Here is a 114,008-nt window from a genome sequence, read left to right as displayed (position 1 = left end):
CGGCGCTGTTCTGGCCAACGGGCAGCATCTCGTTGTTGCTGCGACTGGTTGGCCTGTTGCTTATCTTTGACGGCGGCCTGACCCTGCTGGGTTTCGGGCGGCGTGGACTGATCGGAGGTGTCGGCATCGGTGCCCTGCTGATCGGACTGGTGTTGCTGATCTGGCCCGAGGGCGTGGCGCGGCTGACCTTTTTCCTGCTGGGCGCATGGGCGCTGATCGTCGGGATTGGATCGCTGATGGCGTGGCGCCAGATGCCGGATCAAAACCCTAACGCCGCCACCGTGCGCAATTCGGGTTTCTTGGCATTGGTGATCGGTCTGGTGCTGTTGTTCTGGCCGGGCAGTGGAATGGTAGCTTTGGGTTGGGCAATTGCATTCGGTGCGCTGGCCTTTGCTGTTGTGATGTTCTGGCTGGCTGCACGATTTAAGCGCGCCCATGACCGCGTAGCGATGCGGGTGGTCAACCGCTGATCCGTCCCGCGCAATGACAACAGGCCAGGCGAAGCCCGGCCTGACGCATGGATGACGGCCGCAAAGCGGCCCGAAGACAGGTGTTGCCTCAGTTCGAATGCGATCCGTGACCACCGGCGTCCTGACGCTCAAGATCAACCGGAATCTCGATCTCGACTTCACCCGCCTTCTCGAAAATCAAAGTAACGGGAACCTTCGAACCCTGCTCGAAAGGCGCTGTCAGGCCCATGAACATGACGTGGTCGCCACCACGCTTCAGCATGTGGGTCTCACCGGCGGGAATGACAAAACCTTCCTCGACATGAGTCATTTTGGCAACGCCGTTTTCATCGATCAGATGGGTGTGCAGTTCGACGCGCGCAGCGACATCAGATTCCACGCCGACCAACCGGTCATCGGCCTCGCCGGTGTTTTGGATCATCATAAAGGCCGCGCCAGCCTTGGCTGAATTGCCTGCGGACCGTGCATAGGCATCGTCAACGGTGATCGGGTCTTGCGCGAAAGCAGAAGTGGCAAGGGTTGCTGCTGCTAATGTCACAAGCAGTTTGGTTTTGAGGAACATAACGCCTCTCCGTATTTAGGTGTCTGATAAAATTGCAAAAAGATTTCAGACCGAAACCGGCGGCGCGCGTGCCGGCCTGCTTGGGACCGGCAGAGCAATCAGGTTGTCCGCTTTACGCATGGGGGACGGCAGGTCGATTTTTGGTGCGAGGGGCACCACGGGCGCCACCACAGAAACAGCCCCCAACAAACTCAATGCATAATCAGGACAGAAATGTGGGGCCTGAGCCGGTTGGCCCTCAGAATCCATATAGACAACCACCGGCCCGGTACCGGTGCACAGCACCATCTGACCCACAACGCTGTCCACGCCGCGAGACGCCGCTACTCCCTGCCCTGTCAGGATAACAAGCAGTGAAAGCGCTAATGGCAGAATTCTGTTCAGAAAGGGCTTCATTCCGCCCCCGATATAGGCCGGGGACAAAGCGGGCTTCAAGCGCAATCGGATACGCTTGAAACCCCGGGTCAGGATTTTAGTGTCAGCGGTCCAGTTCCGGACGTTTAACAGACCCCTTGGTCAGGCTCGTATGCAGCCGGTTCACCTGACGTTGCATCCGAACGCATGCCCCAAGGGTTTTGCCGAAAAAGGCAGTCAACAAGGAGAAAAAATCGTAGGACTTAAAAGACATGAGAGCTAACTCCGCCAGATGAATATGCTTGAACATAAAACGAGGCGCGCGCAGTGTATGTGAACAATGTCACCCAGTGTACAAATTTAATTCCATTTTGGGGACAACCAGCTTGCTGGCCAAAGAAAAGGCCCTGCACCATGGGGTACAGGGCCAAATTCATTGCAAGGAATTAGGCTTAGGCCGAGGCTTGGGCCTTGGCGATTTCCTTTTTCACTTTCAGTGCGTTGGCGGACAGCTCTTCATCCTTGGCTTTAGCCAGGAACGCGTCCAGACCACCGCGGTGGTCAACCGAACGCAGCGCAGCAGCCGAGATACGTAGCTTGACGCCACGACCCAGGGTTTCCGACTGCAGGGTGACGTCGTTCAGGTTCGGCAGAAAACGACGACGTGTTCTGTTTTTGGCGTGGCTGACATTGTTGCCAGTCATCGGGCCTTTTCCGGTCAGTTCGCAACGGCGCGACATGGTTTCTTCCTTTGTTTCTGGAGGCCGGGCATACCGCCTGCGGCCAAATCACAAGGGGCGCAACCCGAAGTCGCGCCCGAAAACTGGTTGGATGCGTGTAGTGGGAATCGCTGGAAGGGTCAAGACACGTGGCGCGAAATCTTTGTGCGTGCCTCGAATTCCATAATTGAACCTATCACCTTGCTTTGCAGCAGGGGTTTGTTGTTTTTCAGATGCCGGGTCACCAGACGGGCCTGTTGCGGCCCACGCGGAATGAACCGGACGGGATCGGCTACATGCTGTGCGTCCGCCATTTCCGGGAAGATTTCAAATATCTCACGCCGGGCCGCGGCGCCGAGCGTCTTCAGCGCCTCGGGTCCCGTGAACAGGCTTTCGGTCGGTGCGTGTTCGGCAAAAATCACCTGGTGTCGGTCGAACAGCAGGTGAAAGTACTCGATCTCGGGCACAGTCTCGTCGACGAAAATCCCGGGGAGCGCAGTCAGCTTGATCGCTGGGATCAGCACCTCGGACGCGCCGAACATGCGCTCGGCGATTCTGGATTGCACCAGCATCCGGTGTTGGCGGGAAACCAACAGGTCGCGACGAGGCAACCCTTCACCCAGTGCACCGGAAAGGATTCGCACTGGCCACAGACGGTGGTTGGCCCGCAGCGCAGCCACTTCAAAGAGGCGGCGACCAATCCAGCGGATCGGTTGAAGTCCGTGACCCAGCGTGTGGATCAAATCGCCGGTACGCAAGTTCTGGATCGGAACCAGCCCATTTTCTGCCCGGATTCGCGTATCGCGGGTGAAACAAGGCACGCCAGAGCCGTTTTCAAAGCCCCGATACGTAACCGTTGTCCCGGATGGCAGTGTGAAAGTGCCATTGGACAGGGTATAGCTGACACCGTCCTGGACCGTGATTGTTCCAAAGCTGCTGTCATTGATTACCGTGCCCACCGGCAGGTTCAGTGTATCTGTTCCACTGCCACCGCGTAAATCACCTGAGACAGTGGTGCTGCTGAAATTGAGTACATCGTCGGCGTTGCCCAGCCGAATTGTATTGACGGACGACCCGCTGACGTTGACCGTGTCCTCACCGGACCCGCCACCCACACGACCACCAACTGTGCTGTTGGTGATGGTGATCGTATCGCTGCCGCCATTACCAAGCACGACACCGGAAACCGTGCTGTTGGTGATGTCAATCGTATCATCGCCGCCCTGCCCCCGGACGTTATCGATCGGTGTCCCCTGCGGTGTCCCGTTCAGGGTCCCGTTGTTATTGGTGACATCAATATCGTCGTCACCGTTGGTGCCGTTTATGTTGGGCATTTCAGACGGTTCCCGAGCATCCTGCCAACTGCCAGACACCCGATCGTAACATCATTTTGCCTGCGGGTCAGCCCCTGGCACAACCTAAGAGTGAACCGCGACTCATAGCGGGTGCCAATCAATCATTCGACAACCAAAGATGCCAACATATGTTCTGCTGCTGCGGACGGGCTGAGCTGACCGGTGCTGACCTGTGCGCCCAGTTGCTCCATATCGGCGCGGGCTTGCGGAGTGGACAGTCGCGCCAACAGGGCCGAACGGACTTCCTGCTCGAACCAAAACTGTGCCTGCGCGGCTCGGTTGCCGTCCCAGAAACCGTTGTCGCGGCGCCACTGGGTCAGGGCCTGCATCTCGTCCCACGCCAGTTCCAGACCGTGTTCTTCGACCGCCGAGACCGTCATCGCCTTAGGAAACGCCTCGGGGTCTTGCGGGCGTTTGCGTAGCAGGCGCAAGGCACCCGCGTAATCGGCGCAGGTGCGGGTGGCGGTCGTCTTCAGATCACCGTCGGCCTTGTTCACCAGAATCATGTCCGCCATTTCCATGATTCCGCGTTTGACGCCTTGCAATTCATCGCCGCCAGCAGGGGCCAGCAACAGTAGGAAGAGATCGGACATCTCGGAAACCACAGTTTCGGACTGGCCAACACCCACGGTTTCGATGAGAACCACGTCGAACCCGGCCGCTTCGCACAGCGCGATGGCCTCGCGGGTGCGGCGGGCGACTCCGCCCAGATGGCTTTGACTGGGCGAGGGGCGGATAAAAGCGTTCCGCTCGCGGCTCAGGCGCTCCATCCGGGTTTTGTCGCCCAGAATTGACCCGCCTGATCGGGTCGAACTGGGGTCGACAGCCAGAACCGCAACACGCAGCCCCTGCCCGGTCAGCATCATACCAAAGCTCTCGATGAAGGTGGATTTACCCACGCCCGGCGTACCCGACAGACCAATGCGCAGGGACTGCCGCCCTGATTTCGCCAGATGCGCCAGCAATTCGGTCGCCTGCGCCCGGTGATCGGCACGGCCGCTTTCGACTAGAGTAATAGCACGGGCCAGCGCGCGCCGGTCCCCGTTCAATATCTTGTCACTTAGGTTGCCTACGTCCATTTTGACCCCGATCTTTTGCGGCAAGTCTAATTGCCGCCCCAGAGGGGGGTTTGTCCAGCCCGGACCGCCGGGGATTTTAACCTGACGCCTCTCATTCGCGCCCATGTGTTGCTGCCAGTCCCCTGTATCCTGACTGCCGTGAGTACGGCGGCGCGGTGATCCCGGTGACGCTAGATCGCGAGTGGCGGAACTGGACCTCTGCCAGCACTTGGCGGATAAAGCACAAATGACGACACGCCTACCCATCGACGACGTAATTCCCGAACTGCTGGAGGTACTGACGGCCTCGGGGCGGGCCGTTTTGCAGGCGCCGCCCGGCGCAGGGAAAACGACGCGGGTGCCTCTGGCGATGCTCGAGGCAGGGTTGTGCGACGGCAAAATCGTAATGCTGGAGCCGCGCAGACTGGCCGCACGGGCGGCTGCCGAGAGGATGGCCGAGACACTTGGGCAGCGCGCGGGCGAAACGGTTGGCTATCGGATGCGCGGTGAGACGAAAGTATCGAAAGCCACCCGCATCGAGGTGGTAACAGAGGGCATCCTGACTCGAATGTTGCAATCCGAGCCCGACCTTCCCGGCGTTGGCGCGGTGATTTTCGATGAATTCCACGAACGTTCTCTGAACGCCGATCTTGGGCTGGCGCTATGTCTGGAGGTGACCGGTGCCCTGCGGGATGATCTGATCCTGCTGGCAATGTCCGCGACGCTGGACGCCGAGCCGGTGGGCCGATTGATGGGCGCACCGCTGGTCACGTCTGAGGGCCGCAGCTACCCGGTTGAGACCGTCTGGCTGGACCGCCCATTGGGACCGCAGGCATGGCGCCTCGATGCGTTGACCGATCTTGTTGTCAAAGCCGAGCGCGAGACCCGCGCGACTGGTGGCGGAATACTGGTATTCCTGCCCGGCGAAGGGGAAATCCGACGAGCCGAAGGTGCGTTGGTCGGGCAATTGTCCAGCGATTGCGTAGTGCGGCCTCTGTTCGGAGCAATGCCCTTCACCGCCCAGCGCGCGGCGATTGCTCCGGTAAAGACCGGGCGCAAGGTCGTGCTGGCGACATCGATTGCCGAAACCTCACTGACCATCCCTGATATCCGCGTGGTGGTCGATATGGGGCAAGCACGCCGGGCGCGGTTTGATCCGGGTTCGGGAATGTCACGGCTGGTAACGGAACGGGTGACGCGGGCCGAAGCCACCCAGCGCGCGGGACGTGCTGGTCGTGTGGCCGAGGGTGTGTGTTACCGGCTGTGGTCGAAGGGTGAAGAGGGTGCGTTAGCCGCCTACCCCCCTGCCGAGATCGAAGCCGTCGACCTGACCGGGTTGGCGCTGGAACTGGCCTTGTGGGGCGCAGAACCGGATGATCTGGCCTTTCTGACCCCTCCGCCCGAGGGTGCAATGGCCGAGGCACGGGCCTTGCTGGCAATGCTGGGTGCGCTGGATGCCAAGGGAAGGATTACCGATCACGGGCGTGCTCTGGCGGCCCTGCCCTTGCATCCCCGTCTCGGGCATATGCTGGTGCGCGCAGGCGGCAAAGCCGCGCCGCTGGCGGCTTTGATGGCCGAACGTGACCCGCTGAAAGGTGCTCCAACGGACCTGCTGCTGCGTCTGGAAGCCTTGCGGGATGTCCGCGCCTTTCAGCGCAACCGGGTTTGGCAGGTGAATGCGGGTGCGGTGGACAGGATCAAAGCCGAGGCCAAGCGATTGCGGTCGAAAAATGGGGCTGGCGACCTGAGCCCTGCCGCAATGGCTGCGCTTGCCTATCCTGATCGGATCGGAAAGCGCCGCAAGGGCAACGTGCCGCGTTATGTACTGTCTGGCGGCAAGGGCGTAGCGCTTGACAGCGACGACACGCTGGCTGCAGCGCCTTATCTGGTGGTTACGGATACGGACGGAAACCCGCGTGAGGCGCGGGTGCGTATGGCGGTACAGATCACGGAGCGGGAAATCCGCGATCTGTTCTCGGACCAGATTGAATGGGCCGAGACTTGCGAATGGTCAAAACGCGACCGGCGGGTCGAGGCCCGGCGGCAGGAACGGTTCGGGTCGATCACTCTGGATAACCGTATCTGGAAGGACGTGCCCGATGACGCAGTCGCGCGGGCTATGCTGGACGGGGTGCGCGATCTGGGCCTGCGCCTGGATGGAGCCGCTGCACGGCTGGCAGCACGGGTTGAACTGGTGCGGGCCGAAGGGGTGGACCTGCCGGATTTCTCGAAAGACGGGCTGACGGAAACACTGGAGGATTGGCTGCTGCCCATGCTCTCAGGCGTTCGCAATGCCGATGATTGGAAGCGGTTCGATCTGTTGCCTGCATTGCGGGCAAGGCTGGACTGGGCCCAAACTCAGGAACTGAACCGTCGCGCACCGGGGGCGTTTGAAACTCCGCTGGGCCGCAAGGTGCCGATCGACTATGGTGGCGCAGTTCCCGAGATTTCGGTTCGCTTGCAAGAGTTGTTCGGCGTCACCCAACACCCAGTGGTGGGGGGCGAAGCGCTGAAAATCACCCTGCTTTCCCCCGCACAACGCCCGATCCAGATCACGCGAGACCTGCCGGGGTTCTGGGCTGGATCTTATGCTGACGTACGCAAGGACATGCGAGCGCAATACCCAAAGCATCCCTGGCCGGAAGACCCGACTCAGGCCGATCCGACATTGCGAGCTAAACGACGCAGTTAATGCTCCGCTTAACAGGTGTTTGGATGTTGACAAATATCTGAACCGCCACAGGGGGATGGATGGTGCGCGATGTTCCAACGCAGAAGCACATTGAAGTAGTCGCATTTCATTGTTATGTCACAACCTCTTGGAATACACGCGCGCAAGTGAACGATATATGATGAAATGGATGCGAAATATCTGGGAAGAGGTCGCACGACCGCTTTTCCTGCGCCCTCGCCGGGTGCAGTTTGCAGCTCTGTGCGTACGTGACACCGTCAACGGCAAAGAGGTTCTGTTGATCACCAGCCGCGATACCGGGCGCTGGGTCATCCCTAAAGGCTGGCCGATGGACGGCAAGGACGGCCCTGAAACTGCATTGGAAGAAGCCTGGGAAGAGGCCGGCGTGCAGGCAGAGCATCTGAAGCGAACGTCCATAGGCAATTTCACCTATGACAAAATACTGGATGACGGGTCGGCCCAGCAGGTTCGTACCAGCGTCTACCGCGTAAATGTAAAAGAATTGGCCGATCAATACCCCGAGGCCGATCAGCGCAAGCGGCAATGGTTCTCGCCCCAAGAGGCTGCTGATCGGGTGCAGGAACCCGAGTTGAGCGCCTTGTTGCGGCGTATCTGACAAATTTACCAAGTTTTGATGGCTGTCAGGTTGCTTTATGCTGCGGAAGCCGATAGGTGCGCCTGTCAAACAAAACAGCCTCACTGAACACCCTATGTCGGACACGAACGTAAAATCCCGCTGGCAAGCCCTGGACAGCGACCTGCACCGTATTTCGCGTGTTGAGAACGCGAATGCCCATGTAGCGCGCCCTTTGCTGGCTCCCGGAATTGCGCTGGCGTTTATTGCCCTGGCCGGACTGTCCGCAGCAGTGTTTTTCGGGCAGGCGGACGGTGGATTGATCATTGTCGCCGCTGCGGCCTTTGGGGCCTATATGGCGATCAATATTGGAGCCAACGACGTGGCCAACAACATGGGCCCGGCCGTTGGTGCCAATGCCCTGACCATGGGCGGTGCCATCGTAATTGCAGCCATTGCGGAAAGCGCGGGTGCGCTGCTTGCTGGTGGCGATGTGGTCTCGACCATCTCCAAGGGGATTATCGATCCGGCTTCGGTGCAGAACAGCAATGTGTTTATCTGGGCGATGATGGCGGCCCTGATTTCTTCGGCGATGTGGGTCAACCTTGCGACATGGGTTGGCGCGCCGGTGTCAACGACACACTCGGTTGTGGGTGGCGTGATGGGCGCGGGTATCGCTGCCGCAGGTCTGAGCGCCGTAAGCTGGGGCACGATGAGCGCGATTGCGGCCAGCTGGGTGATCTCACCGGTTCTGGGTGGAGTGATCGCAGCCGGGTTTCTGGCGCTGATCAAGACGAAAATCCAGTATCAGGACGATAAGATTGCAGCCGCGCGGCGGTGGGTTCCAATTCTTGTGGCAATGATGGCCGGGGCATTTGCCACCTACCTGGCGGTCAAAGGACTAAAGCGGATCGTGAAAATCGAGCTTGAAATGGCTCTTCTGATCGGCCTCGCCTCGGGTCTGCTTGTCTGGTCCGTGACCGTGCCATGGGTGCGGCGCAAGTCCGAAGGGCTGGAAAATCGAACGAAATCGCTGAAAACGCTGTTCGGGCTGCCTCTGGTCGTATCAGCTGCCTTTCTTAGCTTCGCCCATGGTGCCAACGACGTAGCCAACGCGGTTGGGCCGCTGGCGGCAATCGTACATGCGGCGGAGTTTGGCGATTTCGCCTCAAAAGTGTCAATTCCAACCTGGGTTATGGTTATTGGAGCCTTCGGGATTTCCTTTGGTCTGTTCCTGTTCGGCCCCAAACTGATCCGGATGGTGGGTAGCCAGATCACCAAGCTGAACCCGATGCGCGCCTTCTGCGTCGCGCTGTCTGCGGCGATTACAGTAATCGTTGCCAGTTGGCTGGGCCTGCCGGTCAGTTCGACCCATATTGCAGTGGGCGCGGTTTTCGGCGTTGGGTTCTACCGCGAATGGCACTCGGATCGCCGCTGGAAACAGTCGAACCAACGGCGCCCGGCTGAACAGCGGCTGGCCCGCGAAGAGCATCAGCGTCGTAAACTGGTGCGCCGGTCGCATTTCATGACCATTGTGGCGGCCTGGGTTATTACCGTACCGGCAGCCGCAGTTATGTCGGGGGCGATTTTCTGGGTGCTGACCGCCTTTAACTAAGCCCCGGTCACTGGGCGACCCGATCTGGTGGTAGCGGTGGTTTTGCCCCCTGTTCGATCAGAGCGTGGACCCGCGCGCAGAGAGGGGTTGGTACGCCTGACTGTGCGCCCAGGCGAATGATCTCTCCTTGCAGTCTGTCGATCTCGGTCGGACGATCCGCCATCAGGTCATAGGCCATGGACGTGCGCGCACTGGCATCAATGGTCAGCATGCGCGCTGCGATGCGGGTAAAGATCGGCGTCGGCAGGCGCAGAATATGCGGTGTCATCCACGCCGGTAGTGGTGTGGTCGAGGCAACCGGATGACCTGCCGCCTTGAGAACGGCCAGAGCTTCGGCCATTTGGTCCGCCATCAGGCGACGCCAGTTACGATCGAGCAGTTGTTCTTTCAGTGTCAGACCGGACAACGCGTTCAGAGCGTTGTTGAGGTTGATCACCAGCTTGCCCCATTGGACCGCCTCTATGTCATCGCTTTCAACGACGGGCATATCAGGACTGCTGAGTGCCTGACCCAGTCCGCCGGGACCGCTTTGGATGACGATTTCTCCGGACGTGGCCCGGTGAAAACTGGCCGTTTGAGAGGGCACAACGTTGAAGGGAACCATCCCGGCGCGCACATCGTTGTTCGGCAGGGCCACGCGCAGGGTACGGGCATTATCCATGCCATTTTGCCACGACAGGACGGGCACGGAAGCTGGCGTGTACTGTGCTATCTGAGAGGCCAAACTTTCGGTTGCTCTGGCCTTAACGGTCACAATAACCGCGTCAGCCTCGGCCAGGCCAATTGCGTCTTCGGTCAAAGTGAGATCAGCAGCCGCAACATGGCGACGAAGGCCCGAGAAATCCGTGACCGTCAGCCCCTTTTCTCGGATCGGGTCCAAAATGCGCGAGCGACCCAGCAGGGTAACCTCATGCCCGGCATCGGCCAGCAAAGCCCCGCAATAACACCCGATACTGCCTGCACCAGCGATCACGATCTTCATTGCGGCCCTCCTTCGATTGAAGGATTGCCGGGATCGGGGATGCGGACAAGACCCTCTTACGTTTAGTCAGCGCGCAAGTCTGGGACGCGTGCGTTCCAACTCTGCCGAGATCGGAATGAACTCCTGATCATCGCCCGGCGGCAGGTGGAATGCACCATTGGTCCAGTCAGCGGTTTTCCATTCGCGTGTCGCGGCTTCGATCTTTTCCTTCGAGGACGACACAAAGTTCCACCAAATATAGCGATCCCCGTTCAGCGTCGCTCCGCCCAAAAGCATCAGGCGCGCACCTGATAGACCGGCCTTGACCGAAAGATGGTCACCGGGGCGGAACACCATCATGCGCCCCTCCTCGAACGTGTCACCGGCAATCTCAACCGTACCTTGCGTGACATAGACACCTCGGTCCTCATGGTCATCAGGCAGCGGGAAGGACGCACCGGGGTTGAGTTGCACGTCGAGATAGAAAGTTTCTGACAACATGGTCACCGGACTGGATTCGCCATATGCCGATCCAAGGATCAGCCGTGCGCTGACGCCAATGTCTTCGATATGTGGCAGTGCGCCCTGTTTGTGGTGTTCGAAATCGGGGGCCATATCCTCATGCGATTCGGGCAGCGCAATCCAGGTCTGGATGCCGAAAAGGCTGTGTTTCTTGTCGCGGGTCTCATCACTGGTGCGCTCGGAGTGGGTCACGCCACGACCTGCGACCATCCAGTTGACCTCGCCGGGATAAATCATCTGATGAGTGCCGAGGCTATCGCGATGTTCAAACTCACCCTGATAGAGATACGTCACTGTGCCGAGGCCGATATGGGGGTGCGGTCGGACGTCGATACCGCCGTCTGTAATGAATTCGGCAGGACCCATCTGGTCGAAGAATATGAACGGCCCAACCAACTGACGTTTGACCGAGGGCAGCGCGCGGCGTACTTCGAAACCGCCCAAATCGCGGGCACGGGGGATGATCAGCGTCTCAAGCGCCGCCTCTTCGGAAACACATTCGGGGCTGTGGGTGGGATTCCAGCTCATACCTATTCTCCGCTCTTCAGGGCCTTCGGTTCACTGATGCAGGATATAGGGCAATTTTCTCCTATTAAACTTGCAACAACGCACATAAAACGTGCGGGTTGAGGGTCTTTTACCCTAAGAGTTTTCACGCGGCCAAAGCTGCGGGAAAAACGCCCCGTCAATGCGGTCGCCTTCGCGATAACCCGCTGCCTCGAACTGAGCGCGCTCGTTTATGGCCCAATCACCGCGGTACCGGATGATCCCATCCGGCGCGGTCATCCTGAGGGTAAAGCGGCGCACGGTTTCGGACGGTGTGACCGACGAAAGCCCTCCGTGCAGCGTGCGCATATCGAAAAAGATGCAGTCGCCAAGGTCCATATCCCATTGCAGCAGTTCATAGGCATCTGGATCTGCATTGATATCGGGCGGCGGATGATAGGTAAGACCCGCAACCTTGGTCGGTTCGTAGCTGGGATGCCCGTCAGCAAATCGTACCCGCATGAACAACTTGTCCCAAAGGTGAGAGCCTTTCACGAATGCAATGCCATTTTCCTTGCTGACCGGCTCCAGCGGCAGCCAGAGCACACACATTGTACCTTCGAAGTCGAAGTAAGAGAGATCCTGATGGAAAGGCGGGCGAGACATCGATCCGGCCTCGCGCAGGAACCAGTTGTCCATGACAAGGTTGATCAAAGGCGCGTCAAGAAGTTGGGCTGCAAGCGGCGCGCAGGGCGAATTATGAACAAAATCCGAGAATTGCGGAATTTTACTCCAGGCCCAGTAATCTTCGAAATAGGCCGGAGCGTGTGGATCTTTGGTGTGGCGTGTAAAATTCCCGGTCGGATTATCCAGATCCGCGTCAATGCCATCCCGCAACAGCGACAGCCACTCGGCAGAGAACTTGGAACGTAGAACAACGGCTCCGTCACGCCGGAAGGCATGAATTTCGTCAGAGGAGACAGGGCTTTCGGAGATCATCATTCAGGCTTTCCCGGCTCGAGTACACGAGTTTCAGGATTGCAGCCGATATACACGGCGTCAAAAGAATTCAAAATTTACCCGGATCACCCGCATGTAATCTCGGAAATTGAGCCAATCGTGCTATCATTGAAAAAGCAATGCTTCCGCCCTTGGGCAGGGAGTTGGTTTTGCGCTATTTCGGGGAGGTATTCATGGCTGATGCATCTCTCTCTCGTCGCTCATTGATTGTCACTGGCGGCGCGGCCCTTGCTACAGGGGCAACCGGACTACTGGTGCCTGCGCGCGCTAATAGCCTTGCGCCCACGCCTTCAATGCGAGGCGGGTCTAACAATTATCGGCCCGGCGCACCGATCGTGGACCGTATCGGTGGCGGAGGGTTCTGGATGACCGGCACTGTTCGGCGTGCGGGTGACGGCGCCCCCCTGCCCGGTCAGCGCATCCAGATCTGGGCACATACGACCGAAGGGCACGAGCGTGACCCGCAAAGCCACGGGGCCACTTTAACCGATGCCAATGGAAAATTCCGGCTGGAAATGCCGCAGATCGTGCCTGCCTTCGGTCAGCCACACGGGCATCTGGCCTATGACAGCGGCGAGTTCGAGACGGTGTTCCTGCGGCCGATTATGTCGAGTTCAAAAGACAAAACCCTGGCCGCGCATTTTGTGCTGCAGCCCGCGTGACCATCTGTGAGGCGAACTGTACTTGTCTGGATAGCCCTGATCACCGCCATCACAGTACCGTTGGTCGCGTCGGCGGCAAGCCCTTTGCTGGCATGGCGCCAACCGGTTTACATCCTCGCTGGGTTTGCGGGGAATCTGGGAATGGGCCTTCTGTTGATGCAGCCTCTGTTGGCCGCAAAGGACTTGCCAGGACTATCGCCGATGACCAGCCGGAGATTGCATCGCTGGGTCGGCCTGTCGCTGGTGACGGCCATTCTGATCCATGTTGGCGGATTGTGGATTACCAGCCCACCTGACGTTATTGACGCCCTGCTGTTCGTGTCCCCAACGCCGTTTTCTGCATGGGGTGTCACCGCCATGTGGGCGGCGTTTGCAGCGGTCTTACTGGGCCTGTTTCGGCAACGCCTGAATGTGCGATTTCGGATCTGGCGATTGGGTCATACGGGACTGGCCGCTGTGACCATTCTCGGCAGTGTCGTGCACGCCATGCTGATTGAGGGCACAATGGAAATCATGACCAAGACCGCTCTGTGTGCACTGGTCTTATTGGCGAGCGCCCGGACGCTCGCCAAGATGCGTGTATGGGAAGTTCGGCGTCGTGCTTAGACGCCCAGACACCAGCGCATCACGGCCTTTTGCGCGTGCAGGCGGTTCTCGGCCTCATCGAAGATGACCGAGTTGGGCCCGTCCATGACCTCGGATGTCGCCTCTTCCTCGCGGTGCGCGGGCAGGCAGTGCATGAACAGCGCGTCGGATTTGGCGTGGGACATCAACTCGGTATTGACCTGATAGGGGCGCAGCAGGTTGTGGCGGCGTTCCTTGGCCGACTGGGAATCGTGCATCGAAACCCAGGTGTCGGCGACCACCAGATCCGCGCCTTCGACGGCTTTGAAGGGATCACGCTCGACCACGATTTTCGAACCCTTCTGCCGGGCGAAGCCCATGAACTCTTCCTCGGGGTCGAATTGGGCCGGGCCGGTGAAAGTCAGGTCGAACCCGAACTGGCCCGCCGCGTGCAGGAATGAGGCGCAAACGTTGTTGCCGTCACCAGTCCAGACCACCTTTTTGCCCGCGATGGGGCCGCGATGTTCTTCAAAGGTCAACACGTCCGCCATGATCTGACAGGGATGGGTGCGGTCGGTCAGGCCGTTGATGACGGGTACGTCGGAGTATTCCGACATCTCGGTCAGGATGGTCTCGTCAAAGGTCCGGATCATGATCATGTCGACGTAGCGCGACAAGACACGAGCGGTGTCGGCGATGGTTTCGCCGTGGCCCAGCTGCATGTCCTTTCCTGACAGCACCATGGTCTGCCCGCCCATCTGGCGCACGCCCACATCAAAGGACACGCGCGTGCGGGTCGAGGGCTTTTCGAAGATCAGCGCCACCATGCGGTCTTTAAGCGGCTGCTCGTCGTCGAGGGCAGCTTTGGGACGACCAAGGCGTGCTTGTTTCATTGCGTTGGCCTGGTCGATCATGGACCGCAGCTCGGCGGCATCGGTTTTGTGGATATCGAGGAAGTGGTTCATATCGTTTCGCTTTTGGCTATCGACGGCCGGGGGCGCTGCCCCCGGACCCCCGGAGTATTTGGGAAAAGATGAAGGTCAGGCTGAGGTCAGCGAAGCCTCAATCTGTGTGGCGGCTTTGTCGAGGCGGATCATGGCTTGTGCGATGTCATCCTCGGTCAGGTTCAGGGGCGGCAGCAGGCGGATCACGTTTTCAGCGGCGGGGACGGTGATGACCTCATTGTCATAACCTGCATTCACCACGTCGGCATTCAACGGTTTGCATTTAAGCCCCAACATTAATCCGGCACCGCGCACTTCTTCGAACACGTCGGGATGATCGGCCACCAGCCCTTCGAGTTTCTGGCGCAGCAAGCCCGCCTTGCGATTGACGCCTTCGAGGAAAGCGGGCGTAGCGACCTGATCAAGCACCGCGCAACCCACCGCGCAACCCAGCGGGTTGCCGCCATAGGTCGAGCCATGGGTGCCTGCGGTCATGCCGCTTGCAGCATCTTCCGTGGCCAGAACCGCGCCCAGCGGGAACCCGCCGCCGATACCTTTGGCAACCATCATGACATCGGGGGTGATGCCTGCCCATTCATGCGCAAACAGCTTGCCGGTGCGGCCGACGCCACATTGCACCTCGTCAAGGATCAGCAGCAACCCGTTGTCATCGCTGATCTGGCGCAAGGCTTTGAGTTCCGCGTCCGGGACGGGGCGAATGCCGCCCTCGCCCTGGATCGGTTCGATCAGGATGGCGGCTGTCTTGTCGGAAATGGCGTTGGTGACGCCGTCGAGATCGCCGAATGTGACATGCACGAATCCGGGCAACAGCGGGCCAAACCCTTTGGTCATCTTCTCGGATCCGGCTGCGGCAATGCCCGCCGAGGACCGACCATGGAACGAGCCATCAAAGGTGATGATCTCAACCCGCTCAGGCTGGCCCTTATCATAGAAATGCTTGCGGGCCATTTTCACGGCCAGCTCGCAGGATTCCGTCCCCGAGTTGGTGAAGAACACTGTATCGGCAAATGTAAGTTCCACCAGTTTGTCGGCCAGCGCCTGTTGCTGTGGAATGTTGTAAAGGTTCGAGACGTGCCACAGTGCATGGGCCTGCTCGGTCAGGGCCGCCACCAGCGCCGGATGCGCGTGGCCCAGCGCGTTCACCGCGATGCCTGCTCCGAGGTCCAGAAAACGTCGGCCATCCGCCTCGGTCAGCCAGGCGCCTTCACCCTTCACAAACGTCAGGGGCGCGCGGTTATAGGTCGGCAGAACGGACGGGATCATCGGATCATCCTTTTCAGATATGTTAGGCCCCGTGAGTGATACACCAGGACCATGTTCGTCAACAGATTTGGTAGGGTTGCGCTTATTTGAACAGCACAAATGGATCAAACGGGCCGATTACGCGGCAATGCGTCGGCGTCGGAGGCGCAGGATATGTGCGGGTTTGATCATGCGGGGCCGTATAGCGGGGAAAGACAGATCTGAAAACCCTGAAATTTGCGGCCAAGGGGAATTTCGCTCTGAGACCCAATATTTGCCGCTTGCCATTTGAGCTGCGCTGGCGCACCGAGTGGACCATGACGCCCGTTCGCCAGAACCCTGCCCTCGCAGCCTTGCTGATAGTTGTGGCCAGCGCCTTCATCGCCGGCACAACACTGCTGGCCAAGGCACTGGGGACCGATGCGCTGGGGCCTGAGCTTCATCCGATGCAGATCAGCCATGGGCGGTTTCTGTTTGCGTTTGTGGTCATTGTCAGCGCGGCTGGCGTGTTGCGCCCGCGGCTGCGGCGCCCGCATTGGGGGCTGCATATCGGGCGCACCAGCTTTGGATGGTTGGGAATCACACTGATGTTCGCCTCGGTTGCGTTCATCCCGATTGCGGATGCCACGGCGATATCTTTCCTGAACCCGGTTTTTGCCATGGTGCTGGCAATTCCGCTGCTGAAGGAAGGCGTCGGCCCCTGGCGCTGGCTGGCCGCAGCCGTGGCCCTGACCGGCGCGCTGATCCTGTTGCGCCCAACGCCCGAGAGCTTTCAGCCCGCGGCGTTGCTGGCGCTGACAGCGGCGGTCGTGATCGGGATGGAGCTGATTTTCATCAAAAAGCTCTCGGGTCGCGAAATCCCGATCCAAATTCTCTTGATCAACAACGCGATGGGGCTGACGATTGCCTCAGTTGCGGTCAGCTTCGTGTTTCAGATGCCTACGCCCGCACAGTGGGCGGCACTGGCCGGGATCGGCATCTTGATGGCTTGCGCACAGGCCTGTTTCGTCAATGGCATGGCACGGGCGGATGCGTCCTTCGTTGCACCGATCAGCTATGCAACACTGATTTTTGCGGCCTTCTACGATTTCGCTGTGTTCGGTGTGATACCGGATGCGATCAGCCAGATCGGCTCGACCATCATCCTGACCGGTGGGCTCATCCTCGTCTGGCGTGAGGCGCGGGCGCGCGCTGCCTGAACAAATTTCCGGCACTTGGCTCGGGGGCGACCTCAATGTCGCAAACCCTCATGAAGCCACTCTTGCAGGGCGTATCCTGATCGGCAGTTGATTTGAGAGATTGCCCATGCATGAACGTCGCATTCCCGAATGGGTTCGCCATGCCCCTGCCCCTTCTGTCCGTGACTTCGGCATTCTTGCCGGGTTCGAAGCCATTGTCCGCGGCATTCTGATTTCCGTCTTCCCCCTGGTGATGTATCGCGCGCTGGGGGACGCGTCTTCGGTGTCTTTTCTTTACTTTCTGGTTGGAGTCATCTCGCTGATCGCAGGCTTGATGGTGCCCTTCATCATCCGGTTTGTTCCCCGCAGATGGGCTTATACCGCAGGCTGCATCATGTTTGTCGGAGGCGCTTTGCTGGCGATCGAAGGCAGCCCCGCTGCGGTCGTCGGAGCACTGGCGCTGAACACGGTGGCGACGGTTGTGACATTTGTGTGCTTCAACGCCTATGTGCTGGACTACATCAGCAAGATCGAACTTGGCCAGTGCGAAACCAGCCGCATGTTCTACAGCGCCCTTGGCTGGACAGCCGGTCCGATGGCCGGGGTATTGTTGCTGGAGCTTTGGGCTCCGGCACCCTTTGTCATAAGCGCGGTTGCTGCCGTGGCAATGCTGGCCCAATTCTGGCGGATGCGCCTGGGCAACGGCAAACTGATTACCAAGGCGCGTGGTACAGCCAGGAATCCGCTGGCCTTCTTACCCAGATTCTTCGCTCAACCAAGACTGGTGGCCGGGTACATGTTTGCGATGATCCGGTCCTGTGGCTGGTGGATCTACGTGGTTTACCTGCCCATTTTCGCCATCGAAAACGGGCTGGGCGAGCAGTTGGGAGGCGTCCTTCTGTCCGCTACCAATGCGATGCTGTTTGGCGCCCCGCTGATCCTGCGTTGGGTTCAGGGGCGGTCGCTGCGGACAGCGGTACGCATCGGCTTTGCGGCCTGCGGAGCCTGCTTTTTCACGGCAGGATTGATTGCCGGATGGCCGGTTGCCTCGGTGGCCGCGCTGGTTCTGGGGTCAGTCTGGCTGATCGTTCTGGATATCTGCGCCGGCCTGCCGTTCCTAATGGCAGTGAAACCGTCTGAGCGCACCGAGATGTCGGCAATCTATTCCAGCTATCGCGACGTATCAGGCATCCTGACACCGGGCATTGCGTCGCTGATTCTGGTGGTGACGCCTGTGGCCGGGGTCTTTGCCGCCGGGGGCCTTGCTCTTTTCGGAGCGTGGGCCGTTGCCGCACGTCTTCACCCACGCCTAGGCAGGCCCCGGATCGCATTTCAGCCCGGGATACTGACCGAGACGCCCTAGGCCTTCAGCCGATACCCCGTCCGCAACATCTGCCAAGTGGCTGCACCCACCAGTAATGTGGCGCCTGCACACATCGCCATCCCAAGCCAGGGCGAGCTGTCCGAAACCCCAATCATGCCATAGCGCAACCCGTCAATCAGATAGAAGACCGGGTTCACATGGCTGAGCCGGTTCAGGAAAGGCGGCAAAGCCTCGACCGAGTAGAACGTACCCGAAAGGAAAGCCAGCGGCGTGACGATAAAGTTCGTGATCGCCGCCATCTGGTCAAACTTGTTGGCGAAAATCCCGGCAAGCAGTCCCAAAGCCCCCATGAAGGCACCTCCGAGGATCACAAAGATCAGCGCGATCAGCGGATTCTGCGGCACGAGACCCAGCACCAACGCCAGAGCTAAGGCAACCACGCAGGCAATCATGATCCCGCGCGTGATTCCTCCGGCCAGATACCCCAGTAGAATCTCCAGCGGCGACAACGGCGGCATCAGCGTGTCGACGATATTGCCCTGAACCTTGGCGATCACCATCGAGGATGAGGTATTGGCAAACGCGTTCTGGATCACGGTCATCATCATGATACCGGGCGCCAGAAAAGTCAGAAAGGGCACACCCATTACATCCGGGCGACCCGGGCCAATGGCGATGTTGAAGATCAGAAGGAACAGCCCGGCGGTGACAAGCGGGGCCAGCAGGGTTTGAGTCCAGACTGCCAGAAAGCGCAGGGTTTCGCGCTGTGCCAGAGTGTAAAGGCCCATCCAGTTGACCGTGCCAAACCGGCGCGCGTTCTGTTCTGCGGGAATCTGCATCATCTGCCCTCAACCTGATTCGAAGATAGCTTGTAACTCGGGCCGCAGTGATTAGAATAGGGGGCTGAGACGAATTCCCAAGGCGGCCCGAATCCGGGGCCGCTTTCCGCTTTTGAAAGGCAAATGATGTCCTGGACTGACGAGCGCGTAGAACTGCTGAAGAAAATGTGGGGCGAGGGCCAGTCGGCCAGCCAGATCGCCAAAGAACTGGGCGGCGTGACCCGCAACGCCGTAATTGGCAAGGTGCACCGTCTGGGCCTGTCGAACCGCGCTACCGGCGCGACTCCGGCCAAAACCGAACCCAAGGAAAAACCGGCACCTGCACCCAAGGCCGAAGCCAAGCCAAAGCCTGCGCCAAAGACCGAACCGGCACGCCCGGCCCCTGCCCCGGCCACCGAGGCGAAACCTGCCGTTCCGGCCCGCCGCCAGATCATTCCGGCAGGCCAGCCGCTGCCGCCGCAGCCTTCGGCAAATGAGATCAGTCCCGAGGCGCTGGCCAAGGTCAACGAGATCGAGAAAAAGGCCAAGAAGCTGTCTCTGATGGAACTCACCGAGAAGACCTGCAAGTGGCCCGTGGGCGACCCCGCGACCGAGGATTTCTGGTTCTGCGGCCTGCCCGTTGAGGCGGGCAAACCCTATTGCGAGGCGCATGTTGGCGTGGCCTTCCAGCCCATGAGTTCGCGCCGCGACCGGCGGCGGTGAGTTGGTACCAGAAACCTGCAATAGATAAAAAACGTGACAAGGGTGCAGGCGTTTCGCTGCACCCTTTTGTGTTTTTGACGACGGGCAAATAACTAGGAAAAGTGATTTTCTGCGTAACTTCGGGCAGGAGTATTACTGCGATCTATCCACGTCAGAGCCCACCTCTCCGAAGGTTGCCTTGCGGATCAACAGCTCGAAGTGGTCCAGTTGATGTTGTTTTTGGCAACTGGATCGACCGATTCCCAACAGTGTGAATACAGTCGCTACCAACCTACCTTCGAATTCCAGAAGGATGTTCCCGACGCATCCTTTGCCGCGTTTCGCTGCCTGGCCGGAGAGCAATTGGCTTGAGGTTAGTGTTGATCAAGATAAGCCATTCGCATTGAATACGGCACGGCTGCAATGGCTATTCAGGTTGGATCGCAGATATCTGCTACTGCGCCGGATGCGAAGGCAAATCCGGCATCGGAACCCACCCCGGCAGATCATCAGGTGACACCGAGACGTGCAGCCGCTCAGACTGGTCGCTCCCGACCTTTCGATGCTTGCGCAGCAGGAAAATTTTGCCCCATCCACGCCATGTGCCGACCGACGGGGCGGTCGTCGATGTGGGGAACCGATCACGCCAGCCATCGGGCAGAGACAAGCCATGAAGCTCGGCCTTATCCAGCATCCAGACTAAAGAAATATTGCTCAATGGTCGTGCCTCTTCGAACCCGTTCAGTTGGCCGCCGACGTCTCCGTGCGTTCCACGGAACCAGACTTGTTCGACATGGCCTTTGAAGTCAGAGGTACATTTCCACAGGACCGGATCGAACACCTCGCGTGTCTCGTCCAGCGCCATCGCGTGATATCCGTGGCGGGTGGCCGGGCCAAGCTGGTGGTTATGGAAAGCGTGGCGTTCCTCGGCCCAGCGCCACAGCAACGGCAGGCGCAGTCCCAGCGCTTTGACCGTATCCCAGACGCCAACCATCTCGATCGCCACATCTTCGTGACAAAACTGCTTACGAAATGCGGCTGCGGCCGTGCCATTGGCGTTGCATTCATAGTGCCGGTAGGCCTGCTTGATGTTGCGCACAGTCGCGTGCTCGGCTTTCAGCAGGCCGATCATGTCGATCACGCCTGCAAGGCTGCGCACACCGTAAGCGCCGCGCGAATAGCCGATGAAGAAGATGCGGTCTCCGGGTTTGTACCGCGACGCCAGATACCCATAGGCGCGGCGAATTTGCCGGTTGATGCCCCGCCCCATCATTACGTCCAGCGAGGTTTTCCAACTGTCCCACTGCACGCCGGATTCGTAGAAGACCGAAACACTGCTCCCCATCTCCTTGCACAGGCGAAATGTTTGCCCCGCATGGGTTTCCCGGCCCGGTTCCAGCGTTGACATGGTGCCATCGAGAATAATGACATGGCTGATGGGATCGCGGTGGAGCGCCTCGGCCGAGTGTTCGGACCGCAGCGGCCGTCCAAGCCATCCCAGTACCTTTTTACTCAGCCGCGACAGAAACATGCGTCAGCAATTCCCAAACTCTGTGGGGTGTGAAAGGCATATCCGCCTGCCGCACCCCGTGATCCCAAAGCGCATCCTGAACCGCGTTTGCCACAGCGGCCAGCGCGCCCACGGTGCCGGCCTCACCACATCCTTTCATCCCCATCGGGTTGGAGGTTGAAGGTACCGACGCCGAGGTAAACTTAATCATGGGTATCTCAGCCGCACGGGGCAAGGCGTAATCCATCAACGAAGCCGTGAGCAGTTGCCCTTGCGCATCATGTACAACGTGTTCACTCAGCGCCTGGCCGATGCCCTGCACTACCCCTCCATGCACCTGCCCTTCAGCAAGCATCGGGTTGATAAGATTGCCGAAATCGTCAACGACGGTATAACGGTCAACCCGGGTTTCTCCGGTGCAAGGGTCGATCACGACTTCGGCAACATGCGCACCGTTGGGATAGCTGCGAGCGTCCAGATTGGCACGGGATTCATGCAGCAACAGGTCTGTACGGCCGTCTGCGCGCGCCATATCCGCAGCCTCGGTCAGCGTTGGCGTCAGGTTCGATCCCGGCGCTCGGAAGGTTTCGTGGTCAAAGGTCACATCTGCTTCCTCCACCCCCATCTTATCGGCCAGATAAGGCGTGAATGCGGCGATCATGACGTCGATTGTGGCCAGCGTTGCCGTGCTCTGCACCGTGACCGACCGAGATCCACCAGTCCCGCCGCCATGCGCCAGCCGGTCGCTGTCACCCTGTACAATACTGATCCGATCTACCGGGACTCCCGTCTGATCCGACAGGAACTGAGCATAGGCCGTCTCGTGCCCTTGCCCGTTTGATTGGGTGCCCACGCAAAGGGCCACCGTACCATCCTCAGAGAATTCGATTTTCGCGTTCTCGGAAGGGGCACCCAAAATACTTTCAATATAGTAACAAAGGCCCTGCCCTCGGATCAGGCCGCGTTCCGCATCAGCGGCTTTGCGGGCGGCAAAGCCCTGCGTCTGCTCGTCTGCGCGAGTCAGGACCATATCGAAATCACCTACGTCATAGATCTCGCCTGTAGAGGTTTTGTAGGGAAAACTCTCGGGCCGAATGAAGTTCTTGCGCCGCAGTTCCCACGGATCGACACCCAACTCGCGTGCTGCGCGATCGATGGCACGTTCCAGCACATAAATCGCCTCTGGTCGGCCCGCGCCGCGATAAGCGTCAACCTGAGTGGTGGTGGTGTAGAAACCTTCGGCCCGCAAATAGGTGGTCTGCACGTCGTAGACACCCATCAGGACCTTGCTGAACAGGTCCGTTTGGATCGCCTGCCCAAAATGGCTGTTATAGGCGCCCAGATTAACCTTACTGTGCACCCGGTAGGCGGTGATCTTGTGATTTTCGTCAAAGGCCAGTTCGGCCAGGGATGTCAGGTCGCGGGCGTGGTGATCGGACAGCATCGCCTCTGACCGGTCGGACATCCAATGGACGGGTTGGCTCAGCTTCATCGCAGCGACAGCGACACAGAAATACTCGGGATACGGCATCACCTTCATACCGAACCCACCGCCCACATCCGGAGTGGTGACGCGGATCAACTCGGGCTCCAGCCTCAGCTTCTGCGCCAGTTGGGCCCGCATCGCCCAGACGCCCTGCCCGCCATAGGCAAAATGCAGCCGCCCGTCCGACCAAATGGCCTGGCAACCGCGCGGCTCGATCGAGGCGATGATAATCCGATTGTCCTGCACATTAAGCGATACGGTATGTGCGGCGACCTGAAAGGCGGCCTCGGTCGCGGTCTCATCACCCAGCTCCCAGTCAAAGGCGCGGTTGTCCGGAGCCTCCGGGTGCAAAACCTCGCCGCCCGTATCTACATCCAGCTTGGCGGGCAGGTCATCGGTCTCCATCCAGATCAGTTCGACCGCGTCGCGCGCTTGCGTCAGGGTATCGGCGATCACTACGGCGACCGGTTCCCCAACAAAACGCACCCGGTCCTTCGCTAGTATGTGCCGATCGGGCGCAGCAGCGTGAGAACCATCCCGATTGCGTACTGTTGTGGCGTTCAAGACCGTATCGATCCCCGCGTCGGCCAGATCGTCCAAGGTCATAACCAGCCGCACGCCGTCCGCCTCTCGTGCGGCATCCAGATTCAGCGCGGCGATCTGCGCATGCGCAACCGGGCTACGGAAAAAGGCCGCGAACAGGGTTTTTTCGGGTATGACGTCGTCAATATATTGCCCCTGCCCGATCAGAAAGCGCTGATCCTCGATCCGTCTGACCGGCTGGCTCTTGCCGAACTTTTCCATGGGAAGCTCCTGTCACTGCCTCAGGCGACACTAGCCCTGGACCCCGTGAAGTCCAGCGCCCTACACATATGCGTTCGGCGACACCGATGTCGTAAACGGCATTGCGAAGGCCGAAATAGGATTCGTAGGCTATCAGCATAGTTCTGCCTGCCGGAGGTCACACATGCCCGAACCAATCACACTGACGCAAGGACGCTTGGACGCCCAAACTGTCGAGACCTACTGGCAGGATGGGTTCGCTTTTCCCATAACTGTCTTTTCGCCCACTGAGACCGCACAGTTTCGCGCGGAACTGGAGCAGATCGAAGAAAACTGGCGCCAAGCTGATCTGCCCCTGCCTCTGAACATGTACAAGCGTGTGAATGCCCATGTGGTCATGCCACTTGTTACCCGCATCGCGCTGGACCCACGGGTTCTGGATGTAGTTGAAGGTGTTCTGGGACCGGACCTGCTGTTGTGGTCGGCGGAACTGTTTATCAAGGAGCCGCACACGACTCAGGTGGTCGGTATGCATCAGGACCTGACCTATTGGGGTATGGGCGAGACGCCGGATCAGGTGACGACATGGGTTGCCCTGTCGCCTGCAACCGTCGAAAGCGGTTGCATGGACTTCGTGAAGGGCAGTCACAAGAACCCGATCCTGCCGCATAACGATACTTTTTCGGACAACAACCTGCTGTCGCGTGGGCAAGAGGTTGCTGTTGAGGTGGCAGACAAGGACAAAACCCATATCGAACTGCAACCGGGCCAGATGTCGCTGCATCATGGTCTGACGATCCATGGGTCCGGGCCGAACGTTTCGGACGACCGGCGCATCGGGTTGGCGATCCGGTATCTGAACCCAAACGCGCAACAAAAGGTGGCGGATCGTGATTACGCGGTACTGGCGCGCGGCAAGGACCGGGTTGGAAATTTCATTCATATCCCAACGCCGACCGGGTTGTTTACGGCCGAGGCATTGGATTTGTACACCCGTATCCGGGCAGATCAGGCCAAAGCCCTGGCGCAAGGGGCGACCGAAGGCCTGCACCTCTATGGGACAACCGCATCAAATGTCCCCAAAACAAGCCGGATGTAGCCGCGCAAACCCTTCCCCTTCCCGCACGCATTCGCTATTGCAGGCGCTGACCCGAGATTGATGACGCAGGACGCACCCGATGGCGATGGAAAAGACATTTAACGCGGCCGAGGCCGAGGCCCGCATCTACAAGGCCTGGGAAGAGGCCGGAGCCTTCAAGGCAGGCGCGAACAAATCGCGCGACGAGAGCTTTACCATCATGATCCCGCCGCCCAACGTGACAGGCGCGCTGCATGTGGGCCATGCGTTCAACAATACCCTGCAGGATATCCTGATCCGCTGGCACCGTATGCGCGGCTTTGACACCCTGTGGCAACCCGGTCAGGACCATGCGGGCATCGCCACGCAGATGCAGGTGGAAAAGATGCTGGCCGCCACCCAACAACCCGGACGCCGGGAACTGGGGCGTGAGAAATTCCTTGAGAAGGTCTGGGAATGGAAAGGCGAATACGGCGGCACGATTATTGAGCAACTCAAGCGTCTGGGTTCCTCCTGCGACTGGTCGCGCAATGCGTTTACCATGGCCGGTGCGGTGGGTGATCCGCGCACGGGCCATGAGAACTCGGCCAATTTCCATGACGCAGTGATCAAGGTTTTCGTCGATATGTACGAAAAAGGCCTGATCTATCGCGGAAAGCGTCTGGTCAACTGGGACCCGCAGTTCGAGACTGCAATCTCGGACCTTGAGGTCGAAAACCTGGAAGTCGCCGGGCATATGTGGCACTTTAAGTACCCCTTGGCGGGCGGTGAGACATATGAGTATTTGGAAAAAGATGAAGAAGGGAACGTAATCTTCCGCGAAGAGCGGGATTATATCTCGATCGCCACCACACGCCCCGAGACCATGCTGGGCGATGGCGCGGTTGCGGTTCATCCGTCGGATGAACGTTACGCGCCAATCGTTGGGAAACTCTGCGAAATCCCGGTTGGTCCGAAAGAGCACCGCCGCCAGATCCCGATCATCACCGATGAATACCCCGATCCTGATTTCGGCTCGGGCGCAGTAAAGATCACCGGAGCCCATGACTTCAACGACTATGGTGTCGCCAAGCGCGGAAACATTCCCTGCTATCGCCTGATGGACACACGCGGCCACATGCGGGCCGATGGTGCGCCCTATTCAAACGAGTCCTACAAGGCAGGGCAATACGCACGCGGTCAATCCTTTACCGAAGGTGAAATCGATGCGATCAACCTGGTGCCCGATCATCTGCGCGGGCTGGACCGGTTCGAAGCGCGCACGAAAGTGGTCGAAGAAATCACAAGTGAAGGCCTGGCCGTCATGACCCGCGCTGATGATGCGCGTCTGGGCGCGACTGCGCTGAAGCCCGATCACGAGGGCGCAGACAAACTGGTGCCGCTGGTCGAATCCAAACCGATCATGCAGCCGTTTGGCGACCGATCGAAGGTTGTGATCGAGCCGATGCTGACCGATCAGTGGTTCGTCGACGCGGAAAAGGTCGTCGGTTCGGCGCTGGATGCGGTCAAGGATGGCACCGTCAAGATCATCCCGGAGTCGGGCGAGAAGACCTATTACCACTGGCTGGAAAACATCGAACCCTGGTGCATATCGCGCCAGCTGTGGTGGGGGCATCAGATACCGGTTTGGTATGGCCTCGATCTGTCAGCAGAAGATTTCAGGGACGGCGAAAACGACGGCAACCTCGATCTTGTTGCGCTCGGCCGTTTGCTGAACGATGGCGGGATGTTGCATCGCGGCCACGTACTGCATGCGGCGCCTGATTTCGACGAGGTCGTCGAGAAATTCCTGGACGACAACGCAAACATCCCCAGCCCGCTCAGCCATTCCACCGTGGTCGAGGTGGCTGACAAGCACGAAGCAATTCACCAGCTTGCAGAAAGCCTCGCGCAATTTGCCTTTGATCAGGACCCGACCAAGCTCATCTATCCGGTCTGGCGCGACCCTGACGTCCTTGATACCTGGTTCTCCTCCGGCCTCTGGCCCATCGGCACGCTGGGCTGGCCCGAGCAGACCGAGGAGCTGGAGCGCTATTTCCCGACCGATGTGCTGATCACCGGCTTCGACATCCTGTTCTTCTGGGTCGCCCGAATGATGATGATGCAGCTGGCCGTGGTGGATCAGATCCCGTTCCACACCGTCTATCTGCACCAGCTCGTCCGCGACGAGAAGGGCAAGAAGATGTCCAAAACCACCGGCAACGTCATCGACCCGCTGGAAATCGTGGATGAATTCGGCGCAGATGCGCTGCGCTTTACCAACGCCTCGATGGCGGCGATTGGCGGCGTGCTGAAACTGTCCCGCGAACGCATCACTGGCTACCGCAATTTCGGCACCAAACTGTGGAACGCCGTCCGCTTTGCCGAGATGAACGAGGTCTTCACCGACGCCGTGCCGCAACTGGACATTGCCGAACTGAATCCCAAAGCGGCCGTTAACCGCTGGATCATCGGCGAAACCGCACGCGTGCGGGAAGAAGTCGATGCGGCGCTGGAAAGCTATCGATTCAACGATGCGGCCAACGGGCTTTACGCCTTTGTCTGGGGCAAAGTCTGCGACTGGTACGTGGAACTGTCCAAGCCGCTGCTGCAAGGCGATGACGCCGAGGCTCAGGCCGAGACTCGCGCGACCATGCGCTGGGTTCTGGATCAGTGCATGGTCCTGTTACACCCGATCATGCCCTTCATCACCGAAGAGCTATGGGGCCTGACCGGCAGCCGTGCGAAATTGGTCGTCCATGCCGACTGGCCGACTTATGACGCCTCCAACCTGATCGACGCCGACGCGGATCGTGAGATGAACTGGGTGATCTCGGTAATCGAAAACACCCGTTCGGCCCGCGCGCAGATGCGGGTTCCGGCTGGCCTTTACGTGCCAATGCTGGTCACTGAAATCGACGCGAACGGGCAGGCGGCATGGGACCGCAACGAGACGCTGATCAAACGTCTGGCGCGGATTGAAAGCCTAACTAAAGCCGACGAACTACCCAAAGGCACCATCTCAATCGCCGCCCCCGGTGCGTCCTTCGGACTGCCGCTGGCGGACATCATCGACATCGGCGCGGAAAAGGAACGGTTGGAGAAAGCCAAGGGCAAACTGGCCAAGGAACTCGGCGGCTTGCGCGGTCGCCTGAACAACCCGAAATTCGTGGCTTCGGCCCCGGAAGAGGTTGTCGCGGAAGCCAAAGCCAATCTAGCCGCCCGCGAAGAGGAAGAGGCAAAACTGAACGAGGCGCTCGCGCGTCTGGCTGAAATCGCCTGATCTTCATCTTTTCCCAAATACTTAAATTCCGAACCCCGCCGCCCTGTAGCAGCGGGGTTTTCTTTTGTGTTCAAAGAGGTTGCCCCTAACGACCGACCCTTGTTAGCAATTGCAGATGACAACCCCCGAGGACCCGATGGCACGTGCATTCCCCCCGATCCAAACCGTTTCAACCGGGCTGGTGGTCGCCATGGTCGGGTTCTTCAGCTCATTCCCCATCGTGCTTCAGGGACTTGCGGCCATGGGGGCCACTGCGCAGGAATCGGCATCGGGTTTGATGGTGGCAGCCGTCACCATGGGGCTGACGGCCATCGGGCTGAGCCTGTGGTATCGGCAACCAATCAGCGTCGCGTGGTCGACACCGGGCGTGGCGCTGCTAGCAGTTTCCGCCATGCCAGCGACCGGGTTCCCCGAGGCGGTTGGCGCATTCCTGTGTGCCGGTGCTTTGACGGTGCTGGCGGGTCTCTGGCGACCGTTGGGACGACTGGCAGCTGCGATCCCCACGACAATTGCGCAGGCGATGCTGGGTGGGGTATTGCTACCACTATGTATCGTACCCTTTAAAGCCGCCGTTGCATTGCCCTGGCAGGCGTTACCAGTGATCCTGACCTGGTTCATCGCGGGGCGGATCAACCGCCTGTTCGCGGTCCCGGCGGCCGTCGTCGCGGCAGCGATTGTCGTTGTTCTGAACGCAGGCGATACCTCGGTTACACCTGCCCATCTGATGGCTGCGCCGGTTTGGATGGTGCCAACATTTTCAGCCGCATCGGTCATCGGCATTGGCATCCCTCTGTTCATCGTAACCATGGCCACTCAGAACATCCCTGGCATCGCCGTAATGCGCAGTTTTGGGTACTCGCCCGCTTCTGGCAGGCTGTTTTCATCGGTCGGCGCGGCCAGCATTCTGTCGGCCCCTTTCGGAGCCCCGGCCACCTGCCTTGCCGCTATCACGGCTGCCATGTGTTCGAATGAGGACAGTCATCGCGACCCTGATCAGCGTTATTGGTCGGCTGTAATGGGCGGCGTATTCTACTGCCTTTTCGGTGTGTTTGCAGTGGCCATCACCGGATTCGCGGTACATGCCGATCCCATGCTGATGGGCACTGTTACAGGGATTGCACTGATCGGGGTGCTGGCAAATGCCACACATGCAGCGCTTGAAGTGCCTGCCGAACGAGAGGCCGCGATTCTGACCTTTGCCATCACTGCGTCGGGCATTTCAGTTCTTGGTCTTGGCGCCGCGGTCTGGGGGCTGTTGGCGGGAGGCGTGGCCTATCTTGTGACGAACCGATTTCGCTAGCAGCTTGTAGCTCGGTCGGGATATACTCTGACCATGCTTGGATCGCTTGGAAAAATCATTGAACGCCAGATCAAAAAAGCACAGGCCGAGGGCCAGTTGCAGGGTCTGGAGGGGGAAGGCAAACCCCTACCCGATCGGTCTTCGGAAGCGCAAAGTGACCCTGCCCTTGCTGCCGGGCACCGGATCATGGCGCAAGCGGGGGTGCTGCCTGAAGAGTTCGAGATCAGGAAAAAGCTCGACGCCGCCCGAAAGGACTATGCGCTGCTGACCGATCCGGATGCGCGCAAAGCGGCTATGGCCCGCATCGCCGATCTGGAGATGCGGTATAACATGGCCCGCGACGCACGGCGCGCTTTCATGCGCTAGTCACTTGAACTCTGGCTTGCGCCCCTGCATCTGCGCGGTGACAACCTCCATCTGGTCCGGCTTGCCGATAAGTTCGACCTGCTCGGCGGATTCCTCCATCAGCACTTCGGCGCGGGGCTTGGTTTCGGCCACCTCGATCAGACGTTTCGCGGCGCGGATGGCCGAGGGGCTTTTGCCAGCGATATCTTCCGCCAGAGCCAGCGCTTCGGTCAGCGGATCGTCGGACAGTTTGGTGACGAGACCCCAGTCGGCGGCCTGTTGTGCGCCGATGGGACGCGCGGTGTAGGTCAGCAGGCGCAGTACGTCAGAGCGCACCAGATCAGGCAGCAGCACCATACCGCCCATGTCAGGGATTATACCCCATTTCATCTCCATCACGGACAACTTGGCCTCGGGGTGCGCGATACGGATATCAGCACCCAGCGCAATTTGCAGCCCGCCCCCATAGGCCACGCCCTGAATGGCGCAGATTACCGGCACCGGCACACGGCGCCAGATCAGCGCGACCTCCTGCATTTCATTGGCATCGTCGTGGCTGCGGCCCATCAGCCATTCTTTCGGGTCAATATGCGCCATCCCGGCAAAACTGGCCATGTCGAGACCGGCGCAAAAGCTCTTGCCCTCGCCCGACAACACCACGGCACGGACATCCGAGGCGGCGACCTCTTGTCCTGCAGAAAGCAGCGCCTTGAACATCGCATCGTCCAGCGCATTCATCTTGTCACCACGGGTCAGCGTGACATGGGCGATGTGATCTTTGTATTCGACGGATACGCGTGACATGCGGACCTCCCAATTCCTGTTGTGCCAACCATGCCCCGAATGGCGGGGAAAGTTCCACTGCGACGTCAGGGCAAATACATTGTTGGCAACCAACTGAGCACGTTTCTCATCGGCGCTTCACAAGGTTGCCAGACAAGTGATCATGCGTTTATCTGCCGGCATGGCTGAACCACGTTACACCCCGCTTGCCTTGTCTCTGCCCGCCACCGTGCCCTTTGTCGGCCCCGAAACTCAGGAGCGCCAGCGCGGCGCACCGTTTACGGCAAGGCTGGGCGCGAATGAGAGTGTGTTCGGGCCCTCGCCCCGTGCGATCGAGGCGATGGCGGCGTCAGATATCTGGATGTATGGCGATCCCGAGAACCATGACCTGCGCGAAGCTCTGGCAGATCATCACGGGGTCAAAGCCGAGAATATTGTTGTGGGTGAAGGAATTGACGGTCTGTTGGGGTATCTCGTCCGGCTGCTTGTCGGCACCGGCGACTCTGTTGTGACCTCGGACGGAGCTTATCCGACGTTCAACTACCATGTGGCAGGGTTTGGCGGCGAGCTGCACAAAGTACCCTATCGCGACGATCACGAAGACCCGGCCGCGCTGATCGCCAAAGCATCCGAGGTTGACGCCAAGCTGGTCTATCTTGCCAATCCGGACAATCCCATGGGTAGCTGGCACTCGGGTTCGGATATCTTGACAGCGATGGAGGCGCTGCCCGACGGCTGCCTGCTGGTCCTGGACGAGGCCTATGTGGAATGCGCGCCGGAAGGCACGGCAGCACTCATTGACGCTGAAGATCCACGGGTAATCCGTTTGCGCACGTTTTCAAAGGTTTACGGCATGGCGGGCGCACGGGTTGGCTATGCGATTGCTGCGCCGGGTTTGATTGCCGCCTTCAACAAAGTTCGCAATCATTTCGGGATGAACCGGGCCGCGCAGGCTGGGGCGCTGGCAGCTTTGCGGGATTCCGATTGGCTGAAACGGGTTCAGGCGCGGATCGTGGAGGCGCGGAATCGGATCGGGCAGATTGCGCGCGAGAATGGATTGGAGCCTTTGCCCTCGGCCACCAATTTCGTGGCCATCGACTGCGGGCGGGATGGACAGTTTGCCAAGGCCGTTCTGGACTCGCTGGTCGCGCAGGGGATCTTTGTACGCATGCCCATTTCCGCCCCGCAGAACCGCTGTATCCGCGTTAGCTGTGGCGAGACGGCCGATATGGATGCCTTTGCCACCGCCCTGCCCAAGGCGCTGGCGGCGGCACGGGGCTGACTTATCCAGCAGAGGCCAAAGCAGACGCCGCAGCCTCAAGAGCGCCCTTGCCGCGCGGGATGTCCAGCGCAGCCAGGGCTGTTTCCACCCCGCCCAGCATGGCCATAACCATCTGGCCGTTCACATGGCCCATGTGACCAAGGCGGAAGCACCCGTCCCAATCCTCCATCCCCAGGCCAATTCCCAGCGTCAAACCCAGCTGGCTCTCGGTAAACACACGCAGCGGAGTACCGAGCCCGTCCGTCAGGCGCAGGGCGGTTACAGCGTGGCTGCGATGTGTACGGTCGGCAACGTTCAGTTGCAGCGCACCACCCTGAGCCCAAATCTCACAGGCGGCCCAGATCGCCGCGGCGAGGCGTTCATGGCGCGTCCAGACGCTTTCGAGTCCCTCGGCGTGAATCATGTCCAGCGCTGCACGCAGGCCGTAAAGGTGATGAGTCGGCGCCGTGCCGTTAAAATACTGGTAGAAAACTTCGGGATTCACACGCCGTTGCCAATCCCAGTATTGCGAAACGCGCGGCATGGCAGCGCGTTTGGCCTGAGCTTTGTCGTTGAAGAAAACAAAGCCGACACCCGCCGGTGTCATCAAACCTTTCTGACATGCAGTGACCGTGACATCGACGCCCCATTCATCCATCTCGTACCGATCGCACCCCACCGAGGCGATGCAATCCGCCATCAGCAGCGCCGGGTGATCCAGTTCGTTCAGCAGCGCCCGCAGCGTCGGAATGTCGTTTCGGATCGAACTGGACGTGTCCACGTGCACGGCCAGAACCGCCTTGATCTGATGCGCCGTATCGGCGCGTAAGGCGCCGGCGATACGGTCGAAATCCCACGCAGAAGACGTACCGAAATCGATCAACTGGACTTTGGCCCCGATACCCTCGGCCATTTCGGCCCAGCCATGGGTGAAGAGACCCGAGGCGGGGGCGAGCACGACCTCGCCCGGCGCGATCACATTGGACAGCGCAGCCTCCCACGTGCCGTGACCGTTGGCAATGTAAATCGCCACGTTGTGTTTAGTCCGGGCCACGCGGCGCAGGTCGCGGGTCAGGCCGGGCATCATATCGATCAGTTCGCCGTCATAAATGTTGGGTGACGGGCGGTGCATTGCCTGCAGAACCGCGTCGGGTATGACCGAAGGACCGGGAATGGCCAGATACTCGCGCCCTTGCGCAAGGGAGATTTGGTTTGTCATGGGGTCAACCTGTCTGAATTGACGCCTACCCTAGCGAGAGGGCGCGGCGCGTCAATCCATCAGCTTTGACGCCTCGCGCGCAAGTGTTTCGATCTCGGCCCAGTCGCCGCTTACCACCATCTGTTTCGGCGCAACCCAGCTGCCACCAGCGCAAACGACATTGGACAGCGACAGGTAGTCCTGCGCATTCGAGGGCGTGACCCCGCCGGTCGGGCAGAAACTGATTTGCGGCAGAGGTGCGCCGATGGCTTTCAGGGCCGGGGCTCCACCCGACGCCTCTGCCGGGAAGAATTTCAGCATGTCATAGCCCCGCGCCAGCAGGCGCATCGCCTCGCTCGCAGTGGCCGCGCCGGGCAGCAGGGGCAAACCCTCGGCCTCGCACGCGGCGATCAGAGCATCGGTGGCACCGGGTGAAACGCCGAATTGCGCCCCTGCCTCTTTGGCTGCGCGGACATCATCGGGGGTGACAAGCGTACCTGCACCGACAACCCCTCCGGGAACCTCGGCCATGGCGCGGATGGCATCCAGGGCCGCCGGAGTGCGCAGGGTGACTTCCAACGCTGGCAGCCCCCCGGCAACCAGCGCCTCGGCCAAGGGACGCGCCTGTGCTGCGTCGTCGACCACCAGAACCGGCACGATGGGCGCAAGCGCACAGATTTCGCGGGTGCGTTGGGTTTTTGCAGACATGTCTTACGCTCCGAAAATACTGGCACCGGCATCCGCCGAGCCGACAGCGTTGCGGAAGGCGCTGAACAGATCGCGCCCGCTACCGAACTGGTTGGCCGAAAGATCGGCGACGGCTGGGGTGCGGTCCAACACGCCCTTTGTCTGGATCTCCAACTCACCATTAGAGGCATCGACCCTCAGAACATCACCATCTTGCAGGTAAGCAATGGGACCACCATCCAACGCCTCGGGGCAGACATGGATCGCGGCAGGGACCTTACCTGACGCACCAGACATGCGGCCATCGGTGACCAGCGCTACTTTTTGCCCCCTGCCCTGCAGGATTGACAGGATCGGGGTCAGCGAGTGCAACTCGGGCATCCCGTTGGCTTTGGGTCCTTGGAACCGAACGACGACGATGACGTCATCAGTGAACTCTCCGGCCTTGAAGGCGGCTTTGACTTCATCCTGATCGTGGAAGACACGGACCGGTGCCTCGACCACCTGATGTTCAGGCGCCACAGCTGAAACCTTCATGACGGCGGTGCCCAGATTTCCGGTCAGGCGCGACAGACCGCCAGTGGGTTGGAACGGGTCCTTGGCCGAGCGCACAATCTTATCGTTCAGGCTGTGGCCAGCGCCCTCTTCCCAGATCAGATCATCGTCTTTCAGCTTGGGTTCCTTGGTGTAGTTGTGCAGGCCTTGCCCCGCGACGGTCAGAGTGTCCGGGTGTAACAGACCGTCTTCCAACAGAGTGCCAATGCAATAACCCAGACCACCTGCGGCGTGGAAATGGTTCACGTCTGCCAGGCCATTGGGGTAGACCCGCGCGACCAGCGGCACAACAGCAGAGATGTCGGAAAAATCCTGCCAGTCCAGCACGATACCGCCCGCCCGCGCCATGGCGATCAGGTGAATCAAAAGGTTGGTCGAGCCGCCCGTTGCCATCAGGCCAACGATGCCGTTCACAAAGGCACGTTCATCAAGAACCTGATAGACCGGCGTGTAACTGTTGCCCAAGGCGCTGAGCGACAAGGCACGCCGCGCGCCTTCCTCGGTCAGCGCGTCCCGCAACGGGGTGTTCGGGTTGACAAAGCTGGATCCCGGAAGGTGCAGACCCATGAATTCCATCAACATCTGGTTGGTGTTGGCAGTGCCGTAAAAGGTGCAGGTGCCGGGACCATGATAGGCGGCCATTTCGGCGGCCATCAGTTCTTCGCGGCCGACCTCTCCGGCGGCGAATTTCTGGCGGACTTTGGCCTTTTCGTCGTTCGGCAAGCCGCTGGTCATCGGACCGGCGGGCAGGAACACGGCTGGCAGGTGGCCAAATGCCTGCGCCCCGATCACAAGTCCCGGCACAATCTTATCGCAGACACCAAGAAATACAGCCGCGTCATAGGTATTGTGGCTCAGCGCCACGCCCGTCGCCAAGGCGATCACGTCGCGGGAAAACAGGGACAGCTCCATCCCCGCCTCGCCCTGTGTGACACCATCGCACATCGCAGGAACGCCGCCAGCAATCTGTGCCGTGCCGCCCGCCGCGCGGATGGTCTGACGGATCAGTTCGGGGTAACGCTCGAACGGCTGGTGCGCGGAGAGCATGTCGTTATAGGCCGTGACGATACCGAGATTACCGGCGGTTCCGGTGGCCATCGACTGCTGATCCGCACCCGCGCCGGCATAGGCATGAGCCTGACCGCTGCAGGACAGATGCGCACGGGCGGGGCCTTTCGACCGGGCATGCTCCATCCGCTCCACATGGGGGCCGCGCAGATCGGCGCTGCGGTCGATGATCCGTTGGGTGACATCGGTAATAACTGAATGAACCATCGTTAACCTCCGATCTGACGCCAGCGGCGCCCATCACGATGCATCAGCATCAATGCTTCTTCGGGGCCTGAACTACCCTGATCATAGCGTGAGGGACGGTCTCCACGGTCTTCCCATCCCTGAATGATGGGATCAACCCAGGCCCAGGCTGCCTCGGCTTCGTCCCCACGCATGAACAGGGTCTGGTCGCCGCGGATCACGTCCATAATAAGCCGTTCATAGGCATCCGGCGATTTCGACTCATCGCCCAAAGCTTCGGCAAAGCTCATGTCCAGGGCCACGTCGGACAGGCGGAAACCGCCCTGCCCCGGCTCTTTGATTGTGGTGCGCAGGGTTATGCCCTCGTCGGGCTGCAGACGGATCACCAGCACATTACCGTGCAGAGGGCCAACATTCGGGAAAATCGTGTGCGGAGGGTCTCGGAAAATTACCGCAATCTCGGATTCCCGTGCACGCAGTCGCTTGCCGGTACGCAGGTAGAAAGGCACTCCGGCCCAGCGCCAGTTGCCCAGATGAACCTTGAGCGCGATGAAACTTTCGGTTCGGCTGGCGGGGTTACTGACGTGATCGACATAGCCGCCCGCGCCATGTTCCGCGCGGTACTGACCGCGCGCAATATCCGAAGGTGCCACAGGTTCCAGCGCCTCGATAACCTTGACCTTTTCATCACGCACCGCGTTGGGAGCAAATTTCGAAGGTGGCTCCATTGCGGTCAGACACAACAACTGCACAAGATGATTCTGGATCATATCCCGCATTGCGCCGGACTGATCGTAATAAGCCCCGCGCCCTTCGACGCTGACCGTTTCCGCCACGGTGATCTGGACGTGGTCGATATGGGTGGAATTCCACAGCGGTTCAAACAGAGAGTTGGCAAAGCGCAGCGCCATCAGGTTCTGCACCGTCTCTTTTCCCAGATAATGGTCGATCCGGTAGATCTGATGCTCTTCGAAACAGGCGCGCAGGCCTTCGTTCAAAGCTTTGGCCGAGGCCAGATCGTGGCCAAAGGGCTTTTCCACCACAATGCGGCTTTCAGGCGTAGCAAGGCCATGTTCGTTAAGACGTTGTGCAATGCCCGAAAACAGATTGGGGCCAACTGACAGATAAAAGGCGCGCACGACATCCGGACGCAGGGCTTTGGCCAGATCTGTCCACCCTGCTTTGCCCAAAGCGTCAACCGACACATAGTCCACCCGCTCCAAAAACCGATCCAGCACATCTGTTTCGATTTCAGGCGCGAATTCCTTCATCGAAGTACGAACCTGGGCGCGAAACGCATCCCCGTCCATATCGGATCGGGCCGACCCGATAATCCGGGCCTCTTCCGGCATCTGCCCCACTTCAAACCTGTGACAAAGGCCCGGCAATATCTTGCGCTGTGCCAGATCGCCGGTCGCACCGAACAACACCAGGTCGAACGGGTTAACCGGAATTACGCGTGAAACCATCGACAGGCTCCTTCAGTTTCCAACTGAGCCACCATAGCACCACAAATCTGCAGTGCCTGTGACATGAGTTATGTTATCGCTAACATTTGCGGCTTGGATAGGCAATGCGAATGCAGAAAGCAAGCCCGCATTTGGGAGTTCACCCTTGATTGCGCAGCCATTCCATGACGGCGGGCCTTACAGATTGCTCGCCACGGTGCCTTGCGTCGGCAATAATTTTGCGCAGCGATTGCAAGTCAGCGCGTAACAGGACGCTTTTGACCGGGCCAATCGACGCCGGGCGCATGGACAGCGACCGGATGCCCATCGCAGCCAAGCAGAGCGCTTCAACCGGGCGACCCGCATCCTCGCCACAGAAACTCAGCGGCGTGTTCGAGATATTGCAGCGTTCGACAATCCGCTCGATGAAACTCAGGAAGCTGACGTTCAGCGTGTCATAGCGGCGGCGTACCAGTTCGTTTTCGCGGTCGGCAGCGAAAAAGAACTGCTTCAGGTCATTACCGCCGATAGAAACGAAATCGACCTCATCAAAGAATTTCTGTGGCGCAAAAGCGAGCGACGGGGTTTCCAGCATCGCACCGACTTCGATTGTCTCGGGCAGTACGTGGCCAAGGCGTTTTTCCCGTTCGATGGTCTTGTTGACCTCCCACTTCGCCTCGCGAAACTCATCGGCCTGCGCCACAAAGGGAAACATCACCGTCAGAGGCCGGCCATTGGCGGCGCGCATCAGAGCCTGCAACTGCATCCGCATGACGCCACGCTTGTCCAGGCCTACGCGGATCGCGCGCCAGCCCAGCGCCGGATTCGGTTCGGCCACATGTTTCATGTAGGGCAGAACCTTGTCCGAGCCGATATCCAGTGTGCGGAACACCACGCGCTTATCCCCCGCCGCGTCCAGAACCCGCTGATATTGTGAGACAAGCTCGGATCTCTTGGGCATTTGGTTGCGAATCAGGAATTGCAACTCAGTGCGGAACAAACCCACGCCTTCGGCCCCTGAATTGCCCAGAGATGGAAGGTCGGCCATCAGGCCCGCGTTCATTACCAGATTGATCCGCTCACCGTCCCTGGTCACGGTCGGGGTTTCGCGGATCGAGGCATAGCGCTCCTGCGCTTTGGCCTGCATGGCGATTTTGTCACGGAACGCACTAACCACCGTATCTTCGGGGCGCAGATGCACAACGCCATGATCACCATCAACCAGAATGTGGTCACCATTCAGCGCCTCGGTCGTGATCCGGCCCACATGCACGACCAGCGGGATCGCCAGCGCTCGGGCGACAATGGTGGCGTGGCTACCGACCGAGCCTTCCTCAAGCACGATGCCTTTCAGCGAGCGGCCATACTCCAGCAGATCGCCGGGCCCGATATTGCGTGCGATCAGGATCGGGTCGGGTGGCAGATCGGCCCCATTGGTATTGCCCTGCCCGGTCAGAATGCGCAGCAGCCGGTTGGACAGATCATCCAGATCGGCCAGCCGTTCGCGCAAATAGGGGTCCGTGACCTGCCCCATGCGGGCGCGGGCTTGGGATTGTTCCTTCTCGACCGCCGCTTCGGCGCTGAGACCAAGCCCTATGTCCTCTTCCATCCGGCGCATCCAGCCTTTGGAATTGGCAAACATGCGGTAAGCCTCGAGAACCTGAAGCTGTTCCTTGTCCCCGCCCTGCGAAATTTCCAGCATCTTGTCGACGCCCACGCGCAGTTCCTCGACCGCTTCGGTCAGCCGCTCGCGTTCACGGTGCGGGTCATCCGCAATCGGATTGGTCACAACGACACGGGGTTCATGCAGCCATACATGGCCTTCCGCCGAGCCTTCCTGCGCGGGACCGCCCATCAACTGAACGGATTGCTGGTGGCGTGGTGACAGTGCCGCGCCCTCACCCACAAAGGCGCCAAGTTCCGCCATTTCGGCCAAAACCATGGCCACCACCTCCAGCGCATAGATTTCATCGGCGGAGAATTCCCGTGCCTCACGGGACTGAACCACAAGAACCCCCAGCTTTTCACCCAAGCGCTGAACCGGAACACCAAGGAAAGAGGTGAACCGCTCTTCGCCGGTTTCCGGCATATACCGGAAGCCCTTGGCCGAGGGCGCATCTGCAGTGTTAACCACCTTGCCGGATTGGGCGACGCGGCCTACCAGACCTTCCCCCAGTCGCATCCGGGTTTTGTGCACCGCCTCGGGTGACAGACCCTCGGTCGCGCAAAGCTCCAGCGTCTCTTCATCGCGGAACAGGTAGATCGAGCATACCTCAGCCCGGATGCTGTCGGCGATCAGATGTGTGATCCGGTCAAGACGTTCCTGACCGGCGGCTTCGCTCGCCATCTCTTCGCGCAGCCGCCCCAGCAGCTTGCGGGATTCTGTTTCGGTGCCGTCCGCCATGGCCCAACCGTTCTATGGTGTCAGGCGAAACCCGTGGCCGAAATGCTCAGGCCGCCTTGTCCAGTTCAAAAGCATCATGCAGTGCCTGAACGGCAAGTTCCATGTATTTCCTGTCCACCAGAACGGAAATTTTTATCTCAGAGGTTGTAATGACTTTGATGTTGATCCCCTCATCCGAGAGTATCTTGAACATTTTCGCCGCAACACCCGACTGCGAGCGCATGCCGATCCCCACAACCGAGACCTTGCAAACATCCTCGTCTGCGACCAGTTCGGCGTAGTTCAGTTCGCCCTTGCCCTTGATGGCCAGCAATGCCTTTTCGGCACGGGCCACCTGATCGGTGGGGCAGGAAAAGGTCATGTCCGTGCGCCCTTCGTCCGAGATGTTCTGAACGATCATGTCCACGTTCACACCCTCATCGCTGAGTGCGGTGAAGATGGTCGAGGCGATACCGGGGCGGTCCGCCACCGATACGACGGTCATCTTGGCCTCGTCGCGGGAATAGGCCACACCGGCCACAACATTGGATTCCATGATATCCTCCTCGTCAACGACCAGCGTACCGGCCTCGTCGGATTGTTCTTCGAAACTTGAGAGAACGCGCAGTTTCACTTTATACCGCATCGCCAGTTCGACCGAGCGGGTTTGCAGCACCTTGGCCCCCAGCGAGGCCAGTTCGAGCATTTCCTCGAACGAAATCCGGTCCAGCTTGCGCGCCTTATCACAGATGCGCGGATCGGTGGTATAGACGCCGTCCACATCCGTATAGATGTCACAACGTTCCGCATCGAACGCCGCAGCAAAGGCCACAGCAGTCGTGTCCGAGCCGCCCCGACCCAGCGTGGTGATACGGCCTTCGGGGCTGATGCCCTGAAAACCGGCAACAACAGCGACCTTCATGCCCTCGCCAAATTTCTGGCTTATATTGTCGGTCGGGATTTCTTCAATTCGCGCCTGGCTGTGGGCGCTGGTGGTCAAAAGCGGCACCTGCCAACCTTGCCAGCTGCGCGCCGGGACGTCCATTTCCTGAAGGGTCAGCGCCATCAGACCGGCAGTCACGTTCTCGCCCGAAGACACAACCGCATCATATTCACGCGCGTCGTACAACGGAGAGGTCTCGTCGACCCAACCCACCAGTTCATTTGTCTTACCGGACATGGCCGAGACGATGACGATCACGTCGTATCCCTTGGCCACCTCGACACCTATGCGCTTTGCCGCGCGGCGGATGCGGTCAAGATTGGCAACCGAAGTGCCACCGAATTTCATAACGAGTACGGGCATGGGGGTGTGATCTCCGCGCCTTGGAATTCAGATCCCGTGCGTCTTATGCGAGGGGGGCCGCAAGGGCAAGGGTTCAATACCTCCTCAGTCGCGGCATTGGGCCGCTTTACAACCTGACGCGGGGGTGTCAGCCTGCAGGCAACGAAAATTCCAAGAGGTTTTCCATGTACCGCCTTGCCATCGCATTTGCCCTGCTGTCCTCCTCTGCCCTTGCGCAAGAAACTACTCTGGCCGGAACGGACGGAAAGAACTCTCTGGGCACTATACCCTGTGCTTCCGTCGCTGGTGAGCCGATGAGCAGTTGCCATGCCGAGTTGCGTCACCATGATGACGGCACCACGACCTTGGCCGTAGGTCTGGGGGGCGGCGAAGTGCGCAGCATCTATTTCACTGACGGCGTGCCGAATTCCAGCAGTTCTCCTGCAAAGCTCAACTATGAAACGCGCGGGGACATCATGGTGATTTTCATTGATCCGGGCGAGGTTTACGAAATTCCCAAAGCGGCGCTGACCCGTCAGTAAGCGTGGCGTCTGCCGTCCCAAGTTTCGAAACAACCAGTCGTCTCTGGTGACAACGCATCGAAACGGTCGATCAGGCCGTTGACAGCCTGGTCAGTTGTGATCTCTGCTGCAGTCCCGCCCATGTCGGTCTGCACCCACCCTGGGTGATAGATGCCAACAGCGATGCCCTCCGGGCTCAGATCAGTGGCCAGGTTTCGACCCAGATTCAACACCGCAGCTTTTGACGCACGATAAATATAGCTGCCACCCAGCGCGCGCGTATGAGACGCCATTTGCGAGGAAAGGATCGCTACCTTGCCCCGCGCGGCGCGCAGATTAGGCAAAAGCGACTGAATCGTCAGGAATACCCCGGTTACATTTGTTGCAAAGCTCTGCGCCCACATTTCGGCCGGATAGCCGTCGAAGTCCTGCCCTTTATCCAAATACACTCCGGCATTGCAGATAAGCAGATCGACCGGTTGGCCTTTCAACCGCGTGGCCAATTCATCGTGATGTGAGGGGTCGGTCACATCCAGAACAACCTGCGCGCTGTTATCCCGCGCGGTGCCAGTCAGTGTGTCGCCCCTCGCCCTGTAGCGATCTGCCAGGGCTTTCCCAATTCCGCGATTGGCCCCTGTGATCACCACATGCACGGCTCAGTTCGTCTTTCTGCTGGGAATGAAAGGCAATGGCGCCACCGGCACGCCATCATCGATCAGTGCTTTTGCCTCTTCGGGCTTGGCCTCACCGTAAATCGCGCGTTCCGGCGCGTCACCGAGATGGATTTTACGCGCTTCCGTTGCGAAATCCTTGCCGACATAGTCGGAATTCTCTTCAACCTTGCGGCGCAACTGTGCCAGAACCTCTTCCACGTCGGGCGATGGGGTAGTCACGTCGATCGGAGCCACCTCGGGCAATGGCGCTGAACCGCCAGCCACAGCGTTCCGAGCCGGACGAACACGGGGCGTCATGATCGCTTTTTCAACCTGCGAACACCCGCACACGGCGCATGTCACCATGCCCGTGGATGCCAGTTTGTCGTAAGCGGCGGCCGATTTAAACCAACTGTCAAATGTATGGCCGTTGCTGCATTTCAATGCGTATTGAATCATGTTCCGTCCAAAATGTCGGTTGCCAAATAGATACCGAGCGGCATGGCAAGATCAAGCCCTTCCGAAGGCAACTCAGTGAATGTCAGGCCCTATCTTGCGTAACAATGTTGCAAGTTCGGCAATATTGACCCTGGAAGCGGCTTTTTCGGGTGAAAACCATTTTCGCTGGCGCTGCCCGCACTCGGGAAAATCTGCTGCCATCGATTGAACAAATAGCGGGAACACATCCACAATACACAGTGCCGATCCCTTCTTTGACCTATGTTTTTGGTACGAAAACCGCCCAACGGGCTGCTTGAAACACTTCCCGCGCACGCCCGCTTCTTCCCATGCTTCCTGCCGGGCAGACTGACAGGCGGTAAACCCATCGATCAACCACCCTTTGGGAATGATCCAGTTTCGGGACCTGCGCGTGGTGATCAGTAAAACCTCGGGCCATCCGCGTTCCGTGCGACAACACAGAGCAGCCGCTTGCTGCAGCACCGGAAGGTGCCCGGGTTCATGCAACAAAACGGGCGAAAGCCTTGCGTCAACCACGCTGCATAGCCTTTCAAATGAAATCCAAGCCTGTAACCCGGTCCGCAGTTTTCTTGTTATTTAGCGGGCCGTTAGGTTGTGGATAACATAAAACGCGGCTCCTTCCAAGGTCTTCGGGAAAGTTCACATACGCTTGGCCAGTTTTCGCACCAGTTCATCATGCGGAATATCGGCATCAATCGCCAAACGCCTGAGCCCAAAGTGAACACGGGCGATCTGCTGGTAATACCGCGTGTACACGTAGTTCGTACCCCCTCCGGCAATAGCGCCCAGAACGGGAACGGACTGGGCTGCCAGCTTTTGGCCAAGCACAACGGATAACCGAGGAGCGACCATCGTAATCAATCGTTGCATAGCTGGTCCTGTCAGCGTCAGGCGCACCGAGAAGAAACCCAGGTCAGCACCATCGTCATAAGACAAAGGCCCGGCTGCAGACAGAACCTGAACGCAATCAAACTTTACACCTTCTTCCGACGGATCGAACCCTTCACGGGCCGCGGCCCCCTGGATAGCGCGCAAGAGCATGGTGGTTGTTGCAGGTAGCTCCATCAGTGCTGTGGACATACCCCCCAGACCGCCAGCTGCACCCATGGCAGTGGTCAATGCGGTATTAATCCATGGTTGCTGATCCGGCACCGCGCGCCGTGATCCCTCGGCGGCGTGCATGGCAAACCACAAGGCCTGCTCCGTCGCGCCGGTCAGGCCCTGCCGGATCGGATCCGGCAACTGTTCCAGCAAGGATTCGGCCGACCCACCCAAACTGTTCAACAGCTTCACGCCCGGACCGCCGGCCGATTTATAATACTCAGCCAACCGGTCGAGTTCGGCTTCGGCGTCCAGTTTTTCGACAAGAACCACGTCCTGCATACATATCCTCCTGTCTGTAAAACATCGGGATTTAATGTGCGGGTTTCAATAGCTCAGCGGGTCCACCGGATCACTGAGCCGTAGACACCACCCCAAACACCGGGGGTCAATTCCAGCCCCAGAACGCGGTCCGGGTTAGTGGGGGGCGGCATCTCGATCCCGGTCAGGCGCGCGAATCCGAAACGGGCATAATAGGGTGCGTCGCCGACCAGCATGACCCGTTCCCAGCCTTTTGCACGCCCTGCCTCGATCCCTTCGTGAATCAAAAAGCCGCCCAGACCTTCACCCTGATGGGTGGGATGTACAGCCACTGGCCCCAGCAGCAACGCATCATGGTCGCCAACATGCACGGGCCAGAACCGGATCGCACCGGCCAGAATGCCCTGCCCGTCGCGCGCCACAAGCGACAACCCGGATACAGGGGGGACATCATCGCGCAAACGATACGAGGACAGCGCTTCGCGCCCGGGCGCGAAGCACAGATCGTAGAGGGCCTCGACCTCCCACCAATCGTCCGGCTCTTCCGGCCTGATTACGAACTGCTGCACCCTGCCCTCTTTTCCTTGCTGGCATTCGCCCTAGCACTTCGTTACGCCATGGGCAAACGCTTGGAGACCAGATGTTCTATCGCCCCGAAGACGGCCACGGGCTGCCGCACAACCCCTTCAACGCCATCATTACCCCCCGCCCGATCGGCTGGATATCGACGCGCGCCGCAGATGGGGTCAACAATCTGGCACCCTACTCGTTCTTCAACGGGGTCGCTTATACGCCGCCGCAGGTGATGTTTGCGACGACAGGAACCAAGCACGATCAGGATGGCGGCAAGGACAGCGTCGCCAATATCGAGGCAACCGGCGTGTTTTGCGTGAATGTCGTGGCGCATGCCCATCGGGACGCAATGAATGCCAGTTCCGCCGGTCTGCCCAAACATATCGACGAGTTCGAACATGCCGGGTTGACACCAGTTGAATGCGAAACCATCCCTTGTGCCCGGATCGAGGGCGCTCCGGCATCGCTTGAATGCAAGTTGACGCAGATTGTAACCTTGCCCGGAGAAGCAAACCGGGTGGTTTTCGGCGAAGTGACCTGCGTGCATTTGCACGACGATCACATCCGCGACGGGAAGTTTGACGTCACATCCTTCAAACCACTGGCGCGTCTTGGTTACCGGGATTACTCGGTGGTCACCGATCTGTTCAGCCTTTCAAGACCGGACGACTGATGCCTTTGCCCGACCCGTCCAGAAGATATCCGATCACGCTCCCCGATGGTTCTGACCACAAAGGCACGGTGTTCCTGTCGCAGGCCATTAATCACCCACGGTTTCAGGCCGGGGCATTCAGCTATGCCTCGGATTTCGAAGCACCGGAAGACTGGGCTTCGAGACTGGCGCCATACCTGTTTCCGTTTTCCCGGGAAAAACTGGTCGTGGGAAAATTCTGTCAGATCGCTCATGGGGTCCGCTTCATCACATCCTCGGCCAATCACGCGATGGACGGAATGACCTGTTTCCCATTTCCGGTGTTCGATCCTGAACACATGTCGGGGTTTCAGCCCGATATGCGCGATACTGTCATTGGGCACGACGTCTGGATTGGCTACAACGCGATGATTTTACCGGGCGCGCGGATCGGAAATGGCGCGATCATCGGAGCAGGTTCCGTCGTTCGAGGTGAATTTCCCCCGTACTCCATCGTAACGGGCAATCCGGCAGAGGTTCGCCGCTTGCGCTTTGATACCGACACCATCGACAAGCTTCAAGCCTTGCGTTGGTGGGATTGGCCCGCCGAGGTAATCGCCGGTGCTGAGGACGCGCTGCTTTCCGGAAATATCAAAGAACTGGAACGGGTTGCCCCTAATTAAAAGGCGGCCAGTCTGGCCGCCTTTTAAATTCAGTGCCCACCCAGAATGCCGGTGCGGACCGAGTAATCCACGGCCAGTTCGTAATCCGGGTCGTCGTCGCTGTCGACCATCAGGTGACCTGCCTTGTTCAGCAGTTTATGGCAATCGCGGCTGAGGTGGCGCAACATTACTCGCTTGCCCGCGGCCTCGTATTTGGCGGCGATGTTTTCGATGGCTTGCAGGGCCGACTGATCCACAACGCGGCTATCGGCAAAATCCACGATTACGGTATCGGGGTCGTTCGGCACATCGAACAGCTCAACAAAGCCGTCGGACGAACCAAAGAACAACGGTCCTTCAATCTCATAGACCTTTGCGCCCTCTTCCGAAGACGACTCGCGCGTGACCGCATGGATACGCTTGGCATTGTTCCAGGCATATGCCAGCGCCGAGACGATCACACCAACAACCACAGCAACCGCGAGGTCCTCCATGACGGTCACGACGGTCACCAGCACGATGACAAACGCGTCCATCAACGGCACCTTGCGCATGATCTTGAACGAGTTCCAGGCGAAGGTTCCAATCACCACCATGAACATCACGCCAACCAGAGCAGCCAGCGGAATCTGCTCGATCAGGGGCGAAGCGAACAGAATGAAAATCAGCAGGAACAGGGCCGCAGCGATCCCCGCAATACGGGTGCGACCGCCAGATTTCACGTTGATCATCGACTGACCGATCATCGCACAACCACCCATACCTCCGAAGAACCCAGTGGCGACGTTCGAGACGCCCTGCGCAATACATTCCTGCGAGGCTCCACCGCGTTTGCCGGTGATTTCACCGACAAGGTTCAGGGTCAGCAGGGATTCGATCAGGCCAATTGCAGCCAGAATGACGGCATAAGGCAGGATAATTTCCAAGGTTTCCCAGTTCAACGGAACCGTCGGGATGTGGAAGGCAGGCAGGCCGCCTTCGATTGAGGCCAGATCCCCAACGCGCGGCACGTCCAGACCAAAGCCGATTACCAGCGCAGCCACGACAACGATCCCGGCCAGCGGCGCGGGCACGATGCGCGTGATGCGTGGCATGATCCAGATAACGACCATCGTCAGCGCCACCAGACCCAGCATGGTGTAAAGCTGCAGACCCGAAAGCCATTCCCCCCCACTCATGCCGTGACCGGTGTTTTCCATGGTACCCGGAACCTTGAACTGGCCCATCTGGGCCAGAAAGATTACGATGGCCAGACCATTCACAAAACCCAGCATCACGGGATGCGGCACCAATCGGATAAAGCGCCCCCAGTGCATGGCACCGGCGATCACCTGCAGAATGCCCATCAAAACCACCGTGGCGAACAGGTATTCGACCCCGTGCTCGGCCACCAGAGCAACCATAACCACAGCCAAAGCCCCGGTCGCGCCCGATATCATGCCCGGACGGCCACCGATCAGCGCGGTGATCAGACCCACCATGAAGGCAGCGTAGAGTCCGACCAGAGGATGCACACCGGCAACAAACGCAAACGCCACCGCTTCAGGAACCAGAGCCAGCGCCACGGTCAGACCGGACAACAACTCGATCCTTAGGCGCGAGACGGTCAGCCCCTCATCCGGCATCCAGCGGAGATCGGGTTTGGCTATACGATTGGCAAAGCTTGCCAGCATGGCTCGGGGCATAAGGCGTCCTGTTGGTTTGTTTGTTCGCGCGAAAGGGGCCTTCTACCCGGCAATCGGTTTCAGAGGTACTGCGTCAGGCGGGACCCTGATATGCGTCTGGCGCATAGCGGACATTCAGCCAACACAAACCGTTGAAGCCACTTGCCAAATCTTCTGCCGGCCCGCAGAAACTTCGTAACGGTTTTTTTCCATATGGAGCGCAGCAATGACCCAGACGAAAATCGCCATTATCGGCGGATCAGGCATTTACGACATCGACGGGCTGGAAAACGCGGAATGGGTCACGGTTGAAACGCCTTGGGGCAATCCCTCGGATCAAATCCTGACAGGGTCGCTGAATGGTGTGGCCATGGCCTTTCTACCCCGCCACGGGCGCGGCCACGTGCATTCACCGACCGAAGTACCCTATCGCGCCAATATTGACGCGCTGAAACGGTTGTGGGTGACGGACGTGATCTCGGTATCCGCCTGCGGCTCGTTTCGTGAACACATGGCGCCCGGGGACTTCGTGATCGTCGATCAGTTCATCGACCGGACCTTTGCACGTGAAAAGAGTTTTTTCGGCACCGGCTGTGTCGCCCATGTCAGCGTCGCCCACCCGACCTGTCCGCGCCTGTCAGACGCCTGTGAAGCCGCTGGCAAGGCCGCTGGCATTACCGTCCATCGCGGCGGCACGTATCTGGCGATGGAAGGACCGCAGTTTTCGTCTTTGGCTGAATCAAGGATGTATCGCGAGCACTGGGGCTGCGACGTGATTGGCATGACCAACATGCCCGAGGCGAAACTCGCCCGCGAGGCCGAGCTTTGCTATGCCTCAATCGCAATGGTCACCGATTTCGACAGCTGGCACCCGGACCACGGCGAGGTCGACGTCACCACGATCATCGCCACCCTGACTGGCAATGCCGAAAAAGGGCGCGCTCTGATCAAAGGGTTGCCCGATCTGCTGGGCGCGGAACATACGCCCTGTCCGCACGGCTGCGACCGGGCGCTGGAATACGCGATCCTGACCGCGCCCGAAAAACGCGATCCTGCCCTGTTGGCCAAACTGGATGCCGTCGCCGGACGGATTCTCTGAGCCGCACCGAGACCTGCTTCAGCTTTGGGGCAGGTTCCTCTGCACTTCGTCCCACAGACCATATGACCACAGATCGTTGTGCTCTCCGTCCGGGATAACGTGCAACTGGGCCGTCTCACCTGCCATCGTCGCCAGCGCTTCCCCATGGTGCAAGGGAACCGTCTCATCCTCGGTGCCGTGGAAGATCAGCGTTGGTACCGTTACTTGATCTATGAAATCACGCGTCGCGAACTGGTCTTTCATCAGAACGGAGACCGGCAGCCACGGATACCGTTCCGCTGCAACGTCCACTGTCGCGGTAAAGGGCGCTTCGAGGACCAGCAGTTTCGCCTGCGGGCGCCGCTCCGCCACCGCGGCGGCCACACCCGTCCCAAGACTTTGACCGTGCAATACAATTTCGGTGTCCTTGGCATCCAGACGATCAAACATCTCAACACCATCAGAAATCAGAGTCAGTTCCGAAGGCTCGCCCTCACTGCCCGGAAAGCCGCGATAGCTGGGCGCGAGCAGCCCGAACCCGCTGTTGAGGATTTCGCGCAAACGATCGGCCCGGTCGCCCAGATTTCCGCTTTGCCCGTGAAAGAACAGAACCGTTGGCGCGCCTTCGATCGCGGGCGGTGCGGACCATGCCGTCAGCACCACCCCATCGGACATGGGCAGCGAAATCACATCGACATCAGCCAGTCCGACCGCATTGGGTGCGGGCAATTCACCTTCGGGTTTGTACAGCAGGGATTGCTGGTTGGCATACATATAGCCGACGATGCCCGCGTAGAGCACGCCGCCGACAAGGAAAATAAGGATCAACGCGCCCTTCAAACGGGCGGTCTTTGACCGGACGGTTTCAGAAAGCCCGCCGGATTGTGCGTGGTGTGTATGCGTCATCGACCCCTCCGACCGTTTGGTTTCACCCCGAGTTTGGGACTCTCTGGGCGTGTTTCAAGGAACATGCACAAAGCTTAATCCAATCTTAAATCGGGCACAGTGACGTCAGGAAAGTCGATCAGGCGTGCCTCGTCTTGACAAGTTAGTCCGTTTCTCTCGATTTGTTTACCTGAAACAGTCCCTTAAGCCGCATTCGCGCCATAAATACCCAGCAGAACGCTGCCGGAACAGAGGACAGCCATGATACGACTAAAGGCGTTGGACGCCGCCCGGTTTTTAGCCTTTTGCGGCATGGTGCTGGTGAATTTCCGCATCGCAGCTCAGGTCGCTCCGGGTGATGATTGGGCATCGGCTCTGGTCGACACTCTGGAAGGCCGCGCCGCTGCTCTGTTCGTCATTCTGGCCGGGATCGGCGTCGGTCTGTCACGCGTTTCGGCAGCTATACTGCTGCGGCGCGCGGCGTTTCTGTTCGGGCTCGGGCTGATCAACATGACGGTCTTTGACGCTGATATCCTTCATTTCTACGCGCTTTACTTCGTTGTCGGCGCTGCTTTCCTGACCGCAACGGAACGCAGGCTGTGGCTTGGCGCGCTTGCGGTCATCGTGTTGTCCGTTCTGGCCAATCTGGTTTTTGACTATGAGCGGGGCTGGGACTGGACCACGCTGAGCTATACCGACCTCTGGACCCTGCCCGGTTTCCTGCGCAACGCCCTGTTCAACGGCTGGCACCCGGTTCTGCCCTGGGCGGCGTTCCTACTGATCGGAATGGCCATAGGGCGGTCAGACCTGAACACGATCTGCATTCAGCATCGCCTGATCATGTGGGGCTTTGGCGCGGCGATGCTGGCGCTGATTCCGCGGATGCTGGTATCAGACCCGGAACTGGTTGTGTTTCTGGGCACCGAATCCATCCCGCCCGGCCCGTTCTATATCCTGGCTGGGACAGGTACGGCCTGCGTAGTGATCGGGCTGCTGCTGAAACTGTGGCCAATGATCGAAACGCTGCGCCTCGGCCCCGCCCTGACCGCGCCCGGACGCCAAAGCCTTACACTGTATATGGCACACATCCTGATCGGTATGGGCTTGCTGGAGGAAGCCGGACTATTGGACGGATCTCTCAGCGCGCCGCAAATCGTAATCTATGCTCTGGGGTTCTGCGGCCTGTCTTCGGTTTTCGCCCTGCTTTGGTTCCGCCGGTTCAAACACGGCCCTTTGGAGGCGCTGATGCGCCGCGTCACCGAACCATGAAAGGCTTGACCTCACCGCCAGACCGGGGCTTGGTGTGAACGACATCACGACAGGAAACCCCATGTCCCCCGAGCTTTGGCTGGCCTTCGTGGCCGCATCGACCGCGTTACTGCTGATCCCTGGCCCGACTGTGCTGCTGGTGCTCAGCTATGCCCTGTCCAAAGGGCGCAGTGTGGCTGTGGCCTCGGCCACCGGAGTTGCGGTGGGGGATTTGGTGGCGATGACGGCCTCGCTGCTGGGGTTGGGCGCATTGGTTCTGGCATCGGCCACCCTGTTCTCCGTGCTGAAATGGGTGGGGGCGGCGTATCTGGTGTGGCTGGGTATCAAATTGCTGCGCAGTGCGCCCTCTGGCGGCCTGAATACCGTCAAAACCAAACGGGACGTAACAGCCCACAGCGTATTCGGCCACGCGGCCGCTGTCACCGCGTTGAACCCGAAATCCATCGCGTTCTTCATCGCCTTCGTGCCGCAATTTCTACGCCCGGCTGAACCGCTGGGCCCTCAATTCACCATCCTGATTGCAACCTTCGTGGGTCTGGCCTGGCTGAACGCGCTGGCCTATGCCCTGCTGGCGGATCGTTTGCGCCTTATGATCGGCCGGGCCGGCACTATCACGGCACTGACCAGGTTCGGTGGGCTTACTCTGATTGGAATGGGCGTGGCGACCGCCGTGCTGCGTCGCCCAGCCTGAGGGTCATTCCTCGGCGTTTTCTTTCATGAAACCTCGGATAAAACGCCGAATTTCACGCGCGGCCGAGGTATCCAGCTCTTTGCAAAGCTCGACAAATGCGTCTCGTTCATCCTTGTCGAGACGCAAGACCAACTGACTGTTTTTCTTGGTAGAAGCTTTACCGTCTTTCTTTCCCACGCGTCCTGATCCCATCCGACTCTTGATTCTCAAAGCGATGCATTGTATATACATAGCATAGAGATTGTAGTTATCGAGCAACTAACAATAAAAAAGGATTATGGCAATGAACCTTCATTCTGCTCAGGCATTTCTTTTGCGAGACCAGCGCAATTGGCGCAAACCACACCTGTCATGGTTGCCTGCCGCGCTTTATCGCTACTATGGTCTGCCGAAAGCCACTCCGGAACGTCGCAAGTGAGGCAACTGCAATCACTCCTTGCATGACTGACCCCGATGGGCCAAACAACCCAGCGTGTTTTGACGCCAAAGGGGTTGGTTATGTCCAGAAACAAATCAGTCAAGGATTACATTCGTACGATTGTTGATTTCCCGCATGATGGAATCATGTTCCGGGACGTCACTACCCTGTTCGCCGACCCGCGGGGGTTTCGCGTCGCGATCGATCAGATGCTGCACCCTTATGCGGGTGAGCGGATCGACAAGGTCGTGGGCCTTGAGGCGCGCGGCTTTATTCTTGGTGGAGCCATCGCGCATCAGTTGAGTGTGGGTTTCGTGCCGATCCGAAAAAAAGGCAAGCTGCCCGGCACCACGATCAGTCAGGATTACAAGCTGGAATACGGTGAAGCCATCGTCGAAATCCACGATGATGCCATTCAACCCGGCGAGAAAATCCTTGTGGTTGACGACCTGTTGGCGACAGGTGGAACTGCCGGCGCCGGCATAAAGCTGATTGAACGTCTGGGCGGCGAAATCGTCTCATGCTCGTTCATCATCGACCTGCCCGAGCTGGGAGGGCGAAAAGTGCTGGAAGAAATGGGCATGGATGTCCACGTTCTTTGTGAATTCGAAGGGCTTTGACCACAAATAGCCGCGTTGATGTCACGACACCCGTTCCAACAAGGTCAGTTGCAGCAGTTTTTACAAGCTGGCCTTCGTTGAAACAGTCAGCGCGATGGCAGGGACGCGTTCCGAGCGAACATAGACCAATTACTTCAGAACCGCGCCGGGGTTCATAATCCCTTTGGGGTCAAGGGCAGCTTTGATCGCTCGCATCGCCTTCAACTTTGCCGGGTCTCCATAGCGCTCCAGATCGTCCGTTTTCAGGCGTCCAATCCCATGCTCGGCGCTGACCGATCCGCCAAACTCATCGACTAGGTCATGCACGGCGCGTTTGACGGCCTGCCTTTGCCCATCAAATTCCGTGCGGAGATGCCCTTGCGGCGGGAACACGTTGTAGTGCAGGTTCCCATCCCCAAGATGCCCGAAACAGTTGATGCGGAACGGTCCAAGCCCCGCAACGACCTCGGCACCCCGAAGGATGAACTCAGGAATGCGAGAGATCGGCACCGAGATATCGTGACTTGAGACCGATCCGATCAACCGGTTCGCTTCGGGGATACGTTCACGCACAGCCCACAGTTCCATATGCTGCGCCTCGCTCTGAGCGATAACCGCATCCGCAACAAGGCTGGCTTTGTCCGCCACCCTGTAGAGCTTTTCCAGAGCATTTGATGGCGACAAACCCGACGACAGCCCCAATTCGATCAGTACGCACCATTCAGGCTGCTCGGTAAAAGGCTGCCGGACATTCGGCAGAACCTCCGACAAGAATTGCAGCCCCTGCTGATGGATCAACTCAAATGAGCTGACCGCCTCACCCACCTGATCCCGCGCCAATGCCAGCAACTCGATCGCCGCTTCAGGTGAGGCAACCTGAAACATCGCCGTTCCAACCGCCTCGGGGCGCGGAAACAACTTAAGCGAGGCCGCCGTGATAATTCCCAGCGTACCCTCGGCACCGATCAACAGGTTGCGCAGGTCATACCCGGTGTTGTCCTTTCGCAAACGGCTCAATCCGTGCCAAATCTCCCCGCTGGGCAGAACCGCCTCAAGCCCCAGGCACAGATCGCGGGCATTGCCATAGCGCAGCACATTCACGCCGCCTGCATTCGTGGCGAGGTTCCCTCCGATCCGGCAAGAGCCCTGAGCAGCCAAGGACAGGGGAAACAGCCGATTGGCACCCTCGGCAGCAGCCTGAATATCGGTAAGAATAGCGCCAGCTTCGGCAATCAGGACATTTTCTGTTGGATAGACCTCTCGGATGGCCGTCATCCGCTCCAACGAAATCAACAGAGGTGCGGGGCGATCCGGCATGACTTGCCCCCCCACAAGCCCCGTGCCGCCGCCATAAGGAACCACCGGCACCAACGCTTCCGAGGCCATCCGCACCAGCGCGGCCACCTGTTCGACCGTTCGCGGCATAGCCAGGAGGCCCGCATGCCCGGCAAAACGGCGCCGCGGCTCCTCCAGATAACGGTCCGCAATAGGACGCAAAACGTCGTCGCCCAGTTCAGTGCGGATTAATGCGGCAAGGCGTTCATCGGCAGGATTCAATGTCATACCCATTCCTTGCCTAAGGCGCGGTGTCGCGACAAGCCCTATTCCAGTTCAATCAGATAGCGCGGTTCCAGCACTACGACTGTTGGCCGGTCAGGCAAAGTGCGCAGGGACACGGTGATTTCCGACACTCCATCGCGCTCGACCGGGAAATCACTACGAATATCGACCAGAAACCGATCCAGAGAAAATCCTGAAAACCAGTGCATCGGGATGATGACCGAGCTTTTCAGCCGCTTCAGAACCGAGATCATCTCGGGCAGCGGCATCGTCGTACCCCCGTCCACTGCAGCCATCACCACATCCAGCCGCCCCAGGGCCGCAAATTGTTCGTCCGTGGGGACGTGGTGCAGGTGCCCCAGATGGCCGATGCATAGCCCTTCTATCTCAAACACAAAGATCGAATTGCCCCGTTCCTCGACCCCTCCATAGGCCGAGCGGATATCGGTCGAGACATTACGCACCAGCAAGTCCCCCAGATCGAGGTGATGCTCGATCCCCTGCCCGAACTCTCCCCATCCCGGTAGAACATACGGTATGGCCGGATCAGGATGCGCGGTCCAATGAGTGCTGTGCGCGTGGTTCATGGTTACGATGTCGGGGATCAGATCGGCGCTGCCGATAAAGCCGGTAAAATCCGTCACGGCATTCAGCCCGCCCTGTGTCTGGATCAGAAAGGATGCATGGGCGATATAGCTGATCCGGACGGAATAGTCCGGGATCGGGTCAGTCCAGGCGGCTTTTTGAATAAACTCAATCCCCGGCGCGGCGTCCGCAATGGCGACACAGTGGCTCGGCCGCCGCTCCTGCGCCACGGCCCCGCCCGAGATCACCAACAATGCCGCAACAATCCAGCGCATGGGGGAAGTGTAGCGCAACCAGCCGCCAAGTCATGCCCCTAGTTCATCTGGCCAAAATAACTCGGGAGAGACACGGCCGGGTGACCCCCCCAAGCCCCGCAGGCGTCTCTAACCAGCGTCTGTCTTCCCGCGCCGATCCGACCGCAGGCTGGCGTACAACACATGAGTCCGCCACCGCCCGTTGATTTGCAGGTAAGACTGCGCCACACCCTCGTATTTGAAGCCAGAGCTTTCCAGCAACCCGCGTGAGGGTTTGTTTTCCGGCAAACAGGCGGCCTCAATGCGGCTCAGGTCCAGACGGGTGAAGGCATGATGGACCACCGCGCCGATCGCTTCGCGCATGTATCCGTGACGAGCAAAGGCCTCGCCGGTCCAATATCCTAGCGTCCCTGCCTGTGCGGGGCCACGGCGGACGTTATCCAGCGTGATCGCCCCAACAAGCACATCATCGGACCGACGGAACAGAAACAGGGGGATCGCGGTGCCGCTACCCACTGAGCGCTGCGCCCAGTACACCCGGTTGGTAAAGGACTTCCGGCTCAGGTGATCCTTGGCCCAGATCGGTTCCCACGGGGTGAGGAAATCTCTGGACGAACGCCGAAGCGCCGCCCAGTCGTTAAAGTCGGAATGGACAGGCGGGCGCAGACTCAAGCGCTCGGTTTCGAGTTTCAGCTTGCGTCTGCCCAACAGCATCACGCCGCACGCCTCTCCTGCAATTCTGCCAGTGTGGGCGCGTCTGATACCGGACCATAAAGCGCCAGAGCGGCCGGGGCCTGCACGGCCATCTTTTCAGCAAAGGCACGCACATCTTCGGTGCTGACCGCATCGATCTTGGCAACCGTGTCCTCAAGCGAGGGTACCCGGCCCCAGATCTGCACCAGCCGTGCCAGACGTTCAGCCCGGTTCGAGGGGCTTTCCAGACCCATAAGCATCCCGGCTTTCATCTGCGCGCGGGCGCGGGCGACCTCTTCGGGGCTCATATCTTCGGCGGCGCGCTTCATCTCATCAATGGTGATGGTGGCCAGCTCGCCGACTTGATCAGCGGACGTGCCTGCATAGATCGTCGTCGTACCGGTATCGGCATAGGCCCCGGTCTGGGCAAAGATTGTATAGCAAAGCCCGCGCGTTTCACGCACTTCCTGAAACAGGCGCGAGGACATGCCACCACCCAACGCCGTTGAATAGATCTGCGCGGTATAAATCGCGTCGTCCCTGTAACCGGGGCTTTCCAGTGCCAGCGCAAAATGGGCCTGCTCAAGCTCTTTTTCCTGCCGCGCTTCACCGCCGGTAAATCGGGCGGGTTCGGCGATCAGACCTTTGCGCGATTGCAGATGGCCAAACATCTCTTCGGCCAATTTCATCAGCGCATCGTGGTCCACAGCGCCCGCTGCGGACAGGATCATCTGTTCCGGACCGTAATGTTCCGCAACAAATCCCGACAGATCCTCGCGCGAGAACGCGCTGACCCGCTCGGTTGGCCCAAGAATCGTACGACCCAAGGGCTGATCGTGATAGCTCTGCTCCTGCAGCCAGTCAAAGATCACGTCGTCGGGCGTGTCACAGGACTGGCCGATCTCCTGCAGGATCACGCCGCGCTCAACCTCAATCTCGCGCGGATCGAAGATCGGGTTCAGAACGATATCGCCAATGACGTCCATCGCCAACGCCACATCGTCTTTCAGAACCCGCGCGTAATAGGCCGTCACCTCGCGCGAAGTATAGGCATTGATGTAGCCGCCAACATCCTCGATCGCCTCGGCGATTTGCAATGCAGACCGGCGCTCAGTTCCCTTGAAAGCCATATGCTCAAGGAAATGGGCGATGCCGTTCTGTTCTATCCGTTCGTGCCGCCCGCCGGCGGTTACCCAGATGCCGATGGCCGCCGATTGCAGCCCCGGCATATGTTCACTGACGATACGAAATCCGTTCTTCAGTTGGTCTTGTCTGACAGTCACTCAGCGATATGCCTTTTAATATGATCCTCAAGGGCACCCAGATCATTTGCGATGCGGGTCACCCGTTCCGGACGTTCATACAGATCAGACATGCGCGAGGGAAGAGGCGGATGTACATCGCTGGCCTTCTCAACCGCCGCCGGGAACTTCGCCGGGTGCGCTGTGGCCAGCGTGATCATCGGCACATCGGCAGCGCGGTGGTCCTCGGCGACTTTGATGCCGACGGCCGTGTGAGGGCAAACAAGCTCGGCGCTGTGGGTCAGTGTGGACCTGATCGTCGCCAGCGTTTCCTCCTCGGACACCCGGCCCGAATCAAAGCTCTCGCGCAGTGCTTCCATCGCGCCCTGGCTGACACTGAAACCGCCTTGTTTCAGTTCATCCATCAACTGCGCGATGGCATTGCCATCTTCGCCATAGGCGTAATACAGCGCACGCTCAAAGTTCGAGCTGACCTGAATATCCATCGATGGGCTGATCGATGGGATGGTGTCGCCTTTGAAATACCCCTCGCCTGACAGGCAGCGATGCAAGATATCGTTCTGGTTGGTCGCGACCACCAGACGGTCAATAGGCAGGCCCATGCGTTTGGCAAGGTAGCCCGCGAAGATGTCACCGAAATTGCCGGTCGGCACGGTGAAGCTGACCTTGCGATGAGGCGCACCCAAACTGACCGCGGCAGAGAAGTAATAGACGATCTGCGCCAATACGCGGGCAAAATTGATCGAGTTCACGCCCGCCAGTTTCACACCATCTCGGAAGTCGAAATCGTTGAACATATCCTTGAGTGCAGCCTGGCAATCGTCGAAATCGCCGTCTACCGCCAAGGCACTCACGTTGCTGTCCGCAGGCGTTGTCATCTGGCGGCGCTGCACCTCGGATACGCGGCCATGGGGGAACAGGATGAACACGTCCACTGCGTCCAATCCCCGGAAGGCCTCTATAGCGGCCGAACCGGTATCACCACTGGTCGCGCCAACGATCGTCACGCGATCGCCCCGTCGTTTCAGGGCAACCTGGAACAGCTGACCGATCAGTTGCATGGCAAAGTCCTTGAAGGCCAAGGTCGGCCCGTGGAACAGCTCAAGCAGGAAGTGGTTTTCGTTCAGCTGTTTCAGCGGCGCACGTGCGTCGTGGCCGAAGCCCTCATAAGCGCGCCCAATGATAGCTTTGAACTCATCTTCGGCAAATGAGCCGCTGACATAAGGCCACATCACACGAAAAGCGATCTCTTCATAAGGCTGACCTGCCAGAGCCGCGATTTCGTCGTGCGTCATCACCGGGATCTCGGCGGGCAGATACAGGCCACCGTCACGGGCCAGCCCGGTCAGCATCGCCTCTTCAAATGTCAGTTCGGGCGCTTGCCCACGGGTCGAAATATATTTCATTGCTCTTCACTCTTTGAAGGGGCGCGGTTGCGCCACAGGAAATAACCGGTCATCGCGGCCCAGACTAGTGCCAGGCCAAACCATGTGATTGCGTATTGCAGGTGGTCGTTCGGAATGCCCGCTGCATTGACCGGCAACGGCGTTACGCCCGGATCGGTCTGCGAGCGGGCGATGAGCATTACGGGCTCTGCCCCCAGGGCTGCGGCCAGGTTGGGCACGTCGCGGGCAAACCAGATGTTGTCGTCGATATCAGGCTCGGGGGTATAGCTGTCGATCTCAACCGGCCAGTGCAGGTTGCCGGTGACTTCCATCTGTCCCGTTTGCCGTTCTGCCTGCTTTGCAGTTGTCGGAACAAAGCCCCGATCCACCAGAATGGTCCGGTCTTCGGTGCTGAAGGACTGGATAATGCGGTACCCTGCCCCAACCTGCTTGACCGAGACCAGCACGTGTATTTCTCCCGGCTCCATCTCACCCGATATGGTGACCGGCAGGTATCTGTCATCTGCCAGAGAGATCCTGTCCGGCAACTCAACCGGCTCGCCCGCGATGCGTGTTTCGATCTCGGCCAGAACACCCTGTTTCCACGCCAATCGCTGCAGCTGCCAGAATCCCAGCGACAACAGAATCGCCAAACCGGCAATACCAAAAATCAGCAGGAACAGGATGCGGCGCATATCGGGACCAGATTTCTATGTATGACGGCTCGGATAGAACCGGCGTCTTGTTAAGGGGGGCACGGGTAAAATTGCAACCACGCAATTGTATCGGGCGCAATCTTGCGCCCTGATAGAGAAAAAGCCGCCCACAAGGGCGGCTTTTGCAATTGATCAGCCTGACCGGCGTTACATCAGCGGGGCCTGACCCCAGATGTAGACTGCGAAGAACAGGAACAGCCAGACAACGTCAACGAAGTGCCAGTACCAGGCTGCGGCTTCAAAGCCCACGTGCTTCTCCGGTGTGAAATCTCCGCGCAGCGCCCGGATCAGGCAGACCGACAGGAAGATGGTGCCGATGATGACGTGCGCACCGTGGAAACCCGTTGCCATAAAGAAGTTCGAATAGAACTGATCTCCGCCGAATTTCCAGCCATCATGGGCCAGCAGTTCGAAGTATTCAAAGCCCTGCAGCGCAGTAAATGCGATGCCCAGTGCAATACCGATTGCCAGCCCCTGCACCAGAGCCTTGCGGTCGTTACCATGCACCAAGGCATGGTGCGCCCAGGTGATGGCGCAGCCCGACAGCAACAGAACCAGGGTGTTGATCAGCGGCAGGTGGAACGGGTCAACCGCGTGGATATCCGGCTGGATGTATTCGGTGCCGGCATAGTCGTACATCGGATACATGCGATGTTTGAAGAACGACCAGAACCAGGCAAAGAAGAACATTACCTCGGACATCACGAACAGGATGAAGCCGTAACGCAGGCCGATGCGCACTACCGGTGTGTGATCACCCGCGCGGCTTTCGGCCACAACGTCAGACCACCAGGCAAACATGGTGTAGAGGACAGCCACCAGACCGGCCCAGAACATGAACGGCGTGATACCGTGCATCCAAAGGACGGCTCCAAACAGCATCGTAAACCCGCCGATCGCGCCAATCAGCGGCCAGATCGAGGGGTTCAGAATGTGGTAGTCATGATTTTTTGCGTGTGCCATCAGTGTCCCTCACCTAAAGGCTTTAGTTCGTTGTTGTATCAGCCTGCTTCTCAAGGGCGGCATAGCCCTCGGGCAGGTCAATTTCGTAGAATGTATACGACAGAGTGATCGTATGCACATACCTGGCTTCAAGATCTTCGACCATTTCCGGATCGACGAAGAATGTCACCGGCATCTGGACCCGTTCACCGGGCTCCAACACCTGCTCTTCAAAGCAGAAACAGGCGATTTTCTGGAAATAGCCACCAGCCGAATAGGGTGCAACGTTATAGGACGCCTGCCCGGCAATCGCTCGGTCGGTGGGGTTATACGCCTCATAGAACGCCAGCCCGGTTTCGCCGATCCGCACTTCCATCTCGCGTTCAACCGGCTTGAATTCCCATGCCATGTCCTTGGCTTTTGAGGCGTCAAAGCGGACGGTGACAGTGCGGTCCAGAATATCGTCGGGCGCGGTCTCGGCCACGCCAGTCGTGCCGCCAAACCCGGTGACACGGCAGAACCAGTCGTAGAACGGCACCGCCGCCCAGGCCAGGCTGCCCATCAGGACAACCACACCCACCGTCTGCGCAACGGTCTTCTGAGGACCAGACAGCGCCATCAGTTCTGCACCTCGTGCGTCGCCATTCCGAAATCCGTGCCCGAGACTTTAACGATCGTCAAGCCGAAGATGATTACGATAAAGGCGGCCAGCGTCAGGCCAACCCCCAGATTGCGGCTGAACCGGCGTTGATGCAATTCGTGGCTTTTACGCAGGCTCATGACCAGCCTCCCAGCCCATAAGGTTTCAACAGCGCTTCAACCAGAATCGCGCCGAAGTGCAGGAAAAGATAGAGCAGCGAGAGTTTGAAGAAAGAGCGCTCGACCTTGAAATTGTCGGCTTCAGCGTCCTCCTCGGTCCGACGGGAAATTCGCCATGCGCCACGCAGGAACAGGGCATTCATTACCACCGCTACGGTCAGGTAGAACGGGCCGCCAATACCCGAAAACGCCGTACCGACAGCCAGAAGGGCCAGCAGGCCAGTGTAGAATAGGATATGCCAGCGTGTCGCGCGGCGACCGTGCGTGACGGTCAGCATCGGAACGCCCGCGTCGTCGTAATCAGAGCGCATGAACAGCGCCAGCGCCCAGAAATGCGGCGGTGTCCACATGAAGGTCAGGGCAAACATCAGCCACGGCTCGATCGACATCGAACCGGTGGCTGCGACCCAACCAATAACCGGAGGGAACGCTCCGGCCGCGCCACCGATCACGATGTTCTGCGGCGTCAGGCGTTTCAGCCACATCGTGTAGATGACGACGTAGAAAAAGATCGTGAATGCCAGAAAGGCTCCGGCGAACCAGTTCGTCGCCAGACCCAGCATGATCACTGCCAGCCCGGACAGCGCCAGTCCCAGTGCCAACGCCTCGCCTTCTTCAACTTTACCCGATGGAATCGGACGGCCCTTGGTGCGTTTCATCACCTTGTCGATATCCGCGTCCCACCACATGTTCAGCGCGCCGGACGCGCCGCCGCCGATAGCGATAAACAGGATGGCGCAGAAGCCGACAAAAGGGTGCACAGGAACAGGCGCCGCCAACAGGCCAACCAAAGCGGTGAAAACGACCAGCGACATCACGCGCGGCTTCAGCAGCGCGAAGTAATCGCCAAAGCTGGCCTCGTCCGCGCGGGTTTGCGCGGTTACGGTGCTGGCATTGATGCTTGCGTCGCTCATTTCCGGTCCTTCTGGGGCGAAAGCTGCGCAAAACCTGCGCAGCCTGCATCATATTTCAATTAGGCCGTGGCCTAATTCAGTTCGAGGCAACCTGATAGGTCGCAGGCTGACCGGCATACTCTTCCAGAGCCCCCTGCAGCCATTGCTCATACGCTTCTTCGCTGACCACTTTGACGGTGATCGGCATATAAGCGTGGTCCTTACCGCACAACTCCGAGCACTGACCGAAGTAGATGCCTTCCTTGTCAGCCTGGAACCACAGCTCGGCCAGACGCCCGGGAACGCCGTCCTGTTTTACGCCGAAGGACGGGATGGCCCACGAGTGGATCACGTCTGACGCAGTGACCTGCATGACAACAATCTTGCCAACCGGAACGACCACAGCAGTGTCCGTAGCCAGCAGCCACTCGTCTTCGCCATAGCCCGCGTCGGTCAGCTTGGCGCGCATCGCGTCATCCAGAACAAATGGGGTTACGTCTGCATCCGCAGGGCGTGCACCTTCGTCCAATGTGGCCGGATGTCCCAGCAGGTAGCTGTCGAACGCAAAGTCATGGTCTACATATTCGTAGGTCCAGTACCACTGGTTGCCGACGACTTTGATGACCACGTCACCTTCCGGAATTTCCTGCTGCTTGAACAGAACCGGCAGCGAAAAGGCACCGATAAAGACCAGAATCAGAATCGGACCCAGAGTCCATGCGATTTCAACCGGGGTGTAGTGCGAGAATCGCGCCGGAGTCGGATTAACACGCGAGTTATAGCGCACGATGCAGTAGATCAGCAGGCCCGCAACCAGCAGACAGATCGCGGTGATGATTACCAGAATCATACCGTCCAGCCGCTGAATCCCACTTGCAAGGCTGGTGGCCGCAGGCTGGAATCCCAAGCCGCCATCGACCGGCTTGCCAATAATCTCAAGCTCCTGAGCCATGGCGGGAAGGCTGGAGAGGGCTGTCACAAACCCCGAAAGCATCAAAGCATTCTTCATTTTCTGTCCTGATCGTTTGATCTTTACGTCCCTGGCGAAAAGGCGTGAATCGGTCACACCTCACCCGTTGTCTTTGGCCGCGTTAAAAACCATATTCCTTCGGGTAGATAAAGCAAAATGCTTGCGTCAAACAGACGCTATTTTTGATCTGGATCAAACTCGAAAGGTCCCATCCGATGCCAAACGACCCGTTTCGCCCTTTTGAAAGCGCTCTTCCGAGGGACGAAGCGCTTGCGGTATTGCAGTCTGCCACTGCCGGGGCCGAGGACGGAGAACTGTTCGTTGAACGGCGAAAATCCGAGTCTCTGGTCTTTGACGACGGGCGTTTGCGCACCGCTTCTTATGACGCGTCCGAAGGGTTTGGCCTGCGGGCCGTGCAGGGCGAAGTTGCTGGCTATGCGCATTCCACGGACGTATCGATTCCCGCGTTGAAACGCGCGGCTGAAACGGCCCGCCTTGCCGTGGGAGATGGCGGCGGTGTGCTGGCCGATGCCCCCCGCGCCACCAATACGCGCCTGTATACGGACGAAGACCCGATCGAATCCGCCAGCTTTCCGGTCAAAATTGAAACGCTGCGCGAGATCGATGCCTTTGCCCGCGATCTGGATCCACGCGTTGTACAGGTCAGCGCCACAATCGCCGCTGCCGTGCAGGAGGTCGAGATTCTGCGCCCCGACGGCGTTCTGGTGCGTGATGTACGCCCGATGACTCGTCTGAACATCTCGGTCATTGTCGAACAGAACGGTCGCCGCGAAAGTGGTTCTGACGGAGGCGGAGGCCGTGTGGGGCTGGACGGTCTGATCGATCCGGCCGACTGGCAGGGCAAAGCGCGCGAGGCGCTGCGGATCGCACTGGTCAACCTCGACGCCGTCCCTGCCCCGGCCGGTGTAATGGAGGTTGCCCTTGGCCCCGGCTGGCCCGGCATTCTACTGCACGAGGCCATCGGTCACGGGCTGGAAGGCGATTTCAACCGCAAGGGAAGCTCGGCCTTTGCCGGGCTGATGGGGCAGCAGATCGCGTCGAAAGGCGTGACGGTTGTGGATGACGGCACCATCGCGGATCGGCGTGGTTCGATTACGGTGGATGACGAAGGTACACCAAGTTCGCGCACAGTATTGATCGAGGATGGCGTCCTGACCGGCTATATGCAGGACCGCCAGAACGCTCGCCTGATGGGCGTGGCACCCACCGGAAATGGGCGGCGACAAAGTTATGCACACAAGCCCATGCCACGTATGACCAATACAGTGATGCTGGGCGGCGACGCCGATCCGGCCTCGCTTGTGGCCGATATCAAAGACGGCATCTGGGCCGTCGGCTTTGGCGGTGGTCAGGTGGATATCACCAATGGCAAGTTCGTGTTCTCCTGCACCGAGGCGTACCGGGTCGAAAACGGCAAGATTGGCGCTCCGGTCAAAGGCGCAACCCTGATCGGCGACGGACCGTCCGCCCTGAACCGCATCCGGGGGCTTGGCAATGATATGGCGCTCGATCCGGGCATGGGCACCTGCGGAAAGGACGGCCAGTGGGTACCGGTAGGCGTCGGCCAGCCAACCGTATTGATGGACGGCCTGACAGTCGGCGGATCGGCGGCCTGACACAGAATCGGTCACGAGAATGGTTAACCTCGTGCACCAACGACCATCCGGTTTTGACGCCGGCTTGAAGCCCCCCCCCTTTAAGCCGGCATATTATTTTTCACTTGTTATCTGATGCTTACACCGATCTTCCCGTCAATTTCGGAAAATTATCCGAAAAATTTGATCGGATTCACAAGCTGTTAACCCCGGCAACCGTAAACCAGTTCTGCAACCAGGCGGAGCATCGGATGACCGAAGAGCAGCTTTCTTCCTATCACCCCACACTCCCACCCACCACGGAAGAGGATCGGTTTTCCTGGCTTCGTCTGTTGCGCTCTCGCAAGGTTGGTCCGGCGACCTTTCGTCGGCTGCTGCGGGAACATGGTTCAGCGCAGAACGCGCTGGCCGCGCTGCCCGAAATGGCGCGCGCTGCCGGTATCAAAGGGTATGAAATTTGCCCGCCCGGTGTGATTGAGGCGGAACTCAAGGCCGCAAAAGCCGCAAATGCGCGGCTTTTGTGCCTTGGGGCCGCCGACTTTCCTATTGCTTTGAATGATCTTTCCGATGCCCCACCGTTACTCTGGGCGATCGGCGACCTGTCGATCCTGAGCAAACCAGTCATTGCGATGGTTGGAGCGCGAAACTGTTCGTCACTGGGGGCACGGATGGCGCGTGGTCTGGCGGTTGACCTTGGCAAACAAGGCTATGTCATTGTGTCCGGTCTGGCCCGCGGCATTGATACCGCGGCCCATATGGCGGCACTTGACACTGGGACGGTGGCAGTCATGGCAGGCGGTGTAGATGTAATCTATCCGGCCGAAAACACTGATCTAGCGAGAAGCATCGGAGAATCAGGGCTGCGATTGTCGGAACAACCGATGGGCGTGACACCTCAGGCCCGTCATTTTCCGCGTCGTAACCGGATCATTTCTGGCCTGGCTCAGGCGGTCGTCGTTGTCGAGGCCGCCGCCAAATCCGGCAGCCTGATCACGGCGCGGGACGCGCTGGATCAGGGGCGCGAGGTTCTGGCCGTGCCCGGCCATCCCTTTGACGCCCGGGCGACAGGGTGCAACCTGCTGATCCGCGATGGCGCGACGCTGGTACGTTCCGCGGAGGACGTGATAGAGGCGCTGCCTCAGATGCAGGCGGAAATGATTGAGGTATCGCAATCCCCCAGCCCCGCCGCTAAACCGGCACCTTCAAGTGAATCGCTCCATGGCGAAATTCTGGCCCGGTTGGGCCCCTCTCCGATTGCCGAAGACCAGTTGATCCGAGACATCAGGGCGACCGCCGGAGAGATTGGCCCGGCTCTTGTTGATCTGGAGCTTGAGGGTCGAATCCAGCGGCAGCCCGGCGGGCTGTTGTCCCTGACCGCATAACTGGGCGCTTAGTGGAACCGGTGCGACGACTGCGATGAAATTCTCGGCGCGTATCGACCTGAAAACACCGCCAAAATCCCATATTTAAAGGAACGCATTGACAATTCGCTCTTGCCCTACACATTTTGCACGATCATAGAAGGCGCCCAATCCGTCGAGCGAGGTTTTCCCTTAAATGCCTGTAGTTGTTGTAGAATCCCCGGCCAAAGCCAAAACAATCAACAAATATCTTGGCCCTGACTACACGGTACTGGCGTCTTATGGCCATGTACGTGATCTGCCTCCCAAGGACGGATCGGTGGATCCCGAGCATGAATTTTCCATGAAATGGGAAGTCGGAAACGACAGCCGCAAACACGTCAAGGCCATTGCCGACGCCCTGAAGGAAGACAACGCGCTGATCCTGGCCACTGACCCCGATCGCGAAGGCGAGGCGATCAGCTGGCACCTGCAGGAGGCGCTGACCAAGCGCCGCTCGATCAAGAAGGACACGCCCGTCAGCCGTGTGACCTTCAACGCCATTACCAAGGACGCCGTGACCGAGGCGATGCAGAACCCGCGTCAGGTCGATATGCCTCTGGTCGAAGCCTATCTGGCCCGTCGCGCGCTGGATTATCTCGTGGGCTTCAACCTGTCCCCCGTATTGTGGCGCAAGCTGCCCGGTGCGAAATCGGCTGGCCGCGTGCAATCGGTCTGCCTGCGCCTAATCGTCGAGCGTGAGATGGAGATCGAAGCGTTTAAGCCGGTGGAATATTGGTCGGTTCGTGCGCTGTTCGAAACGCCGCGCGGCCAGACTTATGAGGCCCGCCTGGTTACCCTGGCTGGCAAAAAGCTGGACAAGCATGATCTGGCCAACGCAACGCAGGCCGAACTGGCCGTTCAGGCCATCACCAGCCGCGCGCTGAGCGTTTCTTCGGTCGAAGCCAAACCCGCCGCGCGTAATCCCAGCGCACCGTTCATGACATCGACCCTGCAGCAAGAGGCCAGCCGCAAATTCGGCATGGGCGCACGCCACGCGATGCAGGTGGCGCAGCGGCTCTACGAGGCTGGATACATAACCTATATGCGGACCGACGGCATCGACATGGCACCCGAGGCCGTGACCGCAGCGCGCGAGGCGATTGCGGATCGGTACGGTGCGGAATACGTGCCCGACAGCCCGCGTATTTACAAGAACAAGGCCAAAAATGCGCAGGAAGCCCACGAGTGTATCCGTCCCACGGATATGGCGCGGGACGCCAGGGCGCTGAAGGTGACGGACGAGGACCAGCGCAAGCTCTATGACTTGATCTGGAAGCGCACCATCGCCTGCCAAATGGCCGCCGCGCGTCTGGAACGCACTACGGTCGAAATCGGCAGCGACGATGGTCAAGTTGGATTGCGCGCTACCGGTCAGGTGGTGATGTTTGACGGTTTCATGCGTGTGTACGAAGAAGGTCGCGATGACGTTGCGGACGAGGATGAAAAGCGCTTGCCTCAGATCATGCAGGGCGATCCGGCCCGCTTTGCCAAGACCTCGCTGCGCGACCAGTTCACCAAGGCAACCAGTGAAAGCGGCGACAAGGTCGCGAAAGAGGCAGTTTTATCCGAAAACGAATCCGTTCTGGCCCTGCAGCACCACACTCAGCCGCCGCCTCGCTATACTGAGGCGACTCTGGTCAAGCGCATGGAAGAACTGGGCATCGGACGCCCCTCGACTTACGCCTCGATCGTGACCACGATTCAGGATCGCGAATATGTGCGCAAGGACAAGAACCGGCTGATCCCCGAGGAAAAAGGACGGATTGTCACGATCTTTCTGCTGAACTTCTTCCGGCAATATGTGGGCTATGAATTCACTGCCAATCTTGAGGAACAGCTGGACGATGTCAGCGCGGGTGGTCGTGACTACAAGGAGTTGCTTAGCAAGTTCTGGCGCGATTTCTCGGCTGCAATCGGCGAGACGTCCGAATTGCGGATTTCCGAGGTTCTGGACAAGCTGGACGAGGCGCTGGCCCCGCAACTTTACCCCCCGCGCGAAGACGGATCCGATCCTCGGATCTGCCCGAAATGCGGTGTGGGTCAGCTGCACCTGAAAACCTCGCGTACCGGTGGGTTCGTGGGATGCGGCAATTACCCCGAATGCAACTATACCCGTCCGATCGCCGGTGAGGGTGCTCAGGGTGAAGAACGACTGCTGGGCGACGATGCGGGTGATGAGATCTGGCTGAAATCAGGACGCTTTGGCCCATACGTTCAGCGCGGAGAGCCTACGCCCGAGAATAAAAAGCCGCCACGCGCCTCGTTGCCGCGCGGGTGGAACAAGGACGACATGGATCTGGACAAGGCCCTGACGCTGCTCAGCTTGCCACGCAAGATCGGAGAGCACCCCGAGGGCGGCATGATCAGCGCGAATTTCGGACGGTTCGGGCCTTACCTGATGCACCAGTTACCGGAGGAAGCCAAGCCGGTCTATGCCAACCTCAAGGACCCCAACGATGTGTTCGAGATCGGCATGAACCGGGCGGTTGAACTGCTGGCGGAAAAGCGCGCCAATCCGGGACGACGCGGGCAGGCTGCGGCAAAGCCACTGAAAGAGCTGGGCGAACATCCTGATGGTGGTGCGATTCAGGTTCTGGATGGGCGCTATGGTCCGTATGTGAAATGGGAAAAGGTCAATGCAACCCTTCCCAAGGACATCAAGCCCGAGGATGTAACGCTGGAAATGGCCGTTGAACTGGCCAACGAGAAGGCCGCGAAGAAAGGTACCAAGAAGAAGGCTGCCCCCAAGAAAAAGGCTGCGTCCAAGAAGACTGCCAAAAAAGCCGTCAGCTAAGGACGGTTAGGTAGAAATACCATCACCCCATTGGTTTCATTGACTTCCCCGTGACGTGGCGGCACAACCTGCTCATCACCATGTCATTGGGGGAGTTTTCCATGAAGAAAATCTATGCCAATGCCACCGAGGCGCTTGATGGGGTGCTGACGGATGGCATGATGATTGCCGCGGGCGGGTTTGGCCTGTGCGGCATTCCCGAACTGCTGTTGGAGGCGATCAAGGAATCCGGTGCTCAGGATCTGACCTTTGCCTCGAACAACGCTGGGGTGGATGATTTCGGCATCGGTATCCTGTTGCAGACCAAGCAGGTCAAAAAGATGATCAGCTCGTATGTCGGTGAAAACGCGGAATTCATGCGTCAGTACCTGGCCGGAGAGCTGGAGCTGGAATTCAACCCGCAGGGTACTCTGGCCGAGCGTATGCGCGCCGGTGGCGCGGGTATTCCGGGTTTCTACACCAAGACCGGTGTGGGCACCGTGATCGCCGAGGGCAAAGAGCACAAAGATTTCAACGGCGAAACCTACATCATGGAGGAAGGCATTTTTGCCGATCTCGCCATTGTCAAAGCGTGGAAGGCCGATGACACGGGCAACCTGATTTTCCGCAAGACCGCCCGCAACTTCAACGTACCGGCAGCGACTTGTGGCAAGATCTGCATCGCCGAGGTCGAGGAAATTGTCCCGCGTGGCTCGCTGGATCCGGACGCGATCCACCTGCCCGGCATCTATGTGCATCGCATCATTCAGGGCGAGCATGAAAAGCGTATCGAACAGCGCACCACCCGTAAGAAGGAGGAAGCATAATGCCCTGGGATCGCAATCAGATGGCCGCCCGCGCGGCACAAGAGCTGGAAGACGGCATGTATGTGAACCTCGGCATCGGGATTCCGACGCTGGTGGCGAACTATGTGGGTGACAAGGACATCACCCTACAGTCGGAAAACGGCATGCTGGGCATGGGCCCTTTCCCTTTTGAGGGCGAAGAGGACGCAGACCTGATCAACGCAGGCAAGCAGACGATCACTGAACTGTCCCGCACCTCGTATTTCGACAGTGCAACTTCGTTTGCCATGATCCGGGGCGGCAAGATCGCTGCTGCCGTTCTGGGCGCGATGGAGGTCGATGAAGAAGGTGATCTGGCCAATTGGATGATCCCCGGCGTGCTGGTCAAAGGCATGGGCGGTGCGATGGACCTTGTGGCCGGTGTTGGCCGTGTGATCGTTGTGATGGATCACACCAACAAACATGGCAAATCCAAACTGCTGAAAAAGTGTACCCTGCCCCTGACCGGCAAGAAGGTGGTAAATCGCATCATAACCAATCTGGGCGTTCTTGACGTGGTTGATGGCGGTCTGAAGATCGTCGAACTTGCAGAAGGCGTGACCGAAGACGAGATTCGCGGCGCGACCGAAGCAAATATCGTCAACTGATCGACTTCAATGAAAAGGCCCACCTAATTTGGTGGGCCTTTTTTAATTCAGGGTCTGGAACACACATCCGTCCGATATTAGTTGCGGCGGCGTGGAACACAAAGCCCGGGCAATCTGAAACGCTGCCAGGACTTTTGGTACATAGTCCCGAGTTTCTGCGTATGGCGGTACGCCGTCATGTTTGCGCACGGCCCCTTCTCCGGCATTATAGCCCGCCAATACGAGGATGGGGTCATTGCCAAACTCTTCCATCAACCAATTCAGGTATTTCACTCCGCCCGAGATGTTCTGACCCGGGTGGAAACTGTTTTGCACGCCAAATCGCTTAGCGGTCGCAGGCATCAACTGCATCAACCCCTGCGCTCCGGCTGAACTGACCGCGTCTGCCCGCCCTGCCGATTCGACGGAAATCACCGCCAGTACCAACGCGGGCGAAACCTTCGTACCTACAGTCGAGCGCAGAATCTCAATCCCCTGTTGCTGCGCGATGTTCTGAAGGGACTGTAACCGCGGCGAAGCCACGTTGATCGCAGCCAGGGCATTCATCGCATCTTTCAGCCGTCCGGCGCGGGATTCGGCCAATGCCGGAGAAATCTTGTCCCAGAAAGCTTTGTATGACCCGACCGGCTTCTTCTGCGAGGCCGCCCCAGGAACGCCAGGAGGTACTACCTTGGTCCGTGCAATGATTTCCGGAACGACGATTTCAGTGCCAGTGCTGGGAGCGAAAGGAGCTGCGGCATGTTCCTCGGGCGAGATTTGAACGGTCACCTTGGGGCGCGCGCCCGGCTTTGGGGCCTTTACCCTCTTATAAACGCCTCGGGGTTCAAGATCGTTTGCCACGGCGGGCAAAGATCCCGACATCAACGATACCAACACGCCGGCACAGGTCAGTGCGTCCCGGAGATTCATTTTGCCTGCCTCACGTTTATTCTTTTGGGGGATTTGAACCTTGAAACAGGCCATAAGGCCAGAAAAACAGTACGAAATGGGGCAATTTCGCCTCATTTGGCACAATTATGCACCGCCAATGCCGGGTGCCACCACATAGATCAAATTTTTTTTCGTTTGTTTTCTGATAGTTATAAAAAAAACTACCAAAAAGTTAAACTCTGGAAGAAAAAAACGGTGTTTGGCCCAATTCCTGCCACGCCTGACAGGCAAACATATAGCCATACCGAGACGGTCGGGAGCGGACTGAGAGACGAAGCTCTGGAAGACCCCGAGGTTTAATTGACATTTGATCCTTTAGGAGGGACGTAACATGATCAAGTTCATCAAGAACTTCCGCAAAGACGAAGACGGCGCCGTAACTGTTGACTGGGTTGTTCTGACCGCAGCCATCGTTGGTCTGGCAGCTGTTGCTTACACACAGGTTGGTAACGGTACCAACGAACTGGCAAACACTGTTGAAACCGCGCTGAGCAGTGTGACCGTTGCCACTCCGTCGACCGCAATTACGCCGAAGTAATTTAGCGTCTCACAAGTTTTCAAAGGGGGCCGCACTCATTTGAGTTGTGGCCCTTTCTATTTCATAAAACGACATAGTGAGATGGCCAGTATGAACTGTTTAGCAAAATTCAATGCGTGCGAAGACGGTGCGGTGACCATTGATTGGGTCATGCTTACTGCCGGTCTGGTCGGGTTCGGCACTCTGGTATTCGTGAACTTTTCGGGCGGGATTCGGCATGTGGACACGGAAACTGGAAACGCACTGTCCAGCATCGAGGTTCAGGAAATCGTTTTCGACTACGGAAATTAACGCTACCCGCGCCCCGAAACGTGTGCGGAAAAACACGGGCGGTAAAAAATCTAGGATTGTCCCCCTTTTCGACACAATTGACTCTTACGCAGAGGACGACTGACGTCGTATTCCCTACGACGATCAAATAGAAAACTTGAATACGAGGGAACGCGCATGCGTGCAGTATTTGGACTTGTTTTGATTCTCGGGGTGGCTTTGGCCGGAGGCGCCGTTTATATGGCGCGCGACTACATATCCCAGTATCAAGCTCAGCTTGCGCAAGAACGTAAGGCAGCTCAGGACGCACTTGCGAATGTCAGCTCGGTTGCCACCGTGGGTGTTATTGTATCCAACCGCGCTCTGAAATACGGAGAACGTCTGACCAGCGAAGACGTTCGGATTGTGAACTGGCCCGAGGACGCAATTCCAGAAGGCAGCTTCCTGGACATGGCGGTATTGTTTCCAGAAAATGCCAAAGGCGACCGATACATCCAGCGAGCCATGGAAAAAGACGAAGCCTTGATGGCCGTCAAGGTCACTAATCCCGGCGAGGCAGCCGGACTGACCTCTCGCATCGAAAAAGGCAAACGCGCTTTTGCCATCAGTGTAGATGTCGCGTCCGGGGTTTCGGGCTTTTTGCGCCCTGGCGACAATGTTGATGTCTACTGGACAGGATCCTTAGGCCGCGCGATCGAAGGCGGTAGCGGTGAAATCACCCGATTGATCCAGACCAGTATCGAGCTTATCGCAGTCGATCAAACTGCGGGGTCCGACATAACGGGCGCGACGATAGCCCGTACCGTGACTGTGGCCGCCACGCCTGAGCAGATTGCGGCTCTGGCTCAGGCTCAAAACACCGGACGCCTGTCACTGGCACTGGTTGGAGTACAGGACGACACTGTCGCAAGTGCTGTCGAAGTGGACCAGCGAAAATTGCTGGGAATCAAAGAGGCGGCCCCCGCACCCGTCAAAGTCGAGGAAGAAGTCTGTACGGTCAACACACGACGCGGTGCGGAGATCGTCAAGACTGTCATCCCCTGTACAAACTGACGTTAAATCAGAGCTTTACCGGCACAAGCCGCGCCCTTTGCGCGGTTTGTTTCGTTTTGAATGTTGCGGATTGTCCACATAAGGAACAATCCGGAAACCATTGATTATTGCAATAAAATCGTAATTCGCGCAGTGTTTGTTGGCATAGGGCACTAGACCCAGAAAACGAGGCGTGATCGGAGAGGCAGGTCACATGACAGTACGTTCTTGGATCAGCGCGACCCTTTTAGGGTTGGCGCTTGTAATTAGTCCAGTCGGCAATACGGCCTGGGCGGAAACTTTGCGTGTGGTTAAGAATGGCACGGCGGAAACGCTGGACGTCCCGATGAACCGCGCAATCGTCGTAGAAAGCGAACAACCGTTCGCGGAACTCAGCATCGCCAATGCCGGCATTGCTGACATCTCGTCGCTTTCGGATCGCACAATTTATGTGTTGGGTAAGGCTCCGGGCCTGACCACGCTGACGCTGTTTGACGGCGCAGGCAATCTGCTTGCAAACGTTAGGGTCCGCGTATCTCCGGATGTCTCGGAATTCAAAGAAAGGCTACGGCAGATTTTGCCGTCTGAACCTATTGAAGTACGAACAGCCAACGACGGCATCGTTCTTTCCGGCACTATTTCGAGTTCGGCAAAGCTGGCCCGTGCTCTGGAATTGGCCGAACGTTATGCGCCCGAGCGCGTTTCCAACCTGATGTCGGTTGGCGGCGTTCAGCAGGTTATGCTGAAAGTGCGCTTTGCTGAGATGAACCGGTCGGTCGCGAAAAGCCTGACTGCATCGCTGGGTTTCAGTGGCAGCGACTCGTCCGGTGGTTTCAACACACTGAACTCCTTCCCCGCGCTTGATAACGCTTTGAATAACAGAATTCCGTTACAGCAAACAAACACGGGCGCGATACTCTTCGGCTTCGGTGCCGGATCAACGCAGGTTCGCCTGCTTTTGGAAGCGCTTGAGGCCAAAGGCCTTGCGCGCAGCCTGGCAGAACCGAACCTGTCCGCCCTGTCGGGTCAGGAAGCCGAATTCCTGGCAGGTGGCCAAGTTCCAATTCCAGTTCCTGCGGATGACGGCAACATTGCCATTGAATACCGCAATTTTGGTGTGCAGGTTCTATTTACACCGCGCGTGGTAGACGGTGATCTGATCAACCTCGAGATGGGCGCATCCGTTTCGAGCATAGACAGTAACTCCGACTTTACAATTGCCGGTAACAACGTGCCAACATTTATCGCACGCCAGACAAAAACGACGGTTGAACTGCGCGACGGTGAAAGCTTTGCGATCGCGGGTCTGATTCAGGATGACTTTACAGACCTGAACAGCCAGATTCCCTGGTTGGGAGACGTACCGGTTCTTGGCTCTTTGTTTCGCAGTGCTGAATACCAGCGCCAGCAAAGCGAACTTGTCATCATCGTCACCGTGCATCTGGTCTCACCGACTCGCGGTGAAGCACTTGCATTGCCGACCGACCGGGTCAAACCACCCAGCGAATTTGATCTGTTCGTAAACGGAAGAACGGCACGCACTGTGCGTACGGGTTCCGGTGGCGCATCCGAAGTCGCCAAACAGGACTTTGGCAGCTCTTACGGCTACGTCCTGGAATGATTAGGAGGATAGGACCAATGCAGAAGTGGATCATTACACTGGGTCTTTCGGTCGCTGTCGCCGCATGTACGCGTGAGGCCGGATACGAAGTCGACCAAGGTGCATTCGGAAATGCGACCCTCAACAACGTCCAGGTCATGAATGGCGAATTGACTTACGCCCAGATCCTGGGTCAGCGGTTCGCAGCCGAAGTGCCGACGCAGATCAACTTTGCCTTTGACAGCGCCCAACTGGACGCGTCCGCGCAGCGCATTCTGCTGCGGCAGGCCGATTGGATCAAACAGTTCCCCGAGGCGCGGTTCCGTGTTTACGGACATACGGATGCCGTCGGCTCAACGGCATATAACAAAAGCCTGGGACAGCGGCGCGCGAATGCGGCTGTGGCCTTCCTGACTCAACAAGGGATTTCTAGGTCCCGGCTCGAGGCGGTCGTGTCATTCGGCAAGTCTCGCCCTCTTATCGACACACCGAACAGAGATCGGCGCAACCGTCGCACGGTGACCGAAGTATCTGGCTTTGTCGATCGTGCAGGGCAACTGTTGGACGGCAAGTACGCCGAAGTGATCTATCGCGAGTATGTCGAAAGCGCGACGAGATCCAGCTACATCCAGCGTGAAGATACGGCTGAAGGCTCTGGGGAAGAATAATCTCCAAGAAATGGGCGGCATCGTCGCCCATTTCCCTACAATTGGTTCTTTTGCGCCCAAATGTTGCCTAAGTTCCAAACCACATTTTCAACAATTAGGTGATCTGCGACCCGAATTGGCCGCAATGGGGCAAAAGATAACCAGGCGAACCTTACCGGTTCACTGGATATGACGGCCCTTTCGACGAGGATTGTGTTAATGACAAGCGCCACGCCAAAAGACGAAAACGCCATTCTGGCATGCACCATCAGCCGAGATGTCCAGAATTTCGATCTGCTGATCGAAGATATGGAAGCCGCCCTGGGAGAGCGTTGGGGTGATCTTGGATTTGCCGAAGCCCTGGCGTTTTTCAGCCAGCCCGACGCCGATTCTCTGCAATTCGTCGCATTGGCAATTGATGGCGAAGATGAAGATAACCTGTCGCTGATGGGCGAAATCATCGCTCGGGCCAAAGAAAAACAGATCAAGATTGTCCTGATCGCCGAAGATGTCACACCGGCATCACTGCATCAGCTGCTGCGCAAAGGCGCGGATGAATTTGTCCCCTACCCTCTTCCCGAAGGGGAATTGCAGGAAGCCATTGACCGGATGAACCAACCCGATCCGGTCGCACCTGCCCAGGCCGCTGCACCGCTGACCGACGGAGAATCGAAGGAAGGCGCGCTGTTCGTGGTACATGGTCTGGCCGGTGGTGTGGGTTCGACCACACTGGCGGTTAACCTGGCGTGGGAACTTGCCACCGTGTCCAGCAAAGAAGCACCATCCGTGTGCCTGATCGACCTGGACCTGCAGTTCGGCACTGTTTCAACATATCTGGACCTTCCGCGTCGGGAAACTGTCTTTGAGATGCTGTCGGACACGGCCTCGATGGATGGCGAAGTCTTCTCGCAAGCGATTCAAACCTACGAAGAAAAACTGCATGTGCTGACGGCTCCGTCGGATATGGTTCCCCTGGACCTTATCACCCCGGAAGACATAGAACGCGTGATCGACACTGCGCGAAAGCACTTCGACTATGTCATCGTGGATATGCCTTCAACGTTGGTTCATTGGTCCGAAACCATTCTTCAGGCTGCCCACGTGTATTTTGCAATGATTGAGTTGGATATGCGCTCGGCGCAAAACGCACTGCGCCTTAAGCGCGCTCTGCAAGCCGAAGAGCTCCCCTTCAACAAGCTCCGCTTCGCGCTGAATCGCGCACCGAAATTCACTGACCTGAACGGCAAGAGCCGGGTGAAACGTATGGGTGAAAGCCTGGGCATTTCGATCGACCTGCAATTGCCAGATGGCGGCAAGCCCGTCATGCAAAGCGGCGACCACGGTCTGCCGTTGGCCAATTCGGCGGCAAAGAACCCGTTGCGGCGGGAAATCGCGAAGTTGGCGAAATCGCTTCACAGCCTTGGTAGCAGCAGCGCCGAAGCCGCGTAACACATTCCCAAAGGGAGAGCCGCCGTGTTTTCGAGATACAAAAAAACGTCCGCAGCGCAGCCGGTACAGACGCCAGAGAAATCTCCGGCTGCGGCGCCAGCTCCTGCAGCTGAAAAGGCGGCTACCGCAAACGCAGTTGCCAGGCGCCCGTTACAGAAAAAGGCGGGTGAAGTTGTCGTTAACGACAAAGAACGTAAGCGCAAAGAGCGTCTGGGCGAAATCAAAGTCGAGCTGCATCGTGAGTTGCTGGAAAACCTGAACCTTGCAGCGCTTGAAAATGCAGGCGAGGCGGAGTTGCGCGCGGAAATCAGCGCGATTGCAAGCGAAGTCCTGGAAACCCGCAACATCGTTCTAAACCGCGAAGACCGCACCCAGCTGAACAAAGAGCTGTATGACGAAGTGACGGGGCTGGGTCCGCTTGAGACCCTGCTGCAGGACGACACGGTCAACGACATTCTGGTCAACGGTCCGCAACAGATCTTTGTGGAGCGCGACGGTCGGCTGGAAATCAGCGAAATCACATTCAAAGACGAAAAGCACCTGATGCGGATCATCGACAAGATCGTTTCCGCTGTGGGCCGCCGTGTTGATGAATCTAACCCCTACGTTGACGCCCGCCTGGCCGATGGCTCGCGTTTCAATGCGATGGTTCCGCCGATTGCTGTGGATGGCTCGCTTGTATCCATCCGTAAATTCAAAAAGGACAAGCTGGGCATCGACGACCTGGTCAATTTCGGCGCATTCACCGAGGAAATGGCAGCTTACCTGCAGGCCGCGGTTTCGACCCGCCTGAACATCATCGTGTCAGGCGGTACCGGTTCCGGTAAAACCACCACGCTGAACGCATTGTCCAGCTTTATCGACGATGCCGAACGCATCCTGACTATCGAGGATACGGCGGAACTTCAGCTGCAGCAGACCCATGTGGGCCGAATGGAAAGTCGCCCGCCCAACGTGGAAGGCAAAGGCGAAGTTAGCCCGCGCGACTGTCTGAAAAACGCCCTGCGGATGCGCCCTGACCGCATCATCGTAGGCGAGACGCGCGGCGCGGAAGTGATCGACATGCTGCAGGCCATGAACACGGGTCACGACGGTTCGATGACGACGATCCACGCCAACTCGGCCCGGGACGGAATCTCGCGCCTGGAAAACATGATTGCCATGGCGGGGATCGAAATGCCGATCAAGGCCGTTCGTAGTCAGATTTCTTCGGCTGTCAACCTGATCGTGCAGGCCAGCCGTTTGCAGGACGGTTCGCGTCGCATGACCTCGATCACCGAGATCACGGGCATGGAAGGTGATGTGATCTCGATGCAGGAAATCTTTCGTTTCCAACGTGTTGGCCTGACCCCCGACAACAAGATCATCGGTCATTTCACGGCCACCGGCGTTCGCAGCCATTACTCTGAGCGCTTCCGCCTCTGGGGCTTTGACTTACCCCCATCCATTTATGAACCGACTGTGTAGGAGATTCTGATATGCAACTGCCCGTAGAGGCGCTTATTTATGTTGTGATCTTCGTCGCAGTGTTCTTTCTGGTCGAAGGTATCTATCTGGTAGCGTTCGGCAAATCCATCAGCCTGAACAGTCGGGTGAACCGCCGTCTTGACATGCTTGACAAGGGGGTGGGGCGCGAGCAGGTTCTGGAACAGCTGCGCAAGGAAATGCAGCAGCATATGAAAACACAGAGCATCCCGCTCTACTCATTGCTGGCTGACAAGGCGCAAAAGGCAGCCATTGCCTTCACCCCCCGACAGTTGATCATGATCATGGTATTGGTGTCCGGCTTTGCCTTTGTAGGCCTGAGCATCGGAACAGCAACGGATACAGTCCTGCGGGTAGCGATTTCGGTCGCTATTGGCGTTGGCGGTGTCTACACTTGGGTGAGCCGCAAAGCCAAAAAACGGATGGGAATGCTCGAGGAGCAATTGCCCGAGGCCGTGGAACTGATGGTCCGCTCGCTGCGTGTTGGTAACCCGTTTGTTTCGTCGATTCAGATTGTCGCCAATGAAGTTCCGGACCCTCTGGCCACTGAATTCGGTGTGATTGCCGACGAATGCGCTTATGGGCGCGATGTGGGCGAAGCACTGAAAGACCTGGCCGAACGGCTTGACATGCAGGACCTTCGCTTTTTGTCCGTCGCCGTTGGCATCCAACAACAATCGGGCGGCAACCTTGCCGAAATCCTGGCCGGTCTGGCCAAGGTGATCCGCGCGCGATTCCGCCTGTTCCGGCGGGTCAAGGCGATCACCGCCGAAGCGCAGTGGTCGGGCAAGTTCCTCTCAGGCTTCCCGGTCTTTTGTCTGGTGTTCATCCTGGTGAAAGATCCCGGTTACTATGACGACGTGATCGATCACCCCTATTTCATTCCGGCGTGTTTCTTTGTTGGGATCATGCTGACGCTGAACCTGATCGTCATGCGCATTCTAACAAACATCAAGGTCTGAGGACGCCGCCATGGAATTCGTGACTCAAATCAACGACCTGCTAAAACAACACCTGGGCGAATTCGGTCCACTTATTGTTGTCGGCGTTCTGGGATTGTTCATGATACTTGTGACGATCCCTCTGTTGCTCAACCAGCCAGAAGACCCGCTCAAAAAACTGCAACGGTCCACCGCTGCGCCAAAAAAGGACAAATCCAAGAAGGATAAGCTCCGCACCACCGGCCGCAATGAGCAGCTACAGAAATTTGCGACGTTCCTTGAACCCCAGAACGAAGAAGAACTGTCGGCCATGCAGCTCAAGCTGCGCCAGGCTGGGTATCATTCTAAAGATTCAGTAAGGTTCTTCCATTTTGCGCAATTCGCTCTGGGGATCGTGGGCATACTTATCGGTGTGATGCTGGTGACGGTACTGGCCGGTGACCAGGAGTTCGACGCCACACAAATGGCTATCCGCGTCCTTATCCCCGCGGCAGCTGGATACTTCCTGCCCCGTTACTGGATCACCAGACGCGTGGCCGAACGGAAAGAGGCGATCACCTCGGGGTTCCCTGACACGCTCGATCTGATGCTGGTCTGTGTTGAGGCGGGCCAGTCCCTGGATCAGGCTATCGTTCGGGTTGCGGGTGAAATGAAAGTTTCCTACCCGGATATCGCGCAAGAGTTCGAAGTCGTGGCCTACGAGTTGAAGGCCGGTAAGGACAAAGATACAGTTCTGCGCGATTTCGGAACGCGTTGCGGAGTTCAGGACGTCAGTTCATTTGTGACAGTAATGATCCAGTCAGCCACATTCGGAACGTCAATCGCCGAAGCACTGCGGGTTTACGCCGACGAAATGCGCGACAAACGCGTTATGCGCGCCGAGGAGGCAGCGAATAAGTTGCCAACCAAAATGACACTTGCCACAATGATGCTGACGGTGCCGCCGTTGCTGGTCATTCTGGTCGGACCTTCGGCAAAAGGCATCGCAGAGTTCGCAGGTGGAGGCGGGGCGCCGATAACCCCATGATAAAATACTTCAGGTGCATCCATTCCGGGATACGCCGAGCATTTCAGGCCACTGTGGTTGTCGCCATGGTGGCCTCTTGCACAAATACAGGCTTTTCTGATGACCTGGATGCTCCGGGTATCGACCCCAATGCTCAGGGTGAAGATCAATTAATGGTCGGAAACCGTTTGATGGCAGCCGGCGAATATGAACTTGCACTGGACTCCTTTTCGCGCGCAGCGCTTGAACAGGGATTGACGACAGAAATTCTGACGTCAATGGGAACCGCAAATCTGGGTCTCAAGCGCCTCGGGCAAGCGGAGACGCTGTTACGGCGTGCGGTCGAAGACGACCCCGACTGGCCCGTCGCCTGGAACAATCTGGGCGTTCTTTTGATTGAAGTCGGCGAATATCCCGAGGCGGTAAATGTCTTTCGACGCGCCTACGCACTAGACAATGGCGAAAGTGACGCAATCCGCGACAATCTGCGCTTAGCCCTCGCAAAAATGGAAAATCCTGTTAATACTACGCAGGAAGAACAAGAATATACGCTGGAGCAGCTGGGCGACGGACATTTCACGCTACGCAAGCTCCCGTAACACAGGCAAGAGCAGTAAGGGACGCAAAAAATGCGCCAACAATTCTTGATTCCGTCAATTGTGATGGTCGGGTTGATCCTGTCCGCGTGCGAAAAAGAAACCGAGGAAGAAAAGGTCGAGCGCACGTTTCAGGAGATAAACGTCATTGACGAAACCAACCTGAACGAAGTCCTGCTGACTGCGGCCGACCCAAATGAAGCTGTCACATATTTTCAGGGCGCTACATCTCAAAATCCGGACCGGATTGACCTGCAGCGAGGATTGGCGATTTCGCTTTCACGTGCAAAACGCGCGACCGAGGCGGCCTCTGCCTGGAAAAAAGTGACGACCATGAAGGGCGCCACAAATGTCGACAAGGTCGAATATGCCGACGCCCTGGTGCGCTCGGGAGATTGGGGTCAGGCCAAAAAGGTTTTGGATTCTATCCCGCCAACCTTCGAAACTTTCAAACGCTATCGCCTTGAGGCGGTTGTCGCTGACTCCAAGAAAGACTGGAAGCGTGCAGATCATTTTTATGAAACTGCTGTTGGTCTGACCACACGCCCCGCCGGTGTCATGAATAACTGGGGCTATTCCAAACTGACACGCGGTCAATATGCCGAAGCCGAACGTCTTTTCACCGAGGCGATCCGACAGGACAAGTCCCTGTTTACAGCCAAAAACAACCTTGTTCTGGCGCGCGCCGCCCAAGGGAACTACAACCTGCCGGTTGTTCCGATGTCCCAGGTTGAACGTGCCATGTTGCTAAATACGATGGGAATCTCTGCGGTCAAACAGGGTGACGTGGCAACGGCCAAGAACCTGTTCCGGGAAGCTATTGCCACGCATCCTCAGCACTATGACGAGGCCGTCCGGTCGCTTCGCGCGCTCGAGGAAGCCTGATTAATGAACATCCCTGCAATTGCAGCGGTTTCATTCTTGCCGATTGTTCTGCCGATCTGTTTCTACGTGGCATTCACGGATCTGCGTGACATGCTGATCAAGAACCACGCCGTAGTTGCGTTGGCCGTTGTTTTTGCCGTTGTGGGTTTGTTCGTGCTACCCCCATGGTCGACCGGGTGGACGTCAGGTGGGATAGGCCCGCTTGCGGTATCGCTTCCGCCTTACGTCTGGCAACTGCTCCATATCGTGGTCATCCTGCTCTTGGGAATCCTGCTAAACGCAGCAGGTGTCATGGGGGCCGGAGACGCAAAATTCCTTGCAGCGGCGTCGCCCTTCGTCTGGCCTGGCGATTACATTCTGGTGATCCTCATATTTGTGGCAACTACCCTTGCCGCGTTTGTCACGCACCGGATGGCGCGGCATACCGCGCTCAGACGCATCGCGCCAGACTGGGAAAGCTGGAGCAGACCCAAACAGTTTCCCCTGGGCTTTCCGCTGGGCGGAAGCTTGGCCATTTATTTGATTTTAGGAACTGTTTACGGCTCGTAAACTATCATCAGTCCGCCTTGTCCCCGCCTTGGTGCTGACACAAACCAAAGCCAAATTTTCCAAAAGCGGCCCTTTGCGGGGCTATTCGCGTGAAAACTGGATAGACGGGCAACGCTCATGAATATGCAGACAACCTCGGTAATGGCCCCCCCTACCCCTAAGGGATTGGGCGAAATGAAATTGCCCATCGTTATGATGCGGGACATCCTGCTCAAAACGATCTTTCGCAAAAATGTTGATACCGTCACAGAAATCGCCCAGGCGATCTGTCTGCCTGGATCCGTCACACAGGAACTGATCGACATTTCGCGCGAGCAGAAATTGATTGAGGCAACCGGTACGCTGAACGCGAACAGCGGAAATGAAATGGGCTACCAACTGACCGATGCCGGCAAGGCTCGCGCTTTGGACGCGCTAAGTCAGTCCGAGTATTTCGGCGCCATGCCGGTTCCGCTGGATGTTTACCGCGAACAGGTCAAGCGCCAGTCGATTCGGAATATTCAGGTGACTCGTGATCAGCTAATCGGCGCGATGGGCCATCTGGTTCTGCCAGACAGTCTGCTGGACCACCTTGGACCGGCTGTCAGCGCGGGCCGGTCGATCCTGATGTATGGTCCACCGGGCAACGGTAAGTCTTCTATCTCAAATGGAATTCGGGATGCTCTGGGCGACAGTGTTTATGTGCCCTTTGCCATCGAATATGCCGGTCAGGTAATCACGGTTTACGACCCCATCGTTCACACCGCCATCGAGCAGGAACCCGACGACCCCAACAGCCTGCGCCGCCGCAAACGGTTCGACTCGCGCTATGTGCAGTGCGAACGTCCGACTGTGGTGACAGGTGGTGAACTGTCGCTCAGCATGTTGGATCTGGTCTACAACCCGACGGCGCGAACTTATCAGGCACCGCTGCAGTTGAAATCGACCGGCGGCATCTTCATCGTGGACGACCTTGGCCGTCAGCAGGAGCCGCCGCAGGCGCTCATTAACCGCTGGATTGTTCCGCTGGAAGAGAACAAAGATATCTTAGGCCTGCAGTCGGGTGAAAAATTCGAGGTGCCCTTTGATACGCTGGTCATCTTCTCAACCAACTTCCACCCGAATGAAATCTTCGACCAGGCGGCCTTGCGCCGGATTTTCTTCAAGATCAAGATCGATGGCCCGGACCAGGAGAACTTCCTGAAAATCTTCGCCATGGTGGCCCGCAAACGCGGCATGCCGCTGGATGAGGCGGCACTGGTACACTTGCTGAAGGTCAAATACCCGACCATCAGCAATATCTACGCCAACTACCAGCCGATTTTCCTGATCGACCAGATGATCTCGATCTGCGAATTCGAAGGCATCCCTTATCAGATGAGCCCCGATCTGGTCGATCGAGCCTGGGCCAACATGTTCGTCAAGGACGAAAAAATCGTCAATTGACGCCATGCCAATTTCCGGGCGGGCCGGGTAATCTGCGCGCATGACGCAGATTCCCGCCCGGATCACAGATTGGTTTTCAGCCAAAGGCTGGTCCGTCCACCTGCATCAGCAGGAAATGTTCAACCGGGCATCCGACCCGGCCACTCTGTTGATCGCACCGACCGGTGGTGGCAAAACCATGGCCGGCTTTTTGCCCACTCTGGCCGAGCTTGCGCAGAGGGACTACACCGGCCTGCATACGATCTATGTGTCACCATTAAAGGCGCTGGCCGCTGATATCCGCCGCAACCTGCGCGGCCCGGCAGATGAAATTGGCCTGCCGATCCGGATCGAGGATCGGACCGGCGACACCTCGGCTACGCAGAAAAAGCGCCAACGCGTGGACCCCCCGCATATCCTGCTGACGACGCCGGAAAGTCTGGCTCTGCTGACCTCGTACGAGGACGCGCCGCGAATGTTCGAAGGCGTGCAGCGTGTGATCGTCGATGAAATCCACGCATTGGCCGAAAGCAAGCGTGGAGACCAACTGATGCTGGCGCTGGCGCGGTTGCAATCCCTGTGCCCCACCCTGCGCCGTGTGGGCTTGTCTGCAACGGTGGAAGACCCTGAGGGGATCGCGCGTTTTCTGGCCCGGCATCCCGATCCCTGTCAGATCGTACAAGCCGACCCCGGCCCGGACCCGGACATTCGAATGCTGGAAACGCAGGAAATGCCGCCTTGGTCAGGTGGCGGCGCGGCCTATTCGATACCGGCGGTTCTCGAGCAGATCAAACAACACAAGACGACCCTGATCTTTCACAACACCCGCGCGCAGGCCGAGATTTTCTTTCACAACCTCTGGCTGGCCAATGACGACGGTCTGCCCATCGGCATCCATCACGGCAGTCTGGACCGGCAACAGCGCGAACGGGTCGAGGCGGCGATGGTGCGCGGCGATCTCAGGGCAATTGTCTGCACCGGCAGTCTGGACCTTGGCATCGACTGGGGCGACGTTGATCTGGTGATTCAGATTGGCGCGCCCAAGAACGTCAAGCGGCTTGTGCAGCGGATCGGACGCGCGAACCACCGCTATAACGCCCCGTCCAAAGCCCTTCTGGTGCCTGCAAACCGCTTTGAGGTGGTGGAATGCGTTGCTGCGCTTGAAGCCGCCAAGGCGCATGATCTGGATGGGGAGCCGCGTGGATCTGGTCCTCGGGATGTGCTTTGTCAGCATATCCTGATCGCCGCAGCGGCAGGGCCCTTCAATGCTGATTTACTTTTCACGGAAATGACGGCCGCCGGGCCTTATGCCGGGCTCACCCGCGCCGAGTTTGACGCCTGTCTGGAGTTCTGTGCCACCGGGGGCTATGCCCTGCAGGCTTATGACCGTTGGCAAAGGCTGCAACGGCGCCCCGACGGGCTGTGGCAGTTGCGCGACCCCCGGGCCGCACAGCGCATTCGAATGAATCTGGGCACAATTCAGGACACCGACACGCTCAAGGTGCGTCTGAAACGCAATCGCGGGGGCAAGCCGTTGGGCGAGGTCGAAGAAGGTTTCGCTGCGTCTCTGACGCCCGGAGACACATTCCTGATCGGTGGTCAAATCGTGCGTTATGAGGGACTGCGCGAGATGGTGGTCGAGGTCAGCCGCCGCGCGGACCGGAAGCCCAAAATCGCAACGTTTTCGGGCACGAAATTTGCAACCTCAACGCAGCTGAGCGACCGTATCCTGCGAATGTTTGCCCAACCGGACTGGCCTCAACTGCCCAATCATACCGCCGAGTGGCTGGCGCTTCAGCGTGACATGTCCCGCCTGCCGCAACGGGACCGGCTGCTGATCGAGAGCTTTCCGAATGACGGTCGTGAAAACCTGTGTGTCTATGGGTTCGCAGGGCGGAACGCGCAGCAGACGCTGGGCTTGTTGCTGACCAAACGTATGGAAGAAACTGGGCTGGCCCCGCTTGGCTTTGTCGCCACGGACTATGCGACGTTGATTTGGGGGCTGGACGCCGTGACCGACCCGCGCCCCCTGTTCCGATTGGACGCGTTGCGAGATGGGCTTGAAACCTGGCTGGCGGGAAATGCAGTGATGAAGCGGACTTTCCGCGCTTCGGCAACCATCGCTGGTTTGATCGAGCGGAACACCGGCGGACAACGCAAGAGCGGACGGCAGGCAACATTTTCATCAGACATCCTGTATGACACGTTGCTGAAATATGACCCGAACCATTTGCTGATGCAGATCACCCGCGAAGAAGCGATGCGTGGTTTGGTGGATTTCGGCCGGATCGAGGCGATGATCGCCCGAATTGGCGACCGAATTGATTTGTTGCGACTGGACCGCGTTTCGCCCCTGGCCGCGCCGCTGTTCCTTGAGGTGGGGAAGGTTCCGGTCAAGGGGGTCGCCGAAGAACGCCTTCTGGCAGAAGAAAGCGCGCGCCTTCTGCAAGCCGCAGGATTAGAATCCGGCTGATACCGCTTGCGTCACCTGCAGAAACACGCAAAGAACGTACCATGAACGAATTGGCGTTTTCATTTGCAGGTCAGAACCTGCGCGCGCTGGGTTCAGGCGCCTTGTGGTGGCCGGACCAGAAGCTGTTCTGCGTGTCCGATCTGCATCTGGGTAAATCCGAACGCATCGCGCGACGGGGTGGCCCGTCTCTGCCCCCTTATGACAGCAGGGAAACGCTGACGCGGCTGGAATCCGATATCGCCAGAACCAACCCTGAAACGGTTATTTGCCTTGGCGACAGCTTCGACGATCTTGATGCCCTGGTCGCAATGAACGCTGGCGAAAAACTTGGCATCACGGCTTTGCAAGCCGGCCGCCGCTGGATCTGGATCGAAGGCAATCACGACCCCGGCCCGATTGAGCTGGGGGGATCGCACCTTTCGGAATGTACGGTTGCCTCCCTCACCTTCCGGCACATCGCGCAGCCCGAAGCCGAGGCCGAAATATCCGGCCATTACCACCCCAAAGCCCGCCTGAATGCACGCGGCCGATCCATCACACGTCCGGCCTTTTTAGTCGACAACACGCGGCTGATCCTGCCCGCCTATGGCACTTATACAGGAGGTTTGCGTAGTTCGGATCAGGTCTTGGATGCTCTGATGGGGGACCGCGCTATGGCCATCCTGACCGGGCCCCGGCCTCAGATCATTCCCATGCCGAGGTGAACGGGCTCAGATCACCCCGTCCCGCTCCAGCATTGGTTTGTATTTTCGACTAACCGGCACGAGATCTTTGTTTTTGAGCCGCAGGAACGTTTTGCCAGCCTGTCTCGTAACCCCTTCGATGGCATCGTCGGCTACCCAATGGGACCGGTGGGTGCAGTGCCCCGAGACGGGCTCCATTTCGGCAATCGCATCGGAGAACCGCAACCGGATGGTGAAGGTCCCTTCCGAAGTCACCACATCGACAAAATGGTCCCGGACGGTCAACCGGTAGACGCGCCCTTTAAACGCGTCCGGCAAACGCTTTGTCAGGCGCGGTGAAGGAACAAGGACTTCTTCCACTGGCAATTCTGCAGAACTGTGCCCTCGCACCAGTACCAGCCCTGTCGCGAACAACCCCCCGTAATTCGCCACTGACAGGACGCCCGGTGCCTGTTGCCCTCCAACCGTGAACAACAGGAAGGACAAGAGCCACAGGCACGGCACAAATATCGTCAGAATGATCAGAACCAACGCAAGGTCACGCGCCGAAAAATGCGCATCGGTAAAGTACTGCTGCGTCAGCCGTCTGGCGATCCAAGTCACGCATAAGGCGAGACAGATAACCCCGATCCAGAACACAAGACGCTGGAGGAAGGTCAGATAAACGTCCGGAAACGGCTGAAATGTATATGCCAGTAACGGCGGGAAAACGAGGCCCGCGATCGCTCTGCGCAGGGAAAGCTCGGTCAGGATCGAGTTCAGTTTAATCGCCATACTTACTCAACTAATAACCCATCGGATGCCAGCCCAATACCCGGTGACTTACACCGCCACTCCGTAACCAGCTGGAATTACTTGTTTATCACCGATCCGAACACATTCAAACCCCGACATTTCAATCTTAATGCGATCTTTATGAATCAATCGGGCCGAAGAGTGGATCCACTCTTCGGCCCGATACGTAGTCCGGTTGTGCCGGAAGTCAGGCGGTCAGGCCCTCGGGTTCCGGCAAGTCATTCGCGCGGCAACAGGCGGTCAGCGTGTTGGCCAGCAGGCAGGCAATGGTCATCGGCCCGACACCGCCCGGCACAGGTGTGATCGCCCCTGCACGCTCAGCAGCGCTGGCATAGTCCACATCGCCGACCAGCTTGTTCTTTCCGTCGCGCTCGATCCGGTTGATGCCTACGTCAATGACGGTTGCGCCTTCCTTGATCCAGTCGCCCGGCACCATCTCGGGACGGCCCACGGCAGCCACGACGATATCGGCGCGGCGGACGACATCGGGCAGGTCCTTGGTGCGGGAATGCGCGATGGTCACGGTGCAGCTATCACCCAGCAGCAGTTGAGCCATCGGCTTGCCCACAATGTTCGACCGGCCGATTACAACCGCGTCCATTCCGGACAGTGAACCATGATGATCCCGCAACATCATCAGGCAGCCCAGCGGCGTACAGGGGACCATCGACTTCTGTCCGGTGCCCAGCAGGCCCACGTTGGAGATGTGGAACCCGTCCACGTCCTTGGCAGGATCAATAGAATTGATCACCAGATCTTCGTTCAGATGTTTGGGCAACGGCAGTTGCACCAGAATGCCGTGCACCGCCGGGTCGTTGTTTAGCTTGTCGATCAGCGCCAGCAGGTCGTCTTCCGATGTCTCGGCGTCCAGCTTGTGCTCGTACGAGTTCATGCCGACTTCGACAGTCATCTTTCCCTTCGAGCGGACATAGACCTGGCTGGCCGGGTCTTCACCGACCAGAACCACTGCCAGTCCCGGCGTGATCCCGTTTTCCTCTTTCAGCTTTGCAACCTGATTGGCCACCTGCGCGCGTACCTTGGCCGCAAAGGCCTTGCCGTCGATGACTTGAGCTACCATCCTTTGATCCCTTCTTTCAAAAAACGGATCGGGCGCTTGAGCGCCCGGTCATTCAGTCGGGGCCGAGCACGCGTTCCTCGCGTGCAATCGACCAATCTATCAATATGCGCCAGAGTTTCTCGGCAAGATCAGGGTCCATTCCCAGCTCAGCAGAACTCGTGCGCACACGCTGCACCACGTCTTCAACACGGTCCGGGATGCGGGCAGGCAAGCCCTCGCCCGGTTTCAGCTCGGACGCGCGGTCGATGTAACCTGCGCGCGTCACCAACATTTCGATCAGTTGGCGGTCCAGCTTGTCGATCTGAGCCCGCAGTTCCTGCATCGATTGACAGTCTTGCGGCGGTGTCAGAGTGGGCATGTTCGTCTCCTCATGGCCCGGGGATTCCCCGGACCACGAGATGTCTTATTCGGCGGCTTAGAACAAGCCCTCGATCTCACCTGCGTCATTGAGGCCGATGGTTTCAGCAGCCGGTTTGCGCGGCAGACCGGGCATGGTCATGATCTCACCGCAGACAACCACGATGAAACCGGCGCCTGCGGAGAGGCGAACCTCACGCACCGGGACCGAGTGGCCGGTGGGCGCACCGCGCAGGGCCGGGTCGGTCGAGAACGAATACTGGGTTTTCGCCATGCAGACCGGCAAGTTGCCGTAACCGGCGGCTTCCCAGTCATGCAACTGGTTGCGGATCTTGGCATCGGCCAGAACCTCGTCAGCGCGGTAGATGCGCTTGGCGATGGTCTCGATCTTTTCGAACAGCGGCATGTCGTCCGGGTAGATCGGCGAGAAGTTCGCACTGCCGCCTTCGACAATTTCGACCACTTTCTCGGCCAGAGGTGCAGAGCCATCCGAACCCAGTTCCCAATGGCGCGACAGGATCGCTTCTACGCCATGATCGCCGCAGTAGTCCTTGACGGCCTGGACTTCGTCATCAGTGTCGGTGACAAAGTGGTTGATGGCAACGACGACCGGAACACCGAACGACTTCACGTTCTCGATGTGACGGCCCAGGTTGGCACAGCCAGACTTCACTGCATCGACGTTTTCCGCACCCAGATCGGCCTTGGCGACGCCGCCGTTCATCTTCATCGCGCGCACGGTGGCAACCAGCACCACTGCCGACGGAGCGATGCCCGCCTTGCGGCACTTGATGTTCATGAACTTCTCGGCACCCAGATCGGCGCCAAAGCCGGCTTCGGTCACGACATAGTCGGCAACTTTCAGAGCGGTCTTGGTTGCAATAACCGAGTTACAGCCATGTGCGATGTTGGCGAACGGGCCGCCGTGGACAAAGGCCGGGTTGTTTTCCAGCGTCTGTACCAGGTTCGGCTGCATGGCGTCCTTCAGCAGAACGGTCATTGCGCCTTCGGCCTTGATGTCGCGGCAATAGACCGGCGACCTGTCGCGGCGGTATGCGACGATGATGTCACCCAGACGCTTTTCCAGGTCCTGCAGATCGTTGGCGAGGCAGAGGATTGCCATGACCTCGGACGCCACGGTGATGTCATACCCTGCTTCGCGAGGGAAACCGTTGGATACACCACCCAGCGAACAAGTGATCTGACGCAGGGCGCGGTCGTTCATGTCGACCACACGGCGCCACACGACGCGACGCATGTCGATCTTCTGCTCGTTGCCCCAGTAGATGTGGTTGTCGATCATCGCCGACAGCAGCGAGTGGGCCGAGGTGATGGCGTGGAAGTCACCGGTGAAGTGCAGGTTCATCTCTTCCATCGGAACAACCTGCGCGTAACCGCCACCCGCAGCGCCGCCCTTCATGCCGAAGTTCGGGCCAAGCGAGGCTTCGCGGATACAGATCATCGCGTTCTTGCCGATGCGGTTCAGGCCGTCGCCCAAACCAACGGTGGTGGTGGTCTTACCTTCACCCGCCGGGGTGGGGTTGATCGCGGTCACCAGGATCAGCTTGCCGTCTTCACGGTCCTGCACCGAGTTGATGAAGTCCTGGCTGACCTTCGCTTTGTCGTGGCCGTAAGGCAGCAGATCGTCGCTGGAGATCCCCAGCTTGGCGCCGATTTCCTGAATCGGCTTTTTGTTCGCTTCGCGGGCGATTTCGATATCGGATTTGTAGCTCATTGGGCAGGGTCCCTGATTGAATGCCGTGCAAAACCGACGCGGTGCGTCGGCGCTGCGCAATCCATACCGTTGTGTACAGAACGGAAGGCTATAGATTCCGACATAATTGTGTTGCGAAACGGCGTTGGGGGACTTCAGTGGTTTCGAATTGGAAACACGCGTGGCCTATGGCGCCCAATTCCGCTGATCCGGGACAAACAATGTCAAGCGGTCGCCCAGCTTCAGTTCGCCCGGCCGCTCGACCCAGGCCGTCACACCTCGCCGCCCTTTAGCCGCAGGCTTGAAGCTTACGCCGTGCCCGGGCAGATCAGCTTCGATTTCCCGACCGGGAAGTACGCAGGGACGGTTTTCCATGTCCACCGTAATGGTTACTCCTCCCGTGCCCTGCAACCGTGATGAAGGCGGAATATGTGTAAAATCCGGGATACCCCGCAAAACGATGCTGGCTCCCAGAAAAGATGGGTCCACTTGATCGAGCCCCATTTCTTTTGCGGTCGCCTCCATCTCTTCGGCGGACAGCACTGACAGTTGGCGAACGTTGCGGATTTCAGTTCCCTGCGGATACAAGTTCTTCATCCGCACGCACGAGGCACGGTTCTCACCTTCGTGCCGGGCGCCGCGATCCCCTGAGAAGGCGAGATTGAGTTTGTCGACGGCATTCGCACGGATGGACGCACCTGCGGGGACATGGCCCAACCAAACCACCACTCCGTCAAACTCGGTCTCGCGCAATACCGGCATTTTCGCCCCTACTCCAAGCTGATCAATTCAACGGTAATAAAAGGCAGCAAGCCCCGGATGAAAAGGCAAAAAAAAGACCCGGGACTAGGCCCGGGTCTGGATCGTTAAGCCGAGGGTTCCGGCTCCATCCCGCCGTCAGGCGGGGTTTTCTTGACCTTGGTCTTCGGGATCGCGGTCACGCTGGGTGCGCTGCCCTCATCAGGGCTGTCGCCGTCGTCATCGCCTTCGCTGGGCGATTCACCGTTCATGACGCGCTTGATTTCATCCCCGGTCAGGGTTTCGTACTCCAGCAAACCTTGCGCCAGACGCTCCCATTCCTCATTGTGTTCGGTCAGGATTTGGTGGGCACGCTCGTAACCCTGCTGGATCAGGCGCTTCACCTCTTCCTCGATCAGTTCTTTGGTATGCGCCGAGACCGAGAAACCAGCAGTGTTGCCTGAGTAGCCCTCGTGCGCCTCGGCATAATCGATATTGCCGACCTTGTCCGACATGCCCCAGCGCATCACCATGGCACGCGCCAACTGGCTGGCTTGCATGATGTCACCGGCCGGACCGTTCGAAACGTGATCTTCCCCGTATTTGATGACCTCGGCAGCTTTACCGGCCATAGTCATGGCCAGCTTCTGCTCACACTCGTCACGGTGATAGTTCAACTGATCCATCTCAGGCAGGCTGACAACCATGCCCAAAGCACCACCGCGCGGAATGATTGTTGCTTTATAAACCGGATCGCAGAGCGGCAGCGTCATACCGACCACCGCATGGCCGGATTCGTGATAAGCCGTCTTTTCCTTCTGATCCTGGGTCAGCACCATTGAGCGGCGCTCAGCCCCCATCATCACTTTGTCTTTCGCGTTCTCAAAGTCTTCCATCGTGACAAAACGGCGACCCACACGGGCGGCCATCAGAGCGGCCTCGTTCACGAGGTTCGCCAGATCAGCACCTGAGAAACCGGGAGTACCACGCGCAATGATGCGCAGGTCGACATCGGGGCCCAGCGGGGTCTTGCGCGCATGAACACCCAAAATCTTTTCGCGGCCTTTGATGTCCGGGTTGCCAACAGTCACGTTCCGGTCAAACCGGCCCGGACGCAGCAGCGCAGGGTCCAGAACGTCCTTACGGTTGGTGGCCGCCAGAATGATCACGCCTTCATTGGCCTCAAACCCATCCATCTCAACCAGCAACTGGTTGAGCGTCTGCTCGCGTTCGTCGTTGCCGCCGCCGTATCCGGCACCGCGATGACGGCCCACGGCATCGATTTCGTCGATGAAGACAATACAGGGCGCGTTTTTCTTGGCTTGTTCGAACATGTCCCGAACGCGGCTGGCGCCGACACCCACAAACATCTCAACAAAGTCCGAGCCCGAGATGGTGAAGAACGGCACGCCCGCCTCACCCGCAATCGCACGGGCCAGCAGCGTTTTACCTGTACCCGGAGGCCCCACCAGCAGCGCGCCCTTGGGAATCTTGCCGCCAAGACGCGAGAATTTCTGCGGGTTGCGCAGGAATTCCACGATCTCTTCCAGCTCTTCCTTGGCCTCGTCGATACCTGCGACATCGTCAAAGGTCACGCGGCCATGTTTTTCGGTCAGCATCTTGGCCTTGGATTTGCCAAAGCCCATCGCGCCGCCTTTGCCGCCGCCCTGCATCCGGTTCATGAAATAGACCCAGACACCGATCAGCAGAAGGAAAGGCAGCAAGGTAATCAGGAACGATTGGAAACCGGATTGCTGCTGTTTTTCGGCACGAACGGGAATGTTCTCGTCGATCAGCAGCTTGGTGACTTCGGCGTCGCCGGGTTTGATGGTGACATAGCTGGCACCACTTTGCGTGGTATAGCGAATCTGCTCACCATCCAAAGTTACGTTCTTGACTTCGCCGCCTTCAACCGCGGTGACAAAATCAGAATAGGTTCTTTCATTGCTCTGAAGCGATCCGCCTGGTCCGCTGAACAGATTGAACAGTGCAAGGATCAGCAGAAACAGAACGACCCAGAAGGCGATGTTACGAGCGTTGCCCAAGGAAAATCTCCCAAAAGATTTCGGCAGATGGGGGTCTGCCGGGTTGCTCTATAAAATAGAGATGATTCAAGCAGGTTCAATGCGATAAAAGCGAAGAGTAAAACTCAGGCGTTTCCGGGGCCAAACCGGCTGTCCATCCGTTGGACAACCCTGCCAGCGGCGCAGAGAGCAAGTTTTCCCCTTCCCAAACCGCCGGCGAAGACAAAAGTGCCCTGCGTGGCTTGCCCAATAAGCGCCAGTCCGGCACTTGCGGTAACCCGGCCTCGCCCAACACACGAACCTGAGCACCTGGCGTCCGCGGACCGGACAGAACCCATCGCTTGTCCCACACATCCAGTGGTTCCACGTTTTCAGCAATCACCGCGTTTAGCTCTCTGCAAAACCACGTTTTATCGCCTTGCGGGATCAACAGGCAGCCAGCCACAGACAGAGTTCGCCCATCTCGAATCGCTGCCAGAGCCTGATCCACCGATGACCGGCGCGGAGGATACCCCTGCCCCGCGATCCATGCGGTGATGCCAACCACAAGCCGACGCTGAATTTCCCCGGGCAGCGCCACAAATCCGCTGCGATCAAGACAGATATCGCCATCGTCAACTACAGCGACCTTACGGGCGGATTCCTGCGTAAAAACCGCCAAAGCCTCACGCGCTTGTGCAAGGTTTTCCGCAACGCGGGTCAGCGATTTTGCCGAAATACCCAACGTATCGAGACCCGCCAGAGCCTCCCGCGCTTTGATGCGGTCAAAACGGAGGTCCTGATTCGAAGGGTCCTCGATCCACTCCACACCGGCCTCAGACAGATATTCACGAAGGACTTGGCGGGTGATCCCCAGCATCGGCCGCAACAATGTCACGCCTTTTAAGTCTCGCGCGTCGGGCATGCCTGAAAGGCCTGTCACTCCGGCCGCGCGGCCCAGCCGCATCAGAAAGGTTTCGGCCTGATCATCCGCCGTGTGGCCCAGAACAATCGCCGGGACTGCGTTACGATGTGCCCAGTCGGTCAACAGCCCGTACCGCGCCTGCCGGGCCTGATCCTGAAGATTTCCTGCACCATCCCAACCCTGCCACTGCAGGGTTTCGTGTGGGATTTCCAACAACGCTGCCTGTACGGCCACTCTTTCGGCCTCGGCCTCGGCCTCGGCGCGTAGTCCATGGTTCACAGTTGCTGCCCGCAACTCGACCCCTTCGTTCTGCGCAATCTCGTGCAGCAGATACATCAAAGCGACCGAATCGCCGCCACCTGAAACGGCTACTCCTAATCGTGACGGCAGCTTTTCAGGCAACCGCGCGCGGAGTTCGGTTCGCAGAGTTTCGGCTTTGGTGGTCAAGAACAGCCCAAGGACGCCATTTCCTGCGTGGCCTCGGCCACAGTGGTCGAGGCAGGAAAGCGCACGCCGACTTCGGACAGGGTGATACAAGCCTGATCGGTTTGTCCCAGACGCCCAAGTGCTGCCCCCAGTTCGAACAGGGCCTCGGGCGCAAACGCCCCCTCAGAATCACCGGTGAAACTGGCCAGAAAGGCTCGCGCGGCCTCGCGTGTGTCGCCCAGACCCTCCAACGCACGCCCGCGTTTCAGATTGGCCTCGGGTGCCAGAGGACTGCCGGGATAAGAGGTTTCAAACTGCGCGAACTGGTCGGCTGCGGCCTGAAAATTCCCTTCTGCCAGAGATTGCGCGGCGGCGTCGAAGTCGGCCCGTTCGCCAACGGCCAATTCTCCTTGTTCAGACACGGAAGGAGTCGTCGGAGCGGTGAGTGTTGTCGGCGCAGCTGCCGTAATTTCAGTTTCTCCGCCTAAAGTCGAGGTTTCCCCAAGCGTGCTCAGATCGCCGCCTTCCAGTTCAACCAGCCGGAATTCAAGATCCCCGATCCGGTTGGTGCCATCGGTGACAATGTTCTGAACCCGCTGGTTCAACTGTTCGGTCTGCCGGGTCAGGCGCTGCAATTCGGACTCGATCGCGTCAACACGTTCCAGAATGGAAGTGCCGGACAGGTTCGGAGCCGGAGATCCCGTCGTCGAAAACTCGCGCTTCAGGCGCTGTATTTCTACATGCAGCACCGTCAACTCCTGACGGATATCCGCCAGCGTCTGCTGATCCTGTGCTTGCGCCACACCGGCGGTCGCAATGACCGCCGCCAGAACCCATCCTGCAATTCTCATTGTCTTACCCCAAGGTTGAACCGGTCAGCACCGTAACCGCGCGGCGGTTTTTGGAATAGCATTCCTCGGTGCTGCAAATCTCGATCGGGCGTTCCTTGCCGTAGCTGACCGTCGTAAGCCTGTTACCCGCCACCCCGCGTGAGATCAGATAATCCCGGGCCGCATTCGCCCGTTTTGCTCCAAGCCCGAGGTTGTACTCGCGGGTGCCCTGTTCATCCGCGTGACCTTCAATCTTCGCCACGTAATCCGGGTTGGCCATCAGCCAGTCCGCCTGCCCCTGCAGGACCGATTGGGCCTGCGGTGTCAGTGTCGACTGATCCACGGCAAACAATACGCGGTCGCCAATGGTCTGCTGGAAATACGCTGGTGAGCGCGGGTCGCTTGGTGAGCCCGGCGCGATTGCACCGCTGCCTCCAGCGCCTCCGCCCAGCGCTGAGGGATCATTGTTGGAACAGGCGGCGATTACACTCAGTGCGCTCAAAGCTATGATTTTGCCCAATACGTTCATTTCAGGTGCCTCGTTGTTTTATCGGTTTATTGCCGCCTCTGTAGCACAGTGCAGGATTTTTGTGAACTTTTCCAACTGCCTGCCACGATCAATTCTGCAACGGTCCCCAGGACGGATCGCTGCCGCCATCCGGAGTTCGCACCGGTCGCAGGTTCCGGCCCGAGATATCCACCGAATAGAGCGTCGCCCGCCCGCTGGCCCCCTGCGTTTCACGGGTGAACATGATGACGCGGCCGTTGGGGGACCATGTTGGTCCTTCGTCCAAGAAGGACGAGGTCAGCAGGCGCTCTTCACCCCCGTCCGTGCGCATGACGCCGATATGGAACCGGCCCTTGTTCTGCTTGGTGAACGCTATCAGATCGCCGCGTGGCGACCAGACCGGAGTACCGTATCGGCCCTGACCAAAGCTGATGCGGGTCGCCTCACCGCCGTTCGCGGGCATGATATACAGCTGCGGCGTGCCCGAGCGATCACTTTCAAACACGATTTGCGAGCCGTCTGGGGAATAGCTGGGCGCGGTCTCAATTGCCGTCGTATTGGTCAAACGCACGCTTTGCCCCGAAGCCAGGTCCATCTTCCACAGATCGGTATTACCGCCTTGGATCAGCGAATAAACAATCGAGCGGCCATCCGGCGAAAAGCGCGGCGAAAAGCTCATCGTGCCTTCCTGTGTCTTCAGTTCGGTCCGTCTTACGCGGTCGACATCCAGAACATAGATGCGCGGCTGGCCGGTTTCGTAGCTGGTATAGAGCAACCGGTCGCCGGTGGGAGAAAAGCGCGGGGCAAGCACGATGGAGGCGCTGTCGGTCAGGTATTGCACGTTCGCGCCGTCGTAATCCATGATTGCCAACCGCTTGAGGCGCTGATCCTTAGGGCCGCTCTCGGAAACAAAGGCCACACGGCTGTCGAAATATGCGCCTTCCCCGGTGATCCGGCTATAGACCTGATCAGCCACCTTGTGCGCCATGCGCCGCCAGCCGTCAGTTGTACCTGCGAATTGCAGTCCGGTGCCCAATTCCTGACCTGAGAATACGTCCCAAACCCGGAACCGGACCGTCAGGCGATTACCCGAGACGTTCACGGCTCCGGTCACCAGCGCCTCGGCATTGATCGCTTTCCAATCCGCGAATTGCACCGGTGCCTCAAAATTGCTGACCCGACTGATGAAAGCATCCGAAGAGATTTCTCGGAACAAACCGGTTCCAATCAGGTCGGCTGCAACAACCCGCGAGATGTCGTTTGCGAATTGTGTCGCCGCTGGACCATCGGGCACGAAACTTGGCACCGCAAAGGGCAAGGGTTCGATGATACCCTGATCCAGTTCCAGACGCAGCGGTCCGTTCTGGGCGTATACCGGCGCTGCTAAAATCGTCAGGCCAAGAAACAGACTGGTCAGAAATCTCATCATTTGATCCGCATCCTCTCGGGATTGAATGTAATTTCGATATCCCGCCATTGGCTATATTTGTCAGCAGGCAGGGTGTATCCTTTGGCCCCACAGCGCAAAATTGCCCGTCTGGCGGCCTCATAGGCTTGTTTTGCAGCGCCGGCAGAGCCGCCAGAGCTATCAATCATGCGCAGACTGCCCCCGACGATCTTCCCGTCTTGGGTCAGGGAAAAGCCAACAACCACAACAGTTTGCAGCGCGTCCGTGGACAAAGACCCCACGTTCCAGCATTTAGACACAGCCAAACGCATGGCATCTTTCTCACCGCTGGTCAGCGGAGGGCCCGATGGTTCGCTTCCCTGGTCAAGCGCTTCGGCCAGCGCATCGTTGATCGCTGTTTCGTCATTGACCGCTGGCGTAGGCGGAGCTGGTTCTTCTGTCTCGGCCACTTCCGGTTGCGTTGGTGGCGTCGGTCGGTTCGGTCGCACCCGAGGCCTGGGTGTCGTGCGTGGGGCGTACTCCTTGGCCTCCTCAGCCTCGGTCACAATCTCGTCTGTGGCTTCTTCCGGGGCGGTCTGATCCTGCTGCTCTTGCTGGACCTCAGCACCCTCATCCTGCGACACGGCCGGGGACTCCACGTCATCCGGCTTTGCTTCCGGCGGTGGTGGGGCGATTGGTTCCGGCGCCACCTTGTCAGCCGGGCGCGGCTGCGCCTCAGGCCCCGGAGGCACGGGCAGTACCACCACTTCGGGTTCAGGCGGTTCAAGCGTCGGAGGTTCCGCGACCACCTCAGGTTCTGGCGGGGCTTCAACCGGCTCGTGCACCGGTTCAGGTTCCGGTTCCGGCGGAGTGGCGATTTCGGGCCGGGGCTGTTCCTCATCCACCGGTTCGGGAGAGGTAACTTCTTCCTCAGGCGCTTCGGGCTGTTGCAATGCGGCGGGCGTTGGCACCTCGGGCGCGTCAGATTGAGCAGTCATCGCCGCGAATTGCTCAGCAGATACAACCGCCACATCCTGTACCGCCATAGGTAATGGTTCGGACCGGAAGGTGCCGCCAAACAAGGCCAATCCGATCAGACTGACATGGGCAATCGCCGAGATCTTGGTGCCGGTGTCCACCGCGCGGCCTCACTCTCCACCTTCATCCAAGGTCGGCCCGCCTGTATCGGTCACGAGGCCCACATTGGAAAACCCGCCCGCATTCAGCGCGCCCATTACCTGCATCACCTGCGCATAGGGGATCGCGCCATCGGCACGCAGAAACACGCGGTCGCTGCTTCGTTCTGCCGCGATAGCGCGCAGCTTGCCAATCAAATCTCCGCGCAGAACGTCCGTTGTCTGAATCTGCACACGACCATCGGCGGTCAGGGTCACGGTCAGGGGTTCTTCGTTGTCTCCTGGCAAGGCGCTCGCCGCTGTCTTGGGCAGATCGACCGGCACGCCGACTGTCAGCAACGGCGCCGCCACCATGAAGATGATCAGCAGCACCAGCATGACATCGACAAATGGCGTCACGTTGATCTCAGCCATCGGCTGCGCGCGACCGCGACGCCGACCGCGTCTGCGCCCGTTGCCGTTCGACGATTGCTGAACTGCGGCACCCATGTCAGCTGTCCAACTGACGCGACAGGATGGTGGCAAACTCGTCGGCAAAGGCTTCATAGCCGCCAACGATCCGGTCACTATCCGCGCTGAGCTTGTTGTAGAAAATCACCGCCGGGATCGCCGCCAGCAGGCCCAGCCCTGTCGCCAGCAGCGCTTCGGCAATTCCCGGCGCGACGACGGCGAGGTTGGTATTCTGCTGCTCGGCAATCTCGATGAAGGCGTTCATGATGCCCCAGACGGTGCCGAAAAGACCGATAAACGGCGCGGTCGAGCCAACGGTCGCCAAAATAGGCAGCCCTTTTTGCAAGGTCTCAGACTCTTTGGCGATGGCGACATCCATCGACCGGTCGATCCGGGCCGTGGCCCCTGCGATAAGCCCGCCATCGGTGCGATGCGACCTGCGCCATTCGATCATACCGGCGGCAAAAATCTTTTCAGAACTGCCATCGGGCTGCGTTCCAATCTGTTCAAACAGCTCGTCCAGAGGGTTGCCTGACCAGAAAGATTCATCGAATACAAGTGCTTCACGGCGGGCGAACCGATAATTGATCAGCTTTTGAATGATGATCGCCCAGGACCAGAAGGACGCGATCACAAGGATCAACATCACGACTTTCACGATAAAGGTCGCGCGGGCAAACAGCCCCCACATGGAGAAGTCGATCTCCTGCGCCAGCGCCAGCGTTTCAGCTTCCATGAACCTGCTCTTTGTTTTGCCTGATGGCCGTTCGTTTGGCCTTGTTTTGCCAAACGCTATCGCAGATGGCCCCGAATTGCCAACAGAACCACCCCGGCCTCGCGATTTGTTACAGCAATGCGCGAATCTCTGCCGGAAGACGCACCGGTTTGCCCTGGGCATTCATGCAAACGGCCGTGACAGTGGCCCGAAAAATCTCGGTCTCGCCACGTTTAACAAGCTGGCCCATGGTCAGCCTGACACCCGAGCGTGAAATGAAGTGGGTTTCGATGGTCAACTCATCATCGAACCTGGCAGGTGCAAGATAATCCGCTTCGATCCGGCGAATGACCCAGACGATACCGTCGTCGCGCATCGCGTTCTGATCATTGCCCAGCCCGCGCACATAATCCGAACGGGCCCGTTCGATGAATTTCAGATAATTCGCGTGGTAGACCACGCCGCCCATATCTGTGTCTTCGTAAAAGACCCGGACCGGATATATGTGCTTTGGGGTCTCAGCAGTTTGTTCGGCCATAACAACGGATCCGGTCATTCATTGTGTCTAAAACGCTCTGGCTCGGGGCAAGCCACTCCACACAGATGCACGCGCACTGCACGCACTGCAATCCCCGCACGACTACAAAATTCGGTTCACACGGTCCCCGGTATCGAAATCCAGCCATTTGCCTAATAATCTGCCAGAACAAAGACGTGAATTTATCAGGTGATCGAATGGCGCAGACCCATAGAGAAGAGAGCAGCACCTCTCTTCCCATCTTGCAGGGCATCTTGCCGTTCAACAAATCCGCGCTGCCAACGGAAATCCTGGCCGGTCTGACCTTTGCCTGCCTCGCGATCCCCGAAGTCATGGGGTACACCAAGATCGCTGGCACCCCGGTGGTCATGGGCCTGTATACGATCCTGATACCGATGGCCTTGTTTGCCATTTTCGGATCATCCCGGCACCTTGTGGTCGGTGCAGATTCCGCCACGGCGGCCATTACAGCCTCGGCGCTTGCGGGAATGGCTGTTTCGGGCTCGTCTGAGTATCTGGCGCTGGCCTCGCTGCTGGCGCTGATGGCGGCGGTGCTGTTGATTGCTGCGCGAATCATCGGCCTCGGGTTTCTGGCGGATTTCCTGTCCCGCACGGTACTGGTCGGCTTTTTGACCGGCGTGGGCATACAGGTTGCCACCGGCGAGATTCCCGGAATGCTGGGGATCGAGGCGTCAGGGCACGGAACCATCGCCAAACTGCGGGACGTAGCGCAGCATTTTGGCCAGACACATTGGCTGACGGTTGCCGTGTCTCTGGCGGTGCTGGCGATTGTCATTGGATGCAAGCGGCTGTCGCCCAGGTTACCGGGTCCCCTGTTCGCCATTTTGGGCGTGATCCTGTGCAGCTGGACCCTTCAATTCAGCGACACGGGCATTGCCGTTCTGGGCACAGTGCCCGGCGGCCTTCCCGCCCTCTCGGTTCCGGATGTGGACTGGAGTTGGCCCCTGTTCAAACAATTGCTGCCCACCGCGATGTCGATATTTGTGGTGATCCTTGCCCAAAGCGCGGCAACGTCGCGGGCCTATGCTGCCCGATACGAAGAACAGTTCAGCGAGAATACCGATCTCGTCGGGCTGGGACTCGCCAATCTGGGCGCGGCGTTTACTGGCACCTTTGTCGTCAACGGCAGCCCTACCAAGACCGAAATGGTGGCCAGCGCAGGCGGGCGCAGCCAAATCGCGCAGCTGACAACGGTCGCGATTGTTCTTGTGGTAATCCTGTTTCTGACCGGTCCACTCGCCTTCTTGCCGAATGCGGCCCTGTCGGCCGTTGTGTTTCTGATCGGTGTAAAGCTGATCGATCTGCAGGGGCTGGCGGCGATCTACAAACAAGCTCGCTCGGAGTTCTGGATTGCTGCGACCACGGCGGCCGTCGTCGTGCTTATCGGGGTCGAGCAAGGGATCATCTTTGCAATGGTGCTGTCACTGATCGACCACACGCGTCGGGGCTATCGTCCCAAGAACTCAGTCATCGTCAAAAACGATGACGGAGGCTGGCACTCCAAGCCGATCACGAAGCCAAATCAGATTGAGCCCGGTCTGGTTATCTATCGTTTTTCCCACAGCCTGTATTACGCCAATACCCAGAGACTATCGGATGAGGTTGCCGCAATCATTCAAAATTCTGAGGCCGAGACAAACTGGTTCTGCATCGAAGCTTCTGCCGTGGACGACGTGGATTACACTGCAGGATACACGCTGCGCAACGTTCAAAAACTCTTGGAATCGAAGAACATCAAACTGGTCTTCCTTCTTGTCGAGCCCAGTGTCCGTTCGGAACTAGATCGTTACGGGATATGCGATTTGGTTGGACCTGACGCTTTTTTTGATAAGGGCAACGACCTGATCGAGGCGTTTCATCATCGAAAAATAGTCCATTGATCCGCGTTACTGAGGCGACTGCAACCTCGCAAACAATCGCAATGCATGCGATGCATCCTGTGCCGCACCCGGAAGGACTGGATCATAGGCGGCACGGATCAGTTCGGCGATGTCTGGCCGCAGAATTGTAGCCCCGCCTGCCACTGCCAGCGGAGACTGAGTGCGGAACGCAGTATCGGACCACAGTAAAACAGTCTGCACCACCTGGCTGAGCGCCAGTGTCTCGGCCGGAACCCTGGACAGCTCTTTATCCATTCTCAGAAAGACAAAAGCCGCACGGATTGCGCCGTCTTCTTCGAACCGGAATATACGATACTGGTTGGCATCCGCTGCAACCAGACGATCAACCAGCGGTGCCAGGTCAGGTACAAGCCGGTCCAGATCGGGCACTTCCAGCAACTCTTTCCAGTCGCGGAAGAAAAAGACCATGCAGTTCGCGCCCAGTTCCGGATCCGTTTCAGCCATCTTGTGTCCGGCCAGGGTCACGACGGCCTCGAACGCGCCTTTGACAGTGGCTAACGTCTCATCCTCGACACCAAAGACGATGGGCACAATGGGCCGGCCCCAGCGCGCGAACAGGAACTCTCCGCTTTCGCGGGTGAACAACGACTGGATGTCTTTGGGAGTCACGTCCAATCCTTCATCTTTTCAACAATACTCTCGCCGAAGGCATAAAATTTCTGGCGATCGGCTTCAACCAAACAGATCGCTTTGCCCTCTGGGCGCGGCCATGCCCAAATGAGTCCACGCCTTCTGCGCCAACATCCGCCCGCGCGGAGTACGCTGGATCAGTCCCTGCTGCAGCAGGTAAGGCTCGATAACTTCTTCCAGCGAGTCGCGACTTTCCGACAGGGCCGCAGACAGAGTTTCAATCCCCACAGGACCACCTGCATAGTTCTCGGCGATCAGCTTCAGATACCGCCGGTCCGCGCCATCCAGCCCCAGATGATCGACGCCGAGCCGCGTCAGCGCCCCATCCGCCAGATCGCGCGTGATCCGGCCATCACCTTCGACGATGGCGAAATCCACGACCCGCCGCAGTAACCGCCCCGCGATCCGTGGCGTCCCGCGCGAACGGCGCGCGATCTCGCGTGCACCATCATCATCCGCAGGCGCCCCCAATTTACGTGCATTACGGGTAACAATCTCGTGCAACTCGTCGACCGTATAGAATTGCAACCGCGTAGGAATTCCGAACCGATCCCGCAGAGGGGTTGTCAGCAACCCCATTCGCGTTGTCGCACCCACCAGCGTAAACGGCTGCAATTCGATGCGAACTGTCCGGGCGGCAGGTCCTTCGCCGATCACCAAATCCAGTTCGAAATCCTCCATCGCCGGGTACAGAACCTCTTCGACTGCCGGATTCAGACGGTGAATTTCGTCGATAAACAGAACATCGCGCGATTCCAGATTGGTCAGGATCGCCGCCAGGTCACCTGCCTTTGCCAGAACCGGCCCGGAGGTCATTCGGAAGTTCACACCCAGTTCCCGCGCCATGATCTGCGCCAGCGTCGTCTTGCCCAAACCAGGAGGGCCATGAAACAAAGTATGATCCATCGCTTCACCGCGTTGACGGGCGGACTGGATGAAGATGCGCAGATTGGCCCGGGCCTCAGCCTGACCGATGAACTCGTCCAGCCCCTGTGGGCGCAGTGCGCGGTCATTGTCCTCGGGCATAGGCTCGGGGCGCAGGGCGGGGTCGGCGTCTACCATTCATTTACCCTTTCGGAGCAAGCAGCTTCAAAGCGGCGCGGATCAGATCAGCCTCACCCGCGTCAGGCAGGCTGGCTGCCGCCTCGGCCACGGCCGAGGCCGCATCGGACGGCCCATAACCCAGATTGGACAGCGCCGACAATGCTCCGGCCGATGCCGCCGCCGACCCCGAGGCCGGTTTCGCCGACCGTTTGGGCATGGGTGCGGGTTCTGCCAGTTCCACAACTTCCAACTCCGGGCCGTCCGTCGCCTCTGTCACGGTTCCGCCCATGGCCATCACGCCCGGCGCCTTGTCTTTGAGGTCCAGCACGATCCGCTGCGCCGTCTTCGGCCCAACCCCTTTGGCCGCCTTAACCGCCCCCCAGTCGCCCAGAGCAATCGCCCGGCTGACACCGTCCGACCCCAGCGCGCTGAGGATCGCCAGCGAGACCTTGGCCCCGACGCCCTGAACCGAACATAACAGCCGGTGCCATTCCTTCTCGACCAGAGACAGGAACCCGTAAAGCTGCATCAGGTCTTCACGCACCACCATGTCCGTATAGATCGAGATCGCCTCCCCCACTCCGGGCAAAGCCGCCATCGTCCGGTCCGAGCAATAGACGATGTATCCAACACCCCGAACGTCAATCAGCACGTGATCAGCCGCGCGATAGTCCAGCCGCCCTGTCAGTTTTCCAATCATGCCCGCACCTCTTTCATACGCGCCTGCGGCGCCGAGCCGTAATAGGAATGACAGATGGCAATCGCCAGAGCATCTGCCGCGTCCGCCCCCTTGGGCTGACAGCCCGGCAATTGCAGTTTGACCATGTGCAGAATTTGCTCCTTCTCGGCATGGCCGACACCAACAACCGTTTTCTTGACCCGGTTGGGCGCGTATTCCCCGACCGGCAGCCCTGCTTGCGCAAGGGTCAGCAGCGCCACCCCCCTTGCCTGACCCAGTTTCAGCGTCCCTGCCCCGTCCTTGTTGACGAAGGTCTGTTCGATGGCTGCCTGGTCAGGTTGATGTTCGGCAATAACCTCAACGATCTGGTTGTGCAGCGACAACAACCTTTCACCCAAATCGTCACCATCAGACTTACACAATCCATTGGCAACGTGGCTCAGGCGGCTGCCATACGATTCGATGACGCCCCACCCCAGGGTCCTGAGCCCCGGATCAATGCCCAAAATCCGCATATTTTGCCTCGGCCTGCTCGGGTTTTTGTGATCTTTCTTTCGGATTAGCACGAAGCGTGAACATTTTCCAAGCGAATTGACCCGAAGCCTGAAAACGGCAGGCCTGTTCCGTTGGCGACAGAACGGCCAGTTTGCGACAGCGGAATGTCTGATTTCGACACGTTTTTGAAGGAGATATGGCCTGTAAATTAAGGGTTTTTAATGAAAAATAAGCATTGCAAAAAACGCATAGGACACATGCAATTTCTGTACTTGCACAGTCAAATCGACACCACTAGATGCCGCTCAGATCGGATGATCAAGATGTAACTCTAACCAGAAGGAAACAGGATATGGCTGCACTGGACACTACCCGCACCACCACTGGCTCGTTCGGCCTCGTTGGCCGTATCGGCGCAATATTTGCATCGGTCGTAAACGCCGTTGTCGAATGGAATGACGCCCGCGTAACCCGTAACGCGCTGAGCGGTCTTACAGATCGCGAGCTGGAAGATATCGGCCTGGTCCGCGGCGATATTGACGTCGTGGCTGAAGGTCGCCGGTAAGAACGAATACGACCACCACTCAGACGCCCCTTTCCTCCCTTGGGGCAAAAGAAAAACGCCGTGCATCGAAAGGTGCGCGGCGTTTGTCGTCAGAGTTGGCTGATCCAGGGAATATATGTGGTGAGCTGAGCTGCCAGGAACTCAGAGACCGGATCGATCTGCATCATCCAAGCTCCGGCTTTTTCAACAGAGGTTCCCTGGGCCAGACTGTCGACCCGATATTGATAAGCCGGCGGTCCAAGGCTCGTCAGCAAAAAGGTCTTGAACACGAACAAACCGCATAAGCACATCAGCAGAACTTTTGCCGGCACAGCAGACTTGACCCGCTGAGGCTTCATCACCACAAGACCGTCCTTGCGCATGGTTGCGCGATAGCCCCGACTAAGCTTGGCGTGCTTTTTGTTCAGGCGATGAACGCGCTGATCGAACTCCAATTGTTTTCCCGTCATGGCAGCCTCCAAAAAACCGCCCCCGAATCCACGTTATGACGGTATTTAGAGATTGCGACAAAAAAGAGGCAGGAATCCACGAAACTCCTGCAAATGGCCTAATTTAAGCCCTGTTTGCTTAAGATTAGCGTCGTCCACTCTCCAATTTCGTCTCTTTTGGCCAGATTGAACCCATTCTGTAAATAAACCGAGACCACGTCATCAGCCTGTTCATTGAGGATTCCCGACAGGATCGCATACCCGCCGCCCCGTAGATTCGCACCGATTTCGGGGGACAACGCCACTAGAGGGCCTTTGAGAATATTGGCAAAAATCAGGTCGTAAGGGGCGTGCGATTGCAGATCTGGATGGTCGAATCCTGCCGCTTCGACACAGCGCACCTGACCGGACATTCCGTTAGCCTTCAGATTTGCATCAGCCACATCAACTGCGACCTCGTCGATATCGCTGGCGATGATGTCCCCATCCCAGACACGCGCGGCGGCCATCGCCAGAACGGCGGTGCCACAGCCGATATCGGCCACCTTGTTGGCCTCAAAACCGTCTTCCAGAAGATGGTCCAGCGCTTTGAGGCATCCCAGCGTGGTGCCGTGGTGACCGGTACCAAAGGCCATCGCGGCCTCGATCAGCAGCGGAATGCGCCCTGCGGGCAGTTTGTCAGCGTCATGGCTGCCATAAACATAGAACCGCCCGGCCTCGACCGGAGCCAGTTCGCGGCGCACATGCGCGACCCAGTCGGTTTCGGGCAACTCGGACACCACGAACGGTTTGGCCTCGAACGCAGCGGCCAGTACGGCCAGCGCGGTGTCGTCCGGCGTTTCGGTGAAATACCCGCCGACTTCCCACAGGCCCGAACCGTCCTCGACTTCAAAAACGCCCACGCCAGTGGGTTCCGGGTCCAGACGCTCCATCGCTTCGCCAAGCCCTTCGGCGGCCTTTTTGCCGGTCAGAGTGGTAAGCGCGGTAAATGTGGGCATGAGGGCCTCCTGTGTCAGTTGAAACAGCGCCTAGGGCGCGGGCCCGCCAAGGTCAAGCTTTGCCGCTTATTCCGCGGGCGCAGGGGCGTAATTCGACAGGACGGTCTCGTTTCCCCTTTCAGGATGGCGCGGGATCAGCAGCGACAGGGCCAGCGACACCAACGCCATGGCGGCCGCCAGAGCAAAGACAGCCCCTGGCGAGACTACCCATAGCAGACCCAGCAGCGCAGGCAGGAATACTGCCGCGATGTGATTGATCGTAAACGCAACCGCGGCCGTTGGCGCGATGTCCGCCGGGTCGGCGATCTTCTGGAAGTAGGTCTTCAATGCCAGGGCCAGGGCGAACAGCACATGGTCGATCACATACAGAATTGCCGCCAATACCACACCCCAGCCAAACCAGTAGATACCGCCGTAAGCCGCAAAGACGGTGGCCAGTCCGGCATATTCAAAGATCAGGGTGCGCCGTTCGCCAAACCGCGCCACAGCCTTGCCCAACATGGGCGCGGCCACCATGTTGATCATCAGGTTGATCAGGTAGAGGCTGGTCAACTCGTGCACCTCGAACCCGAATTTCTCGACCATCATGAAGCCTGCAAACACCACAAAGATTTGCCGCCGCGCGCCAGCCATGAACTGCAACGCGTAATACAGCCAATAGCGTTTGCGTAGGACGATTTTCTTGGTCTGCGGAGTGGGCGCATCGAATTGCGGATAAGCAATCAGGCAAAACAGTGCCAAAAGGACCGTCACGCCGCCCGCAGCCATGAACACGAAGTTATAGGACAGATCGAACCGATCCCAGGTCAGCACAATCAGGCCATAGACAACTGCCGTGGCTGCCGAGCCCATGGCCACCAACCAGCCCAGAACCTGCGGCGCCCGATCCTTGGGCAGCCATTGCAGTTGCAGCGACTGGTTGACTGTTTCGTAATAATGAAAACCGATCGAGCTGAACAAGGTCACGAACAGCAGCCCGCCAAGGCTGGGAAACCACGCAGTCACAGCGGTTGCCACACCCAGCATCATCAGCGAAATCATCGCCAGCACCTGTTCGCGAATGAAAATGATCACCGCGATCACACCAATGGCCAGAAAGCCCGGAATCTCACGTACCGTGTGCAGCAGGCCGATATCCGCCCCGTCGAAACTCGCCACTTCGATGACGAAGTTGTTCAGCAGCGCGCTCCACGCGTTAAAGGCGATGGGCATGGTCAGTGCCATCACGAACAAGAGCGTGACCGGGCGGCGCCAGAACGGAAGGCTCTGCGCCTCGGAGAGCGGCATGGGTTTCAGCATGAGAGTCCTCTACGCCCATTTCTTCGATTTGGCGAGTGCAATCCGGCTGGCGCACAATGGGTCTGCGCGGATGCGGAGATCAGTAAAAGCTCTGCGGGTCGATATCGACGGTCAGGCGGAGGTCGCCTTTCAGGCGCAGGGGCGCGATCCAACGCGCGATGGCATCCTGTATTGGCGCACCTTTTGGCGCTTTGACCAGCAACCGCACCCGATGCCGTCCCCGAATACGCGCGATGGGGGCTGGGGCGGGGCCAAAGACCTGCGCCCCTATCTGGCGCAGGGGCATGTCGTTTCGCGCCATGGCATTGCCGATATCGAATACCGGTCCAACTTCTGGCCCTGACAGTACGATCCCGGCCATACGGCCATAAGGCGGCACGCCTGCCGCCTGCCGACCGGCGGCTTCGGCTTTCCAGAACCCTTCCTCATCACCGGAAAGGATGGCTCGGATCACAGGGTGTTCGGGCTGAAATGTCTGCAACAGCGCCTGCCCCGGCTTGTCCGCCCGGCCCGCGCGCCCCGCCACCTGACGCATCAGCTGGAACGTACGCTCTGCCGCCCGCAGGTCTGCCCCGTGCAGGCTGAGATCGGCGTCGATTACGCCCACCAGAGTCAGTTTGGGAAAGTTATGTCCCTTGGCCACCAACTGCGTACCGATGACGATATCCGCATCACCTTCCGCAATCTCTTCGATCTTGGCCTTCAAGGCCCGCGCGGACCCGAACAGATCGGAACTGAGCATCGCGATCTTCGCCTCGGGGAAAGTCGCTTCGGCCTCTTCGGCCAGCCGCTCGATCCCCGGTCCGACCGGCGCCAGTTTGCCCTCAGCCCCGCAGGACGGGCAAGTCTCGGGCATCGGTTTCGTCTCACCGCATTGGTGGCACATCAGACGCTTCAGAAACCGGTGCTCGACCATCCGCGCGTCGCAATGATCACAGGCGATCTGCTCACCACAGGCCCGACACAGGGTCACTGGCGCATAGCCACGGCGGTTGATGAACAGCAGCGACTGCTCGCCCTTTTCGATCCGCTGCCGCACCGCCTGCCGCAGGGACGGGGATATCCACGTTCCCGGCTGCATCTGTTCCGCCCGCATGTCGATGGGCTTCATATCGGGCAGCACCGCTGCTCCGAACCGCGAAGTCAGATCGAGCCGGTCATACTTGCCCGCCTCGGCATTCGCCCAACTCTCCAGCGAGGGCGTCGCGCTGGCCAGAACCACCCGCGCCCCGCAAATCGCTGAACGCAGCACAGCCATGTCGCGCGCGCTGTAATGCACGCCGTCCTCTTGCTTGTAAGAGGTGTCATGCTCCTCATCGACCACCACCAACCCAAGATTACGGAACGGCAAGAACAGCGCCGACCTCGCGCCAACGACCAGCTGCGCATCCCCCTGCCCAACCATACGCCAGACCCGGCGACGCTCAGTCATGGTCGCGCCTGAATGCCATTCCGCAGGGCGCGCGCCAAACCGCGCCTCGACCCGAGTAAGGAATTCCGCTGTCAAAGCGATTTCGGGCAACAGGACCAGCGCCTGCCGCCCCATCCGCAGCGTTTCGGCCACGGCTTCCAGATAGACCTCGGTCTTGCCCGAGCCCGTCACGCCCTTCAGCAATGTCGTGCCATAATCGCCCGTGCGCAGCGCAGCCTGCAGTTTCGCAACCGCCGCCGCCTGATCATCTGTCAGGTCTTTCCCCGGCAAATCCGGTTCCAGATGCGGATAGGGCAGATCGCGTGGGCTATCCTCTTTCTGAACCGCGCCTTGTTTCACCAGACCTTTCACAACCGATGACGTCACCGCGGCCTGTTCCGCCAACTCCTTTAGCGTAAAGGCCAGCCCGCCATAGTCGCGTAATACCTCCAGCACGCGCAGGCGCGCATCCGTCATCCTGTCCGGTTCGCCCGCTCCCAACCGGTATATCTTGCGCATCGACGGCGGATCGCTCAGGCCCGGCGCGCGCGTAGCCAGACGCAGCATTGCGGGCATCGGCGTCAGCGTGTAATCGGCCACCTTGCCCAGAAACACCCGCATCTCTTCGCGCATCGGCGCGACCTCAAGTACCCGGATCACCGACCGGGCTTTGCTGAGATCAAAACCCCCTTGCCCCGGCCCCCAAACCACGCCCAACACTTTGCGAGGCCCCAAGGGCACCTCGACAAACGCGCCCAGAAAACACCCGCCCTCGGGCGCCTTGTAATCCAGCGTCCGGTCCAGCGGTTGCGCGGTCAGCACCGCCACCAGCTCTCCTTGATCGAAATACTCCTGAGTGCTCAATGCATATCCTTGGGCCGGGGGGTTTCAGCATTTGTCTCTTTGAGGTAAAGGCATCCGCGACCAAGGCCAACCCATCAAAGGACTGCCCTCATGAAATTCTTCGTAGACACAGCCGAGATCGACGCCATCGCCGAACTGAACGATCTTGGCATGGTGGACGGTGTGACAACAAACCCCTCACTGATCCTGAAATCGGGCCGCGACATTCTGGAAGTGACAAAAGAGATCTGCGATCTGGTCGACGGACCCGTTTCTGCCGAAGTGGTCGCGACTGAGGCCGACGACATGATCGCGGAAGGCCGCAAGCTGGCCAAGATCGCGCCCAATATTGCGGTCAAAGTGCCGCTGACCTGGGCCGGTCTGAAAGCCTGCAAAACGCTGACTGACGAAGGCCAGATGGTCAATGTCACGCTCTGCTTTTCAACCAACCAGGCGATTCTGGCCGCCAAAGCTGGCGCGACCTTCATCTCGCCCTTCATTGGCCGACTGGACGACATCAACCTCGACGGAATGGATCTGATCGCCGATATCCGGCAGGTCTATGACAATTACGGGTTCGAGACTGAAATCCTTGCCGCCTCGATCCGCAGCGTGAACCACGTCACTGACAGCGCGCGCATCGGCGCCGACGTCATCACCGCGCCGCCTGCCGTTATCAAGAAACTGGCCGATCACCCGCTGACGGACAAAGGTCTGGAAACATTCCTGACCGACTGGGCCAAGACGGGTCAGAAAATCCTCTGACACCCCAAGAAACCGTGCGGTGCCGTCAGGCGCCGCGCCCGGCCCAACTGCCAGACCCTGATCTGAGATCAGGGTTTTGCAGGCGGGAGCAGTCCCATCACACGGCAAATGAATTCCACCTTTACGCGCATTTTTCCCAAGGCAATTCCGGCAACCCGTGTTATAAGCCACCCAACAAAAAAAACACCGCACGGGACGGGACATGAGCAGCAACACCACACTCAAGGATAATCTCCGCGCCGCGATTCTGGCCAAACCGGACGCGGTGCTGGACGACAAGGATCTGATGCAGGCGCTGGTCGCCGCAAACGAACAGGCACGCGGTGATAATGTCATCGATCTGCGCGGCATCGCAATGAAACGGCTTGAAGATCGGCTGGACCGGTTGGAGGATACTCACCGCTCGGTCATTGCCGCAGCCTATGAAAACCTCGCCGGCACCAATCAGGTACATCGCGCCATCCTCCGATTGCTGGAGCCGGTGGAGTTCGAGGATTTCCTGCGCACACTCGGTGAAGAAGTCGCCGAAATTCTGAGGGTGGATCACATCACTCTGGTTCTTGAAACAACGGTTATGCAGGAAGACCCGGCCATAGAAAAGCTGGGCGGCGTACTCACCGTGGTCGAACCGGGCGTGATTGATGCGTATCTGAGCCAGGATCGCGGCGGCCCCGCGCGCGAGGTGGTGCTGCGCCCGGTCCGGCACCCAAATCCCACAATTTTTGGCGCGATGGCTGGCCAGCTCCGGTCCGAGGCTTGTCTCAGGCTGAATCTGGGTGAAGGCCGTTTGCCCGGCATGATCGTCATGGGGGCCAAAGACCCAAATCACTTTACACCGCAATTGGGAACGGATCTGCTTACGTTTTTTACCGGCGTGTTCGAACGCTCGATGCGCCACTGGTTGTCGTGAGCCTGATCTCTCCAGCCTGCCGCGATGCGTTGCAGCATTGGCTGGACAGTTTGGGGGCGCTGGCCGGGCGATCCGAGAACACGCAAACCGCTTATCGCGGTGATGTCACCGATTTTTTGTCCTTCATGACCCTGCATTATAGTGAACGTCAGGGGCTGGCAGCTCTGGCTCGGATCACTGTATCGGACATGCGCGCCTGGATGGCAGATCAACGCGCGTCGGGCGTGGGCGCGCGGTCGCTGGCCCGCAAGCTCTCGGCCGTCAAAAGCTTTTATCGCTGGCTGTCCGAGCGTGAGGGGTTCGAACCCACCGCCGTCCTGTCCACCCGTGCGCCGAAGTTCACCAAGAAACTGCCGCGCCCGCTGGCCGAAGACGCCGCCCGGGCCATGATCGAAACGGTTGAACTGCAATCCACCAATGACTGGGTCTCGGCCCGTGACGTGGCCGTGGTCACGTTGCTCTACGGTTGCGGACTGCGCATTTCCGAAGCGCTTTCCCTGACTGGTGCCGATGCGCCGCTTCCCGAGACTCTGCGAATTGTCGGCAAAGGCGGCAAAGAGCGGATCGTTCCGGTTCTTCCCGCGGCCCGCGCGGCAGTGGACCATTACCTGCGCCTTTGTCCGCACCCGCAGGCCAGGGACAAAGCCCTGTTTCGCGGCGTGCGCGGCGGTCCGCTGAACCCACGAGCCATTCAGGGCGTGATGGCCAAAGCCCGGATGCAACTCGGCCTGCCTGCAACAGCGACACCGCATGCTTTACGGCACAGTTTTGCCACGCATCTTTTGTCCGCCGGAGGCGACCTTCGCGCCATTCAGGAACTGTTGGGCCACGCTTCTCTGTCGACTACACAAGCCTACACCGCAGTCGACACGGCGCGGTTGATGGAAGTCTACAACCGCGCGCATCCAAAGGCCTGATTTAATCTACTTTCAGTGTGATTGGCTTATAACTGTAGGCATCGCCTTCTTTGCCGTCGGTCACGGCACCGGCCAAGGCTCCGCCCAGAACACCACCGACCAGCACACCTGCTCCGACCGCATTTGCCTTCCGGTTTTCGGCCGAAATATTTTTGGGTTCAAGTGTCCGCGAATGAGGTTTTTCGCCCACCGGACACGCTTACTGAATGCGTTTCGAATCCTTTCCGTAGCTCGGTGGGTTCACTAGGGCCGGTGTGGTGAAGTTGGCGTTGAAACCTTCCCCCTCAAGCTCACAGGAAGCAGGAATGCTGGAGTTCCCGCCCCGCGAAACACGAATGCTTGTCGCCCGAAACCCAACAATGCCCTGCTGCGCACCGTTTTAAACAAACTCGACATTATGGACGCTGCCTTTTGCTTTGAGAATGCTTTCCTGCCTAGTCGCGCATGCCCCACAAATCAGGGACAGCATAACAAGAGAGAGGTGCGATTTTCCTATTTGACCTATTCTAGAGAGTTTTTTTGTTTTTGTCGCTCAGGTGTTAGCGATACAATTTCAACCTTGGATCAACAATGTCATCTCTATTTCTCGTCAGAGAATAGTTTCCTCGATACGGCCGATTTGCCACAACTCCTCATCAAACAAGAAATTTCTCGGGATTCTGAGGTTCAAGCACAGTCAATAGCCAGGCTTGCACGGTTCAGGTCCGCACCAACGGGCTTTTGGTTTGCATCTGACGCGCTCATCGTCCAAGACACTTGGATGACCCTCAGATTCAAAGCACTGTCCGTCCACCTCTTTACCGCCACTGGTGCTGTTTTTGCCATGCTCGCCATGCTGGCCGCTGTCGAAGAAAAATGGAGCCTGATGTATTTGTGGCTGGTCGTCTCGTTCATAGTTGACGGCATCGATGGCCCTCTGGCGCGTCACTATCACGTCAAGAAGAACGCGCCTGAATTTGACGGAGTGTTGCTGGATCTGATCATCGACTATCTGACCTATGTGTTCATTCCGGCTTTCGCACTGTTCAAGTCCGGGCTGATGGACGGTTGGACCGGCTGGTTTGCCATCATCGTCATCACCTTTGCCAGCGCGATGTATTTTGCCGACACGCGTATGAAGACCAAGGACAACTCGTTTTCTGGCTTTCCGGGATGCTGGAACATGTTCGTGATCGTGATCTTCGCGCTGGAGCCCAATTTCTGGGTCATCTTGCTGCTGGTCTCGCTGCTGTCGCTGGCGATGTTCCTGCCGCTGAAATTCGTGCACCCTGTGCGCACGGAACGCTGGCGCAACTTGACCCTCCCCATGGCATTGGCGTGGACGTTCTTTGCTGGTTGGGCCGCGTGGGTCGATTTCCACCCGGAAAGCTGGGCGCATTGGGGGCTGGTAATTACAAGCTTGTATCTGGTGTCGGCCGGGATCGCACAACAGATCATTCCGCCGCGCAAAAGCCGAAACTACAAGACCTCCTGAACCTCGAATTCAACCCCATTATGGGTGAAAACGTCACCTACCTGCAGGCCAACCATAGCCAGGTAGATCGGGCTCTGGGTTGAAATACCCATATAGGTCTTTCCGTCCACCTCAAACCGGGTGGTCGAGACACAAACCACGAAGCGGCGGTTATTGAACTTGACAACAGCGCCGGGTTGCACGGTATCGGTCACGCTGAAATCGGTATTTTCGATTACGTCGATTTTGGCGTGATGAGCGTGGACGGGCGCATCAAAGGCTGCCGCCAA

112 protein-coding genes (2 of these 112 running past the window's edge) are annotated in these 114,008 nt (G+C 58.7%); 48 read left to right on the top strand and 64 right to left on the bottom strand.

Features of this window, described 5'->3' with window-relative positions; translation table 11 throughout:
* Positions 1 to 470, top strand: partial view of an HdeD family acid-resistance protein gene (locus GOX66_RS09285; protein WP_170761857.1) — the 3' portion only. 139 nt of this gene lie to the left of the window's left edge; only the last 470 of its 609 coding nucleotides appear in the window; the start codon falls outside the window, past its left edge; it ends in the stop codon at positions 468 to 470.
* A gap of 88 nt (positions 471 to 558) precedes the next feature.
* Here GOX66_RS09285 and GOX66_RS09280 read toward each other — a convergent pair whose 3' ends face one another.
* The 5 genes from GOX66_RS09280 to meaB all read right to left on the bottom strand — a co-directional run bounded on the left by GOX66_RS09280 (position 559) and on the right by meaB (position 4,539).
* Complete coding sequence (locus GOX66_RS09280; protein WP_170761854.1) at positions 559 to 1,032, bottom strand: copper chaperone PCu(A)C; 474 nt, start codon at positions 1,030 to 1,032, stop codon at positions 559 to 561.
* Between the two features lie 45 nt (positions 1,033 to 1,077).
* Entirely contained in the window at positions 1,078 to 1,428 is a 351-nt protein-coding gene (locus tag GOX66_RS09275; protein ID WP_170761852.1) for a hypothetical protein, read from the bottom strand.
* 410 nt (positions 1,429 to 1,838) lie between these two features.
* Positions 1,839 to 2,126: a 50S ribosomal protein L28 gene (gene rpmB / locus GOX66_RS09270; RefSeq protein WP_039532366.1), complete on the bottom strand. Its 288-nt coding sequence runs from the start codon at positions 2,124 to 2,126 to the stop codon at positions 1,839 to 1,841.
* Between the two features lie 119 nt (positions 2,127 to 2,245).
* Entirely contained in the window at positions 2,246 to 3,439 is a 1,194-nt protein-coding gene (locus GOX66_RS09265) for a Hint domain-containing protein (RefSeq protein WP_170761850.1), read from the bottom strand.
* Positions 3,440 to 3,561: 122 nt separating this feature from the next.
* Complete coding sequence (gene meaB, locus GOX66_RS09260) at positions 3,562 to 4,539, bottom strand: methylmalonyl Co-A mutase-associated GTPase MeaB (protein ID WP_170761848.1); 978 nt, start codon at positions 4,537 to 4,539, stop codon at positions 3,562 to 3,564.
* Positions 4,540 to 4,765: 226 nt separating this feature from the next.
* On the opposite strand from meaB, the gene hrpB reads away from it, so the two are divergent.
* The 3 genes from hrpB to GOX66_RS09245 all read left to right on the top strand — a co-directional run bounded on the left by hrpB (position 4,766) and on the right by GOX66_RS09245 (position 9,399).
* Positions 4,766 to 7,210 (top strand): ATP-dependent helicase HrpB, encoded by a 2,445-nt coding sequence (hrpB, locus tag GOX66_RS09255; RefSeq protein WP_170761846.1) that lies wholly within the window; start codon positions 4,766 to 4,768, stop codon positions 7,208 to 7,210.
* A gap of 157 nt (positions 7,211 to 7,367) precedes the next feature.
* Positions 7,368 to 7,826, top strand: coding sequence for an NUDIX hydrolase (locus GOX66_RS09250; RefSeq protein ID WP_170761844.1), 459 nt, complete (start codon positions 7,368 to 7,370; stop codon positions 7,824 to 7,826).
* A 94-nt stretch (positions 7,827 to 7,920) separates the two neighbouring features.
* Positions 7,921 to 9,399 carry an inorganic phosphate transporter gene (locus GOX66_RS09245; RefSeq protein ID WP_170761842.1) on the top strand — a complete coding sequence of 493 codons (1,479 nt, stop codon included), beginning with the start codon at positions 7,921 to 7,923 and terminating at the stop codon, positions 9,397 to 9,399.
* Between the two features lie 7 nt (positions 9,400 to 9,406).
* Here GOX66_RS09245 and GOX66_RS09240 read toward each other — a convergent pair whose 3' ends face one another.
* From GOX66_RS09240 to GOX66_RS09230, 3 genes are all read right to left on the bottom strand, one after another.
* The gene (locus tag GOX66_RS09240; protein ID WP_170761840.1) at positions 9,407 to 10,381 is read right to left on the bottom strand and encodes a 2-dehydropantoate 2-reductase; all 975 of its coding nucleotides are present in this window, start codon (positions 10,379 to 10,381) and stop codon (positions 9,407 to 9,409) included.
* 66 nt (positions 10,382 to 10,447) lie between these two features.
* A complete protein-coding gene (locus GOX66_RS09235) occupies positions 10,448 to 11,410 on the bottom strand; it encodes a pirin family protein (protein ID WP_170761838.1) in 963 nt (320 codons plus the stop codon).
* Between the two features lie 114 nt (positions 11,411 to 11,524).
* Entirely contained in the window at positions 11,525 to 12,370 is an 846-nt protein-coding gene (locus tag GOX66_RS09230; protein WP_214652596.1) for a phytanoyl-CoA dioxygenase family protein, read from the bottom strand.
* Positions 12,371 to 12,561: 191 nt separating this feature from the next.
* Here GOX66_RS09230 and GOX66_RS09225 point away from each other — a divergent pair, with 191 nt between their 5' ends.
* Both GOX66_RS09225 and GOX66_RS09220 read left to right on the top strand, forming a co-directional pair.
* On the top strand, positions 12,562 to 13,050 hold the full coding sequence (locus GOX66_RS09225) for a peptidase associated/transthyretin-like domain-containing protein (protein ID WP_170761836.1): 489 nt from the start codon (positions 12,562 to 12,564) through the stop codon (positions 13,048 to 13,050).
* Between the two features lie 6 nt (positions 13,051 to 13,056).
* Positions 13,057 to 13,656, top strand: coding sequence for a ferric reductase-like transmembrane domain-containing protein (locus tag GOX66_RS09220; protein ID WP_170761834.1), 600 nt, complete (start codon positions 13,057 to 13,059; stop codon positions 13,654 to 13,656).
* Here GOX66_RS09220 and argF read toward each other — a convergent pair.
* Both argF and GOX66_RS09210 read right to left on the bottom strand, forming a co-directional pair.
* Positions 13,653 to 14,579: an ornithine carbamoyltransferase gene (gene argF / locus GOX66_RS09215; protein WP_170761831.1), complete on the bottom strand. Its 927-nt coding sequence runs from the start codon at positions 14,577 to 14,579 to the stop codon at positions 13,653 to 13,655. The two genes, GOX66_RS09220 and argF, sit on opposite strands and share 4 nt — an antisense overlap.
* 75 nt (positions 14,580 to 14,654) lie before the next feature.
* A complete protein-coding gene (locus tag GOX66_RS09210) occupies positions 14,655 to 15,842 on the bottom strand; it encodes an aspartate aminotransferase family protein (RefSeq protein ID WP_170761829.1) in 1,188 nt (395 codons plus the stop codon).
* A 296-nt stretch (positions 15,843 to 16,138) separates the two neighbouring features.
* Between GOX66_RS09210 and GOX66_RS09205 the strand changes: the two genes are divergently transcribed.
* Together GOX66_RS09205 and GOX66_RS09200 are read left to right on the top strand one after the other, a co-directional pair.
* On the top strand, positions 16,139 to 17,020 hold the full coding sequence (locus tag GOX66_RS09205) for a DMT family transporter (RefSeq protein WP_170761827.1): 882 nt from the start codon (positions 16,139 to 16,141) through the stop codon (positions 17,018 to 17,020).
* A gap of 106 nt (positions 17,021 to 17,126) precedes the next feature.
* The gene (locus GOX66_RS09200; RefSeq protein WP_170761825.1) at positions 17,127 to 18,362 is read left to right on the top strand and encodes an MFS transporter; all 1,236 of its coding nucleotides are present in this window, start codon (positions 17,127 to 17,129) and stop codon (positions 18,360 to 18,362) included.
* Here GOX66_RS09200 and GOX66_RS09195 read toward each other — a convergent pair.
* Positions 18,359 to 19,162 carry an ABC transporter permease gene (locus GOX66_RS09195; RefSeq protein ID WP_170762026.1) on the bottom strand — a complete coding sequence of 268 codons (804 nt, stop codon included), beginning with the start codon at positions 19,160 to 19,162 and terminating at the stop codon, positions 18,359 to 18,361. The genes GOX66_RS09200 and GOX66_RS09195 overlap by 4 nt on opposite strands.
* Before the next feature lie 126 nt (positions 19,163 to 19,288).
* Between GOX66_RS09195 and GOX66_RS09190 the strand changes: the two genes are divergently transcribed.
* Positions 19,289 to 19,864, top strand: coding sequence for a GcrA family cell cycle regulator (locus GOX66_RS09190; RefSeq protein WP_170762024.1), 576 nt, complete (start codon positions 19,289 to 19,291; stop codon positions 19,862 to 19,864).
* Between the two features lie 433 nt (positions 19,865 to 20,297).
* Here GOX66_RS09190 and GOX66_RS09185 read toward each other — a convergent pair whose 3' ends face one another.
* Positions 20,298 to 21,374, bottom strand: coding sequence for a DUF2235 domain-containing protein (locus GOX66_RS09185; protein WP_170761823.1), 1,077 nt, complete (start codon positions 21,372 to 21,374; stop codon positions 20,298 to 20,300).
* On the bottom strand, positions 21,352 to 23,643 hold the full coding sequence (locus GOX66_RS09180; RefSeq protein ID WP_170761821.1) for a xanthine dehydrogenase family protein molybdopterin-binding subunit: 2,292 nt from the start codon (positions 23,641 to 23,643) through the stop codon (positions 21,352 to 21,354). The genes GOX66_RS09185 and GOX66_RS09180 overlap by 23 nt, the downstream gene beginning before the upstream one ends.
* A gap of 163 nt (positions 23,644 to 23,806) precedes the next feature.
* Here GOX66_RS09180 and GOX66_RS09175 point away from each other — a divergent pair, with 163 nt between their 5' ends.
* The 4 genes from GOX66_RS09175 (at position 23,807) to GOX66_RS09160 (ending at position 29,628) form a co-directional block, all read left to right on the top strand.
* A complete protein-coding gene (locus GOX66_RS09175; RefSeq protein WP_170761819.1) occupies positions 23,807 to 24,721 on the top strand; it encodes a phytanoyl-CoA dioxygenase family protein in 915 nt (304 codons plus the stop codon).
* Positions 24,722 to 24,800: 79 nt separating this feature from the next.
* Positions 24,801 to 27,962, top strand: a complete 3,162-nt coding sequence (locus tag GOX66_RS09170; protein ID WP_170761817.1) for a valine--tRNA ligase — start codon at positions 24,801 to 24,803, stop codon at positions 27,960 to 27,962.
* Positions 27,963 to 28,077: 115 nt separating this feature from the next.
* Complete coding sequence (locus tag GOX66_RS09165; RefSeq protein ID WP_237212546.1) at positions 28,078 to 29,262, top strand: benzoate/H(+) symporter BenE family transporter; 1,185 nt, start codon at positions 28,078 to 28,080, stop codon at positions 29,260 to 29,262.
* A 33-nt stretch (positions 29,263 to 29,295) separates the two neighbouring features.
* Positions 29,296 to 29,628 carry a DnaJ family domain-containing protein gene (locus GOX66_RS09160; RefSeq protein ID WP_170761815.1) on the top strand — a complete coding sequence of 111 codons (333 nt, stop codon included), beginning with the start codon at positions 29,296 to 29,298 and terminating at the stop codon, positions 29,626 to 29,628.
* Here the strand turns inward: GOX66_RS09160 and GOX66_RS09155 are convergent, their stop codons facing one another.
* Positions 29,629 to 30,411: a crotonase/enoyl-CoA hydratase family protein gene (locus GOX66_RS09155; RefSeq protein WP_170761813.1), complete on the bottom strand. Its 783-nt coding sequence runs from the start codon at positions 30,409 to 30,411 to the stop codon at positions 29,629 to 29,631.
* Positions 30,412 to 30,571: 160 nt separating this feature from the next.
* On the opposite strand from GOX66_RS09155, the gene GOX66_RS09150 reads away from it, so the two are divergent.
* A complete protein-coding gene (locus GOX66_RS09150; RefSeq protein ID WP_170762020.1) occupies positions 30,572 to 31,672 on the top strand; it encodes a pyridoxal phosphate-dependent aminotransferase in 1,101 nt (366 codons plus the stop codon).
* Between the two features lies 1 nt (position 31,673).
* Here the strand turns inward: GOX66_RS09150 and GOX66_RS09145 are convergent, their stop codons facing one another.
* From GOX66_RS09145 to GOX66_RS09120, 6 genes are all read right to left on the bottom strand, one after another.
* On the bottom strand, positions 31,674 to 32,870 hold the full coding sequence (locus tag GOX66_RS09145; protein ID WP_170761811.1) for a pyridoxal-phosphate-dependent aminotransferase family protein: 1,197 nt from the start codon (positions 32,868 to 32,870) through the stop codon (positions 31,674 to 31,676).
* A gap of 51 nt (positions 32,871 to 32,921) precedes the next feature.
* Positions 32,922 to 33,557 carry a bifunctional 4-hydroxy-2-oxoglutarate aldolase/2-dehydro-3-deoxy-phosphogluconate aldolase gene (locus tag GOX66_RS09140; RefSeq protein ID WP_170761809.1) on the bottom strand — a complete coding sequence of 212 codons (636 nt, stop codon included), beginning with the start codon at positions 33,555 to 33,557 and terminating at the stop codon, positions 32,922 to 32,924.
* Positions 33,558 to 33,560: 3 nt separating this feature from the next.
* Positions 33,561 to 35,366, bottom strand: a complete 1,806-nt coding sequence (edd, locus tag GOX66_RS09135; RefSeq protein WP_170761807.1) for a phosphogluconate dehydratase — start codon at positions 35,364 to 35,366, stop codon at positions 33,561 to 33,563.
* Positions 35,367 to 35,368: 2 nt separating this feature from the next.
* Entirely contained in the window at positions 35,369 to 36,814 is a 1,446-nt protein-coding gene (gene zwf / locus GOX66_RS09130) for a glucose-6-phosphate dehydrogenase (protein WP_170761805.1), read from the bottom strand.
* Positions 36,815 to 36,953: 139 nt separating this feature from the next.
* A complete protein-coding gene (gene ptsP / locus GOX66_RS09125) occupies positions 36,954 to 39,197 on the bottom strand; it encodes a phosphoenolpyruvate--protein phosphotransferase (protein ID WP_170761803.1) in 2,244 nt (747 codons plus the stop codon).
* A 46-nt stretch (positions 39,198 to 39,243) separates the two neighbouring features.
* Positions 39,244 to 40,482, bottom strand: coding sequence for an aspartate kinase (locus GOX66_RS09120; protein WP_170761801.1), 1,239 nt, complete (start codon positions 40,480 to 40,482; stop codon positions 39,244 to 39,246).
* A 164-nt stretch (positions 40,483 to 40,646) separates the two neighbouring features.
* On the opposite strand from GOX66_RS09120, the gene GOX66_RS09115 reads away from it, so the two are divergent.
* Positions 40,647 to 41,003, top strand: a complete 357-nt coding sequence (locus GOX66_RS09115) for a hypothetical protein (RefSeq protein WP_170761800.1) — start codon at positions 40,647 to 40,649, stop codon at positions 41,001 to 41,003.
* Here GOX66_RS09115 and GOX66_RS09110 read toward each other — a convergent pair.
* The 5 genes from GOX66_RS09110 to GOX66_RS09090 form a co-directional block, all read right to left on the bottom strand.
* Positions 40,997 to 41,635, bottom strand: a complete 639-nt coding sequence (locus GOX66_RS09110) for an SDR family NAD(P)-dependent oxidoreductase (RefSeq protein ID WP_170761798.1) — start codon at positions 41,633 to 41,635, stop codon at positions 40,997 to 40,999. The two genes, GOX66_RS09115 and GOX66_RS09110, sit on opposite strands and share 7 nt — an antisense overlap.
* A 3-nt stretch (positions 41,636 to 41,638) precedes the next feature.
* Complete coding sequence (locus tag GOX66_RS09105) at positions 41,639 to 42,094, bottom strand: DUF1178 family protein (protein WP_170761796.1); 456 nt, start codon at positions 42,092 to 42,094, stop codon at positions 41,639 to 41,641.
* Positions 42,095 to 42,166: 72 nt separating this feature from the next.
* Entirely contained in the window at positions 42,167 to 42,577 is a 411-nt protein-coding gene (locus GOX66_RS09100) for an NUDIX hydrolase (RefSeq protein WP_336509463.1), read from the bottom strand.
* A gap of 177 nt (positions 42,578 to 42,754) precedes the next feature.
* Positions 42,755 to 43,498 carry an EcsC family protein gene (locus GOX66_RS09095; RefSeq protein ID WP_170761794.1) on the bottom strand — a complete coding sequence of 248 codons (744 nt, stop codon included), beginning with the start codon at positions 43,496 to 43,498 and terminating at the stop codon, positions 42,755 to 42,757.
* A gap of 53 nt (positions 43,499 to 43,551) precedes the next feature.
* Positions 43,552 to 44,046 (bottom strand): GNAT family N-acetyltransferase, encoded by a 495-nt coding sequence (locus GOX66_RS09090; protein ID WP_170761792.1) that lies wholly within the window; start codon positions 44,044 to 44,046, stop codon positions 43,552 to 43,554.
* Between the two features lie 71 nt (positions 44,047 to 44,117).
* Between GOX66_RS09090 and GOX66_RS09085 the strand changes: the two genes are divergently transcribed.
* Both GOX66_RS09085 and GOX66_RS09080 read left to right on the top strand, forming a co-directional pair.
* Positions 44,118 to 44,723, top strand: a complete 606-nt coding sequence (locus GOX66_RS09085) for a flavin reductase family protein (RefSeq protein ID WP_170761790.1) — start codon at positions 44,118 to 44,120, stop codon at positions 44,721 to 44,723.
* Complete coding sequence (locus GOX66_RS09080; protein WP_170761788.1) at positions 44,723 to 45,364, top strand: CatB-related O-acetyltransferase; 642 nt, start codon at positions 44,723 to 44,725, stop codon at positions 45,362 to 45,364. Before GOX66_RS09085 ends, GOX66_RS09080 begins: the two co-directional genes overlap by 1 nt.
* A 29-nt stretch (positions 45,365 to 45,393) precedes the next feature.
* On the opposite strand, the gene GOX66_RS09075 is transcribed toward GOX66_RS09080, so the two are convergent.
* The gene (locus GOX66_RS09075) at positions 45,394 to 47,028 is read right to left on the bottom strand and encodes a SulP family inorganic anion transporter (RefSeq protein ID WP_170761786.1); all 1,635 of its coding nucleotides are present in this window, start codon (positions 47,026 to 47,028) and stop codon (positions 45,394 to 45,396) included.
* Between the two features lie 205 nt (positions 47,029 to 47,233).
* Between GOX66_RS09075 and GOX66_RS09070 the strand changes: the two genes are divergently transcribed.
* Positions 47,234 to 48,106, top strand: a complete 873-nt coding sequence (locus GOX66_RS09070) for an S-methyl-5'-thioadenosine phosphorylase (protein WP_170761784.1) — start codon at positions 47,234 to 47,236, stop codon at positions 48,104 to 48,106.
* A gap of 18 nt (positions 48,107 to 48,124) precedes the next feature.
* Here GOX66_RS09070 and GOX66_RS09065 read toward each other — a convergent pair whose 3' ends face one another.
* Entirely contained in the window at positions 48,125 to 48,991 is an 867-nt protein-coding gene (locus GOX66_RS09065; protein WP_170761782.1) for an alpha/beta hydrolase, read from the bottom strand.
* A gap of 240 nt (positions 48,992 to 49,231) precedes the next feature.
* Here GOX66_RS09065 and GOX66_RS09060 point away from each other — a divergent pair, with 240 nt between their 5' ends.
* Both GOX66_RS09060 and GOX66_RS09055 read left to right on the top strand, forming a co-directional pair.
* Positions 49,232 to 50,239 carry a DUF418 domain-containing protein gene (locus GOX66_RS09060; RefSeq protein WP_170761781.1) on the top strand — a complete coding sequence of 336 codons (1,008 nt, stop codon included), beginning with the start codon at positions 49,232 to 49,234 and terminating at the stop codon, positions 50,237 to 50,239.
* 61 nt (positions 50,240 to 50,300) lie between these two features.
* Positions 50,301 to 50,930, top strand: a complete 630-nt coding sequence (locus GOX66_RS09055; protein ID WP_170761778.1) for a LysE family translocator — start codon at positions 50,301 to 50,303, stop codon at positions 50,928 to 50,930.
* Positions 50,931 to 50,933: 3 nt separating this feature from the next.
* On the opposite strand, the gene GOX66_RS09050 is transcribed toward GOX66_RS09055, so the two are convergent.
* Positions 50,934 to 51,107: a hypothetical protein gene (locus GOX66_RS09050; RefSeq protein WP_200818616.1), complete on the bottom strand. Its 174-nt coding sequence runs from the start codon at positions 51,105 to 51,107 to the stop codon at positions 50,934 to 50,936.
* A 106-nt stretch (positions 51,108 to 51,213) separates the two neighbouring features.
* Between GOX66_RS09050 and GOX66_RS26040 the strand changes: the two genes are divergently transcribed.
* Both GOX66_RS26040 and GOX66_RS09045 read left to right on the top strand, forming a co-directional pair.
* Positions 51,214 to 51,348, top strand: a complete 135-nt coding sequence (locus GOX66_RS26040; RefSeq protein ID WP_272871504.1) for a hypothetical protein — start codon at positions 51,214 to 51,216, stop codon at positions 51,346 to 51,348.
* 80 nt (positions 51,349 to 51,428) lie between these two features.
* A complete protein-coding gene (locus GOX66_RS09045) occupies positions 51,429 to 51,968 on the top strand; it encodes an adenine phosphoribosyltransferase (protein WP_170761774.1) in 540 nt (179 codons plus the stop codon).
* Between the two features lie 129 nt (positions 51,969 to 52,097).
* Here the strand turns inward: GOX66_RS09045 and GOX66_RS09040 are convergent, their stop codons facing one another.
* The 11 genes from GOX66_RS09040 to coxB all read right to left on the bottom strand — a co-directional run bounded on the left by GOX66_RS09040 (position 52,098) and on the right by coxB (position 62,065).
* Complete coding sequence (locus GOX66_RS09040) at positions 52,098 to 53,510, bottom strand: FAD-binding oxidoreductase (RefSeq protein WP_170761772.1); 1,413 nt, start codon at positions 53,508 to 53,510, stop codon at positions 52,098 to 52,100.
* 38 nt (positions 53,511 to 53,548) lie between these two features.
* Positions 53,549 to 54,367, bottom strand: a complete 819-nt coding sequence (locus GOX66_RS09035) for an MBL fold metallo-hydrolase (protein ID WP_170761770.1) — start codon at positions 54,365 to 54,367, stop codon at positions 53,549 to 53,551.
* A gap of 108 nt (positions 54,368 to 54,475) precedes the next feature.
* On the bottom strand, positions 54,476 to 55,060 hold the full coding sequence (locus tag GOX66_RS09030; RefSeq protein ID WP_170761768.1) for a GNAT family N-acetyltransferase: 585 nt from the start codon (positions 55,058 to 55,060) through the stop codon (positions 54,476 to 54,478).
* Positions 55,060 to 56,322, bottom strand: a complete 1,263-nt coding sequence (locus tag GOX66_RS09025) for an insulinase family protein (protein WP_170761766.1) — start codon at positions 56,320 to 56,322, stop codon at positions 55,060 to 55,062. Before GOX66_RS09025 ends, GOX66_RS09030 begins: the two co-directional genes overlap by 1 nt.
* Complete coding sequence (gene thrC / locus GOX66_RS09020; RefSeq protein WP_170761764.1) at positions 56,319 to 57,707, bottom strand: threonine synthase; 1,389 nt, start codon at positions 57,705 to 57,707, stop codon at positions 56,319 to 56,321. Before thrC ends, GOX66_RS09025 begins: the two co-directional genes overlap by 4 nt.
* Positions 57,704 to 58,381 (bottom strand): SURF1 family protein, encoded by a 678-nt coding sequence (locus tag GOX66_RS09015; protein ID WP_170761762.1) that lies wholly within the window; start codon positions 58,379 to 58,381, stop codon positions 57,704 to 57,706. Before GOX66_RS09015 ends, thrC begins: the two co-directional genes overlap by 4 nt.
* A 168-nt stretch (positions 58,382 to 58,549) precedes the next feature.
* Positions 58,550 to 59,365 carry a cytochrome c oxidase subunit 3 gene (locus GOX66_RS09010; RefSeq protein WP_170761760.1) on the bottom strand — a complete coding sequence of 272 codons (816 nt, stop codon included), beginning with the start codon at positions 59,363 to 59,365 and terminating at the stop codon, positions 58,550 to 58,552.
* Positions 59,366 to 59,387: 22 nt separating this feature from the next.
* Entirely contained in the window at positions 59,388 to 59,963 is a 576-nt protein-coding gene (locus GOX66_RS09005; protein ID WP_170761758.1) for a cytochrome c oxidase assembly protein, read from the bottom strand.
* Positions 59,963 to 60,124, bottom strand: coding sequence for a hypothetical protein (locus GOX66_RS09000; RefSeq protein WP_170761756.1), 162 nt, complete (start codon positions 60,122 to 60,124; stop codon positions 59,963 to 59,965). Before GOX66_RS09000 ends, GOX66_RS09005 begins: the two co-directional genes overlap by 1 nt.
* A complete protein-coding gene (gene cyoE, locus GOX66_RS08995) occupies positions 60,121 to 61,077 on the bottom strand; it encodes a heme o synthase (protein ID WP_170761754.1) in 957 nt (318 codons plus the stop codon). Before cyoE ends, GOX66_RS09000 begins: the two co-directional genes overlap by 4 nt.
* A gap of 76 nt (positions 61,078 to 61,153) precedes the next feature.
* Positions 61,154 to 62,065 (bottom strand): cytochrome c oxidase subunit II, encoded by a 912-nt coding sequence (coxB, locus tag GOX66_RS08990; protein WP_170761752.1) that lies wholly within the window; start codon positions 62,063 to 62,065, stop codon positions 61,154 to 61,156.
* A gap of 176 nt (positions 62,066 to 62,241) precedes the next feature.
* Here coxB and tldD point away from each other — a divergent pair, with 176 nt between their 5' ends.
* The 5 genes from tldD (at position 62,242) to GOX66_RS08965 (ending at position 69,271) form a co-directional block, all read left to right on the top strand.
* A complete protein-coding gene (gene tldD, locus GOX66_RS08985; RefSeq protein WP_170761749.1) occupies positions 62,242 to 63,663 on the top strand; it encodes a metalloprotease TldD in 1,422 nt (473 codons plus the stop codon).
* A 230-nt stretch (positions 63,664 to 63,893) separates the two neighbouring features.
* Entirely contained in the window at positions 63,894 to 65,024 is a 1,131-nt protein-coding gene (dprA, locus tag GOX66_RS08980) for a DNA-processing protein DprA (protein WP_170761747.1), read from the top strand.
* A 175-nt stretch (positions 65,025 to 65,199) separates the two neighbouring features.
* Positions 65,200 to 67,839, top strand: coding sequence for a type I DNA topoisomerase (topA, locus tag GOX66_RS08975; RefSeq protein WP_170761744.1), 2,640 nt, complete (start codon positions 65,200 to 65,202; stop codon positions 67,837 to 67,839).
* A gap of 101 nt (positions 67,840 to 67,940) precedes the next feature.
* Positions 67,941 to 68,645 (top strand): CoA transferase subunit A, encoded by a 705-nt coding sequence (locus GOX66_RS08970; RefSeq protein WP_170761742.1) that lies wholly within the window; start codon positions 67,941 to 67,943, stop codon positions 68,643 to 68,645.
* Positions 68,645 to 69,271: a CoA transferase subunit B gene (locus tag GOX66_RS08965; protein WP_170761740.1), complete on the top strand. Its 627-nt coding sequence runs from the start codon at positions 68,645 to 68,647 to the stop codon at positions 69,269 to 69,271. The genes GOX66_RS08970 and GOX66_RS08965 overlap by 1 nt, the downstream gene beginning before the upstream one ends.
* Before the next feature lie 42 nt (positions 69,272 to 69,313).
* On the opposite strand, the gene GOX66_RS08960 is transcribed toward GOX66_RS08965, so the two are convergent.
* Positions 69,314 to 70,180 carry a lytic transglycosylase domain-containing protein gene (locus GOX66_RS08960; RefSeq protein WP_170761738.1) on the bottom strand — a complete coding sequence of 289 codons (867 nt, stop codon included), beginning with the start codon at positions 70,178 to 70,180 and terminating at the stop codon, positions 69,314 to 69,316.
* Positions 70,181 to 70,532: 352 nt separating this feature from the next.
* On the opposite strand from GOX66_RS08960, the gene GOX66_RS08955 reads away from it, so the two are divergent.
* The 15 genes from GOX66_RS08955 to pdeM all read left to right on the top strand — a co-directional run bounded on the left by GOX66_RS08955 (position 70,533) and on the right by pdeM (position 85,780).
* Positions 70,533 to 70,739 carry a Flp family type IVb pilin gene (locus GOX66_RS08955; RefSeq protein ID WP_170761736.1) on the top strand — a complete coding sequence of 69 codons (207 nt, stop codon included), beginning with the start codon at positions 70,533 to 70,535 and terminating at the stop codon, positions 70,737 to 70,739.
* Between the two features lie 90 nt (positions 70,740 to 70,829).
* Positions 70,830 to 71,030: a hypothetical protein gene (locus tag GOX66_RS08950; protein WP_170761734.1), complete on the top strand. Its 201-nt coding sequence runs from the start codon at positions 70,830 to 70,832 to the stop codon at positions 71,028 to 71,030.
* Positions 71,031 to 71,186: 156 nt separating this feature from the next.
* Positions 71,187 to 72,062: a Flp pilus assembly protein CpaB gene (cpaB, locus tag GOX66_RS08945; RefSeq protein WP_170761732.1), complete on the top strand. Its 876-nt coding sequence runs from the start codon at positions 71,187 to 71,189 to the stop codon at positions 72,060 to 72,062.
* Between the two features lie 193 nt (positions 72,063 to 72,255).
* Positions 72,256 to 73,662, top strand: coding sequence for a type II and III secretion system protein family protein (locus tag GOX66_RS08940; protein ID WP_170761730.1), 1,407 nt, complete (start codon positions 72,256 to 72,258; stop codon positions 73,660 to 73,662).
* Between the two features lie 17 nt (positions 73,663 to 73,679).
* Complete coding sequence (locus tag GOX66_RS08935) at positions 73,680 to 74,309, top strand: OmpA family protein (RefSeq protein ID WP_170761728.1); 630 nt, start codon at positions 73,680 to 73,682, stop codon at positions 74,307 to 74,309.
* Between the two features lie 198 nt (positions 74,310 to 74,507).
* Positions 74,508 to 75,737 (top strand): CpaE/TadZ family protein, encoded by a 1,230-nt coding sequence (locus GOX66_RS08930; protein ID WP_170761726.1) that lies wholly within the window; start codon positions 74,508 to 74,510, stop codon positions 75,735 to 75,737.
* A gap of 24 nt (positions 75,738 to 75,761) precedes the next feature.
* Positions 75,762 to 77,204: an ATPase, T2SS/T4P/T4SS family gene (locus GOX66_RS08925; RefSeq protein WP_170761724.1), complete on the top strand. Its 1,443-nt coding sequence runs from the start codon at positions 75,762 to 75,764 to the stop codon at positions 77,202 to 77,204.
* Between the two features lie 11 nt (positions 77,205 to 77,215).
* Complete coding sequence (locus GOX66_RS08920) at positions 77,216 to 78,184, top strand: type II secretion system F family protein (RefSeq protein WP_170761722.1); 969 nt, start codon at positions 77,216 to 77,218, stop codon at positions 78,182 to 78,184.
* 10 nt (positions 78,185 to 78,194) lie between these two features.
* Complete coding sequence (locus tag GOX66_RS08915; protein ID WP_170761720.1) at positions 78,195 to 79,190, top strand: type II secretion system F family protein; 996 nt, start codon at positions 78,195 to 78,197, stop codon at positions 79,188 to 79,190.
* A gap of 53 nt (positions 79,191 to 79,243) precedes the next feature.
* A complete protein-coding gene (locus tag GOX66_RS08910; RefSeq protein ID WP_336509462.1) occupies positions 79,244 to 79,768 on the top strand; it encodes a tetratricopeptide repeat protein in 525 nt (174 codons plus the stop codon).
* 30 nt (positions 79,769 to 79,798) lie between these two features.
* The gene (locus tag GOX66_RS08905; protein WP_170761717.1) at positions 79,799 to 80,650 is read left to right on the top strand and encodes a tetratricopeptide repeat protein; all 852 of its coding nucleotides are present in this window, start codon (positions 79,799 to 79,801) and stop codon (positions 80,648 to 80,650) included.
* 3 nt (positions 80,651 to 80,653) lie between these two features.
* Positions 80,654 to 81,199, top strand: a complete 546-nt coding sequence (locus tag GOX66_RS08900) for a prepilin peptidase (RefSeq protein ID WP_170761714.1) — start codon at positions 80,654 to 80,656, stop codon at positions 81,197 to 81,199.
* Between the two features lie 117 nt (positions 81,200 to 81,316).
* Positions 81,317 to 82,624 (top strand): ATPase, encoded by a 1,308-nt coding sequence (locus GOX66_RS08895; protein ID WP_170761712.1) that lies wholly within the window; start codon positions 81,317 to 81,319, stop codon positions 82,622 to 82,624.
* A gap of 40 nt (positions 82,625 to 82,664) precedes the next feature.
* Positions 82,665 to 85,076: a ligase-associated DNA damage response DEXH box helicase gene (locus tag GOX66_RS08890; RefSeq protein WP_170761710.1), complete on the top strand. Its 2,412-nt coding sequence runs from the start codon at positions 82,665 to 82,667 to the stop codon at positions 85,074 to 85,076.
* Between the two features lie 41 nt (positions 85,077 to 85,117).
* Entirely contained in the window at positions 85,118 to 85,780 is a 663-nt protein-coding gene (gene pdeM / locus GOX66_RS08885; RefSeq protein ID WP_170761708.1) for a ligase-associated DNA damage response endonuclease PdeM, read from the top strand.
* A gap of 6 nt (positions 85,781 to 85,786) precedes the next feature.
* On the opposite strand, the gene GOX66_RS08880 is transcribed toward pdeM, so the two are convergent.
* The 14 genes from GOX66_RS08880 to ybgC form a co-directional block, all read right to left on the bottom strand.
* On the bottom strand, positions 85,787 to 86,533 hold the full coding sequence (locus GOX66_RS08880) for a LytTR family DNA-binding domain-containing protein (protein WP_170761706.1): 747 nt from the start codon (positions 86,531 to 86,533) through the stop codon (positions 85,787 to 85,789).
* Positions 86,534 to 86,741: 208 nt separating this feature from the next.
* A complete protein-coding gene (gene folD, locus GOX66_RS08875; protein WP_170761704.1) occupies positions 86,742 to 87,632 on the bottom strand; it encodes a bifunctional methylenetetrahydrofolate dehydrogenase/methenyltetrahydrofolate cyclohydrolase FolD in 891 nt (296 codons plus the stop codon).
* Positions 87,633 to 87,684: 52 nt separating this feature from the next.
* Positions 87,685 to 87,990, bottom strand: a complete 306-nt coding sequence (locus GOX66_RS08870; RefSeq protein WP_170761702.1) for a chorismate mutase — start codon at positions 87,988 to 87,990, stop codon at positions 87,685 to 87,687.
* 57 nt (positions 87,991 to 88,047) lie between these two features.
* A complete protein-coding gene (locus GOX66_RS08865) occupies positions 88,048 to 89,724 on the bottom strand; it encodes a formate--tetrahydrofolate ligase (RefSeq protein WP_170761700.1) in 1,677 nt (558 codons plus the stop codon).
* Between the two features lie 165 nt (positions 89,725 to 89,889).
* Positions 89,890 to 90,465, bottom strand: a complete 576-nt coding sequence (locus GOX66_RS08860; RefSeq protein WP_170761698.1) for an MOSC domain-containing protein — start codon at positions 90,463 to 90,465, stop codon at positions 89,890 to 89,892.
* A 104-nt stretch (positions 90,466 to 90,569) separates the two neighbouring features.
* Positions 90,570 to 92,486, bottom strand: coding sequence for an ATP-dependent zinc metalloprotease FtsH (ftsH, locus tag GOX66_RS08855; RefSeq protein ID WP_170761696.1), 1,917 nt, complete (start codon positions 92,484 to 92,486; stop codon positions 90,570 to 90,572).
* 76 nt (positions 92,487 to 92,562) lie between these two features.
* Positions 92,563 to 93,816 carry a tRNA lysidine(34) synthetase TilS gene (gene tilS / locus GOX66_RS08850; protein ID WP_170761694.1) on the bottom strand — a complete coding sequence of 418 codons (1,254 nt, stop codon included), beginning with the start codon at positions 93,814 to 93,816 and terminating at the stop codon, positions 92,563 to 92,565.
* The gene (ybgF, locus tag GOX66_RS08845) at positions 93,813 to 94,646 is read right to left on the bottom strand and encodes a tol-pal system protein YbgF (RefSeq protein WP_170761692.1); all 834 of its coding nucleotides are present in this window, start codon (positions 94,644 to 94,646) and stop codon (positions 93,813 to 93,815) included. Before ybgF ends, tilS begins: the two co-directional genes overlap by 4 nt.
* A 4-nt stretch (positions 94,647 to 94,650) precedes the next feature.
* Positions 94,651 to 95,154, bottom strand: coding sequence for a peptidoglycan-associated lipoprotein Pal (gene pal / locus GOX66_RS08840; RefSeq protein WP_170761690.1), 504 nt, complete (start codon positions 95,152 to 95,154; stop codon positions 94,651 to 94,653).
* An 88-nt stretch (positions 95,155 to 95,242) separates the two neighbouring features.
* Positions 95,243 to 96,562, bottom strand: coding sequence for a Tol-Pal system beta propeller repeat protein TolB (gene tolB, locus GOX66_RS08835; protein WP_170761689.1), 1,320 nt, complete (start codon positions 96,560 to 96,562; stop codon positions 95,243 to 95,245).
* The gene (locus tag GOX66_RS08830; protein ID WP_170761686.1) at positions 96,559 to 97,659 is read right to left on the bottom strand and encodes an energy transducer TonB; all 1,101 of its coding nucleotides are present in this window, start codon (positions 97,657 to 97,659) and stop codon (positions 96,559 to 96,561) included. The genes tolB and GOX66_RS08830 overlap by 4 nt, the downstream gene beginning before the upstream one ends.
* Positions 97,660 to 97,668: 9 nt before the next feature.
* On the bottom strand, positions 97,669 to 98,145 hold the full coding sequence (gene tolR / locus GOX66_RS08825) for a protein TolR (protein WP_170761685.1): 477 nt from the start codon (positions 98,143 to 98,145) through the stop codon (positions 97,669 to 97,671).
* Between the two features lies 1 nt (position 98,146).
* Entirely contained in the window at positions 98,147 to 98,842 is a 696-nt protein-coding gene (tolQ, locus tag GOX66_RS08820; RefSeq protein ID WP_170761683.1) for a protein TolQ, read from the bottom strand.
* 109 nt (positions 98,843 to 98,951) lie between these two features.
* Positions 98,952 to 99,377, bottom strand: a complete 426-nt coding sequence (gene ybgC / locus GOX66_RS08815) for a tol-pal system-associated acyl-CoA thioesterase (protein WP_272871503.1) — start codon at positions 99,375 to 99,377, stop codon at positions 98,952 to 98,954.
* Positions 99,378 to 99,556: 179 nt separating this feature from the next.
* On the opposite strand from ybgC, the gene GOX66_RS08810 reads away from it, so the two are divergent.
* A complete protein-coding gene (locus GOX66_RS08810; protein ID WP_170761681.1) occupies positions 99,557 to 101,260 on the top strand; it encodes a SulP family inorganic anion transporter in 1,704 nt (567 codons plus the stop codon).
* Between the two features lie 6 nt (positions 101,261 to 101,266).
* Here GOX66_RS08810 and GOX66_RS08805 read toward each other — a convergent pair whose 3' ends face one another.
* The 4 genes from GOX66_RS08805 to ruvC all read right to left on the bottom strand — a co-directional run bounded on the left by GOX66_RS08805 (position 101,267) and on the right by ruvC (position 104,149).
* On the bottom strand, positions 101,267 to 101,890 hold the full coding sequence (locus tag GOX66_RS08805; protein ID WP_170761679.1) for a hypothetical protein: 624 nt from the start codon (positions 101,888 to 101,890) through the stop codon (positions 101,267 to 101,269).
* A 63-nt stretch (positions 101,891 to 101,953) separates the two neighbouring features.
* A complete protein-coding gene (gene ruvB / locus GOX66_RS08800; RefSeq protein ID WP_170761677.1) occupies positions 101,954 to 102,973 on the bottom strand; it encodes a Holliday junction branch migration DNA helicase RuvB in 1,020 nt (339 codons plus the stop codon).
* A 4-nt stretch (positions 102,974 to 102,977) separates the two neighbouring features.
* Positions 102,978 to 103,655: a Holliday junction branch migration protein RuvA gene (gene ruvA, locus GOX66_RS08795; RefSeq protein WP_170761675.1), complete on the bottom strand. Its 678-nt coding sequence runs from the start codon at positions 103,653 to 103,655 to the stop codon at positions 102,978 to 102,980.
* Positions 103,652 to 104,149 (bottom strand): crossover junction endodeoxyribonuclease RuvC, encoded by a 498-nt coding sequence (gene ruvC, locus GOX66_RS08790; RefSeq protein ID WP_170761673.1) that lies wholly within the window; start codon positions 104,147 to 104,149, stop codon positions 103,652 to 103,654. The genes ruvA and ruvC overlap by 4 nt, the downstream gene beginning before the upstream one ends.
* A 332-nt stretch (positions 104,150 to 104,481) precedes the next feature.
* On the opposite strand from ruvC, the gene GOX66_RS08785 reads away from it, so the two are divergent.
* Positions 104,482 to 104,694 (top strand): DUF1127 domain-containing protein, encoded by a 213-nt coding sequence (locus tag GOX66_RS08785; RefSeq protein ID WP_170761671.1) that lies wholly within the window; start codon positions 104,482 to 104,484, stop codon positions 104,692 to 104,694.
* 89 nt (positions 104,695 to 104,783) lie between these two features.
* Here the strand turns inward: GOX66_RS08785 and GOX66_RS08780 are convergent, their stop codons facing one another.
* The 4 genes from GOX66_RS08780 to GOX66_RS08765 form a co-directional block, all read right to left on the bottom strand.
* Complete coding sequence (locus GOX66_RS08780; protein WP_336509461.1) at positions 104,784 to 105,155, bottom strand: hypothetical protein; 372 nt, start codon at positions 105,153 to 105,155, stop codon at positions 104,784 to 104,786.
* A gap of 86 nt (positions 105,156 to 105,241) precedes the next feature.
* Positions 105,242 to 106,120 (bottom strand): 50S ribosomal protein L11 methyltransferase, encoded by an 879-nt coding sequence (locus GOX66_RS08775; RefSeq protein WP_170761669.1) that lies wholly within the window; start codon positions 106,118 to 106,120, stop codon positions 105,242 to 105,244.
* 66 nt (positions 106,121 to 106,186) lie between these two features.
* Positions 106,187 to 107,419 (bottom strand): MFS transporter, encoded by a 1,233-nt coding sequence (locus GOX66_RS08770; RefSeq protein WP_170761667.1) that lies wholly within the window; start codon positions 107,417 to 107,419, stop codon positions 106,187 to 106,189.
* 79 nt (positions 107,420 to 107,498) lie between these two features.
* Complete coding sequence (locus GOX66_RS08765) at positions 107,499 to 109,694, bottom strand: primosomal protein N' (RefSeq protein ID WP_170761665.1); 2,196 nt, start codon at positions 109,692 to 109,694, stop codon at positions 107,499 to 107,501.
* A 90-nt stretch (positions 109,695 to 109,784) separates the two neighbouring features.
* Here GOX66_RS08765 and fsa point away from each other — a divergent pair, with 90 nt between their 5' ends.
* From fsa to GOX66_RS08750, 3 genes are all read left to right on the top strand, one after another.
* Complete coding sequence (gene fsa / locus GOX66_RS08760) at positions 109,785 to 110,438, top strand: fructose-6-phosphate aldolase (protein ID WP_170761664.1); 654 nt, start codon at positions 109,785 to 109,787, stop codon at positions 110,436 to 110,438.
* Between the two features lie 202 nt (positions 110,439 to 110,640).
* Positions 110,641 to 111,348: a DUF484 family protein gene (locus tag GOX66_RS08755; protein WP_170761662.1), complete on the top strand. Its 708-nt coding sequence runs from the start codon at positions 110,641 to 110,643 to the stop codon at positions 111,346 to 111,348.
* Positions 111,345 to 112,265 carry a tyrosine-type recombinase/integrase gene (locus GOX66_RS08750; protein ID WP_170761660.1) on the top strand — a complete coding sequence of 307 codons (921 nt, stop codon included), beginning with the start codon at positions 111,345 to 111,347 and terminating at the stop codon, positions 112,263 to 112,265. The genes GOX66_RS08755 and GOX66_RS08750 overlap by 4 nt, the downstream gene beginning before the upstream one ends.
* 1 nt (position 112,266) lies before the next feature.
* Here GOX66_RS08750 and GOX66_RS08745 read toward each other — a convergent pair whose 3' ends face one another.
* Positions 112,267 to 112,455, bottom strand: a complete 189-nt coding sequence (locus tag GOX66_RS08745; RefSeq protein ID WP_170761658.1) for a hypothetical protein — start codon at positions 112,453 to 112,455, stop codon at positions 112,267 to 112,269.
* 570 nt (positions 112,456 to 113,025) lie between these two features.
* Here GOX66_RS08745 and GOX66_RS08740 point away from each other — a divergent pair.
* Positions 113,026 to 113,739, top strand: coding sequence for a CDP-alcohol phosphatidyltransferase family protein (locus GOX66_RS08740; protein ID WP_170761655.1), 714 nt, complete (start codon positions 113,026 to 113,028; stop codon positions 113,737 to 113,739).
* Here the strand turns inward: GOX66_RS08740 and GOX66_RS08735 are convergent.
* Positions 113,724 to 114,008, bottom strand: partial view of a hypothetical protein gene (locus GOX66_RS08735; protein ID WP_170761654.1) — the 3' portion only. Its footprint extends 183 nt past the window's final position; the window shows 285 of its 468 coding nt (coding positions 184-468); its start codon lies beyond the right edge, outside the window — the gene reads right to left on this strand; its stop codon occupies positions 113,724 to 113,726. The genes GOX66_RS08740 and GOX66_RS08735 overlap by 16 nt on opposite strands.

Source organism: Ruegeria lacuscaerulensis (assembly GCF_013031245.1).
Taxonomy (GTDB): domain Bacteria; phylum Pseudomonadota; class Alphaproteobacteria; order Rhodobacterales; family Rhodobacteraceae; genus Ruegeria; species Ruegeria lacuscaerulensis_C.
The sequence above is the reverse complement of the archived record's forward strand: the minus strand, read 5'-3'. Positions and strand labels throughout refer to the sequence as shown.

Bases quoted from the DNA above. Each gene is read 5' to 3' on its own strand.
- GOX66_RS09280 (WP_170761854.1), bottom strand. From the start codon at position 1,032: ATGTTCCTCAAAACCAAACTGCTTGTGACATTAGCAGCAGCAACCCTT.
- GOX66_RS09275 (WP_170761852.1), bottom strand. From the start codon at position 1,428: ATGAAGCCCTTTCTGAACAGAATTCTGCCATTAGCGCTTTCACTGCTT.
- rpmB (WP_039532366.1), bottom strand. From the start codon at position 2,126: ATGTCGCGCCGTTGCGAACTGACCGGAAAAGGCCCGATGACTGGCAAC.
- GOX66_RS09265 (WP_170761850.1), bottom strand. From the start codon at position 3,439: ATGCCCAACATAAACGGCACCAACGGTGACGACGATATTGATGTCACC.
- meaB (WP_170761848.1), bottom strand. From the start codon at position 4,539: ATGGACGTAGGCAACCTAAGTGACAAGATATTGAACGGGGACCGGCGC.
- hrpB (WP_170761846.1), top strand. From the start codon at position 4,766: ATGACGACACGCCTACCCATCGACGACGTAATTCCCGAACTGCTGGAG.
- GOX66_RS09250 (WP_170761844.1), top strand. From the start codon at position 7,368: ATGATGAAATGGATGCGAAATATCTGGGAAGAGGTCGCACGACCGCTT.
- GOX66_RS09245 (WP_170761842.1), top strand. From the start codon at position 7,921: ATGTCGGACACGAACGTAAAATCCCGCTGGCAAGCCCTGGACAGCGAC.
- GOX66_RS09240 (WP_170761840.1), bottom strand. From the start codon at position 10,381: ATGAAGATCGTGATCGCTGGTGCAGGCAGTATCGGGTGTTATTGCGGG.
- GOX66_RS09235 (WP_170761838.1), bottom strand. From the start codon at position 11,410: ATGAGCTGGAATCCCACCCACAGCCCCGAATGTGTTTCCGAAGAGGCG.
- GOX66_RS09230 (WP_214652596.1), bottom strand. From the start codon at position 12,370: ATGATGATCTCCGAAAGCCCTGTCTCCTCTGACGAAATTCATGCCTTC.
- GOX66_RS09225 (WP_170761836.1), top strand. From the start codon at position 12,562: ATGGCTGATGCATCTCTCTCTCGTCGCTCATTGATTGTCACTGGCGGC.
- argF (WP_170761831.1), bottom strand. From the start codon at position 14,579: ATGAACCACTTCCTCGATATCCACAAAACCGATGCCGCCGAGCTGCGG.
- GOX66_RS09210 (WP_170761829.1), bottom strand. From the start codon at position 15,842: ATGATCCCGTCCGTTCTGCCGACCTATAACCGCGCGCCCCTGACGTTT.
- GOX66_RS09205 (WP_170761827.1), top strand. From the start codon at position 16,139: ATGACGCCCGTTCGCCAGAACCCTGCCCTCGCAGCCTTGCTGATAGTT.
- GOX66_RS09200 (WP_170761825.1), top strand. From the start codon at position 17,127: ATGCATGAACGTCGCATTCCCGAATGGGTTCGCCATGCCCCTGCCCCT.
- GOX66_RS09195 (WP_170762026.1), bottom strand. From the start codon at position 19,162: ATGCAGATTCCCGCAGAACAGAACGCGCGCCGGTTTGGCACGGTCAAC.
- GOX66_RS09190 (WP_170762024.1), top strand. From the start codon at position 19,289: ATGTCCTGGACTGACGAGCGCGTAGAACTGCTGAAGAAAATGTGGGGC.
- GOX66_RS09185 (WP_170761823.1), bottom strand. From the start codon at position 21,374: ATGTTTCTGTCGCGGCTGAGTAAAAAGGTACTGGGATGGCTTGGACGG.
- GOX66_RS09180 (WP_170761821.1), bottom strand. From the start codon at position 23,643: ATGGAAAAGTTCGGCAAGAGCCAGCCGGTCAGACGGATCGAGGATCAG.
- GOX66_RS09175 (WP_170761819.1), top strand. From the start codon at position 23,807: ATGCCCGAACCAATCACACTGACGCAAGGACGCTTGGACGCCCAAACT.
- GOX66_RS09170 (WP_170761817.1), top strand. From the start codon at position 24,801: ATGGCGATGGAAAAGACATTTAACGCGGCCGAGGCCGAGGCCCGCATC.
- GOX66_RS09165 (WP_237212546.1), top strand. From the start codon at position 28,078: ATGACAACCCCCGAGGACCCGATGGCACGTGCATTCCCCCCGATCCAA.
- GOX66_RS09160 (WP_170761815.1), top strand. From the start codon at position 29,296: ATGCTTGGATCGCTTGGAAAAATCATTGAACGCCAGATCAAAAAAGCA.
- GOX66_RS09155 (WP_170761813.1), bottom strand. From the start codon at position 30,411: ATGTCACGCGTATCCGTCGAATACAAAGATCACATCGCCCATGTCACG.
- GOX66_RS09150 (WP_170762020.1), top strand. From the start codon at position 30,572: ATGGCTGAACCACGTTACACCCCGCTTGCCTTGTCTCTGCCCGCCACC.
- GOX66_RS09145 (WP_170761811.1), bottom strand. From the start codon at position 32,870: ATGACAAACCAAATCTCCCTTGCGCAAGGGCGCGAGTATCTGGCCATT.
- GOX66_RS09140 (WP_170761809.1), bottom strand. From the start codon at position 33,557: ATGTCTGCAAAAACCCAACGCACCCGCGAAATCTGTGCGCTTGCGCCC.
- edd (WP_170761807.1), bottom strand. From the start codon at position 35,366: ATGGTTCATTCAGTTATTACCGATGTCACCCAACGGATCATCGACCGC.
- zwf (WP_170761805.1), bottom strand. From the start codon at position 36,814: ATGGTTTCACGCGTAATTCCGGTTAACCCGTTCGACCTGGTGTTGTTC.
- ptsP (WP_170761803.1), bottom strand. From the start codon at position 39,197: ATGGCGGACGGCACCGAAACAGAATCCCGCAAGCTGCTGGGGCGGCTG.
- GOX66_RS09120 (WP_170761801.1), bottom strand. From the start codon at position 40,482: ATGCCCGTACTCGTTATGAAATTCGGTGGCACTTCGGTTGCCAATCTT.
- GOX66_RS09115 (WP_170761800.1), top strand. From the start codon at position 40,647: ATGTACCGCCTTGCCATCGCATTTGCCCTGCTGTCCTCCTCTGCCCTT.
- GOX66_RS09105 (WP_170761796.1), bottom strand. From the start codon at position 42,094: ATGATTCAATACGCATTGAAATGCAGCAACGGCCATACATTTGACAGT.
- GOX66_RS09095 (WP_170761794.1), bottom strand. From the start codon at position 43,498: ATGCAGGACGTGGTTCTTGTCGAAAAACTGGACGCCGAAGCCGAACTC.
- GOX66_RS09085 (WP_170761790.1), top strand. From the start codon at position 44,118: ATGTTCTATCGCCCCGAAGACGGCCACGGGCTGCCGCACAACCCCTTC.
- GOX66_RS09080 (WP_170761788.1), top strand. From the start codon at position 44,723: ATGCCTTTGCCCGACCCGTCCAGAAGATATCCGATCACGCTCCCCGAT.
- GOX66_RS09075 (WP_170761786.1), bottom strand. From the start codon at position 47,028: ATGCCCCGAGCCATGCTGGCAAGCTTTGCCAATCGTATAGCCAAACCC.
- GOX66_RS09070 (WP_170761784.1), top strand. From the start codon at position 47,234: ATGACCCAGACGAAAATCGCCATTATCGGCGGATCAGGCATTTACGAC.
- GOX66_RS09065 (WP_170761782.1), bottom strand. From the start codon at position 48,991: ATGACGCATACACACCACGCACAATCCGGCGGGCTTTCTGAAACCGTC.
- GOX66_RS09060 (WP_170761781.1), top strand. From the start codon at position 49,232: ATGATACGACTAAAGGCGTTGGACGCCGCCCGGTTTTTAGCCTTTTGC.
- GOX66_RS09055 (WP_170761778.1), top strand. From the start codon at position 50,301: ATGTCCCCCGAGCTTTGGCTGGCCTTCGTGGCCGCATCGACCGCGTTA.
- GOX66_RS26040 (WP_272871504.1), top strand. From the start codon at position 51,214: ATGAACCTTCATTCTGCTCAGGCATTTCTTTTGCGAGACCAGCGCAAT.
- GOX66_RS09045 (WP_170761774.1), top strand. From the start codon at position 51,429: ATGTCCAGAAACAAATCAGTCAAGGATTACATTCGTACGATTGTTGAT.
- GOX66_RS09040 (WP_170761772.1), bottom strand. From the start codon at position 53,510: ATGACATTGAATCCTGCCGATGAACGCCTTGCCGCATTAATCCGCACT.
- GOX66_RS09035 (WP_170761770.1), bottom strand. From the start codon at position 54,367: ATGCGCTGGATTGTTGCGGCATTGTTGGTGATCTCGGGCGGGGCCGTG.
- GOX66_RS09030 (WP_170761768.1), bottom strand. From the start codon at position 55,060: ATGCTGTTGGGCAGACGCAAGCTGAAACTCGAAACCGAGCGCTTGAGT.
- thrC (WP_170761764.1), bottom strand. From the start codon at position 57,707: ATGAAATATATTTCGACCCGTGGGCAAGCGCCCGAACTGACATTTGAA.
- GOX66_RS09015 (WP_170761762.1), bottom strand. From the start codon at position 58,381: ATGCGCCGCATCCTGTTCCTGCTGATTTTTGGTATTGCCGGTTTGGCG.
- GOX66_RS09010 (WP_170761760.1), bottom strand. From the start codon at position 59,365: ATGGCACACGCAAAAAATCATGACTACCACATTCTGAACCCCTCGATC.
- GOX66_RS09005 (WP_170761758.1), bottom strand. From the start codon at position 59,963: ATGGCGCTGTCTGGTCCTCAGAAGACCGTTGCGCAGACGGTGGGTGTG.
- GOX66_RS09000 (WP_170761756.1), bottom strand. From the start codon at position 60,124: ATGAGCCTGCGTAAAAGCCACGAATTGCATCAACGCCGGTTCAGCCGC.
- cyoE (WP_170761754.1), bottom strand. From the start codon at position 61,077: ATGAGCGACGCAAGCATCAATGCCAGCACCGTAACCGCGCAAACCCGC.
- coxB (WP_170761752.1), bottom strand. From the start codon at position 62,065: ATGAAGAATGCTTTGATGCTTTCGGGGTTTGTGACAGCCCTCTCCAGC.
- tldD (WP_170761749.1), top strand. From the start codon at position 62,242: ATGCCAAACGACCCGTTTCGCCCTTTTGAAAGCGCTCTTCCGAGGGAC.
- dprA (WP_170761747.1), top strand. From the start codon at position 63,894: ATGACCGAAGAGCAGCTTTCTTCCTATCACCCCACACTCCCACCCACC.
- topA (WP_170761744.1), top strand. From the start codon at position 65,200: ATGCCTGTAGTTGTTGTAGAATCCCCGGCCAAAGCCAAAACAATCAAC.
- GOX66_RS08970 (WP_170761742.1), top strand. From the start codon at position 67,941: ATGAAGAAAATCTATGCCAATGCCACCGAGGCGCTTGATGGGGTGCTG.
- GOX66_RS08965 (WP_170761740.1), top strand. From the start codon at position 68,645: ATGCCCTGGGATCGCAATCAGATGGCCGCCCGCGCGGCACAAGAGCTG.
- GOX66_RS08960 (WP_170761738.1), bottom strand. From the start codon at position 70,180: ATGAATCTCCGGGACGCACTGACCTGTGCCGGCGTGTTGGTATCGTTG.
- GOX66_RS08955 (WP_170761736.1), top strand. From the start codon at position 70,533: ATGATCAAGTTCATCAAGAACTTCCGCAAAGACGAAGACGGCGCCGTA.
- GOX66_RS08950 (WP_170761734.1), top strand. From the start codon at position 70,830: ATGAACTGTTTAGCAAAATTCAATGCGTGCGAAGACGGTGCGGTGACC.
- cpaB (WP_170761732.1), top strand. From the start codon at position 71,187: ATGCGTGCAGTATTTGGACTTGTTTTGATTCTCGGGGTGGCTTTGGCC.
- GOX66_RS08940 (WP_170761730.1), top strand. From the start codon at position 72,256: ATGACAGTACGTTCTTGGATCAGCGCGACCCTTTTAGGGTTGGCGCTT.
- GOX66_RS08935 (WP_170761728.1), top strand. From the start codon at position 73,680: ATGCAGAAGTGGATCATTACACTGGGTCTTTCGGTCGCTGTCGCCGCA.
- GOX66_RS08930 (WP_170761726.1), top strand. From the start codon at position 74,508: ATGACAAGCGCCACGCCAAAAGACGAAAACGCCATTCTGGCATGCACC.
- GOX66_RS08920 (WP_170761722.1), top strand. From the start codon at position 77,216: ATGCAACTGCCCGTAGAGGCGCTTATTTATGTTGTGATCTTCGTCGCA.
- GOX66_RS08915 (WP_170761720.1), top strand. From the start codon at position 78,195: ATGGAATTCGTGACTCAAATCAACGACCTGCTAAAACAACACCTGGGC.
- GOX66_RS08905 (WP_170761717.1), top strand. From the start codon at position 79,799: ATGCGCCAACAATTCTTGATTCCGTCAATTGTGATGGTCGGGTTGATC.
- GOX66_RS08900 (WP_170761714.1), top strand. From the start codon at position 80,654: ATGAACATCCCTGCAATTGCAGCGGTTTCATTCTTGCCGATTGTTCTG.
- GOX66_RS08895 (WP_170761712.1), top strand. From the start codon at position 81,317: ATGAATATGCAGACAACCTCGGTAATGGCCCCCCCTACCCCTAAGGGA.
- GOX66_RS08890 (WP_170761710.1), top strand. From the start codon at position 82,665: ATGACGCAGATTCCCGCCCGGATCACAGATTGGTTTTCAGCCAAAGGC.
- pdeM (WP_170761708.1), top strand. From the start codon at position 85,118: ATGAACGAATTGGCGTTTTCATTTGCAGGTCAGAACCTGCGCGCGCTG.
- GOX66_RS08880 (WP_170761706.1), bottom strand. From the start codon at position 86,533: ATGGCGATTAAACTGAACTCGATCCTGACCGAGCTTTCCCTGCGCAGA.
- folD (WP_170761704.1), bottom strand. From the start codon at position 87,632: ATGGTAGCTCAAGTCATCGACGGCAAGGCCTTTGCGGCCAAGGTACGC.
- GOX66_RS08870 (WP_170761702.1), bottom strand. From the start codon at position 87,990: ATGCCCACTCTGACACCGCCGCAAGACTGTCAATCGATGCAGGAACTG.
- GOX66_RS08865 (WP_170761700.1), bottom strand. From the start codon at position 89,724: ATGAGCTACAAATCCGATATCGAAATCGCCCGCGAAGCGAACAAAAAG.
- GOX66_RS08860 (WP_170761698.1), bottom strand. From the start codon at position 90,465: ATGCCGGTATTGCGCGAGACCGAGTTTGACGGAGTGGTGGTTTGGTTG.
- ybgF (WP_170761692.1), bottom strand. From the start codon at position 94,646: ATGAGAATTGCAGGATGGGTTCTGGCGGCGGTCATTGCGACCGCCGGT.
- pal (WP_170761690.1), bottom strand. From the start codon at position 95,154: ATGAACGTATTGGGCAAAATCATAGCTTTGAGCGCACTGAGTGTAATC.
- tolB (WP_170761689.1), bottom strand. From the start codon at position 96,562: ATGATGAGATTTCTGACCAGTCTGTTTCTTGGCCTGACGATTTTAGCA.
- tolR (WP_170761685.1), bottom strand. From the start codon at position 98,145: ATGGGTGCCGCAGTTCAGCAATCGTCGAACGGCAACGGGCGCAGACGC.
- tolQ (WP_170761683.1), bottom strand. From the start codon at position 98,842: ATGGAAGCTGAAACGCTGGCGCTGGCGCAGGAGATCGACTTCTCCATG.
- ybgC (WP_272871503.1), bottom strand. From the start codon at position 99,377: ATGACCGGATCCGTTGTTATGGCCGAACAAACTGCTGAGACCCCAAAG.
- GOX66_RS08810 (WP_170761681.1), top strand. From the start codon at position 99,557: ATGGCGCAGACCCATAGAGAAGAGAGCAGCACCTCTCTTCCCATCTTG.
- ruvB (WP_170761677.1), bottom strand. From the start codon at position 102,973: ATGGTAGACGCCGACCCCGCCCTGCGCCCCGAGCCTATGCCCGAGGAC.
- ruvA (WP_170761675.1), bottom strand. From the start codon at position 103,655: ATGATTGGAAAACTGACAGGGCGGCTGGACTATCGCGCGGCTGATCAC.
- ruvC (WP_170761673.1), bottom strand. From the start codon at position 104,149: ATGCGGATTTTGGGCATTGATCCGGGGCTCAGGACCCTGGGGTGGGGC.
- GOX66_RS08785 (WP_170761671.1), top strand. From the start codon at position 104,482: ATGGCTGCACTGGACACTACCCGCACCACCACTGGCTCGTTCGGCCTC.
- GOX66_RS08775 (WP_170761669.1), bottom strand. From the start codon at position 106,120: ATGCCCACATTTACCGCGCTTACCACTCTGACCGGCAAAAAGGCCGCC.
- GOX66_RS08770 (WP_170761667.1), bottom strand. From the start codon at position 107,419: ATGCTGAAACCCATGCCGCTCTCCGAGGCGCAGAGCCTTCCGTTCTGG.
- fsa (WP_170761664.1), top strand. From the start codon at position 109,785: ATGAAATTCTTCGTAGACACAGCCGAGATCGACGCCATCGCCGAACTG.
- GOX66_RS08755 (WP_170761662.1), top strand. From the start codon at position 110,641: ATGAGCAGCAACACCACACTCAAGGATAATCTCCGCGCCGCGATTCTG.
- GOX66_RS08740 (WP_170761655.1), top strand. From the start codon at position 113,026: ATGACCCTCAGATTCAAAGCACTGTCCGTCCACCTCTTTACCGCCACT.